Origin of the sequence: Thermococcus kodakarensis KOD1, assembly GCF_000009965.1 — an archaeon.
Lineage (GTDB): Archaea > Methanobacteriota_B > Thermococci > Thermococcales > Thermococcaceae > Thermococcus > Thermococcus kodakarensis.
On the sequence record NC_006624.1, the window covers coordinates 1211945 to 1325638 of the forward strand.

General features: G+C 51.8%; 109 protein-coding genes and 9 tRNA genes (2 of these 118 only partly in view). 38 read left to right on the top strand and 80 right to left on the bottom strand.

What is annotated here, in order from left to right:
• On the top strand, positions 1 to 749 hold the 3' portion of the coding sequence (locus tag TK_RS06900; RefSeq protein ID WP_011250341.1) for a hypothetical protein. It extends 58 nt beyond the left edge of the window; only the last 749 of its 807 coding nucleotides appear in the window; its start codon lies off the left edge, out of view; its stop codon occupies positions 747 to 749.
• Positions 750 to 753: 4 nt separating this feature from the next.
• Here TK_RS06900 and TK_RS06905 read toward each other — a convergent pair whose 3' ends face one another.
• The 4 genes from TK_RS06905 to TK_RS11935 all read right to left on the bottom strand — a co-directional run bounded on the left by TK_RS06905 (position 754) and on the right by TK_RS11935 (position 5155).
• A complete protein-coding gene (locus tag TK_RS06905) occupies positions 754 to 1098 on the bottom strand; it encodes a DUF1667 domain-containing protein (RefSeq protein WP_011250342.1) in 345 nt (114 codons plus the stop codon).
• On the bottom strand, positions 1095 to 2360 hold the full coding sequence (locus tag TK_RS06910) for an NAD(P)/FAD-dependent oxidoreductase (protein WP_232500642.1): 1266 nt from the start codon (positions 2358 to 2360) through the stop codon (positions 1095 to 1097). Before TK_RS06910 ends, TK_RS06905 begins: the two co-directional genes overlap by 4 nt.
• Positions 2360 to 3850: an NAD(P)/FAD-dependent oxidoreductase gene (locus tag TK_RS06915; RefSeq protein WP_011250344.1), complete on the bottom strand. Its 1491-nt coding sequence runs from the start codon at positions 3848 to 3850 to the stop codon at positions 2360 to 2362. The genes TK_RS06910 and TK_RS06915 overlap by 1 nt, the downstream gene beginning before the upstream one ends.
• 159 nt (positions 3851 to 4009) lie before the next feature.
• A complete protein-coding gene (locus TK_RS11935) occupies positions 4010 to 5155 on the bottom strand; it encodes a hypothetical protein (protein WP_143598699.1) in 1146 nt (381 codons plus the stop codon).
• 68 nt (positions 5156 to 5223) lie between these two features.
• Between TK_RS11935 and TK_RS06925 the strand changes: the two genes are divergently transcribed.
• The gene (locus TK_RS06925; protein ID WP_011250346.1) at positions 5224 to 7185 is read left to right on the top strand and encodes an AAA family ATPase; all 1962 of its coding nucleotides are present in this window, start codon (positions 5224 to 5226) and stop codon (positions 7183 to 7185) included.
• A 6-nt stretch (positions 7186 to 7191) separates the two neighbouring features.
• On the opposite strand, the gene glpK is transcribed toward TK_RS06925, so the two are convergent.
• Genes glpK through TK_RS06940 form a run of 3 tightly spaced genes read right to left on the bottom strand, consistent with a single transcriptional unit; the run spans position 7192 to position 10196 of the window.
• Complete coding sequence (gene glpK / locus TK_RS06930; RefSeq protein ID WP_011250347.1) at positions 7192 to 8685, bottom strand: glycerol kinase GlpK; 1494 nt, start codon at positions 8683 to 8685, stop codon at positions 7192 to 7194.
• A gap of 49 nt (positions 8686 to 8734) precedes the next feature.
• Positions 8735 to 9481 carry a glycerophosphodiester phosphodiesterase family protein gene (locus tag TK_RS06935; protein ID WP_011250348.1) on the bottom strand — a complete coding sequence of 249 codons (747 nt, stop codon included), beginning with the start codon at positions 9479 to 9481 and terminating at the stop codon, positions 8735 to 8737.
• 16 nt (positions 9482 to 9497) lie between these two features.
• Complete coding sequence (locus TK_RS06940) at positions 9498 to 10196, bottom strand: glycerophosphodiester phosphodiesterase family protein (RefSeq protein ID WP_048053726.1); 699 nt, start codon at positions 10194 to 10196, stop codon at positions 9498 to 9500.
• Positions 10197 to 10279: 83 nt separating this feature from the next.
• Between TK_RS06940 and TK_RS06945 the strand changes: the two genes are divergently transcribed.
• From TK_RS06945 to TK_RS06960, 4 genes are all read left to right on the top strand, one after another.
• Positions 10280 to 11650, top strand: coding sequence for an SLC45 family MFS transporter (locus TK_RS06945; RefSeq protein WP_048053727.1), 1371 nt, complete (start codon positions 10280 to 10282; stop codon positions 11648 to 11650).
• Between the two features lie 126 nt (positions 11651 to 11776).
• A complete protein-coding gene (locus TK_RS06950) occupies positions 11777 to 13108 on the top strand; it encodes an MFS transporter (protein WP_011250351.1) in 1332 nt (443 codons plus the stop codon).
• Complete coding sequence (locus TK_RS06955; protein WP_011250352.1) at positions 13108 to 13986, top strand: alpha/beta hydrolase; 879 nt, start codon at positions 13108 to 13110, stop codon at positions 13984 to 13986. Before TK_RS06950 ends, TK_RS06955 begins: the two co-directional genes overlap by 1 nt.
• A gap of 60 nt (positions 13987 to 14046) precedes the next feature.
• Positions 14047 to 14856, top strand: a complete 810-nt coding sequence (locus TK_RS06960; protein ID WP_011250353.1) for a DUF2334 domain-containing protein — start codon at positions 14047 to 14049, stop codon at positions 14854 to 14856.
• A 214-nt stretch (positions 14857 to 15070) separates the two neighbouring features.
• Here the strand turns inward: TK_RS06960 and tmk are convergent, their stop codons facing one another.
• Entirely contained in the window at positions 15071 to 15688 is a 618-nt protein-coding gene (gene tmk, locus TK_RS06965) for a dTMP kinase (RefSeq protein WP_011250354.1), read from the bottom strand.
• 62 nt (positions 15689 to 15750) lie between these two features.
• Positions 15751 to 16461, bottom strand: coding sequence for a phospho-sugar mutase (locus tag TK_RS06970; RefSeq protein WP_011250355.1), 711 nt, complete (start codon positions 16459 to 16461; stop codon positions 15751 to 15753).
• A 155-nt stretch (positions 16462 to 16616) separates the two neighbouring features.
• Here TK_RS06970 and TK_RS06975 point away from each other — a divergent pair, with 155 nt between their 5' ends.
• From TK_RS06975 to TK_RS06985, 3 genes are all read left to right on the top strand, one after another.
• Positions 16617 to 18488: a phosphoenolpyruvate carboxykinase (GTP) gene (locus tag TK_RS06975; RefSeq protein WP_011250356.1), complete on the top strand. Its 1872-nt coding sequence runs from the start codon at positions 16617 to 16619 to the stop codon at positions 18486 to 18488.
• A gap of 95 nt (positions 18489 to 18583) precedes the next feature.
• The gene (gene malP, locus TK_RS06980; RefSeq protein WP_011250357.1) at positions 18584 to 21076 is read left to right on the top strand and encodes a maltodextrin phosphorylase; all 2493 of its coding nucleotides are present in this window, start codon (positions 18584 to 18586) and stop codon (positions 21074 to 21076) included.
• 154 nt (positions 21077 to 21230) lie between these two features.
• Positions 21231 to 22541 carry a sodium-dependent transporter gene (locus tag TK_RS06985; protein WP_011250358.1) on the top strand — a complete coding sequence of 437 codons (1311 nt, stop codon included), beginning with the start codon at positions 21231 to 21233 and terminating at the stop codon, positions 22539 to 22541.
• A 16-nt stretch (positions 22542 to 22557) separates the two neighbouring features.
• Here TK_RS06985 and TK_RS06990 read toward each other — a convergent pair whose 3' ends face one another.
• The 7 genes from TK_RS06990 to dcd form a co-directional block, all read right to left on the bottom strand.
• A complete protein-coding gene (locus tag TK_RS06990) occupies positions 22558 to 24279 on the bottom strand; it encodes a glutamate--tRNA ligase (protein ID WP_011250359.1) in 1722 nt (573 codons plus the stop codon).
• Between the two features lie 48 nt (positions 24280 to 24327).
• Entirely contained in the window at positions 24328 to 24510 is a 183-nt protein-coding gene (locus TK_RS06995; RefSeq protein ID WP_048053728.1) for a hypothetical protein, read from the bottom strand.
• A 68-nt stretch (positions 24511 to 24578) separates the two neighbouring features.
• On the bottom strand, positions 24579 to 25973 hold the full coding sequence (gene dnaG, locus TK_RS07000) for a DNA primase DnaG (RefSeq protein ID WP_011250361.1): 1395 nt from the start codon (positions 25971 to 25973) through the stop codon (positions 24579 to 24581).
• Positions 25970 to 26371: a toprim domain-containing protein gene (locus tag TK_RS07005; protein WP_011250362.1), complete on the bottom strand. Its 402-nt coding sequence runs from the start codon at positions 26369 to 26371 to the stop codon at positions 25970 to 25972. Before TK_RS07005 ends, dnaG begins: the two co-directional genes overlap by 4 nt.
• A 56-nt stretch (positions 26372 to 26427) precedes the next feature.
• On the bottom strand, positions 26428 to 27702 hold the full coding sequence (locus TK_RS07010) for a TIGR04013 family B12-binding domain/radical SAM domain-containing protein (RefSeq protein ID WP_011250363.1): 1275 nt from the start codon (positions 27700 to 27702) through the stop codon (positions 26428 to 26430).
• Positions 27703 to 27785: 83 nt separating this feature from the next.
• Entirely contained in the window at positions 27786 to 27989 is a 204-nt protein-coding gene (gene hpkA / locus TK_RS07015) for an archaeal histone HpkA (RefSeq protein ID WP_011250364.1), read from the bottom strand.
• A gap of 338 nt (positions 27990 to 28327) precedes the next feature.
• Positions 28328 to 28795, bottom strand: a complete 468-nt coding sequence (gene dcd / locus TK_RS07020) for a dCTP deaminase (RefSeq protein ID WP_011250365.1) — start codon at positions 28793 to 28795, stop codon at positions 28328 to 28330.
• Positions 28796 to 28908: 113 nt separating this feature from the next.
• On the opposite strand from dcd, the gene TK_RS07025 reads away from it, so the two are divergent.
• Positions 28909 to 28986 (top strand) — tRNA-Arg (locus TK_RS07025).
• 600 nt (positions 28987 to 29586) lie between these two features.
• Here TK_RS07025 and rpl12p read toward each other — a convergent pair.
• The 10 genes from rpl12p to TK_RS07075 all read right to left on the bottom strand — a co-directional run bounded on the left by rpl12p (position 29587) and on the right by TK_RS07075 (position 36572).
• A complete protein-coding gene (rpl12p, locus tag TK_RS07030) occupies positions 29587 to 29907 on the bottom strand; it encodes a 50S ribosomal protein P1 (RefSeq protein ID WP_011250366.1) in 321 nt (106 codons plus the stop codon).
• Between the two features lie 70 nt (positions 29908 to 29977).
• Complete coding sequence (locus TK_RS07035) at positions 29978 to 31000, bottom strand: 50S ribosomal protein L10 (RefSeq protein ID WP_011250367.1); 1023 nt, start codon at positions 30998 to 31000, stop codon at positions 29978 to 29980.
• 5 nt (positions 31001 to 31005) lie between these two features.
• Positions 31006 to 31656: a 50S ribosomal protein L1 gene (locus TK_RS07040; RefSeq protein ID WP_011250368.1), complete on the bottom strand. Its 651-nt coding sequence runs from the start codon at positions 31654 to 31656 to the stop codon at positions 31006 to 31008.
• Between the two features lie 113 nt (positions 31657 to 31769).
• Positions 31770 to 32267 (bottom strand): 50S ribosomal protein L11, encoded by a 498-nt coding sequence (locus tag TK_RS07045; RefSeq protein WP_011250369.1) that lies wholly within the window; start codon positions 32265 to 32267, stop codon positions 31770 to 31772.
• 34 nt (positions 32268 to 32301) lie between these two features.
• On the bottom strand, positions 32302 to 32760 hold the full coding sequence (locus TK_RS07050) for a transcription elongation factor Spt5 (protein WP_011250370.1): 459 nt from the start codon (positions 32758 to 32760) through the stop codon (positions 32302 to 32304).
• A gap of 22 nt (positions 32761 to 32782) precedes the next feature.
• On the bottom strand, positions 32783 to 32968 hold the full coding sequence (locus TK_RS07055; protein WP_011250371.1) for a protein translocase SEC61 complex subunit gamma: 186 nt from the start codon (positions 32966 to 32968) through the stop codon (positions 32783 to 32785).
• Between the two features lie 30 nt (positions 32969 to 32998).
• A complete protein-coding gene (gene ftsZ, locus TK_RS07060; protein ID WP_011250372.1) occupies positions 32999 to 34120 on the bottom strand; it encodes a cell division protein FtsZ in 1122 nt (373 codons plus the stop codon).
• Positions 34121 to 34235: 115 nt separating this feature from the next.
• A complete protein-coding gene (locus tag TK_RS07065) occupies positions 34236 to 35054 on the bottom strand; it encodes a D-aminoacyl-tRNA deacylase (protein ID WP_011250373.1) in 819 nt (272 codons plus the stop codon).
• Between the two features lie 49 nt (positions 35055 to 35103).
• Positions 35104 to 35283, bottom strand: a complete 180-nt coding sequence (locus TK_RS07070; RefSeq protein WP_048053729.1) for a class III signal peptide-containing protein — start codon at positions 35281 to 35283, stop codon at positions 35104 to 35106.
• An 80-nt stretch (positions 35284 to 35363) separates the two neighbouring features.
• The gene (locus tag TK_RS07075; protein ID WP_011250375.1) at positions 35364 to 36572 is read right to left on the bottom strand and encodes an L-fucose/L-arabinose isomerase family protein; all 1209 of its coding nucleotides are present in this window, start codon (positions 36570 to 36572) and stop codon (positions 35364 to 35366) included.
• A gap of 52 nt (positions 36573 to 36624) precedes the next feature.
• On the opposite strand from TK_RS07075, the gene TK_RS07080 reads away from it, so the two are divergent.
• The 3 genes from TK_RS07080 to TK_RS07090 all read left to right on the top strand — a co-directional run bounded on the left by TK_RS07080 (position 36625) and on the right by TK_RS07090 (position 37539).
• Positions 36625 to 37221, top strand: coding sequence for an RNA ligase partner protein (locus TK_RS07080; RefSeq protein ID WP_011250376.1), 597 nt, complete (start codon positions 36625 to 36627; stop codon positions 37219 to 37221).
• 26 nt (positions 37222 to 37247) lie between these two features.
• Positions 37248 to 37324 (top strand) — tRNA-Thr (locus TK_RS07085).
• Positions 37325 to 37461: 137 nt separating this feature from the next.
• A tRNA-Pro gene (locus TK_RS07090) sits at positions 37462 to 37539 on the top strand.
• Positions 37540 to 38342: 803 nt separating this feature from the next.
• Here the strand turns inward: TK_RS07090 and TK_RS07095 are convergent.
• From TK_RS07095 to psmB, 5 genes are all read right to left on the bottom strand, one after another.
• Positions 38343 to 38430, bottom strand: a tRNA-Leu gene (locus TK_RS07095).
• A 63-nt stretch (positions 38431 to 38493) separates the two neighbouring features.
• Positions 38494 to 39183, bottom strand: coding sequence for a ribose-5-phosphate isomerase RpiA (rpiA, locus tag TK_RS07100; RefSeq protein WP_011250377.1), 690 nt, complete (start codon positions 39181 to 39183; stop codon positions 38494 to 38496).
• 4 nt (positions 39184 to 39187) lie between these two features.
• Positions 39188 to 39556: a hypothetical protein gene (locus TK_RS07105; RefSeq protein ID WP_011250378.1), complete on the bottom strand. Its 369-nt coding sequence runs from the start codon at positions 39554 to 39556 to the stop codon at positions 39188 to 39190.
• Between the two features lie 70 nt (positions 39557 to 39626).
• Positions 39627 to 41573 (bottom strand): beta-CASP ribonuclease aCPSF1, encoded by a 1947-nt coding sequence (locus TK_RS07110; protein WP_011250379.1) that lies wholly within the window; start codon positions 41571 to 41573, stop codon positions 39627 to 39629.
• Between the two features lie 9 nt (positions 41574 to 41582).
• Positions 41583 to 42194 (bottom strand): archaeal proteasome endopeptidase complex subunit beta, encoded by a 612-nt coding sequence (gene psmB / locus TK_RS07115; protein WP_011250380.1) that lies wholly within the window; start codon positions 42192 to 42194, stop codon positions 41583 to 41585.
• Between the two features lie 105 nt (positions 42195 to 42299).
• Here psmB and TK_RS07120 point away from each other — a divergent pair, with 105 nt between their 5' ends.
• Positions 42300 to 43466, top strand: coding sequence for a hypothetical protein (locus tag TK_RS07120; protein ID WP_011250381.1), 1167 nt, complete (start codon positions 42300 to 42302; stop codon positions 43464 to 43466).
• Between the two features lie 111 nt (positions 43467 to 43577).
• On the opposite strand, the gene gdhA is transcribed toward TK_RS07120, so the two are convergent.
• Entirely contained in the window at positions 43578 to 44843 is a 1266-nt protein-coding gene (gene gdhA / locus TK_RS07125) for a glutamate dehydrogenase (protein ID WP_011250382.1), read from the bottom strand.
• Between the two features lie 555 nt (positions 44844 to 45398).
• Here gdhA and TK_RS07130 point away from each other — a divergent pair.
• Both TK_RS07130 and TK_RS07135 read left to right on the top strand, forming a co-directional pair.
• Positions 45399 to 46958, top strand: coding sequence for a sodium-dependent transporter (locus TK_RS07130; RefSeq protein ID WP_011250383.1), 1560 nt, complete (start codon positions 45399 to 45401; stop codon positions 46956 to 46958).
• Positions 46959 to 47120: 162 nt separating this feature from the next.
• Complete coding sequence (locus TK_RS07135) at positions 47121 to 47855, top strand: hypothetical protein (RefSeq protein ID WP_011250385.1); 735 nt, start codon at positions 47121 to 47123, stop codon at positions 47853 to 47855.
• Here the strand turns inward: TK_RS07135 and TK_RS07140 are convergent.
• Both TK_RS07140 and TK_RS07145 read right to left on the bottom strand, forming a co-directional pair.
• Complete coding sequence (locus TK_RS07140) at positions 47852 to 48169, bottom strand: P-II family nitrogen regulator (RefSeq protein WP_011250386.1); 318 nt, start codon at positions 48167 to 48169, stop codon at positions 47852 to 47854. The genes TK_RS07135 and TK_RS07140 overlap by 4 nt on opposite strands.
• Positions 48170 to 48225: 56 nt before the next feature.
• Positions 48226 to 50253, bottom strand: a complete 2028-nt coding sequence (locus tag TK_RS07145; protein ID WP_011250387.1) for a 1,4-alpha-glucan branching protein — start codon at positions 50251 to 50253, stop codon at positions 48226 to 48228.
• A 140-nt stretch (positions 50254 to 50393) separates the two neighbouring features.
• Between TK_RS07145 and TK_RS07150 the strand changes: the two genes are divergently transcribed.
• Both TK_RS07150 and rqcH read left to right on the top strand, forming a co-directional pair.
• Positions 50394 to 50648 (top strand): hypothetical protein, encoded by a 255-nt coding sequence (locus TK_RS07150; protein WP_011250388.1) that lies wholly within the window; start codon positions 50394 to 50396, stop codon positions 50646 to 50648.
• 57 nt (positions 50649 to 50705) lie between these two features.
• Positions 50706 to 52658, top strand: a complete 1953-nt coding sequence (gene rqcH / locus TK_RS07155) for a ribosome rescue protein RqcH (RefSeq protein ID WP_011250389.1) — start codon at positions 50706 to 50708, stop codon at positions 52656 to 52658.
• Here rqcH and nikR read toward each other — a convergent pair.
• Positions 52655 to 53071: a nickel-responsive transcriptional regulator NikR gene (gene nikR / locus TK_RS07160; protein ID WP_011250390.1), complete on the bottom strand. Its 417-nt coding sequence runs from the start codon at positions 53069 to 53071 to the stop codon at positions 52655 to 52657. The two genes, rqcH and nikR, sit on opposite strands and share 4 nt — an antisense overlap.
• A gap of 70 nt (positions 53072 to 53141) precedes the next feature.
• On the opposite strand from nikR, the gene TK_RS07165 reads away from it, so the two are divergent.
• From TK_RS07165 to TK_RS07175, 3 genes are all read left to right on the top strand, one after another.
• Complete coding sequence (locus TK_RS07165) at positions 53142 to 53588, top strand: hypothetical protein (RefSeq protein ID WP_011250391.1); 447 nt, start codon at positions 53142 to 53144, stop codon at positions 53586 to 53588.
• A 4-nt stretch (positions 53589 to 53592) separates the two neighbouring features.
• Complete coding sequence (locus TK_RS07170; RefSeq protein ID WP_143598700.1) at positions 53593 to 54387, top strand: hypothetical protein; 795 nt, start codon at positions 53593 to 53595, stop codon at positions 54385 to 54387.
• 359 nt (positions 54388 to 54746) lie between these two features.
• On the top strand, positions 54747 to 56075 hold the full coding sequence (locus tag TK_RS07175) for a TrpB-like pyridoxal phosphate-dependent enzyme (protein ID WP_011250393.1): 1329 nt from the start codon (positions 54747 to 54749) through the stop codon (positions 56073 to 56075).
• A 50-nt stretch (positions 56076 to 56125) separates the two neighbouring features.
• Here the strand turns inward: TK_RS07175 and asd are convergent, their stop codons facing one another.
• The 12 genes from asd to TK_RS07235 form a co-directional block, all read right to left on the bottom strand.
• Positions 56126 to 57133: an aspartate-semialdehyde dehydrogenase gene (gene asd, locus TK_RS07180; protein ID WP_011250394.1), complete on the bottom strand. Its 1008-nt coding sequence runs from the start codon at positions 57131 to 57133 to the stop codon at positions 56126 to 56128.
• 17 nt (positions 57134 to 57150) lie between these two features.
• Complete coding sequence (locus TK_RS07185; protein ID WP_011250395.1) at positions 57151 to 58029, bottom strand: homoserine kinase; 879 nt, start codon at positions 58027 to 58029, stop codon at positions 57151 to 57153.
• Positions 58030 to 58057: 28 nt separating this feature from the next.
• A complete protein-coding gene (locus tag TK_RS07190) occupies positions 58058 to 59158 on the bottom strand; it encodes an aspartate kinase (protein WP_011250396.1) in 1101 nt (366 codons plus the stop codon).
• A complete protein-coding gene (locus TK_RS07195) occupies positions 59158 to 60168 on the bottom strand; it encodes a methionine synthase (protein WP_011250397.1) in 1011 nt (336 codons plus the stop codon). The genes TK_RS07190 and TK_RS07195 overlap by 1 nt, the downstream gene beginning before the upstream one ends.
• Before the next feature lies 1 nt (position 60169).
• Positions 60170 to 61099 carry a 5-methyltetrahydropteroyltriglutamate--homocysteine methyltransferase gene (locus TK_RS07200; RefSeq protein ID WP_011250398.1) on the bottom strand — a complete coding sequence of 310 codons (930 nt, stop codon included), beginning with the start codon at positions 61097 to 61099 and terminating at the stop codon, positions 60170 to 60172.
• On the bottom strand, positions 61096 to 62154 hold the full coding sequence (locus tag TK_RS07205) for a methylenetetrahydrofolate reductase C-terminal domain-containing protein (protein ID WP_011250399.1): 1059 nt from the start codon (positions 62152 to 62154) through the stop codon (positions 61096 to 61098). Before TK_RS07205 ends, TK_RS07200 begins: the two co-directional genes overlap by 4 nt.
• Complete coding sequence (locus TK_RS07210) at positions 62147 to 63256, bottom strand: cystathionine gamma-synthase family protein (RefSeq protein WP_232500568.1); 1110 nt, start codon at positions 63254 to 63256, stop codon at positions 62147 to 62149. The genes TK_RS07205 and TK_RS07210 overlap by 8 nt, the downstream gene beginning before the upstream one ends.
• A 200-nt stretch (positions 63257 to 63456) precedes the next feature.
• Positions 63457 to 64119 carry a Ribonuclease P protein component 3 gene (locus TK_RS07215; RefSeq protein WP_011250401.1) on the bottom strand — a complete coding sequence of 221 codons (663 nt, stop codon included), beginning with the start codon at positions 64117 to 64119 and terminating at the stop codon, positions 63457 to 63459.
• Positions 64116 to 64571, bottom strand: a complete 456-nt coding sequence (locus TK_RS07220) for an RNA-binding protein (protein WP_011250402.1) — start codon at positions 64569 to 64571, stop codon at positions 64116 to 64118. The genes TK_RS07215 and TK_RS07220 overlap by 4 nt, the downstream gene beginning before the upstream one ends.
• A gap of 151 nt (positions 64572 to 64722) precedes the next feature.
• On the bottom strand, positions 64723 to 66294 hold the full coding sequence (locus TK_RS07225) for an ABC transporter ATP-binding protein (protein WP_011250403.1): 1572 nt from the start codon (positions 66292 to 66294) through the stop codon (positions 64723 to 64725).
• 337 nt (positions 66295 to 66631) lie between these two features.
• The gene (locus TK_RS07230) at positions 66632 to 67678 is read right to left on the bottom strand and encodes a hypothetical protein (protein WP_011250404.1); all 1047 of its coding nucleotides are present in this window, start codon (positions 67676 to 67678) and stop codon (positions 66632 to 66634) included.
• Positions 67679 to 67953: 275 nt separating this feature from the next.
• Positions 67954 to 68538, bottom strand: a complete 585-nt coding sequence (locus TK_RS07235; protein ID WP_011250405.1) for a 50S ribosomal protein L15e — start codon at positions 68536 to 68538, stop codon at positions 67954 to 67956.
• A gap of 127 nt (positions 68539 to 68665) precedes the next feature.
• On the opposite strand from TK_RS07235, the gene TK_RS07240 reads away from it, so the two are divergent.
• Positions 68666 to 69736: a M24 family metallopeptidase gene (locus tag TK_RS07240; protein ID WP_011250406.1), complete on the top strand. Its 1071-nt coding sequence runs from the start codon at positions 68666 to 68668 to the stop codon at positions 69734 to 69736.
• Between the two features lie 63 nt (positions 69737 to 69799).
• Here the strand turns inward: TK_RS07240 and TK_RS07245 are convergent, their stop codons facing one another.
• Genes TK_RS07245 through TK_RS07255 form a run of 3 tightly spaced genes read right to left on the bottom strand, consistent with a single transcriptional unit; the run spans position 69800 to position 72238 of the window.
• Complete coding sequence (locus TK_RS07245; protein ID WP_011250407.1) at positions 69800 to 70393, bottom strand: potassium channel family protein; 594 nt, start codon at positions 70391 to 70393, stop codon at positions 69800 to 69802.
• Positions 70380 to 70997 carry a potassium channel family protein gene (locus TK_RS07250; RefSeq protein ID WP_011250408.1) on the bottom strand — a complete coding sequence of 206 codons (618 nt, stop codon included), beginning with the start codon at positions 70995 to 70997 and terminating at the stop codon, positions 70380 to 70382. The genes TK_RS07245 and TK_RS07250 overlap by 14 nt, the downstream gene beginning before the upstream one ends.
• Before the next feature lie 53 nt (positions 70998 to 71050).
• Positions 71051 to 72238 (bottom strand): magnesium transporter, encoded by a 1188-nt coding sequence (locus TK_RS07255; RefSeq protein WP_011250409.1) that lies wholly within the window; start codon positions 72236 to 72238, stop codon positions 71051 to 71053.
• Between the two features lie 433 nt (positions 72239 to 72671).
• Between TK_RS07255 and TK_RS07260 the strand changes: the two genes are divergently transcribed.
• The 3 genes from TK_RS07260 (at position 72672) to leuS (ending at position 80918) form a co-directional block, all read left to right on the top strand.
• Positions 72672 to 73865, top strand: a complete 1194-nt coding sequence (locus TK_RS07260; protein WP_011250410.1) for a hypothetical protein — start codon at positions 72672 to 72674, stop codon at positions 73863 to 73865.
• Positions 73866 to 74078: 213 nt separating this feature from the next.
• Positions 74079 to 77819, top strand: coding sequence for an Eco57I restriction-modification methylase domain-containing protein (locus tag TK_RS07265; protein ID WP_158298054.1), 3741 nt, complete (start codon positions 74079 to 74081; stop codon positions 77817 to 77819).
• Between the two features lie 195 nt (positions 77820 to 78014).
• Positions 78015 to 80918, top strand: a complete 2904-nt coding sequence (leuS, locus tag TK_RS07270; protein ID WP_011250412.1) for a leucine--tRNA ligase — start codon at positions 78015 to 78017, stop codon at positions 80916 to 80918.
• Positions 80919 to 80950: 32 nt separating this feature from the next.
• On the opposite strand, the gene TK_RS07275 is transcribed toward leuS, so the two are convergent.
• Together TK_RS07275 and TK_RS07280 are read right to left on the bottom strand one after the other, a co-directional pair.
• A complete protein-coding gene (locus TK_RS07275) occupies positions 80951 to 81325 on the bottom strand; it encodes a hypothetical protein (RefSeq protein WP_048053730.1) in 375 nt (124 codons plus the stop codon).
• A gap of 66 nt (positions 81326 to 81391) precedes the next feature.
• A complete protein-coding gene (locus TK_RS07280) occupies positions 81392 to 82573 on the bottom strand; it encodes a hypothetical protein (RefSeq protein ID WP_048053731.1) in 1182 nt (393 codons plus the stop codon).
• Between the two features lie 323 nt (positions 82574 to 82896).
• On the opposite strand from TK_RS07280, the gene TK_RS07285 reads away from it, so the two are divergent.
• Positions 82897 to 83718 (top strand): class I SAM-dependent methyltransferase, encoded by an 822-nt coding sequence (locus TK_RS07285; protein ID WP_011250415.1) that lies wholly within the window; start codon positions 82897 to 82899, stop codon positions 83716 to 83718.
• 25 nt (positions 83719 to 83743) lie between these two features.
• Positions 83744 to 85111 (top strand): ATP-binding protein, encoded by a 1368-nt coding sequence (locus TK_RS07290; protein ID WP_011250416.1) that lies wholly within the window; start codon positions 83744 to 83746, stop codon positions 85109 to 85111.
• On the opposite strand, the gene TK_RS07295 is transcribed toward TK_RS07290, so the two are convergent.
• The 13 genes from TK_RS07295 to TK_RS07355 all read right to left on the bottom strand — a co-directional run bounded on the left by TK_RS07295 (position 85112) and on the right by TK_RS07355 (position 97049).
• Positions 85112 to 86431, bottom strand: a complete 1320-nt coding sequence (locus tag TK_RS07295; protein ID WP_011250417.1) for a M20/M25/M40 family metallo-hydrolase — start codon at positions 86429 to 86431, stop codon at positions 85112 to 85114.
• A 35-nt stretch (positions 86432 to 86466) separates the two neighbouring features.
• Positions 86467 to 87117, bottom strand: a complete 651-nt coding sequence (locus tag TK_RS07300; protein ID WP_232500570.1) for a DUF3267 domain-containing protein — start codon at positions 87115 to 87117, stop codon at positions 86467 to 86469.
• A gap of 67 nt (positions 87118 to 87184) precedes the next feature.
• A complete protein-coding gene (locus TK_RS07305; RefSeq protein WP_011250419.1) occupies positions 87185 to 88216 on the bottom strand; it encodes a polyprenyl synthetase family protein in 1032 nt (343 codons plus the stop codon).
• Positions 88217 to 88285: 69 nt separating this feature from the next.
• Entirely contained in the window at positions 88286 to 89620 is a 1335-nt protein-coding gene (locus TK_RS07310; protein ID WP_011250420.1) for an RNase J family beta-CASP ribonuclease, read from the bottom strand.
• Between the two features lie 134 nt (positions 89621 to 89754).
• Positions 89755 to 90879: a type 2 isopentenyl-diphosphate Delta-isomerase gene (fni, locus tag TK_RS07315; RefSeq protein ID WP_011250421.1), complete on the bottom strand. Its 1125-nt coding sequence runs from the start codon at positions 90877 to 90879 to the stop codon at positions 89755 to 89757.
• A gap of 47 nt (positions 90880 to 90926) precedes the next feature.
• Positions 90927 to 91604 carry an aspartate/glutamate racemase family protein gene (locus TK_RS07320; protein WP_011250422.1) on the bottom strand — a complete coding sequence of 226 codons (678 nt, stop codon included), beginning with the start codon at positions 91602 to 91604 and terminating at the stop codon, positions 90927 to 90929.
• Positions 91605 to 91685: 81 nt separating this feature from the next.
• Positions 91686 to 92441, bottom strand: a complete 756-nt coding sequence (locus tag TK_RS07325) for a molybdopterin-binding protein (protein WP_011250423.1) — start codon at positions 92439 to 92441, stop codon at positions 91686 to 91688.
• A gap of 5 nt (positions 92442 to 92446) precedes the next feature.
• The gene (locus TK_RS07330) at positions 92447 to 93235 is read right to left on the bottom strand and encodes an isopentenyl phosphate kinase (protein ID WP_011250424.1); all 789 of its coding nucleotides are present in this window, start codon (positions 93233 to 93235) and stop codon (positions 92447 to 92449) included.
• Positions 93232 to 94245: a mevalonate kinase gene (locus tag TK_RS07335; RefSeq protein ID WP_011250425.1), complete on the bottom strand. Its 1014-nt coding sequence runs from the start codon at positions 94243 to 94245 to the stop codon at positions 93232 to 93234. The genes TK_RS07330 and TK_RS07335 overlap by 4 nt, the downstream gene beginning before the upstream one ends.
• Positions 94242 to 94664: a type VII toxin-antitoxin system HepT family RNase toxin gene (locus tag TK_RS07340; RefSeq protein WP_011250426.1), complete on the bottom strand. Its 423-nt coding sequence runs from the start codon at positions 94662 to 94664 to the stop codon at positions 94242 to 94244. The genes TK_RS07335 and TK_RS07340 overlap by 4 nt, the downstream gene beginning before the upstream one ends.
• The gene (locus TK_RS07345; RefSeq protein ID WP_011250427.1) at positions 94661 to 95035 is read right to left on the bottom strand and encodes a type VII toxin-antitoxin system MntA family adenylyltransferase antitoxin; all 375 of its coding nucleotides are present in this window, start codon (positions 95033 to 95035) and stop codon (positions 94661 to 94663) included. The genes TK_RS07340 and TK_RS07345 overlap by 4 nt, the downstream gene beginning before the upstream one ends.
• A 36-nt stretch (positions 95036 to 95071) precedes the next feature.
• Positions 95072 to 95950 (bottom strand): MEMO1 family protein, encoded by an 879-nt coding sequence (locus tag TK_RS07350; protein WP_394295121.1) that lies wholly within the window; start codon positions 95948 to 95950, stop codon positions 95072 to 95074.
• A gap of 34 nt (positions 95951 to 95984) precedes the next feature.
• Positions 95985 to 97049 carry a pyridoxal-phosphate dependent enzyme gene (locus TK_RS07355; RefSeq protein WP_011250429.1) on the bottom strand — a complete coding sequence of 355 codons (1065 nt, stop codon included), beginning with the start codon at positions 97047 to 97049 and terminating at the stop codon, positions 95985 to 95987.
• Between the two features lie 61 nt (positions 97050 to 97110).
• Here TK_RS07355 and udp point away from each other — a divergent pair, with 61 nt between their 5' ends.
• Positions 97111 to 97944 (top strand): uridine phosphorylase, encoded by an 834-nt coding sequence (udp, locus tag TK_RS07360; protein ID WP_011250430.1) that lies wholly within the window; start codon positions 97111 to 97113, stop codon positions 97942 to 97944.
• Position 97945: 1 nt separating this feature from the next.
• Positions 97946 to 99016: a hypothetical protein gene (locus TK_RS07365; RefSeq protein WP_011250431.1), complete on the top strand. Its 1071-nt coding sequence runs from the start codon at positions 97946 to 97948 to the stop codon at positions 99014 to 99016.
• A 114-nt stretch (positions 99017 to 99130) separates the two neighbouring features.
• Here TK_RS07365 and TK_RS07370 read toward each other — a convergent pair.
• Positions 99131 to 99207, bottom strand: a tRNA-Gly gene (locus TK_RS07370).
• A gap of 103 nt (positions 99208 to 99310) precedes the next feature.
• Between TK_RS07370 and TK_RS07375 the strand changes: the two genes are divergently transcribed.
• Positions 99311 to 99388, top strand: a tRNA-Arg gene (locus TK_RS07375).
• Between the two features lie 572 nt (positions 99389 to 99960).
• Here TK_RS07375 and TK_RS07380 read toward each other — a convergent pair.
• From TK_RS07380 to TK_RS07395, 4 genes are all read right to left on the bottom strand, one after another.
• Entirely contained in the window at positions 99961 to 101304 is a 1344-nt protein-coding gene (locus TK_RS07380; RefSeq protein ID WP_011250432.1) for an FAD-dependent oxidoreductase, read from the bottom strand.
• Positions 101305 to 101407: 103 nt separating this feature from the next.
• Positions 101408 to 102211, bottom strand: a complete 804-nt coding sequence (mtnP, locus tag TK_RS07385) for an S-methyl-5'-thioadenosine phosphorylase (protein ID WP_011250433.1) — start codon at positions 102209 to 102211, stop codon at positions 101408 to 101410.
• A gap of 41 nt (positions 102212 to 102252) precedes the next feature.
• Positions 102253 to 103557 (bottom strand): hypothetical protein, encoded by a 1305-nt coding sequence (locus TK_RS07390; protein ID WP_011250434.1) that lies wholly within the window; start codon positions 103555 to 103557, stop codon positions 102253 to 102255.
• A 99-nt stretch (positions 103558 to 103656) separates the two neighbouring features.
• A complete protein-coding gene (locus TK_RS07395) occupies positions 103657 to 103866 on the bottom strand; it encodes a hypothetical protein (protein ID WP_011250435.1) in 210 nt (69 codons plus the stop codon).
• 548 nt (positions 103867 to 104414) lie between these two features.
• Here TK_RS07395 and TK_RS07400 point away from each other — a divergent pair.
• From TK_RS07400 to TK_RS07420, 5 genes are read left to right on the top strand one after another with little or no spacing between them, the layout of a single operon-like run.
• The gene (locus tag TK_RS07400; protein ID WP_011250437.1) at positions 104415 to 105761 is read left to right on the top strand and encodes a signal recognition particle protein Srp54; all 1347 of its coding nucleotides are present in this window, start codon (positions 104415 to 104417) and stop codon (positions 105759 to 105761) included.
• On the top strand, positions 105758 to 105997 hold the full coding sequence (locus TK_RS07405) for an Lrp/AsnC family transcriptional regulator (RefSeq protein WP_011250438.1): 240 nt from the start codon (positions 105758 to 105760) through the stop codon (positions 105995 to 105997). The genes TK_RS07400 and TK_RS07405 overlap by 4 nt, the downstream gene beginning before the upstream one ends.
• Before the next feature lie 5 nt (positions 105998 to 106002).
• Positions 106003 to 106524 carry a YkgJ family cysteine cluster protein gene (locus TK_RS07410; protein ID WP_011250439.1) on the top strand — a complete coding sequence of 174 codons (522 nt, stop codon included), beginning with the start codon at positions 106003 to 106005 and terminating at the stop codon, positions 106522 to 106524.
• 56 nt (positions 106525 to 106580) lie between these two features.
• Positions 106581 to 107294: a phosphoribosyltransferase family protein gene (locus tag TK_RS07415; protein ID WP_011250440.1), complete on the top strand. Its 714-nt coding sequence runs from the start codon at positions 106581 to 106583 to the stop codon at positions 107292 to 107294.
• A 9-nt stretch (positions 107295 to 107303) separates the two neighbouring features.
• A complete protein-coding gene (locus TK_RS07420) occupies positions 107304 to 107633 on the top strand; it encodes a hypothetical protein (protein WP_011250441.1) in 330 nt (109 codons plus the stop codon).
• Here the strand turns inward: TK_RS07420 and TK_RS07425 are convergent.
• Complete coding sequence (locus TK_RS07425) at positions 107616 to 108065, bottom strand: Lrp/AsnC family transcriptional regulator (RefSeq protein WP_011250442.1); 450 nt, start codon at positions 108063 to 108065, stop codon at positions 107616 to 107618. The two genes, TK_RS07420 and TK_RS07425, sit on opposite strands and share 18 nt — an antisense overlap.
• A 67-nt stretch (positions 108066 to 108132) precedes the next feature.
• On the opposite strand from TK_RS07425, the gene TK_RS07430 reads away from it, so the two are divergent.
• A tRNA-Arg gene (locus TK_RS07430) sits at positions 108133 to 108210 on the top strand.
• A 1120-nt stretch (positions 108211 to 109330) separates the two neighbouring features.
• Positions 109331 to 110092 carry a metallophosphoesterase family protein gene (locus tag TK_RS07435; protein ID WP_011250443.1) on the top strand — a complete coding sequence of 254 codons (762 nt, stop codon included), beginning with the start codon at positions 109331 to 109333 and terminating at the stop codon, positions 110090 to 110092.
• A 5-nt stretch (positions 110093 to 110097) separates the two neighbouring features.
• On the opposite strand, the gene TK_RS07440 is transcribed toward TK_RS07435, so the two are convergent.
• Positions 110098 to 110397 carry an FUN14 domain-containing protein gene (locus TK_RS07440; RefSeq protein WP_011250444.1) on the bottom strand — a complete coding sequence of 100 codons (300 nt, stop codon included), beginning with the start codon at positions 110395 to 110397 and terminating at the stop codon, positions 110098 to 110100.
• Positions 110398 to 110505: 108 nt separating this feature from the next.
• Between TK_RS07440 and TK_RS07445 the strand changes: the two genes are divergently transcribed.
• On the top strand, positions 110506 to 110835 hold the full coding sequence (locus TK_RS07445) for a PadR family transcriptional regulator (protein WP_011250445.1): 330 nt from the start codon (positions 110506 to 110508) through the stop codon (positions 110833 to 110835).
• On the opposite strand, the gene TK_RS07450 is transcribed toward TK_RS07445, so the two are convergent.
• The 8 genes from TK_RS07450 to TK_RS07485 all read right to left on the bottom strand — a co-directional run.
• The gene (locus TK_RS07450; protein ID WP_011250446.1) at positions 110836 to 110991 is read right to left on the bottom strand and encodes a 50S ribosomal protein L40e; all 156 of its coding nucleotides are present in this window, start codon (positions 110989 to 110991) and stop codon (positions 110836 to 110838) included.
• Positions 110992 to 111050: 59 nt separating this feature from the next.
• A tRNA-Leu gene (locus TK_RS07455) sits at positions 111051 to 111138 on the bottom strand.
• Between the two features lie 40 nt (positions 111139 to 111178).
• Positions 111179 to 111784: a 30S ribosomal protein S2 gene (gene rpsB / locus TK_RS07460; RefSeq protein WP_011250447.1), complete on the bottom strand. Its 606-nt coding sequence runs from the start codon at positions 111782 to 111784 to the stop codon at positions 111179 to 111181.
• A 13-nt stretch (positions 111785 to 111797) separates the two neighbouring features.
• A complete protein-coding gene (locus TK_RS07465) occupies positions 111798 to 112823 on the bottom strand; it encodes a hypothetical protein (protein ID WP_011250448.1) in 1026 nt (341 codons plus the stop codon).
• A 6-nt stretch (positions 112824 to 112829) separates the two neighbouring features.
• Positions 112830 to 113003: a DNA-directed RNA polymerase subunit K gene (locus tag TK_RS07470; RefSeq protein ID WP_011250449.1), complete on the bottom strand. Its 174-nt coding sequence runs from the start codon at positions 113001 to 113003 to the stop codon at positions 112830 to 112832.
• Between the two features lie 36 nt (positions 113004 to 113039).
• A tRNA-Pro gene (locus TK_RS07475) sits at positions 113040 to 113117 on the bottom strand.
• A gap of 17 nt (positions 113118 to 113134) precedes the next feature.
• Complete coding sequence (locus tag TK_RS07480; RefSeq protein WP_011250450.1) at positions 113135 to 113332, bottom strand: DNA-directed RNA polymerase subunit N; 198 nt, start codon at positions 113330 to 113332, stop codon at positions 113135 to 113137.
• A 32-nt stretch (positions 113333 to 113364) separates the two neighbouring features.
• On the bottom strand, positions 113365 to 113694 hold the 3' portion of the coding sequence (locus TK_RS07485) for a 30S ribosomal protein S9 (RefSeq protein WP_011250451.1). It continues 78 nt past the right edge of the window; 330 of the gene's 408 nt are visible here — the last part of the coding sequence; the start codon falls outside the window, past its right edge; the stop codon is at positions 113365 to 113367.

Genomic DNA, 113694 nt, shown 5'->3' on the forward strand with positions numbered 1-113694 from the left:
TTGGAGAAAATGCTGGACTCACCAAGGAGAAGGTTCTAACGGCTATCCAGAACATAGAGACTGCCCGCTACAATGAAAGCTTCTCCATGAGCATGAACATATTTGATCCGAACACCAACAAGACGGTCAACGTGACGATGTCAGGCAGCATAGCCGGAGTCTTCAACAAGAGCGCGGGCATTGAAGCAGGCAATATGAACTTAACAACCCGCATGATGGGGATGGACATAAATATGAACTGGCCGTATTTCACCAACGGCTCCGACGTATACTTTAATATCGACGGCAAATGGTACTTCGTCCCATCCAACAATGACCTCCACAACAGAGCCAGAGCCTCTCTAAATGTGGACTATATAGAGAAGCTCCTCAGGGAGAAAAACGTGACTTTCAAAAAACTAGGCGATGTCTACGCCTTCCGCGTTAACGTAACTTTCTGGGAGTTCGTCAACGCTACTAACCAGACCACATACCTCAACGAGGCGTGGGGCCCGCTCTCCGACAACATAACGGTCAACACGAACGCTGGCTGGGTCGAGGTCCACTTCAGAGACGACGGGACTCCAACGTTTATTGAGACCTACATAGACTTAACAATAATAATCCCTGATGAATTCCTGCAAGAACCCGTAACCATCCACGAGACAATCCACGATTCAACGGTCTTTTCAGACATAAACAAGCCCACCAACATAACAATTCCAGAGGGAATAGAAAGCGCAGGAGACTTTGAGGAAGTATTTGGGTGAGGGGCTAAGCGCCCCTCGTGGCCACTATTTTTATCCCTTCCCACTCCGCAACCACTTGGCCAACGCTCACCGGTGCCTTGAGCTTAAGTTTTGCCAGGAACTTCATCAGCTCTGGTATCTTTTCCTTTGGAACGGGCTCCGCTGTTTTAACGCTCACCGTCGGGAGGGCACCGCCCTCAACTGGGACAACGCTCATGACGACCCTTTTTGGACTGGTAACTTCCTGAATTGCCCACTCCATTCCCCTAGGGCATTTACAACCCTTTACTTCCTTGACCTTACCGTTTTCGACGTCAACTTCAATGGAGCATCCGAGGGGGCAGACAATGCACGTGAAGCGGTATATCATGCTCTCACCACCTCAACTGTGAGCCTTTCGCTGGCTTTCTGAATCTCCTCTGCCCTCAGCTTCAGCCGTATCATCTCGGCGGGTTTAACAACCGGGAGTCTGAGCTTCTTTCCAATCTCGGGAATCCTTAGCTCAACGTTCTCCATCGGCCTGGCGACGCGGAGGTAGAGATAAACGTCGCGGTCGCCGCCGAGGTAGTGCGGAGCAATCAGGCGGACGTTCTGGCCCTTCTCAACTTTCACCCACTTCCTGCTCTCTATTCCGCCATTCTCTATGAACTCCTTGGCACTCTTAGCCGCTAACTCTCCCTGCTCGGCCACGTAGTCAACGAGGTCGTTTATGAGGAGAGAGTTTCCGGCAACGAAGATTCCAGGAACGCTGGTTTCAAGACGGTCATTCACGACCGGACCCCCAGTGGCAGGGTCTATCTCGACGCCTATCTTCTTGAGCTTCTTGACGCTCGGAATTAATCCAGCGGAGATAACCAGCGTATCGACCTCGATCCAGAACTCGCTTCCAGGAATCTCGTTGAAGTTCTCGTCAACCTTGACTACCCTAACCCTCTGAACCCTTCCCTTTCCGCGGACTTCAACGACCTTGTGGCTCAAATAGAGGGGAATGTTGAAATCGCGAAGTATCATGACGTTCCTCGCAAGACCGCCAGGATAGGGCATGAGCTCAACGACCGCCTTCACCTTTGCACCCTCAAGGGCGAACCTGCGCGCCATTATTAACCCCACATCTCCAGAGCCGACGATGACGACCTCTTTGCCCGGGAGGACGCCGTAAATGTCCATGAGGGTTTGGGCCTCTCCTGCCGTATAGATTCCAGCGACACGGTCTCCTACGATGCCGATCTCAAAGGCGTGCCTCTCTCTTGCTCCGGCCGCGTAGATGATGGCCTTCGCCCAGACCTGATAAACTCCGGCGGGCGAGGTGAATATCACCACCTTCTCAAGGTCGGAGTAGTTCTTTATCTCCAGCACCCTCGCGGCTGTCCTGTACTCAACGCCGAGCTCCACCAGGCGCTTAGCGAGCCTCGACGCGAACTCCGGGCCTGTAAGCTCCTCCTTAAAGTAGTGGAGACCAAAGCCTGGGTGTATGCACTGCGGGAGGATTCCGCCTAAATAATCGTTCTCATCGAGGAGGAGTACGTTGAGCCCAAGCTCCTTGGCCTTTGCCGCGGCCGCCATTCCAGCCGGGCCACCGCCGATGACAACGACGTCGTAGGAGAGCATCGGTATCTGCGGCATCGGCTCCATCATGCTTCCTCCCCCCTGAGAAGGGCCTTAACGTCGCCTATTCCAATCTCGCTTCCCCTTCCCTTGAGGGTTACCTCCCAGGGCTCGACGCCGTATTCCCTGGCCAAAAGCTGGACAATCTTGGGCCTGCAGAAGCTTCCCTGGCAGGTTCCCGTTGTTGCCTTCGTCCTGAACTTTACGGAATCAACGCTCGGGGTCTTAACTCCTATGAACTTCATCCTCTCAATGGCCTCAAGGATATCGCCCTCGCTCACGTGGTTGCACCTGCACACTATCTTTCCGTAAGAGGGGTTCTTCTTTATCAGCTCGTTCGCCTTCTCTGGCGGGAGCATGAAGAAGTGGGTTATATCCTTCCTGTACGGGTTCCACTTTTCCTTCTCCACGAGATTAATTCCTAGATCGCGCTGGATTATGTCCCTGACCTCGTAGGCTATGGCTGGAGCGCTAGTTAAACCCGGAGAGCGTATTCCCGCGACGTTTATGAAGCCCCATACCTCTTCCTCAGCCTTGATTATGAAGTCCCCGCCGGTGGGTTCAGGCCTCAGCCCGGCGAAAGTCCTTATCACCTTGCTCTTCGGCGGGAGGTTCGGCCAGAGCTTTTTAGCACCCTCCCAGACCTCCCTTAGCCCCTCCTCCGTAGTGGCGAGGTTGTCCTTCTCCTCGGGCGGAAGGTCCTGGGCGTTCGGCCCTATCATGAGGTGGCCGCTTATTTCCGTTGTAACAACGATACCCTTGCTTATCGGCGTCGGCGTCGGGAAGAGAACCCTCCTCGGGCCGGGAACATCGTCGTCAAAGAGGTAGTATTCACCCTTCCTCGGGTGTATCTCGAAGTAGTCTATTCCGGCCATTCTAGCAATCTCATCGGCGTAGAGGCCTGCGGCGTTTATAACGATGTCCGCCTCGATGAAGCCGTTGTTGGTCTCGACGCCCTTAACCTCGCCGTTCTCAACCTTTATGCCCCTAACTTCCGTCTCAAGGTGGGTTTTGACGCCGTTAGCCACGGCGTTCTCAACCAGGGCTATAACCGCTGGAATCGGGCCGATCTGGCCAACTATCGGAACCCATAGAGCACCTATCGCCTCCCTCGTGAGGCCCGGCTCAAGGTGGAAGAGCTCATCCCTATCAACGATCCTCATTTCGGGGACGCCGTTTCTCCGCCCGCGCTCCAGAAGCTTCTCCAGCTCGTCGAAGTCCTCTTCCTTCGTGGCGACTATCAGAGCGCCGTTCCACACATGAGGAATTTGAAGCTCCTTAACCCACTGGTGCCAGAGGCGGTTTCCCCTGATGCAGAGCTTTGCCCTCATCGGATACTTCTCAGGGTCATCATCGTAGCCGCCGTGGATGAGGGCAGTGTTGGCTTTACTGACGCCCCAGCCAACGTCGGGAGCTTTCTCTATTAGATGAACTTCCAGATTCTCATATTTGCTCAAGACGCGCGCTATACTCGCACCGCTTATCCCAGCACCGATGATGGCAACCTTGGTCTTCATGTCCACACCTCCAAACTAAAAGGAAGAACTGATTCTCCAGTTTTAAAGCTTTCTTTAACCTTTAGTTTGGCTTAACGGAGATTAAAGAACGATTTTGGGCACAAAAAGGGAGAACAGAGGAGAACATGCCTCAAATGTATGAACATGTCCATGCCCTATTTAGTATTCCTCTGCTTCATTCTCCATTTCTGTATCTTTAACCATTATTAGTAGGGTGTTTATCCCAACGGATCCCTCTGGATGCTCAGGATCCTTAGGGAATTCAGGCCCAGATGGATTATCAAATGGATTCAAACCAATGAAGTATTCATCAGTATTGTCAAATCTATTGAACTGAGAAACTAAGTAGCTTAAGTACATCCCTCTTTGTAGCTTGTTCTTCTTTTTTAGCCCTCCCAATGTTGAAACTCTATGGGCAGTATCACTTAGAAGATCATGGATGATATGATTCCATCCACACTGACGGGAGCTAGAAAGACTAAGATTTGTGGAAAACGCCCACCCGTCATAACCTATCATCATTCCATAAATAGAACATCCAAATGGATAATTATGGCAACAACACCATGGGAAATAACAGATCCATGGGGGGCAATAGTATGACTTGTCACTGTCTAAAAATTCAAGTCTTGTTGTTTCACATTCCGGATAAATTCTGAGGTATTTTAAACCCCGTGATCTAGGTCTTCTCCAAGGGAATCTACGAGAATAAGTTTGGGGGTTTTGGTTTCCTTGTGTTCTGTGTCCACAGTTTTGTGTAGTAATACTGCAGGAGTTATTTTTAATATTACATTCGTCCGGTCTAGAAAACCTAAATCTAACATTCTCTTCGTATAATACATATTGGGCATCCTCCACTGGGTTATTACCAATCTTGGCTTGAGACAGAAACGCCCTGTTTATTAGAGGAAGGTTGTTCTGATCAACAAACGTGAATATAACGAGGAGATCACCTATTTCGCATCTCTTTTTGGATAGCCCACGGACACGAGGGTGATTGGGATCCAATTCTACTATGGGACTTTGATGGACAAAGATTCCCCCAAACTTTAGTTGAAAACCCTCTTTATCAAGTTTGTTTCCAGGTTTAGAATTAGGGAGAACATTGTTTAGATATTCGAGACCATATCTTAGATATGCTCCTACATAAGTTGGTTCACTAGGGCGAGGATGATTTCTTACATGTGAAAATGCGTACCGCCAGCTGTTTTCTGAAAATATAAGAATTTCTCCCCAGTGCTTTTTTATTATTCTTCTAAATTTTTGATACCTGGATTGAATAGTGTATTTTCCCATTACCATCACCAGAAAAACTTTGTTGAGAAATAGTTTTAAATATTTTGTTATAAACATCATAACAAGAGATACTAAAAATGAGGATAGTCGAAATTGAGGTTAATAATTTCAGGTCACTAAGAGCTGTAAAAATGCCCCTCGATGAACTTACAGTGTTGATCGGGAGAAATGGAGCTGGAAAATCATCGCTATTGCAGGCATTAGATTTGTTTTTTAACCCAAATGCCAAGTATTCCGAGGAAGACTTCTATAACAGAGATACGAGCAAACCCATACGAATTGCCATTAAATTTAGACTTGAGAACGATAAAGAACGTGAGGAATTTCAAAAATATGTGATAAATGAAGACAATGATCATGACTATATAAAAGTCGTGAAGATTATGAAATTTCCAGCATCAAAATCCAACCAGTCTTACCATGGAGTTGTCAAGAGTATTCCCCAGTTTTCAAACTTACCTTCGAGGAAAGAGGACTTAATAGAAAGATACAAAGGGCTACAGAAAGAATTTCCCGATTTACCCCATTTAGGGAGTAAGCCTACTAAGAAAAAGATTCTTGAAGCACTTGAAGAGTACAAAAACTCGCATCCTGAGAAATGGGAAGAAACACTGCAAGAAGACCAGTTTTTTGGATATAAAGAAGTCGGTCATGGAAAGATTGACAAGTTTATAAAGTTCTTATTAGTGCCCGCAGTTAAAAGTGTCTCTGAAGAGACTGAATACAAAAAGGGGAGTATTATTACAGAACTTACCCAATTGATAATAGAAGAACATATAAGGTCAATTCCTGAGTTTAATCGTCTAGAAAAGAGGTATAAACACTTACTTAAAAGTCTAGAGGCACACAGAAAAACAGGAAAGGATAAGCTATTCTCTGAACTTAGCAACGAGCTAACACAAATCCTAGAAAAATTTGCACCAAATACACAAGCCAACATCAGTTGGGGTAATCTAGATGATTTCAAGATCCCACTACCAGTCCCAACTGTGTTAGTTACAGAAGACGGTTTCGAAACGAGTGCCGAACGAGTTGGTCATGGTACGCAAAGGGCTCTTTTGTTCTCTTTATTGCAGTATATGACTGCAAAAAGACATGAACTCAATAAAATGAAAAATGTGGGTAGAGATTCAGATGAAAAAGATCAGAAATTAACTCTACTTTTGGTTATTGAAGAACTAGAGTTATATCAACACCCTCAGCGTCAAAAGCATCTGCACAAATTATTCAAGGATCTTGCTGGGAATACTTTTGGTGGATTTAATATACAGGTAATGTACTCCACTCATTCTCCTTTTTTAATTAGTACTGACACATTTGATAGCCTGAGAGTATTCAAGAAAATTAAAACCCAAAAATCACGTAAACTAAGAGAGACCAAAATTTATTGGTATCCACAACAGGAACTTCAGAAAGACCTAAAACGCTACGGGATAGACTCCCCATCAAAACACGTTAAAAAATTCACGACTACAGTAAATCCTGTGATGAGTGAAGGATTCTTCGCGGATAAAGTAGTATTAGTTGAGGGAGAAAGTGACAGAGCCGCTCTAGAGGTCGTTGCTGAACATAACGGTGTTGACCTCAATGGCAACAATATTTCAATAATCCCCGTAGGCGGGAAGGGGAACATACTTACGGCATATTTAATGTTTAATGGATTTAATATTCCAACGTACCCTATATGGGATCTAGACCTGTATCCCGATGAAATGAACAAAAAATTGTTTAGTGCAGTACAGTACAAAACTAAAAGGACACCTACTTCCCCTATTGTGAGGAAGAATTTCGCAGTCTTTAACAAAAATTTAGAAGACGTAATAAAAAACGACTTAGGTGAGAAAAATTGGGGGGTGTTGTTTAGTAAACTAAAACGAGAAAATCTTGTCATTAGTGGAAAGGATTTAAAGAATTATACCCCCATGAGACGATTCATTGAACTATGGTATTATCCACCAAATGACATCAAAGACAGGTTATCCCGCGATGCCTCTCTTAAAATACTGGAAAGAATAGTTGAAAAGATATCACGATTGTAGGGTATATCAATTTGATTTTGCACTATCAACGACCTTTGCCCACCCCATAGCCCTCTTTACTGCTTCTTTCCAGCCTTTGTAGAGTCTCTCCCTAGTTTTCTCATCCATCTTCGGCTCGAAAATTCTTTCAGCCTTCCACAGCTCGGCTATTTCTCTCGTGTCCGCCCAATAATCAACGGCAAGCCCCGCGAGGTAAGCGGCGCCAAGAGCCGTTGTCTCCTTCACGACGGGCCTTATCACCTTTCTGTTCAAGATGTCCGCCTGGAACTGCATGAGAAAGTCGTTTGCGGTGGCGCCACCATCGACGCGGAGCTCCTTGATCTGGACGAGCTTTTCCATCTCGTCAACAACATCCCTGGTAAGGTATGCTATCGCCTCAAGCGTCGCCCTCGCGAGATGCTCCCTGCCCGTGCCGCGCGTTATGCCGATTATAATGCCCCTGGCAAACTGATCCCAGTAGGGAGCCCCTAGACCAACGAAGGCGGGAACGAAATAAACGCCTTCGTTGCTCTCAAGCTTTGTGGCGAGTTCCTCTGTCTCAGAGGCATGCTTTATGATTTTTATTCCGTCTCTGAGCCACTGGACTGCCGCTCCAGTTACGAAAATGCTCCCCTCGAGGGCGTAGCTGACCCTTCCATTTAGGCCCCATGCTATCGTCGTGAGCAGGTTGTCCGAATAGAGCACCATCTTGTCCGTGTTCACGAGGATAAAGCTCCCCGTACCATAGGTGGCCTTCACCATTCCCGCCTCGAACGCCGCCTGTCCGAAGAGGGCCGCCTGCTGGTCACCTGCATCGCCGCTTACGGGAATCTCAGCCCCGAGAAGCTCCTTCTTTGTGTAGCCGTAAACTTCACTAGACTCCCTGACCTCAGGTAAAACGCTCTCAGGAATGTCGAAGAGCTCAAGGAGCTCATCGTCCCAGTCGAGCTTCTTAATGTTGAAGAGCATCGTCCTTGAGGCATTGGAATAGTCCGTAACGTGCTCTCCTGTAAGGCGGTAGATGAGGAAGGTATCGACCGTTCCGAACATCACCTCGCCTTTCTCGGCCTTCTCCCTTAAACCTGGAACGTTGTCAAGGAGCCACTTGAGCTTCGAGGCAGAAAAGTAGGCATCGGGGACGAGGCCGGTCTTCTCCTTTATCATCGTCCCGTACTCACGCTTTATCTCCTCAACCATTTCAGCCGTTCTTCTGCACTGCCAGACTATTGCGTTGTAGAGCGGCTTACCATCTTTGTCCCATACAAGCGTCGTCTCGCGCTGGTTGGTAACTCCTATCGCCGCTATCTGATTCGGCTCTATTCTAGCGCTCTGGATGGCATCTTTTATCGCCCTGAGCTGGGCGTCCCATATCTCCTCGGGATTGTGCTCGACCCATCCCGGCCTTGGATAGTGCTGGGGGAACTCATACTGGCCTATTCCGTGGATGTTGCTCTCCCTGTCGAAGATTATTGCCCTGGCGGAAGTTGTACCCTCGTCAAGAGAAAGAACGAACTTTTCCATCTGCAATCACCTAAGAAAAATTAGAGGAAAGAGAACTTATTAGACTTGCTCATCTCAGCCCGAGCTTTTTAAGGTACTCTATCATCCTCACCACGTCGTTCGCTATAACCACTTCAAAGAGCCCCTTGAGCTTGGCGAGGTTATCGTCCTTGTAGAAGAGAACGTCGTTTTCAGTCCACAGAACAACCTTCAGGCCCAGGGAGCGGACCCAGTGAAGGGCCTGGAGGGTCTTTTCAAGCCCTATGAGCGGTATCGCCTCCATGGGGACGTTCACCGACCAGAGGTTGAGCTCATCCTTGAGCTTCGGGATTAAAGGCACCACTTCCTCACGGTCTATGAGGAGGCCCATCGTGGTCTCATCGTCGTACTTTCTGTACTCGCGGAGGGCATCTATATCAAAGGAGGATATCATTACCCGTTCAGGGTTGTTCTCTGCTACGATTTCAGCAACTTCGCGGGCGGCGTCTCTGTCCTTCAGCTCAACGTTCACAAGTGCATTCCTTGGAATGGCCTCAAAGACCTCTTCAAGCGTCGGGATCCTCTCACCCTGCCCAACGTCCGCCTTCTTGAGCTCTTCGAGGGTCATGTCCTTCTGCCTGCCCTTCATGTTGCTCGTCCTGTCTATGGTCTCGTCGTGCATCACCACTACGCGCCCGTCCTTTGTAAGCCAGACGTCCAGCTCTATGCCGTCTGCACCTGCCTCAACCGCCTTCCTGAAGGCAAGGAGAGTGTTTTCAGGGTAGTTGCTCATGTACCCCCTGTGTCCGAGGACGATAACCCTATCACGCTCCCACATAACAACCGCCTCGCGTTCAATACGCACCGTTCATAAAAGCTTTTCTCAGGCGGGCGGGGTCGTCGGAAATTACTGCATCAACAAATGGCAGAAGTCTTGGAACCCACCTCACCTCGTCCATCCTGTAGTTCCAGAGGAATATCTTGAGCCCCCTTTTCCGGGCAGCCCGGAGAATTGCAGTTAGGTTCCTGAAGCCAATGTATGAAACTGCATCTATTGGAACGTGAACGGAGTAGAGCCCCTTTAAAGTTGGAAGGAGGAGGGCGTTTGAATATCCGATTATTGAGAAGCCCACCCTGCAGTCCGGACACTCAGAAATCAGTTTCCTTACGATATCAGGATTATCTGCAGAAAACACCGAAGATGCAAAAAGAGAGTTCTTCTCAACCAGGTTCAAAAGCGGTTCCACGGCTTCAGGCTCTTTGACATCGAAATCGAAAAATCCTGAAACACTCCTGATCACTTCCTCAACACTGGGAACGAGCTTTCCAAGAGGGTGAAGGCGCTTTATTTCAGCAAAGGTTAATTCAGAGACGCAATAATACTCCCCATCGCTCCAGAAGCCCTCATCATGGTGGACTATAATCTTACCATCCCCAGTAACCCTGACGTCCATCTCAACACCGTCAGCCCATCTGAGGGCCCTTTTGAAGGCTGGAATGGTGTTCTCAATCTTCCCCCTGCAACCCCTGTGTCCCAACGTGAGCACTCTCATCCTGCCCGATTATGTTCAAAAAACCCTTAAAAATGCTTCTTCCATAGATTTGGAGACTATAAACGACAATAAAACAAGGGGTGATGGAAGTGGCGGAGTTCAAATACAGCAGGATTTTCCTGCTCGGCTTCGGTTTCTTCGGTATAAGCATAATATGGGCTCTTTACAACGCATACATACCGCTATTTCTCCAAGACACGTTCCACATGAACAGGACGATAACTGGATTCATAATGACGATAGACAACCTCTTTGCAGTCCTGCTTCTGCCCTTCCTGGGCGCGCTCAGCGACATGACGAGGACAAGGCTCGGAAGGAGAAAGCCGTACATCCTGCTCGGCGCACCTTCAGCCGCGCTGATGTTCGCGCTCATTCCCGTGGCGAGGGAACATGGCAACCTTGCTCTTTTCATGGGCACAATAATCTTCATGAACTTCTTCATGGCGCTCTTCCGCTCACCGGTCGTTGCGTTCATGCCCGATATAACCCCCAGCGAAAAGAGGAGCCAGGCTAATGGTATAATCAACTTCATGGGCGGCCTCGGAGCCCTTTTAGCATACTTCGGCGGCAAAGTGCTCTACGACATGAGCTACGCCTACCCGTTCTACGCGGGCGCCCTTATTATGCTCCTTGCAAATCTGCTGGTTGTGCTCTTTGTTCCTGAGCCCGAGGAATACCGCGTTCCGGGTAAAAAGATAAACTTGAGAGAACTCCTCTCAGAGACCTCACGCAAAAGCTTCGGCGAGCTCAAGGAGAACCTCAAGGACGTCTTCGCCAGCCACGAGAGGAGCCTTCTTGCAATACTCCTGGCGATATTCTTCTGGTTTATAGCTTTTAACTCCCTTGAGACGTTCTTCACAAGCTACGTCAAGTACCACCTCTATGGAATTCCCGTTGGAGCGGCTGAAACGGAGATAACGAGGAAAATAGAAAGCACGGGTGCCTTCATGCTTGGAATGTTCAGCCTCAGCTTCATGATCTTTGCAATACCCGCAGGATTCCTTGGAGCGAGAATAGGAAGGAGGAAAACGATAACCCTCGGTCTCCTAACGATAATCGCGATAATCCTTGCGGCGTTCTTCATCGGCGAAACATCAAAGCCACAGGAAGTTGCACTCACAGACCCCGTTATCATGAAGTTCATGGGCCTGTTCTTCGTCGGGGGAATAGGCTGGGCCATGATTAACGTCAACTCGCTACCAATGGTCGTTGACATGACCGTGGACGAGAAAGTCGGCGGCTACACAGGACTCTACTACTTCTTCAGCCAGGCGGCCAACCTGGTGGCACCGCCTTTCGCAGGTGCACTGCTTGATCTGATAGGCTACGAAACCCTCCTGCCGTTTGCAATGGCGTTCTTCCTGCTGGCACTGATAGCGATGCAGTTCGTCAGGAGGGGTGATGTCAAGGGTGGCGCCGAGGACGTTTACGAGTACGTCCCCGATATGGACTGAAGCTTCCTTTCCTTCTTTGCTGTTTTTGTCTTTGGAAATCCAAAAGTGTAAAAAGTCACGACAACCAGAATTTTGTTTAGTCTGGATACATCCAGCGAAACAATGGGAAAATTAGGGGGTGTTAACATGGAATCCGAATCGAACCAGGGTGTTGTGAGGAAGGGCTTCAGCTGGGGTCTTGTCCTTGGTCTCGCCCTGCTCGGTTTCAGCAGGAGCGTTGGATGGGCTCTAAACAAGGGGCTGTCCTTCCCGCTGTTGTCGAGCTATACCCAGTCGGCGTTTGTTAAAGGTACGATACTGGCCCTCGAGGGATTGATCGGAATACTTGTCCCACCGCTCCTCGGCTATTACAGCGATACCCTGAAGTCGAAGCACGGGAGGAGAAGACCTTTCATTATGATTGGAGGCCTTCTGGCGGGCATAGCAGCTATAATGATATACACCGCCTACGCCATGAGTGTTCCGCTGATCGGCTTCGCCCTGACGCTGGCGTTCTTCTATCTCTCAATGCATCTCTACACGGCCCAGTTCAGGGCCCTTATGCCCGATACAGTTGAGAGCGGAAAGCGTGGAACTGCGAGCGGCGTTATAACCTTGCTGGAGTGGGCCGGTAACCTCTTCCTCTTCGGACTGGCCGGCTACCTAATCGCTAAGGCCGTGGACATGACTGGGGAGAGTGAGGGAATAAAGGCACTCACCCAGACGCCTTACCTCAAGATACCCTTCCTCGTCACGGCGTTCTTCCTTATTGGTGCAGCAGTCTTTGTCTACCTCATTGTCAGAGAACCCGAGGCACCCGACATCGAGGAGAACGAGAGCCTTGGAGAGTACCTCTGGAGCATCGTCAGGAACAGGGACTTCCTCAAGTTCTACGCGGCTCAGACTCTCTGGTGGATGAGCTTTGAGTTCATCGCGGTTTTCCTCTACGGAATCCTCGCGTTCATACTCTACGGTTCAGCAACGGAGGAGAACATCAAGGCGGTAACATCCCTCGGCCTTTACCTGATGGCGCTCTTCAACGTCGCCGTTCTTCTCGGTGCCCTGCCAGGAGGAATCATCTACGACAAGCTCGGCAGAAGGCTGAGCATAGTCCTTGGAGGCCTGATCTTTGCAATTCCACAGATATGGGGATGGTTCATAACGACCAAGGCCCAGATAACGATAGCCTTAGGAATAGCGGGCATAGGCTGGGGAATCCTCATGGCGGCATCGTACCCAGTAATCGGCGACCTTCTGACCAAGTTCGAGAGGGAAGCGTTCACGGGCAGATACTACGGCTTCTTCGAAGCCACCCGCTCCCTCCCGGTGCTCCTCGCAGGAACGATCGGTGGGGCAATCGTTGACCTCGCGGGCGAGAACTACAGGGTGCTTTTCCCGATAGGTGCCCTCCTCGTACTCCTCGCGCTACCGATGGTGTGGATGATGAAGAACCTTGACGTCGAGGGAGGGAAGGAGTAATGGGATTGCTCCTTTCCATTTTTGTCCTTGCAGTCATTGTTTTTCTCGCGTTTGTGGCCTTCGTCGGCTACAAGATGGTCAAACCCCCGAGGCTGGTTGAGGACTGGACGCCAAAGGACTTGGGCTTTGACTACGAAGACGTCGAGTTCACAACGGAAGACGGCGTTAAACTCAGCGGCTGGTGGGTTGACAACGGGAGCAATAAGACTGTAATTCCGCTCCACGGCTACACTGCGAGCAGGTGGTACTCCCTTTACATGAAGCCGACCGTCGAGTTCCTCCTAAAGGAGGGCTACAACGTCCTCGTCTTTGACTTCCGCGCCCACGGAAAGAGCGGAGGGAATTACACAACGGTTGGCGACAAAGAGCTCTTGGACGTTAAGGCCGCCGTGGAGTGGCTGAAAAAGACCCACCCGGAGAGGGCAGGCAAGATTGGACTCATCGGCTTCTCAATGGGGGCTATGGTCACCATAAGGTCGCTCGCAGAGATTGAAGACGTCTGCTGCGGCGTCGCCGACAGTCCGCCAATGTATCTGGACAAAACCGGGGCAAGGGGTCTGAAGTACTTCGCTAACCTTCCAGAGTGGCTCTACGTCTTTGTCAAGCCATTTACGAAGCTCTTCAGCGGCGGAAAGGAGATACATCCCATCGAGTACGCGGACAGGGTCAAGAAACCACTTCTCATAATAGCCGGGGAAAAAGACCCGCTCGTTAAGGTGGAAGAAGTCAGGGAGTTCTACGAGAGGAACAGGAAGATCAACCCGGACATTGAGCTGTGGGTTACCGATGCACCCCACGTTAGAACCCTCAAGTTCCACCCAGAGGAGTGGAAGGCAAGAGTCAGGGAGTTTTTTAACAGAGCCTTCAACAACCCATGAATTACCCTTTTTTGATTTTTTGTAGCAACACTTTTAAAAGGAAACTACATCACTACCCCTATGAAAAAATTGCTGGTAATAACAACGGCACTTATCCTGGCAATCGGGGCGGGCATCTTTCTGTATGAGAATCGGGAATATTACTCTCCGGATTTGTCCATAACCCAGAACGATAGTGTGTCAGAGAGTCACGCCAACACATCCAGCACATTTCCTAGCTCCTGTCGGCTTGTTATCCTCGTCCACGATGTAAGCCCGGTTTACCTCAAAGAGCTTAAGGAAATAACCGAGATAATCGACGAATACGGCATGGCCAACAACACGTACTTCTTTGTGATCCCAAACCACGCGGGAAAGCATCCCATAGATAAGGATCCCGATTTTGTAAATTTCCTGAAAGAGTCCCAAGCTAAAGGTTACCATATAGAGCTCCATGGCTACATGCATGAATACAGAGAGTTCGACTGCGACGCGGGAACTGCGCGCAAGAAGCTGGAGCTTGGCCTGGAAGAGTTGAGGGCACTGAACTTTTCGCCCAGCTACTTCGTACCTCCCAACTACGCCATATCTGAAGATGCCCTGAAGGTAGTGCTATCCCACAATCTGAGCGTTATAACCAAGGACACATTGTACACTCCCCAAGGAACTTCATACAAAATCATGAACAGGGAGTACACCTGGTACCTTTCGAATTCAAGTGCTAAGTTCAGCCTCACATTGAAAAGAGCAAAACATGACTATACGAGATGCAGGGGCACCTTCTACTTATCAATTCACCCAAAGGCCGTAAACTATGGGGCAGGACTCAAGTTTCTGAGGGAGTTCCTCTCCTTCGCCGTTGAAAGGAACTCTCCCAACCACGAACGTTGAATTCAAGAAAAATCCAAGGATTCTTGAAAAGAATGAATCGTGGCCTCGGCTAACCCTCTTTTCCTCATCAGTCAGCGTGGCTAACGCTCGTCATCGGCCGAGGAGAGTTAGGGAGAACTCTTTTAAAAAGCAACCGGAAAATAAGACGGGGGATGAAGAGCGTTTACCGGTCTGATTAGCTACCGGATGAAGAGACTGGCACTGGCCGACCCCTTCACTCTTCTCCAAGGAGCGTCTCAATGAGCGCGATTATCTGGTTGTGAACTGTTTCAACGTCCTCCATCGCGTTGATTATCTTCATTTCAGGGAACATCTCGGCCAGCTTTAGGTAGTTCTCCCTGACCTTTCTCTGAAGCTCGAATATCTTGTCGAACTCGCTCTTCACCTTCCTGCTTCTTATTCTGTTCATGCTCTCCTTTACCGGAAGGTCGAGGAGAAAAACTATGTCGGGCTTTACGGCGAAGCGGTTGAGGTCTATGAGCCACTCAAGGTCAAGGCCCCTCGCCCACTGATACGCGAGGGACGAATAGAAGTAGCGGTCGGATATAACGACTTTTCCGGCCTCAAGGGAAGGCTTAATCAGCTTGTCAACGTGCTCAGCCCTGTCGGCTGCGAAGAGAAGTGCCTCAGCCTCATGGCTTATTTTAGCACCGTCTATTATTCCTTCTTTACCGCCCGTAAGAACGAGCCGCCTTATGAGTTTACCAAAAGGAGTGTCCGTTGGTTCTTTCGTTAGAACAACTTCGTATCCTCTGTTTTCAAACCATTCTGCCAGGAGTTTTGCCTGCGTGGACTTGCCGGCGCCGTCTATTCCCTCGAGTACGATGAACATCAGTGCCACCCCCAAAATAGGACAGATAATAGAGAGGAGCAGCTCTTATAAAACTGCCGCCCTCACTTGAAGACCCTCTTGAGGTAATCAAAGAGAGACCACATGCTCGTAAACGTCTTTTCCTCGCCGTCCTTGTAGAACTCGGCTATCCCGTCCGGCCTGAAGCGCAGTCCGAAGGTGTAGTCACCCTTGTTCAGCTTGTGGAGGAAGACCTCCTTCGGTTTCGGCGGGATGTAGCTGGTCATCATGTCGTTTATAAGCTCAGCCTCAAAGCCGAAGTGCTCGCTGAGCCTGGGGAAAAAGAGCACCGCAGGAGTGTTCATAGCGTCCACAAGGGCCTTTCCGCCGATCTTAAAGTTGTAGCGCTTGAAAAGGTCGTGAAGGAAGTCATCGAGGGCGTTTGGATAATAAACGGTGGCACCTATATCGTTCGGATGGGCCTCTATGAAGCTCCTGCTCTTCAGGATTGCCTCAACCTCATCAACGTCCAGGCCGTTCACCTCGACCCTAACGCCCCCGTGGTAGTAAACGTAAGCTAAGGGCATCCCTTTGCTGTGGGCAAAGTCCTTCAGCGCTATCAGCGGGATAAGCCTAACATCCATTATCGTTGAGCCTGTACTGACTATGCCCACAACCATGGCACGCTTTCCATACCTCGATATCGCCCTGCCGTCTCTGCCGACTATTACCGTCCCCTGGGCCACGGTACCAATGGCCCTTCCCAGAAGGGCAAGCTCTTCGGGGTTGAACTTTTCAGAGTAGTATAACTCCACTTCTTTTCACCTCCTTGTATCACCGTGAGTGTTTAAAACCATCCCATTTTTGAGGTTATCGGTAGCTTTCGATGTCCGTGTTTATTCGTTAGAGTACTTAAACTTACCGACAAACTATTTTAATACATCGGAGCATCACCTCTGGAGGCGGTATCATGAACGCTCTTGAACGGCTTGAAAAGCTCCTTGATAAGGAGCAGTTTGAGAAGGTAAAGGCCATAGACAACCCAGAACTCCACGAATTTCTGGCGGAATGGATTGAGTGGCTCGAACCGGACAAAGTTTTCGTCTGTACCGACAGCCCCGAGGACGAGGGGTACGTTCGTTGGAAGGCCCTCTATTACGGCGAGGAAAGGATGCTCGAGACCCCCAATCACACCGTTCACTACGACAACTATTACGACCAGGCAAGGGACAAGGCCAACACCGCTATCCTTCTCCCTGGAGGCAAGAAGCTCCCATACATCAATACCAAGGACAGAGACGAAGGCCTGAAGGAGATACGCGAGCTGATGAAGGGAATCATGAAGGGCAAGGAGTTATTCGTGTGCTTCTTCGTCCTTGGGCCTAAGAACTCGATATTCACAATTCCAGCAGTTCAGCTCACTGATTCGGCCTACGTTGCCCACTCGGAGTTCATCCTTTACAGGAAAGGCTACGAGGAGTTCAAGCGCTTGGGTAGGAGTGCGCGCTTCTTCAGGTTCGTTCACAGTGCTGGTGAGCTCGACGAGAGAAAAACCAGCAAGAACCTCGACAAGAGGAGAATATACATCGATCTCGAAGACGAGACGGTCTATTCCGTCAACACCCAGTACGGCGGGAACACGATAGGCCTCAAGAAGCTCGCCTTCAGGCTCACAATCAAGAGGGCCGTTGAAGAGGGCTGGCTGAGCGAGCACATGTTCCTGATGCGCGTGAACGGCCCGCACGGCAGGAAGACATACTTCACCGGGGCCTATCCGAGCATGTGCGGAAAAACCTCTACGGCCATGATACCCTGGGAGAACATCGTCGGCGACGACCTGACTTTCATCCTGCCAGTAAACGGAATCGCAAGGGGAGCGAACGTCGAAAAGGGTGTCTTCGGTATAATCCAGGGTGTAAACCCAGAGGACGACCCAATAATCTGGCAGGTTCTCCACTCTCCGGTCGAGATAATCTTCTCCAACGTCCTCGTCAAGGACGGAAAGCCCTACTGGAACGACATGGGCATAGAGATTCCAGACGAAGGCGAGAACCACAGCGGAAAGTGGTGGCGCGGAAAGAAAGACGCTGAGGGCAACGAGATACCGCCGAGCCACAAGAACGCGCGCTTTACCGTTTCGCTCGAACACTTTCCGAACGTCGATATGGAGGCCCTTGAGAACCCGTGCGGCGTGGAAGTCGGCGGCATGATATTCGGCGGCAGGGACGCAGATACCTGGCCGCCGGTCAGGGAAGCCTTCAACTGGGAGCACGGCGTCATAACGATGGGTGCCTCACTTGAGAGCGAGACCACCGCGGCGACCCTCGGTAAGGAGGGAGTCAGGGCCTTCAATCCAATGGCCATCCTCGACTTCATGAGCGTCCACCTAGGCGACTACCTCAGGAACTACCTTGAGTTCGGCAGGAAGCTCAAGAAGACTCCAAAGATATTCGCCGTGAACTACTTCCTCCGCGAGAACGGCGTCTGGCTCAACCACAAGCTCGACAAAGCCGTCTGGCTCAAGTGGATGGAGCTCCGCGTACACGGCGACGTTGAGGCCATAGAAACCCCCATCGGCTACATTCCGAAGTACAAGGACCTAGCCAAGCTGTTCAAGGACGTCCTTAACAAGGAGTACACAAAGGAGGACTACGAGAGGCAGTTCAAGATAAGGGTTCCAGAGTTACTGGCGAAGATAGACAGAATCGAGGAGATTTACAGAAAGCTAGACAACGTCCCTGAGGAGCTGTTCAAAGTTCTTGAAGAGGAGAGACAGAGGCTCCTTGAGGCCAGGGAGAAATACGGGGACTACATAAGCCCCTTCGCCCTTGAGGGCGAGTGAGCCTTTTCTCCTTTTTTCGTCATTCGACGAGCGGCAAGACTTTTTAAGTCCCACTCCTATTGGGTATCACCGAAGATGATACACGGGTGATGGCTATGGTGAACGTTTCCAATGCCGTTGAGGATGAAATAAGGAAGAAGCTCCCGTATCCGCTTGGAGACCTCGCCGATCTGGCCTACAACTACTGGTGGAGCTGGAACAGGAGGGCCACGAAGCTCTGGGAGTACATTGACCCTGAGCACTGGAGGGAGTACAAGAACCCAGTAAAGCTGCTCCTCGACACTCCAGAGGAGCGGTTTAAGGAGCTCGTCCGCGACGACGACTTCATGAACCTCTACGAGCTGGTGATGGATCAATTCCACGCCTATATGAACCCGCGCTCGACCTGGTTCTCCACCAACTACCCCAAGTGGGACAAGCCCATAGTCTATCTCTGTATGGAGTACGGCATAAGCAAGAGCCTGCCAATTTATTCTGGCGGTCTTGGAATCCTCGCCGGAGACCACGTGAAGACCGCGAGCGACCTTGGACTTCCCTTCATAGCCATAGGCCTCCTCTACAAGCACGGCTACTTCAGGCAGGAGATCGACAAAGACGGCAGGCAGGTTGAGATATTCCCCGAGTACAAGCCCGAGGAGATGCCGATAAAGCCCGTCCTCGACAGGGAAGGAAAGCCGCTCCGCATTGAGGTTCCGATTGGGGAGGGGATTGTCTATGCAAGGGCCTTTGAGGTAAACGTCGGCAGGGTGAAGCTCTACCTCCTCGACACCGACGTCCCAGAGAACAGCCCCGACGACAGGACGATCTGCGACTACCTCTACAACGCCGAGATGGACAAGAGGATAAAGCAGGAAATCCTCCTTGGAATCGGCGGGATGAGGCTTCTCAAGGCCCTTGAAATCGAGCCTGGGGTCATTCACCTCAACGAGGGGCACCCAGCCTTTGCGAACCTCCAGAGGATAGCCTGGTACATGGAAGAGGGTCTGACCTTCACCGAGGCCCTGAGCATCGTGAGGGGAACGACAGTCTTTACAACCCACACGCCGGTTCCAGCAGGCCACGACAGGTTCCCGATCGAAGAAGTCAAGAAGAGACTCGCAAAGTTCCTTGAAGGAAGAGAGGAACTCCTTGAACTCGGAAGAGAGGGAGATCAGCTCAACATGACCCTTCTTGCCATAAGAACATCCAGCTACGTTAACGGCGTCAGCCAGCTCCACGCTGAGGTAAGCAAGAGGATGTGGAAGGATCTCTGGCCGGGCGTTCCGCTCAACGAGATACCGATAGAAGGAATCACGAACGGCGTCCACACCATGACATGGGTGCACAACGAGATGAGAAAGCTCTTTGACAGGTACATCGGCAAGGTCTGGAGGGAACACACGAACCTTGAGGGCATCTGGTACGCCGTCGAGAGGATTCCTGACGAGGAACTGTGGGAAGCCCACCTCCAGGCAAAGAGGGAGTTTATAGACCTCCTGAGAAGGAAGGCCATAGAGAGAAACAAGAGGCTCGGGGTAGACGACCCCATACCAAACATAGACGAGAACGCCCTCATAATAGGATTCGCGAGGAGGTTCGCGACCTACAAGCGCGCTACACTTCTCCTCACGGACCTCGAGAGGCTGAAGAAGATTGTGAACAACCCGGAGAGGCCCGTTTACATAGTCTTCGGCGGCAAGGCCCACCCGAGGGACGATGGAGGAAAGGAGTTCCTCAGGAGAGTATACGAGGTCTCCAAGATGCCCGAGTTCAGGGGTAAGATATTCGTGATGGAGAACTACGACATGGGCAGCGCGAGGCTCATGGTGGCAGGCGTCGATGTCTGGCTCAACAACCCGCGCAGGCCTATGGAAGCCAGCGGGACGAGCGGAATGAAGGCCGGGCTGAACGGCGTTCTGAACGTCAGCATCTACGACGGCTGGTGGGTCGAGGGCTACAACGGAAAGAACGGCTGGGTCATTGGAGAAGAAACTACCGAACCTGAAACGGAAGCGGACGACCCGAAGGACGCTGAGAGCCTCTACACCCTGCTTGAGGAGGAAGTCATACCAACCTACTACGAGAACAGGGCAAAGTGGATATACATGATGAAGGAGAGCATAAAGAGCATAGCCCCGCGCTTCAGCACCCACAGGATGGTCAAGGAGTACATGGACAGGTTCTATTCCAAGGCCATGAGCAACTACATCTGGCTCACAAGGGAAAACTACAGCGGCGCAAAGGAGATAGCGGCGTGGAAGGACAGGGTTAGGGCCTCGTGGGACAAAGTGGAGATAAGGGACGCCAAGGCCGAGGGCAACAGGCTTGAGGTAAGGGTTTACCTCGATGGTCTCAAGCCGGAGGACGTTGAGGTTGAGCTCTACTACGGCGTCAGGGCGCAGGGCTACGAGATTGAAAAGCCCCACATCGTTGAGCTCAGACACCCAGAGCAGGTGGGAGAGGGTGAATGGCTATACACCTACGAAGGAAACGCCCTCAGACACCTGGGAGACCCGTGCTGGCACTACGCGGTCAGGGTTCACCCGCACCATGAAAAGCTTCCGCACAGGTTCCTGTTGGGTCTGGTCAAGTGGAAGGGACTTGACTGATTCCTTCCCTTTTCCAATATAACAATTCGTTCTTTTTCCCCACCAAATACAAATAAATTAGTACCGAAGTTATAGATTAGCCCAAAATTAACAAGGGCAATAGTTTTAAGGATTACTTCGGTAAACTTCCCGATATAATAATGGGGGTGATAAAATGGATCAGACACAGAAGTGGACGATGTATCTGATATTCCTCGTGGCTGGATTCGCAACGGGAATTGGGAGCCTCGGCCTGTTCCCACAGTTCTGGCTCCACTACGGGCTGACTGGCCTGGTAGTGCACCTCGGATTCCTGCTGGTGTTCACTTTGGTGGCCATATTTGAAACAGAAAGGGTAATGAAGTCTGGCTACTACTTCGTAGAGCTGTACAGAAAAGTCCTTCAGAGACCAGCGATGATACTCGCCATCGCAGTAACTATAATAGCATTCCTATCTTACTACACGGCAAACGTTATGCTAATTCTTCTTGGTCCGTACGTTGGTACTGAAACCATCGGCAGGCTCGTAGCGAAGATCATAATGCTGGCGCTGATATTCGTGATAATAACGAGGGCAAAGGAAAAAACTTTCACAATCATGTCCCTTGGATCGCTGTTCTTCATAGCGGTTGCTATCATTACTGCCATCCTTTTCAAAGTCAAAATACCCCCAACGGCGGCCTTCCTTGCAACTGCAAAGCACATGGCCTACAGCTGGCAGCCTTTAAGCCTCTCACTGATTAGAGCAGCCGCCGAGAGGGCACTTTACGGCGTTGGACTTGGCTTCGGCTTCTACATAATGCTTGGCAGTTTCATAAACGAGCGCTTCAACGCTAAGACGATCATAGGAGTCGGTATCCTAATGCAGGTGGTAGTGAGCCTTTTGGCTACCCTGACAATTATCTACGCAATAGCCCCCAGCAGTCCCGAGAGGCTTTTCTTCTACGCATATGGGGGAGAAGAAGACGCTCTCCAACTTATAAAGGACTTACCAGACATACTATCTGGATATTCCTACCTACTAATCCTAATAGGGCTCTCCATATTCTTCGCAGGGCTTACAAGCATACTGCCCACAGCTGAGGTTGGAGTTCAGATAATAGCGTCCGTGTTCAGAATTTCCAGAACAAAAGCGGCCACGTATCTCATAGCAGCATCACTGCTCCTCGGCATTCCAGATTCGGTTCCATCCGTAGCCGATATGATGCTAAGAGCAGTTACCATAGCCACGTTCTTCATGGCAATATATGAGCTGTACCCAGTAATATCCAGCAGGGCGCTTAAGATTCTGAACTCAAAGCTGTCGCCGCTTGAAATGGGAGTTGCTGCAGTGGCCATTACGTTCTTCATAGTCGAGGGCCTTTACTCAATGTACACAGCAGCAAAAAAGGGAGACTTGTACCTCCTCTCTCCAGTGATCGCCCTGATAATAATTCTGTTTGGTATATTAGGCGACAAAATATGGGTTACGGAAGCCCCCGAGTGAGGGGGCTTTTATCTTTTCACTTGTGGGCAAAAATCGCAACAACTTTCTCTGGCCTGACGTCGTCGATTCTAACGAAGCCGAAGCGCTCGAACTGGACGATGTCGTCCACCTTAACGTCCGCGTCGCTCTCAAGAAGCCCCTCCCTGATGATCAGCTCGTCTCCCTCGGGAACCCAAACCTCACAGGCCTTTCCTTCCGTGACCCAGTGAACCATCCTCCAGCGGTTCTCCCTCGCGACTTCGTATTCAAAGCTGTGGAACCTGGCCCTAATGCCGTTCTCGTTCACTTCCATGATTTCAACGTTGAAGAGATCCTTGAGGCGGACGAAGTTTCCAGGCTTGAACAGCTCCATGTCGTCCTTTGAGACGTAGACCGGCTTATCTGGCTCAAACTTGAGCCTCCTAACTCCCCTCTCCGGGTAATCTGGATGGAGGGGTATCTCAGCCGTGAACTCCTGAGCACCTTCAACGTACATCGGAATCGGATCGGCAACGAAGAAGTAGCGATTGGCTATCGGCTCGATTATCTTCCTGTTTATCGCCGCGAGGTTGTCCCAGCTTATAGTGGTGTCGCTCCTCTTGAGGCCGACCTCTATGATGAGCTCCCTTATGGCTTCAGGTTTTATGCCGCGCCGTCTAAGGGCCCTTATTGTTCCAAGGCGCGGGTCGTCCCAGCCGAGGTACTTGCCTTCTTCGATTCCCTTTCTCGTCTTGGATTTGCTGAGGATCACGCCCTCGATTGAAAGCCTTCCGTGGTGGACGGTAACGGGATACTCCCAGCCAAAATACTCATAGACATACCTCTGCCTCGTCTCGTTCTCTGCATGCTCCTGTCCGCGGAAGATGTGGGTGACCCCAAGCTCGTGGTCGTCAATGGCAGAGGCGAAGTTGTAGAGCGGCCAGACGCGGTACTTGTTTCCAGTCCTCGGATGGTTCGGGTTGTCTATTATTCTGAGGGCTGGCCAGTCCCTTACGGCAGGATTCGGGTGGTTGAGGTCGGTCTTTATCCTCACCACCGCCTCGCCCTCTCTGTATTCGCCGTTGAGCATCTTCCTCCAGCGTTCGAGCTGGACTTCAACTGGCTCCTCCCTGTGGGGGCAGGCTATCCCCTTATCCCTGAGCTCGCGGAACTTCTCGGGCGGGCAGGTGCAGACGTAGGCCTTGCCCATCTTTATGAGCTTCTCAGCGTAGTCGTAGTAGATTTCAAGCCTGTCGCTCGCTATGTGGATCTCATCTATCCTGAAGCCGAGCCATTCGAGGTCCTCCTTTATCCACTCGTAGAATATCGGCTCAGGCCTCTTGACCTTGGGGTCTGTGTCATCGAAGCGGAGAATGAACTTGCCGTCGTACATCCTGGCGTACTCATGGCTAAGGATCGCTGCCCTAGCGTTCCCGAGGTGGAAAGCACCGTCGGGGTTCGGGGCAAAGCGGGTAACGACCTTACCCCTCTCGGCCTTCGGGAGCGGGGGAAGACCCTTCTTTTCCTCTTTTTTCTCATTCTTCTCTTCAAAGAACTCTGGATAGATTTCTCTAAGCTTTGCCTCCTGCTCCTCAAGTGAGAGGGAGTTCACTTCATTAACGACCTCGTTCACAAGGGGAATTATCTCCTTTGCCCTCTTTCTAAGCTCTGGGTTCTCACCGAGGACTTTGCCGATGACCGCCTTCGGGTTTGCCTTTCCCCTGTGCGTGTAGGCGTTGATGAGCGCGTACTTCAGGACAAGCTCCCTAATTTCCTCCATCTTTGACCACCGGGAAAAGAAGAGGTGGGGACGTTATAAAGTTTAGTCCTAGTGTTCCCCGTATTTAGGTGTTTCTTCAATTTTCTCTTCTAGTTCTTTCCAGCCCTCATGGAGCAGGATCACAAACCCGACGATCCCAAAGAGAAGTCCGAGCAGTCCAAACTGAAAGAGCGTCAGCAGGATGGCCCAGAGCAGCACTCCAATCGCAAAGAGCAACACATCAACCCTCATTATGACATCCCCAGAAGAAAGTTTACCTTCAAAAGTTAAAAATATTGTGAAGAAAATTAGAAAAGGAATCACTCAGCGAAAGTGATGATCTTGAGGCTGACGGGCCTTCTAACGACGTTGTACTTGCGAGCGCCTACGATATACTTAACTCCGCTTTCACTGACAGTATCAATGAGCCTCTGGGTTATCACACCGTTGAAGACAACAGCGTAGACGTCCTTGCGCTCTTTCAGCTGGTTCGTCAGCTCCCTCACTGGGATCTCGGCTATTACGTTCTTGTTCTCGTCGAGGAGCAGCGCAATGCCGTCCTTCTTTACCCTCTCTATAAACTCCCTGAACTCTTCAAGCTCAGGTGCACTCTTCGACGTTTCAATGGGCTTTACTATCTTCTCGGCCGAAGGCCTAACGACGGTAGCTGGCTCCCTCTTTTCTTCGGGAGTTTCAGCCTTGGGCTGAGCCTTAACGACTTCAGGTTCGGGCTTGGTCACCTGCCTTGGCTGCCTCTCACCCTCGCTCTCCCTCTCCCTGATCAGCTCGTAGAAACTTCTGCCCTTGTTGAACATCTCGTTGATGACCTGCTCAGCCGGTACCTTGCTCCTAAGGGCCTTCACGATCTCCTTCTTGGTGAGCTCTTCAACTTCCTTGCCCTCAGGTGCCCTGGCAACGTAGTCAACATCCGCCACCTGGAGAAGCTCCTTGAGGATGAGCTCACCGCCGCGGTCTCCGTCTGTGAAGGCCGTAACTATTCTCTCCTTGCTGAGCTTGATTATCGTCTCGGGTATTGAAGTTCCCTCGACGGCTATGGCGTTCTTTATGCCGTGCTTGAGCAGGTTGAGAACGTCAGCCCTTCCCTCAACGACGATGATTGAGTCGGAGAACGGCACGTGCGGGCCAGCTGGCAGCTTCTCCGGGCCGTACTCGATCAGCTCCTTGGCACGGACGGCCTTCTTAACCTCTTCGGTTATCTCCTGAGTCTCTGGTATCTCCTGCTCCATCAGGGTTTCAAGTATCTCCTTCGCCCTCTCAATGATGTACTTTCTCTTTGTAGCCCTGACGTCCTCAATGCGGAGAACCTTTATCCTGGCCTCTGCTGGTCCAACCCTGTCAATGGTCTCCAAAGCAGCGGCTAGAACCGCGGTTTCGACCCTATCCAGGCTCGACGGAACCGTTATTGTTCCGTATGTCTTGCCAGCCTTGTTGTGAACCTCAACCCTTATTCTGCCGATCCTTCCGGTTTTCTGGAGTTCCCTCAGGTCGAGGTCGTCTCCAAGAAGACCTTCGGTCTGACCGAAGATTGCACCAACGACGTCGGGCCTTTCAACGACACCGTTTGCCTCAAACTCAGCGTAAATGACGTACTTGGTCGTTCCGAACTCGTCCTTTCCGGACATACTATCACCTTCCTTGACCTTTTTTCGTTTTTCGGACAAAATCTGCTGGAGCACGGTTTTCTTCCTCTTCATTGGATTCCCTCCAGCAGGGGGTCAGAAACGGAGACAACCCGAAGGTAGAGGCCGTACAGGTCTTCAACGCCCTTTATGTCCTTTCTGACGAGCTTCCTGAGCTCCTTCCACGTCTCTATGTCCACACTGCAGGGATAGCCGGCCAGATAGTTGAGGAGTTTTTTGGCCAGCTCTTCCCCCTTCTTATCAAAGTCTGTGAGTATCATGACCTCTTTGTGGGATGATGCAATGAGCGCCACCTCGGACAGGGGAAGGCGTGAGAGCCTTATTATCTCCGCTCTGACCCCCAGATTCCTTAGAGCCACCTCGTCTCGCAGGCCCTCCACTATGAGGGCACCCTCAAACTCTCGCAGTTTGTCTATAAGCTCCAGGAACCTTTTATAGTTTTCGGGGTACATGAGACCCTCGCAGGTAGATACTCACTGGAGTTATAAGGTTTTGGGTCTATGTGTATCTAACAGACCTCCCTAACTCTCCCGTGATACGCCATAGGCTCCTCGTAGAACTCCTCTATGAGCCTCTGAAGCCTCCTAGACAGCTCAATCTGCTTGCCCCAGGAGCCCTCAATCTTTCCCTTCGCGGCCATTCTGCCGAGGAACTTCTTCATCTCATCGCTTAGAGGTGATGGCCTGCACCTCGACCATGGAGTTCCCGGAAGGGGCATGAAGTAGTGCGCCCGTACCTTTCCACCCTTTGCCATAATCCACTTCATCAGCTCGATGCTCTTTCTCTGGCTTTCCCTGGTCTCGTTTGGCAGTCCAACAATGAAGTCAACAACAGGCTCAAAGCCGTATTCAAGCATATACTCAACAGCCCTCTGGACATGCTCGACCCTATGAAGTCTGTGCATCGCCTTTAGCATGGCGTCGTCACCGCTCTGTGCACCTATGGCCAGTCTCCTGTTGTCGGCGTAGTCTATGAGAAGTTCGAGGGTTTCAGGTAGAACAAACTCCGGCCTTACTTCGCTCGGAAACGTCCCGTAGAACAGTCTCCTGCCCTCCTTCCTCAGCGGCTGAAGGGCCTTTAAAAGGGCCTCAAGTTTGTCGAGTTTTAAGATTGCACCCGGGCTTCCGTAAGCAAAGGCGTTCGGCGTTATGTAACGCATGTCCTTCATTCTCTTCGAGTACTTAACGATCTGGTCTATCGGCCTGTGCCTCATGCGGAAACCCTTAATGTAGGGTGTCTGACAGTAGTAGCAGCCGAAGGGACATCCGCGGGTGATTTCTATCGGCGAAATCAGGCGAACGCTCTCGGGGTAAGGCGGGAAGCGCCAGAAGTTCTCGACCTTTGCAAAGCCAGTAAACACAAAATCCCCGTTTAAGTAGAACGCAAGACCCGTAATGTTGGCGAGCTCTTTTGTGATTCTGTAGCCCGTCTTCTTTAGAGTCGTGAGGAGCTGGTAGAGAACCTCTTCCCCCTCACCAATGACCGCTATGTCAAAACCGAGCACATTTAACGTATGTTTTGGCATGGCTATCGCATGATAGCCCCCCGCAACTAATAGAGCCCCCCGTTCCTTTAAAAGTCTGATTTCATCCCTCAACGAGCCCCAGATCTCCTCGGTGAAGAAAGAGTACAGGACAACTTTAGGTTTAGCTCTGAGTATTTCATTGAAATCCTTGGTGATCAGGAGCTCTCCTAGATCAAAGCCCTGACTCTCCAGGGCACCGAGAAGGTGAACGAACGCGTTGTGGTTCCTCTTAGTCATCCTTACGGCTATCTCCGGCATGGGTTCAGAACAGTAAAAGGGTCTTAAAATGATAACGGTAGGGAAACGAGAAGAGCAAAAGCGGAAAAGGGCCAAAAAGGCCTTCAGGCCTTGATGGCAAGCTTGATGTCCTCAGCCTTGACGGTCTTCCTGCCAGCGTGCCTGGCGAAATCGACGGCCTTCTTGCTGAGCTCGATGGCGTACTCCTCAAGGTACTCGGCGAGAACCTTGGCGGCATCCTCACTGACCCTCTCAGCGCCAGCCTTCCTTATAAGCCTGTCAACCGGGGCAATCGGAAGCTCGGCCATTCACAACACCTCCTTAAAGGGCTTTTCATTAAGCTTTAGGCAATTGGAGATATATAAAGATTTCGGTAAACGGAGCTATTTCTCAGGGTCTAACAACGAATGAACCCTTAGATACATCCAATTTTCAGAGATGAGTGCTACTAATAATTTAATCATGACCTCAATTCAGGAGAGGGAAACTAAACCCTATCAAAGGGCTTACCCAGGTGAAGTGGTTTAATTGGATTTAAAGGTGTTTAAAAAGTAAAAAACCAAAGACAACCATTCTAAGCGGAGTGGATTATAATCGGGCCAGAAAAAACAATGAAAACGAACAAACAGCTGATTACCAACGTCGGTTACCGTTTCCTTTTTGAGAGCGCTAGATGTTTGCTTCCCTGGTAATTTCCACGATAGGGGTTTTTAGCAGGCCCCTCCAGCCGGATAAACGCTATCTGAACAAAGCGCTCGCCGTATTTGAGTTCCACAGACTCGTTGGAAGCGTTGAACAGGGCTAGAGTGAGATTTCCATCCCATCCAGGGTCAACCCAGGCAAAAGAACCGATTAAGCCCTCTCTGGCTAGACTGCTCCTAAGCTTCATGTCGCCCATTACATCATCCGGAAGCTTGATCCTCTCGAGAGTCAAAACCAAGGCGTAAGTCTTTGGGGGTATTGTAACTCCCCCTGAATCCTTAACGTCGAGTATTTTACCATTTACGTAAGCTTCGCCTCCAACCCTTAGGTCATATCCTGCAGGCTGCAGGGATTCTTCACTGAAAGGCTCGATCAAAATTTCCTTTCTAATCTTCCAATCGGGAAGCATCATTTAGACCACCGAAAGAGCTATATAAGTGAGAACTATAAAAACCGCACGGCCGAGGATGAGCGGTTTGGCCCGGCACTGACCTGTGCTGAGGGCCACCACATCTGAGGCGGGATGGGCCGGTGGCCTAGTCTGGACGGGGCGTCGGCCTCCGGAGCCGAAGGTCGCGGGTTCGAATCCCGCCCGGCCCGCCATAGAAACTTTGCTGGGCAAAGTTTCATCAAAAATCGAATGTCCTTTTGAGTGCCCAGCTTTTCAGTGATTCTCACCATAAATTGGAAATCCTCAAGGGGTTACTCACAGTATAACGCCCAAAGGGCGTTAAAAATAAAAAACCCACACTTCTCTGCCTATTCATTGCGAGAATCCCCCAATCCACAGCCAATTTTCAAGGACATTCAAGCTTTTGGTGAAGCTTTTTTCAAAAGCTTCCTGCGCGAAGTTTGATGAAGGTTTGTGGTTCCTTTTGAAATTGCCCTTCTACAAGGAAATCCTCTCAAAATGACCCGTCAGACAAGAACCACAAACTTTGCCTTGCAAAGTTTCTTTGGTCAAGCTTTTCCCAAAAGCTTGCTGTGCGACGTTGAAGCTCCGCTTCAATGCACGGGACGATAGTCCCATTGAGTTTGATCAAGGTTCGTAGCTCTTTTCCAGAATGTCAATTCACTATGATTCTCTCAACAAACGGCTGTTCTTGAACGCGAGAACCCTTAATCAACTTCAAGACGAAGCTTTCCAGAAACCCAGTGAAGAATTCTCATCCAAGAATATAGAGAAAATAGGGGAAGAGGACTTCAGCCGAAGAGGGCGCCGAGACCGGCGAGGGCCTCCTCCTCGCTGGCCTCCTCCTCTTCTTCCTCTTCCTCCTCCTGGGCAGCCTCAGCGGCACCGCCCTCGGCGGCCGGAGCGGCGGCAACTGCAACCGGAGCGGCGACCGGCATAGCTGCCTTCTCGATGACCTCGTCGATGTTGACGCCCTCGAGAGCGGCAACGAGAGCCTTTATCCTGGCCTCATCCGGGGTAACACCAGCGGCCTCAAGGACTGCCTTGAGGTTCTCCTCAGTTATCTCCTTACCAGCGGCGTGGAGCAGCAGAGCGGCATACACGTACTCCATCTTTCGCACCTCCAATCATCTTCATCCTTTTTTCTTTTATCACGGGTTGAGGGATACATGGGAAAGGAAATCAGCCGAAGAGCGCGCCCAGTCCAGCGAGCGCGTCCTCCTCAGAGGCTTCCTCCTCTTCCTCTTCTTCCTCCGCCTCCTCAACCTTCTCCTCGGTCGGCTGAGGAGCGGCGGCAACTGCCATTTGTGCCTGAGCGTTTAAAAGTTCTTTGGTCTTCTCGTCGAGCAGATCCTCAGGCAGGTTCTGTGCTATGAGCAGGACGGCACGTATAGCCCTGCCAAAGATATCCTCCACAGTGTCCTTGGTGATGTAGCCAGCCTCGACTGCAACGTTCTTCGCTCCGAGATAGGCTTTCTGGAGGATGGCCTCGATTGTCTGCTTGGTCGGGTAGGCTATGTTGACTGACAGGTTGAACGCGTGCATGTAAGCCTTCTGGAGCATGTTGATGTACTCGCTCTCGTCGATTGCAAGGACGTCTGGGGTGTAGACAATCCCGTCCTCGTAAGCAGCGAGCAGGTTGAGACCGACTTCGAGCGGCTCGATGCCGAGGGCGTTGAGGATCCTCGCGAGCTGCTCGGTTATGACTTCACCTGCCTTAAGGACGGTGTAGTCCTTCTGGATGCTGACCTTACCCTTCTCAATCCTCGCCGGAATGCCAAGGGCCTGCATCTCACCAACGAGCGGGCCTGGGGCTAGTGACGTCGGCCCAGCGGGAATTACAACATCCTTTGGAACGACTGCACCGGCTTTAGCAGGAGCCGGGGTCTTGCTCTCCTCAAGGAGCTTGTAGAGCTTGAACGGGTTCATTTCGGTGGCGAGTATTGCAGCACCGCCCTGAATGTGGTCGATGAGCTTCTCAAGCTCCGGCTGTCCAAGCTCCTGGGCAGCCCTCTTTATGGCGAGCTCTATGAGAGTGTTTCTGCTGACCCTGAGAAGGGCCTTACCGCGGAGCTTGTCACGCATCTTGCTGAGCGGGTACGCTGGGACACCGGCCACGTCAACGAGCGCTATCACTGGGTAGCTCTTGATGATGTTGGCAAGCTCTTCAACTTCCTTCTTCTTCCACTCTGCCACGTGAGCCATCTCCCTCACCTCTCAACCTTAACGGCCGGGCCCATTGTGGTCTTGATGTACACTGACTTCACCTGGTTTTCACCGCGCTCAAGCTTGTTGATGATGGCGTTGAGCACCGCCTCGGCGTTCTCGGCAAGCTTCTCGTCGTCCATGTCCTCGGTTCCTATTGGGGCATGAACTACAGGGTTGTTCTTGAGCTGTATCCTGACGGTCTTTTTGAGCTTCTCAACGATAGGCTCGAGGTTGGTCATTGTCGGCGGGACAACCACTGGCATCTTGTTCCTCGGACCGAGGTACCTACCCAGGTACCTACCGATCTTCGGCATCAGCGGAGCCGCTGCTATGAAGAAGTCGTATTTTTTAGCGAGTTTTCTGGCCTGGCGTGGGCTCTTAGCCAGCTCCTCCAGCTCCTCACCACTAATCACATCAAGCCCGAGCTTTTTAGCCGCCTCGGCCACGGCACCATCAGCGATGACCGCGATCTTTGGCTCCTTCCCACGACCGTGGGGCAGCACAACCTCAAGCTTAAACCTGTTCTCCGGCTTGCGGAGATCCACATCCTTGAGGTTGACTGCCATCTCGACGGTCTGTGTGAAGTTGCGCGGCTTAGCCCGGGCCTTCGCCTCCTTCACCGCTTCCACGAGTTTCTGCCTGTCGAAGGCCACTTTACAGCCCTCCCTCTCATTTTCGTTGATTTAAACAGCCAAACGGAGAATCAAAGATGCCTTTAGGAATGTGTTTTTAAAGTTTTCCCCAAACGGGAAGGGAAAAAGAGGCCTCACTGGGCCTCCTCAGCCTTTGCAAAGAGCTCGTCATAGACACCCTCGTCGATCTCTCTCTGAACTTCCCTGGGATCCTTGCCCTCAACGGTAACGCCCATGCTGAGCGCAGTTCCGATGACCTCCTTGGCGGCAGCCTTAAGGTTCGGTGCGAGCATCTGGTCGATCTTCATCTTGGCTATCTTGATGACCTGCTCCATTGTAAGGTTGCCCGCGGGAGTGTGGCCGGCTTCGCTTGAGCCCTTCGGAATGCCGAGCTCCTTCTTGATAAGCTGGCTCGTCGGCGGGATACCGACCTCGATGCGGAAGGTCTTCTTCTTGGGGTCCTCAACGATAATCTTGACGGGAACCTGCATTCCCTCGAACTCTTTGGTAGCCTTGTTGATCTCGTCAACGACCTGCTTGACGTTGAGTCCGAGCGGACCGATAGCCGGACCAAGGGGCGGTCCGGGGGATGCCTTTCCACCTTCGACAAGAACTTCAACAACCTGTGCCATTTATCTCACCTCTCAAACTTAGTCCTGTTGCCCGTCACTCCTTCTGGCGTTTGCTTATAAGTCTAACGTATTCTCCCCTAACAGTCACGGGGATTGGCACCACAGAGCTGACGAGTTCGACGACTATTTCATCCTTACTCTCGTCAACGCGGACAACCTTGGCTTTCTCACCCTTGAAGGGACCTGCAATGAGCTCGACGATGTCTCCTGGCTCGAATCCGCTGACTGCCGGCTTCTCCTCGAGGAAGTGCTCTATCTCACTGAAGGGTATCTCCCCTGGCAGAACGCGCTTTGCATGCCTGATGCCCCTGATTGCTTCCTCAACGGCACTCTTGTTGGGAGCCTCGATGAAGATGTAGCCTTTAACCTTGCTTGGAGAGAGGATAGCATAAAGGGGCAGGTTGTAAGTCTTGGCCTTGCTATAGATGAGATTGGCCGTGGTTGTCTCCTGACCAACGGTTACGCTCACTGTGAATATCTTTCCCTCTGCCATGTGTATTCACCTTTTAGAGCCGTTAGGAGCCCGTCACGAGGTAGCCTATTATTCTTATTATCATGCCAATGGTTCCAATAAGGATCATACCGATGCCAGTTATCTTAGCAGCAAGCTTGAACTCCTTCATTCCTGGCTTCTTTGTAACGAGCAGTACCCTCTTGGACTCCGCCAGGAAGGACTTGACCTTTTCGGTGAACTCTGCCATCCTTACCCCTCCTTAAAAAGATTTCATGAATTAAAGCTCGTCGAGGTCGAGCTTTATCGGCCTTCTCTCCTCCTCACCAAAGTATGACTCCTCCTCTTCCTCGGCAACTGAATAAGGTGAACTGACACCTGTGACGACGAGGAGGATCCTTATCATCTTGCCGAGCTCTTCGTCAAGCTGGATACCCCAGATGACCTGAGCCTCTGGATCGAGCTTGCTGGTGACGAGCTCTATGATCTGCTGGGCCTCCTCAAGCTTGACGTCGCTTCCGCTGATGCTTATGAGAGCGCCCTTGGCACCGCTGATGTCAACGTCGAGGAGCGGACTGTTGAGGGCCTGCTGAGCGGCTTCAAGAGCACGCTTCTCGCTGTCACTCTCACCGATACCGATCATTGCAACGCCGCCGTCCTTCATAACGGCCCTAACGTCGTTGAAGTCGAGGTTGACGAGGCCAGGCTTGGTGATGAGCTCGGTTATGCCCTTGACCGCCTGGACGAGTATCTCGTCGGCGACCTTGAAGGCCATGTGGATCGGCAGGTTCGGAGCAACCTCCATGAGCTTGTCGTTCGGGATTACTATGACGGTGTCGGTGTTCTTCTTGAGCCTTTCAAGGCCGTACTCGGCGTTCTTGATTCTCCTTATGCCCTCGACGGTGAACGGAAGGGTAACGACTGCCACCGTCAAAGCTCCCATCTTCTTTGCGATCTCCGCAACGACCGGGGCGGCTCCAGTACCGGTTCCGCCGCCGAGACCGCAGGTAATAAAGACCATGTCAGCGCCCTCGAGAGCCTCTCTAATTTCTCTCTCACTCTCTTTGGCTGCCTCCTCACCGATCTTTGGGTTGTTTCCAGCACCAAGCCCTCTGGTAAGCTCTTTACCGAGGAGGATCTTTTTGTGAGCCCTAACCTTTAACAAATCCTGGGCATCGGTGTTCATAGCGATTATCTTGGCACCCTGGATTCCAACCTGCATCATCCTGTTTATCGTGTTGCAGCCCGCACCGCCAACACCGACGACATATATCTTCGCCTGAATCTGCTCAAGGAGCTTCTTAAGCTCCTCGTCAATATCGGATTGAGTTCTAACCTCAGGAGCGCTGGCCTGCGGAGCGGCGGAGGTCCTTTCAATCGCATCTTCAATCAGCTTTAACATGGGTTCACCCTCCAAACAGTTTAATTCCCTCAATTTTTGAGGGAGAGTGGTATATAAACATAGCTAACCCAAACTGAAGGGTAAATGGCCAGTATATCCTTTAAATGTTTCGGCCTTAATCCCTGATGAACTCAAGTCCCAGCTCCTCCGCAACTGCCCTCGCCATCTGTCGGGTCTCCCCTTTGCTACCCTTCCAGTCAACGTAGATTGCATCAACGCGCTCGGCTGTTCTCTCGATGGCCTTTAGGAGGAGCTCCTTGCTGAGGGGATGTGCATATTTTGGGGCTATGTGCCCAAACGCCAGATCTGTCTGAAGTGCCCTCTTTGTCTGCTTCGGTGCATAGTGCCCCCCGCCAATACCAACGGCGACCTTGAACTTCGAATTCTGATAGTTCTCAAGGACGTATATTATGGTTTCGGCTACAATCTCGCCGGCCCTATCGTTGACCCATTCTTCCTCGCTCGAACCGATCTCTATGAAAAAGCTTGGCACATCAAGCTCGCTTGGCCCGTGGTGGGTTGCCTCGTAGCAGACAGTCCATCCAAGGTCATTCAGTTCATTCATCTTAAGCAGAGCAAGCTTCATAGCACTTGGCTGTGCTATTGCAAGGCTTTCATCCTTCCCGCCGTAAAGGGCTCCTCCCCAGTTTCCTGTCACGTGGGTCGTAAGGGCTGGGAGTTTCTGTTTGCTGGAGTGCCTGGAGGCAAATGCTATAATCTCGGGCTTTATTCCAGTCTGACGCTCGATAGCCCTATCGAGGCCATCATAGTAAATCATCTCCTGATTGGTTGTCAGTATCACTACATCATCCTTCTGGTACACTGGATTGCCATCAAAGAGGAGTTCATCCTCTTTAAAACCAAAGTTCTCGATGAGCTTCTCCCTGATGTTCATTGACGCGAGATCTACTTTTGTAGTCATCACAACTTTCATTTTCAAAACACCTCAAAAAGAAGAGGGAACCTGTTTAATAGCGTTTCCTTCAACGTCCAGATGACGTCATATTCTTGAGGATCTCCGATATTTCCTTAGTAGTCTGGTTGATTTGTACTGCCACGTTCTGTGCAACTTCATGAACGTACCTGATAGTAATCGTGACCATAATAAGGGCCAATGCGACCATGAATAGGTATTCCAAGGCTCCCTGTGCGCGTCTCATCATTTTACTCACCCCACATAAATAAAATGGGGTAGGAATATATAACCCTTTGGTATAAAAACCCAAGTAAATAACTCAATCAACTAGTACAGCATTACCTCGAAGCCAAGTTCACTCAGCAGGTCTGAAAGCTCCTCCGGGTCAACATAGGCTAAGAGATGGTGATTCCCGAGCGTGCCATCAACGAATTCTGGAGCGTCCTCAAGTTTCAGCCTTACTTGCGTCCTGCACCGCGACTCAAGGAACTCGTTGCCCTCAACTTCAACTCCAGCAACAACCGCATGTCTCCCGCGTATCTTGAAAAGGGTAGCCTTGCCAGGAGGGAACTCAACAGCAACACCGACTCCCCTGCCGCTCTCAAAGTGAGTTCTAAGGACGTACTTTGACACCAGGGGTGCCGTACAGTGGGCGATGACCACGTGGTTTTCGTCGAAATCTGCGAGATTACCCATAAATGCAGGTTCATCAAAGAACTTCCGGATTATCATCATGCCAATCAGGGCGTTGAGTTCACCCTCGCATGCAGCGGGGATGCCCTGGGCATTGAACATGGCAAGGGCAAGGCAGGGTGTAGTTCCAATCTTCCCGATAAGGTCAAAGCACCCAACTGTAAAGCCCTTAAGATGATAGTCTTCAAGAATGCGCTTTATGGCAACGTACACCCGTCCAGCCTTTGCAAGAGACTCCCTATCTGGCTCCTTAATTTCCTCAGCGTTTTCAACGATTTCCTTAACGGCCTCCCAGCCTTCCTCAGCGGTTGTCTTCTCATAGTACTCATAGAACTTTTTGAGGCTTATGTGGGTGTAAGGTATGTCCAGCTTCTCGTTTATCAGCCAGGGGGAAACCCTCCCTATAAGGCCTATTCTGGCTCTAAGAAACCTGTCGAGAACATCTTTCATATCATCATACGCAAGGAGAGCAGCTTTAAGCTCCTCCGAACTCTTCACAACGGTGGAGGGAATTAGCCTGTCCCTGAAGTACTCCCTGAGTTCGATTGCGGCTGCAAGGGAGTTGTTGAAAGGGTTCCCGTAAAATACAGTTGGACGCCTAAACACGGAAAACTCCTTGAGAAATCCCTCCGTCCCACCCGTCAGAGGGAACAGAACCAGAGCGTCAACATCGTTGAAGTTTATCTTCTCTTTCAGCTTTCTGAAGTCGCTCCTTGACTGGATTATTTCCCCACCAACAACATCAAAATCTTGCTCAAGTACTCTAACAAAGTTCGCCGCCTCTTCTCTAAAAGCCTCAGGGCTTGCGAGTTCACTGACTCCAAAAACGAGACCGACCTTCATCGAATCACCCAGATTTTTAAGGGAGAGCACCTTAAATAAAGTTGTGGTGGGCATGAAGTTCGTCCTCGATACCAGCATATTCGTGAATCCCGAGGTCAGAAAGAACTTCGGGGATAATCCCACAGAGGCCATGAAGACCTTCCTGAGCTATGCCGAGAAGCTCTTCGGTAAGGTCGAGTTCTACATGCCACCAGGGATATACAGGGAGGTCATGCATTTCGTCGACAGCGAAGAGCTAAGGCCCGCAATAGAGCTGTACATCATCAAAAAGCCCCCAAACGTCCACGAGTTGAAGATACCGGCCTTCGTTGTTTACGAGCTTATAGAGGATATCCGGCGGAGGATAGACAAGGGGCTCAGAGTGGCAGAAAAGGCCGTGAGGGAGAGCGTACTGGACACCGACAACGTGGACAACATAATTCAAAAGCTGAGGAGGAACTACCGGAGGGCGTTGAGGGAAGGAATCGTTGACAGCAAGGAGGACTTTGAGCTTATACTCCTGGCGATGGAGCTCGACGCCACCATAGTGTCAGCGGACGTTGGGATACTCACCTGGGCACAGAAGATGGGGATAAAATGGGTGGACTCATCCGTGTTCAGGGAGGTTCTCGAGGGACTCGTTGAGAAGCTCGAAGGGAAAAATTTATAAAGGCTCTTCGTCATCGTATCAACGACGCCCCGGTGGCTCAGCCTGGTGGAGCGGCCGCTTGGTAAGCGGCAGGTCGCGGGTTCAAACCCCGCCCGGGGCTCCACAACAGCTTTTCTGGGGACATACTCTAACACGACATTTTTGAGGATCTAAGATGAAACTCCTGCTGTTCTTAAGGTTCTTCACGGGACAAGCGAAAAGCTTAAGAAGTACAGGCCATAATCAGCACCGCCGTCCTGGGGGGCCGTGGGGTAGCTTGGTCTATCCTGCGGGCTTTGGGAGCCCGTGACCCGGGTTCAAATCCCGGCGGCCCCACCATAGAAACTTTGCTGGGCAAAGTTTCATCAAAGAGGGAATGTCCTTTTGAGCGCCCTGTTTTCCAGTGATTCCCAGTATCAATTAGCAGTTTTCAAGGGGTTTGCTCACAGTATAACGCCCTTCGGGCGTTAAAAAAAGAAGAAAACCCACACTTCTCTGCCTATCTACCAAGAGAATAAAACCGAATCAAGCCAATTCTCAAAGACATTCGATCTTTTGGTGAAGCTTTTCCCAAAAGATTCCTGCGCGAAGTTTGATCAAGGTTCGTGGTTCCTTCCAAATTTGCCTTTCTACGAGGATTTTCACGATATGCAAGCCAAAGCGTTAGTGAATTTTTCAAACATGGTAAATAGAAAGGAGTTTTTCTCGCCTTGACGCCCTACAGGCGTCGATTAAAAAGCAAACTCACGGATAACAAACCCAATAAAAGCAGAATTCACAACTAGAAGACAGTTCTCTAAAGAAAATCCTCTCAAATGGGCATCATAAACAAGAACCACTAACTTTAATGAAACTTTGCCCTTCAAGCTTTTGGAAAAAGCTTGACCAAAAATTTGCCCTTCTTCTCGAACTTTGCTTATTGAGGAGCGTATGCTCTTCCAGAAAGCAAGTTCACGCGGATTTAACCTCAAAGTTCCCTGTCGATTGTGATTTTTTTAACTTCGTTTTTAGTGCCCCTTGGGCACTATACGGTGATAAAATCCTTTTGAATCAGCCAATTGAAAGTAAACCCCTCATAAAACGAGCCTGTTTAAAAGAGCATACCAACTTTCCGCCAGCGCTTTCGTGAGAAAGGGCTGCTGTGGTGCGGGGGCGGGGATTTGAACCCCGGAACCCCTGCGGGACGGGACCCTAAATCCCGCGCCTTTGGCCAGGCTCGGCTACCCCCGCACTGCCCGATAGAACGAAAATTGTGGAACTTATAAATTTAACCCAGCTGGCAAAAAAGAAAGTTCACCTCTCCATTCTCTTAACGCCTTCTGGAGTCCCAACGAGGATTATGTCGGCGATGTCGGCGAATATTCCGTTCTCAACCACACCGGGTATTGTGTTAAGCTCGATTTCGAGGTCGAGCGGATCCTCGATGCGGGCGAACTTGGCGTCCAGTATGAAGTTGCCGTTGTCAGTAACGACCGGGCCGTCCTTTTTCACCGCCATTCTGAGCTCCGCTGTCGCGTTGAAGACCTCAAGTTCCTCAGCGATTGCCCTCCACGCGGCAGGTATGACCTCAATCGGCACGGGCATCTTCTGGCCCAGGTACTCAACGAGCTTGCTCTCATCGACCAGGACGATGAACATCCCGGCCCTATACTCGATGATTTTTTCCATAGTGAGGGCAGCGCCGCGCCCCTTTATCAGGTTCATGTGCGGGTCAACTTCATCGGCCCCGTCCACGGCTATGTCTATTGCATCCACTTCGTCAAGGCTCACAACGGGAATTCCCGCCTCAAGGGCAAGAAGTCTGGCCTGGTGAGAAGTTGGAACGCCGTAAACGTCCTCAAGCTCCCCTTCCATGAGGAGCTTTCCGAGGTAATTGATAAAGTAGGCGGTCGTTGAGCCGGTCCCAAGCCCAACTACCATCTCATCCTCAATGAACTTGAGGGCCTCCTTGGCTACGGCCTTTTTCATTTCTTCAACGTTCATAAAATCACCCCGTAATGTTGAAGACGCACTTTATTGAAGCGTTTCCACTTTCAACCATTTTGTAGAGCAGGCTCTGGTTTGAATAGCAGACTGGCTGGAAGTCCGTCACGAGGGTGTAGGTCATCATCGTGAAGAAGAGCCAGAACAGGAACCAGCCCCAGAAGGCCTTTCTGAGTATCATCCTCGGCTCGGGGATGTCCTCCGGAAGCTCCTTCACGACTGCCATCACGAACTTATCAACCAGAACGTACAGGAGAAAGCCCAGCAGCCAGCCGGCATCATTGTAATAAGCGAGCAGACCGCTGACTACCCCAGTGATTGCTCCCCACAGGTAAACAGTTAGCGAAAACTTGTGCTCGACCGTCAGCTTCACTCTCTCTCACCTAAAGCCAATTGTCTTGGGTGGGCTTTAAAACCTTTCCCGAAGAGAAAAAGAAGAGGAATCACTTGAGCCTTATGGCATCTAGGTTGTTGGGAGCGCGTGTTGAGATACCGAACTTCTTGTGGATGCTGGAACTGAGGTCGAGGCACTTGTGGGCCTCTCCGTGGACGGTTATTATCCTCTCCGGCCTTGGCCTCACCCTTGCCACGTAGCTCATGAGCTCCCTCCTGTCGGCGTGGCCCGAGAAGCCGTCTATCGTGTGGACTTCCATGTTGACGTTGATAACCTCGGTTCTGCCGTCCTCGCCGACTATGGGTATCTCGCGAAGTCCCCTCTGAACCTGCCTTCCGAGGGTTCCCTCGGCCTGGTAGCTGACGAAGATTATGCTGTTCTTCGGGTCCGGTGCGAGCTGCTTGAAGTACTCAACGCTCGGCCCGCCGACGAGCATACCAGAGGTCGCTATGATTATGGCCGGCTCTCCTGAGTCTATTATGTCCTGCCTCTCCCTGCTGTTGGCGACACTCTTGAATATCGGGTTCAGGAACGGGTTGTAGCCTTCGTGGAATATCTGCTCGCGGATGTGCTTGCTGAGGTACTCCGGATAGGCAGTGTGGATTGCCGTTGCCTCCCAGATCATTCCGTCGAGGTAAATAGGAACTTCTATTCCACCGACGCGGGCGTACTCCTCGAGGACCATCATTATCTCCTGCGCCCTACCAACCGCCATCGCCGGGATGAGCACCTTACCTCCGCGCTTCAGCGTCTGGTGAATTACCTCTATAAGCCTCTTCTCAGCTTCCTCACGCGGCATCTGGTAGTCGTTGCTTCCACCGTAGGTTGACTCCATGACAAGGGTCTCCAGGCGCGGGAACCTGCTCACCGCCGGTTCAAAGAGCCTCGTCGGTATGAACTTGAAGTCGCCGGTTATGGCTATGTTGTGGAGGCCGTTGCCTATGTGGAGGTGAACTATCGATGAACCCAGAATGTGACCCGCGTTGTGGAGGGTGAGTCTTATGTCGGGCGCTATGTCCCTGACCTCGCCGTAGTCAAGGGTTATCGTGTGCTTTATGACCTCCTTGATGTCCTTCGGCCTGTAGAGAGGCTCAACGCCGTTCATGTGCTGTATCTCGATGAAATCCTGCTGGAGGAGGGTCATCAGGTCCCTGGTTGGAGGCGTTGTGTATATCGGCCCGTCGAAGAGCTTGTAGCGGAAGAGATACGGCAGCATTCCGCTGTGGTCGAGGTGGGCGTGGGTGATAATTATTGCATCAAGAAGGCCCTCGTCAAGAACGTACCTGAACTCTGGAGCGTCAAAGTGTGGATAAGCCTTTGTCGGATCCTTGAGGGCGGCAATATTAACACCGAAATCCACCAGAACGTAGCTCTCGTCGGTCTGGACGAGGAGAGCACTTCTACCTACCTCTCGGAAGCCTCCGAGACCCGTTATTCTTATCCATCTGCTCTTGTACTCGGACTTCCTGTAGATGTTCCTTCCGACCTGCCTCAGGAACTTCCTTCTGTCCTTGCTCTCAGTCTGGAGGATACTCCTTATCGAGTATATGGTCTGGCTCTGTATTGGAGGTGTCCTCACAACCCTCGGTGCCCAGTGAACTTTCTGGGTGATGAGCCTGAGGGTCTCTCCGTTCTTTCCAATTACGAGACCGGGTTTCCTGGCCTCAATGAGGACTTCACCAACAGACGGATCAAAGCTTATGTTGGTTATCTCTGCCTCCGGTGGAACAAGCTGCTTTATCAGTTCCTCGGCCTTCTCTGGAGGCAGTAGAATGTCGGGATCCGGGCGGACGCTTATGCGCTTTTTGAGGACTTTGGCGAGGTTTTTAATCAGCTCACCGTCCTTCATCATGGCCTCAGGGTTCTTGACGTATATGACAAGCTCCGGCCCTTCGAACTCAACGTCGGTAATCCCTGCTTCCCTTGGGACCATTTGGACTATTATCTCCCTGATTTCCTTGAGAATATCGTCAACAAAAGTTTCACGGCGTATCATAGAACCACCTCACTCAAGAAGAGACTTCAGCTCCTCCTCACTCCACTCACGGTAGCCCTCCTCAGTTATCGTTACGAGAGTAACGCCACCACCCGTGAAAACATCCCTTTTTGTGGCGGCCTTGATGGCCCTGAGAGCGAGCTTAACACCTTCCTCAAGGGGAATACCATCACGATAGTTCTCCTCCAGAACGGAGAACGCAAACTCCATACCAGAACCAGCAGCTGTAAAGCGGTCTTCAGTTACACCACCCGCAGCATCTATGGAGTACAGCCTCGGGGCGGAGTCATAGCCACCGACGAGGAACCACGCCATATAGGCGAAACCCCTGCCGCTGTGGAGTATGTTCGATGTAAGGGTCGCAAGTGCCTTAACGCTCATCTCCCTGCTGACCTTTGCACGGTAGAGTTTTGCCTCAGCCCTGAGCAGTCTGACGAGGCTGAGGATATCCCCGACCGTTCCAGCTCCGGCTATCGCCAGGTGGTCGTCTATCTGGAACACCTTCGTTACCCTTTCAGAGAGCACCATGTTGCCGAGCGATGCCCTCCTGTCGGCCGCTAGCACTACGCCGTCCTTACATACAATACCGACGGTGGTGGTACCCTTTAGCTTCTCAGTCAAACTACAACACCCCTGGATTTGGTTTTTAGAATAGAAGAACCTCTGAAGGGCCTTTAGGGAAAGAGTATTTAAAGGTTTCGCCAAATTCTGGAGGGGTGTGCTGAAATGAGAAGGGAAGTAATACTCCTCACCGGACCACCGCTCAACGGCAGGGATGAGTACATAGGTGAAGCCCTCGAAAGGGCAAACGGAGAGAGCTACGCCTACTACCACGTCTTTGACTACATTCGCGAGGTGGGAAAGGAACGCGGGGTTAGGATTACCCGGAAGAACGTTCTTGACTTTGCGATAAGCCACCCAGACATGATGAACGAGATAAGGGACGAGGCCTTTGAGAGGATAAGAAAGGAAATTGACGAGAGCGATAAGAGAGTTCACCTCGTATCAACTCCAAGTCTCTTCCGCTGGGGAAGTGGAAGTGTCATCGGATTCACGCTGAGCAATCTGAAGCTTCTAGGACCCGATAGGGTCATCATAATCCTCGATGACGTCCTTTCTGTCAGGAGAAGAATAATAAACGACCCAGAGTGGTTCGAACGCTTCGGTGAAAACCCCGAGAACATCAAGCTGACCACGTTGGTTATGTGGCGTGAGGACGCGATAAACCACGTCAAGACCCTCGTCCACGAGCTGAAAAAGGAGGGAATAAACGTCCGCTACGTCCTTCAGTTCGGTATAAGACACCCCCACGAAGTCTTTCTCGACCTAATATTCCGGGAGAACGAAAAGCCTCTTGTTTACCTAAGCTATCCGATGACGGGTCACGAAGAGGAGTACTACCACCGCGTCAGGGGATTCTACGAGAAGCTCAGCGAGCACTTCACGGTTCTTGATCCTGGAGCGCTGGACGACTGGTGGGTAGTTGCCGAATACGACAACCAGGTCAACCAGAACCCGAACATCAAGAGGATTAAAATCAAACACCTCCTCGATGGTGACGTTGTTGAGGAGCTTGAGAGGGAGGATATAGAGCAGGCGACTGACATACTCAGGAGACAGCTCGTCGAGAGGGACTTCAACCTCGTTGATGTGAGTAAGGCGATAGCGGTTTATCACTACGCCGAGGGCGTTTCGGCTGGTGTTATCAGCGAGATGGCAGAGGCTTATAGGACTTTAGCAGCGATATACCTTTACTACCCGTTCAAGAGGAGACCCAGCCCGTTCATGGAGTTCTACGGCATGCAGAACCCCTCGAGGAGAACGATGTTCAAGGACGAGGACGAGATGATAAGGGCGATGGTGGAAGAAAAGGAGTACTGGACGAAGGCTTAAACTTCTGTTTCGTTTTTATTTAGTTTTTTGAATAGCGGCAAGTTGGTTTTTTAATCTTAGAGAACCATCAGAACGTCAGAAAAGTAAGGACAAGAGAAAAGGGAGAAGAAATCACTTCTTCACCCATCCGCGGTGCTTCATTGCCTCGTAGACCCTGCTGACGGCAACGACGTAGGCAGCGTCCCTCATGTGGATGTTCTTCTCCTTGTGGGTGTTGAAGACGTCCCAGAATGCCTTGGTCATCTTGTCGTCGAGCCTCTTCCTGGTCTCCTCGACCGTCCAGTAGAAGCCGTTTATGTTCTGGACCCACTCGAAGTAGCTGACGGTGACACCACCGGCGTTACAGAGGAAGTCCGGGATCTGGAGGATGCCCTTCTCGTGGAGTATCTCGTCGGCCTCCGGGGTGACCGGACCGTTGGCTACCTCGGCGACGATCTTGGCCTTGACGTTGTCGGCGTTCTCTTTGGTTATGACGCCCTCGATGGCGCTCGGGGCAAGGATGTCGACTTCAAGCTCGAGGAGCTCCTCGTTGGTGATGTTCTGGGTTCCGGGCATGTCCTTGACTGAGCCGTGCTCCTTCTTCCACTTGAGTACCTCGTCAGCCGGCGGGAGCCCGTCCGGGTTGTAGATGCCGCCCTTGCTGTCGCTGACGGCAACGACCTTCATACCGAACTCCTCACTCATTATCTTGTGGAGGTAGTAGCCGGCGTTACCGTAGCCCTGGATGGCTATGGTCTTGCCCTTGAGGTCGTCCCAGCCGAGGGCCTTAGCGGCTTCCCTGATAGTGAAGGCAGCACCGCGAGCGGTGGCGTCCATTCTGGCGACGATACCGCCAACTCCCGGCGGCTTTCCGGTGATGACACCGAAGGCCGGGCCCTTTCTCCTCATTATGGTCTCGTACTCGTCCATCATCCAGGCCATGATCTTCGGGTTGGTGTAAACGTCAGGGGCCGGGATGTCTGTCCACGGGCCGATGACGTCGTAGACGGCCCTTATGTAGCTCCTAGCGAGCCTCTCCTGCTCCCTCTCGGAGAGCTTCTTCGGGTCAACGATGATGCCACCCTTACCTCCACCGTAGGGGAGGTCAACGACGGCAACCTTCCAGGTCATCCAGGTGGCAAGGGCCTTAACGGTGCTGAGGGTCTCGGCCGGGTGCCACCTTATACCACCCTTGGTCGGACCGCGGGCCCAGTTGTGCTGGACACGGAAACCGGTGAAAACCTTGACAGAACCGTCGTCCATCTCGACGGGAACGCTAACCTCAACAATCCTCATGGGCCTCTTGAGCCACTCAAGGGCCTCTTCGCTTATGTCCATGAACTGGGCAGCCCTCTCAAGCTGCTGGACGGCCATCTCAAACGGGTCAATCTCGACCATTCATACCACCTCATTTCGGTAATCTGCGAGGTTAACTTAGGCGTTTGCATATATAAACCTTTCGATAAACAGGCTGGAAAACAGTCTGTTTTGAACAAAAAGTTAAATAGTGAAATTTCCAAAAGAACAAAGGCCAATTCTCGGAGATTTCGCCAAAAGGAGCGATGTACATCGAGGAATTTTTATACACCAAAGGACTTTTACGTTCATCAAAGTTCATAAAAATGATGAAATGCCCTCAGCGAGAAGTCGGTCATCATCTCTCAGCTCACTCTCTTTCCAATCATCGGGCAACGGGCCATAGGGAGGCCGTGTTTAAAATTATTTTCCACTCATCTCAAAATTGCCGGGATGTCTAAAATCACCTAACGAGCCAAGATAGATTTGAAAAAGTGACAAAAATTGGATATTGATTATTTTATGCCCAAGTAAATCGTCTTTTGTCGAAAACTACCGTTCAAAAGCTTTTTATACCACGACCGAATATATACAGAGTGCCCGTACTGTGGGCACTTCAGCCCGATTAAATACCAACGGAATCGGAGGTGGGATATAATGGAAGCCCAAAGGGATCAATGGGCGACCAAGCTCGGTTTGATTTTAGCAATGGCTGGAAACGCAGTCGGTCTCGGTAACTTCGTAAGGTTCCCGACTCAGGTTGCCCAGAACGGTGGCGGCGCCTTCATGGTGCCGTACTTCATAGCGCTGTTCTTCCTCGGTATTCCAGTGATGTGGGTTGAGTGGGTTGCCGGTCGCTACGGTGGCAAGTATGGCCACGGTACCCTCGGCCCGACGTACTACCTCATGGCGAGGGAGAGCCTCAAGCCCAGGAGCGCGTTCTGGTTCGGTGTGATATCCGGAATGCTGGCGTTCTCGCTGACAGTGCTCCTCAACAGCTACTACCTGCACCTGATCGGATGGTCGGCCGCTTACACATACTTCAGCGCGGCGGGTTCCTACTTCGGACAGCCCACAGGAGAGTTCTTCAGCAACTACCTAAGCAACCACGGCCAGGTCATGCTCTTCTGGGGCATAACAGTAATCCTGCTCGCAATCGCAGTTGGCCAGGGTGTCAGCAAGGGTATCGAGCGCTGGGTCAAGGTTATGATGCCACTCCTGTACGTCTTCGCAATCCTAATGATAATATACATATTCACCCTCGGCTCCCCAGTTGACCCGAACTGGAGCACCATAGATGGCTTCCGCTTCATCTGGACTCCGAACTGGAGCTACCTCGGCGACCACCTCTGGCAGGTAATGCTGGCCGCGACTGGACAGATATTCTTCACGCTGTCCCTCGGTATGAGTATCATCCAGAACTACGCAAGCTACCTCGGCCCGAAGGACGACGTCGCCCTCTCTGGTATAGCAACAGTTTCACTCAACGAGTTCGCCGAGGTTGTTCTCGGTGGTTCAATAGCCATACCGCTCGCAACTGCCTACGCTCCGAAGATAGTTCCGCCCGATGTCCTCCAGCAGGGCAAGACCGCAGCACTCGAATGGATAGGACAGAAGTTCGGCCTTGGCTTCTCCTACACCAGCCTCCCGAACGTCTTCGTCAGCATGGGCGACATCGGAAGGCTCTTCGGCGCCCTCTGGTTCCTCCTGCTGTGGTTCGCGGGCTTCACATCAGCCATAGCTATGTACAACTACCTCGTCGCAATGCTTGAAGAGGACATGCACATCAAGAGGTCAGTGGGCACCTGGGTGATATTCCTCGTGTACCTCATAGCGGGTCTCCCCGTCATCTACATCGACGGCTACATGGACCAGGTCGACGCGTGGGTAAGCTTCCAGTTAACCCTGCTGGCGTTCTTTGACATAATCATTGCAGTGTACCTCTTCAAGCCAGACAACTTCTGGAGGGAGCTTCACGAGGGAGCCTGGATCAAGGTTCCAGAGTTCTACAAGTGGGTCACCCTCTACATCGCACCGCTACTGCTCCTGATACCTATGATCGGCTACTTCAAGCCGCTGGTTCAGACGACCCTTGAGTGGCCGGCTAGACTGGCAATAATCCTCATGTGGATCCTCGGTGCCATCGAGAGCTACTACGCAATCAAGAAGAAGTACAAAGAGGAACTCGACAAGAACGAGGTAATCATCAAGGTCTGAGGTGATGACAATGGAGAGCTGGGTAATCTACATGTTGATAGCATGGGCAGTAATTCTCGGCATGGTGTACTGGAGCGTTAGCAAGCTCCTGAGCGCCGAGAAGGAAGCAAAGGGGTAAGGTATTAAATCCCTTCTTTCCCTTTTTGATTTGGGGGTGTTCTCGTGAAAAGCAGGGATATTCTTCTGGAGACAGCCGAGGTTCTTGAGTCCACACTCGATAAAATCGACAGGCTCAAGGTGCTCTCGGAGAAAGAGAAGGAGGCCGTTAAAACCAAACTAAAAAACGCTGCGGCGAATTTCAAAAAGCTGGCCGAGGAAGCTGAGAAGGACAACGAGGAACTGGCTGAGTTCTTCCTGAAGAAGGCGAAGGAGCTGAAGCTGGCGAGCGTTGATAAGAAAATCGAGGAGATGGGGAAGAAAGAATATCTAAAACTGGTTAACAGGATTGAACTCTACTCCCGTTCAGCTGAGTACGACTTCAAGCCAGAAAAGCTCGCCGAGCTGAAAAGAGTCTATCGTAAGTACATCTTCGGAATGACGTCGTTCTTCATACTGACGGGAATCTACTTGAATCAATTCCTGGCGGTGACGGCGCTAATCCTTGCGATACCGATAATACTCTCGATGCTGTCCCTCCAGAGGAGGGGCTACCTCGGGCTTCTGCTGGCATATTCAGCCATACCAATACCGCTGATAGTCGGCGCAATGGCGGCAAGCTACGGAATCAGGGCCCTCAACGATCCAGCAAAGATCGCGGAGATAGCGGGACACCTTAACAAGAGCACTACCTTCGCGCAGGGATACCTCGTCGTCCTAACGCTCCTCGCCGCGGTAGAGCTCTACCTCCTGATCAGCGCAGCGGTGGAGCTTTACAGGCACAGGCACGCTTTCCTTTAGTGGAGGGCCTCTTCTCCCCTTTCTCCGGTTCTTATTCTCACGACATCGTATACCGGAAGCACGAATATCTTGCCGTCCCCAGGGATTCCTCTCCTGGCATGCCGCACTATTATCCCAATGACATCGTCAACATCCTTGTCTGGGACAACGATCTCGATCTTCATCTTCGGCAGGAGGTCGTAGGGCGGAATACCACCCTGAACGCCGCGCCCCTGGACGGGATAGGCCGTCAGAGAAACGTAGCCTGCACTCTTCAGCGCCTTCTTGACGGTCTCAAAGTCTTCGGGCCTGAGAACTGCCTCAACCTTCTTCATGATACCACCAGAATAATTTGGAAAAAGTTGCCAAAAAGGTTTCGAAAAGGAAAAGCTCACTCCACTTGAGCTATGAACTTTTTCAATCTCTTGGTAGATATGCCGGTCTTTCTGGCGAGGTCTTCTATGTTGGCGTTCTTCAGGTCTTCGATAGTTTCAACGCCAGCCCTCTTGAGCTTTTGGAAGGTCTTCGGACCGATGCCCTTTATGGACAGCAAGTCTGAAGGCCCTTTTGAAGGAGCTTTCTTACTTACTTTTCGGGGTAGCCTTTTTGACTTTGAGGACTTTCTCTTCCCCCTCTTTGAGGCTTCGACGGCCTTTTTCTTAACTTCCCTGGTCTCTTCCTTTACCGGCTTGACCTTCTTCACGGCCAGTGCAAGGGAAGTTGCCTTCTCCGTGAGAACCTTGGGCTTTTCCTCAGTTTCCTCCTTCTCTGGCGGAACTTCTGGAGGTTCAACGTACTCCTCAAGCTCCGGCGGGTTTTCGCTGACGTAGGGCCCGACAACGACGGGCCTGAACGGGTTGTCACGCTCCTCAAGCTCTTCGAGGAGCTTAACGTCGAACTCGCCGATCTTGACGTACCTCACCAGTTCGTTGGCAAGCCTGTGGAAGTCTCTGCTGTGAATGAGAACCCTCCTCTTGGCGTACTCCTTTGCCTGTCCAGTCGTTATTAGGAACTGCCAGTCGCTTGCCTCCAGTATCAAAAGCTCCCTCGCCAGCTGCTCTATCACCCTGTTCGTGAGCTCATCCCTTCCGCGGAAGCGGCTCACTATAGCCACCATCCTGTCCTCCGCGCGGTAGATGTGCGGCCATGTCCACTCAGTCTCCTCGTTCCACCAAGTTGAGTGGTCGGAGTTGGCTCCCCATGAACCTTCTGGAAGCTCTATCTCGTGCTTTTCTCCTGAGTACTCCTCAAGGAACCTTGAGAGCGTCGGTGTCTCAACTCCCCTCTGATAGAGGAGCTCTAAAACCCTACCAAGCCATTTAACACCCTCGAACCACCAGTGGCCGAAGAGCTCGGTGTCGTAGGGAGCTACTATGATGCCCTTCTCGCCGAACTTCTCCTCGTGCTCTCTCAGGAGTCTCTCAACTAGCGAGACGAAGTGCCTGGCGTGCTCTTCCACGCGCTCCATCGCCTTGTCCGGGTCGTAGAACTCCTTCTCCCCAAGGCCGACTTCCTTGCTCGTTATCCTCCAGTACTGCCCGCCGCTCTTCGGGGCCTTTTTGTGGAACTCCCTGTACCAGAAGTCGCCAGGATAGCCGTAGTGGGCACTCCAGACCTGGTGGCCAGTCTCTCTGTTGCGGGCGAATACAGCGACGTTTGAGCCCTTTATCCAGTAGGGCCTCAAGGTGGTCTTCTCTGTATCGGCGATGAGAACCTCCCCATAGACATTGCTCGCCGGACCCTCATCGATGAGCCTGCTCTCCACGAAGAAGTACCTCAGCCCGAACTCCTCAAGGAACTTTTCTATACCCTGTCTCTTTACTTTCCTCCCGCCGGGAAGCTCCCACTCACCGGCAGGTCTGTAGGCACATTCAGGAAGCCATATCCCCTTCGGCTTCATTCCAAAGTGCTTCTCATAGGTTGCAACACCGTTGGCTATCTGGGCCCTTATCGCCTCGTCCCTTCCGAGGAGCGGGAGGTAGCCGTGGGTCGCGGCTGAGGTAATAACCTCGACGTAGCCCTGATCCTGGAGCTCCCTGAGCTTGCCTATTATATCTCCGTTTATGGCCTTCCAGTAGTCGTAAACCTTCCGGAAGTAGTTGAGCATGTATGAAACCGCTTTTTCGTCGTACTTCCCGGACTTCAGGTCTTCCTCCATTGCCTTCAGCTTTCTTTCCATGTACTCCTCAAACGCCTTCTTCATGTACTCGTCGGTTAGCTGTTCTGCCAGCACTGGCGTAACGTTTATCACTATGCCGAACTTTACTCCCGAGTCCCTGAGCCTCTCAAACTCCATGAGCAGGGGGATGTATGTTTCGCTTATTGCCTCAAAGACCCACTCCTCCCCGAAAGGCCACTTTCCGTGCTTCCTAACGTAGGGGATGTGAGTGTGAAGGACAAAAGTCAGGTAACCCTTCATAGTATCACCTGGAGTGGTTACACAGCTGAATATTTAACGTTAGCGTGTCCTCAGTTGGGCCTCGGCAAAAAGATGTACATCAACAACGTTGGGGAAAAGTTAATTTAACATCACTCGCTAAACATTAAAAGGTGAGCCCGATGGAGTCCTTAAAAAAGGAAGCCGGTTCGGGCATTCTGATGGGCATCGTTGGAGTGCTCCTGCTGGGGGCAATAATAAAGACCCTCGCAATGCCCGTCAGCGCTGCCCTAAAGCTTGGGGGAGTTATCTTCGACATAGGCGTTGCTGGGCTGGCATGGGTATTTCTTGACGAAGCCATTGAAAGTTCTGAATCCGACATATACCGGGCCATTCTGGCAATAGCCGCCGCTATCCTTGTGGCATTTGCGTGGTAATTCTCCGAGAGATAAGTCCTTATAAACTTCTTTCCTCAACTTTTCCCGGGTGAGAGAATGAAGGAAGAGATGAGCAGCGTTGACATACGCTATATCGTGCGCGAACTTCAGTGGCTGGTCGGTTCTCGCGTTGACAAGGTTTACCACGACGGCGACGAGGTGAGGTTCAAGCTGAGGACGAAGGAGGGGAGAGCAGACCTCATCCTGGAGGCGGGAAAGAGATTTCACCTCACGAGCTACATAAAAGAGGCCCCGAAACAGCCATCGAGCTTCACGATGCTCCTGAGGAAGCACCTTGGAGGAGGCTTCATAGACGCCATAGAGCAGCACCAGTTCGACAGGATAGTTAAGATCAGAATAGGAAACTACACACTCATCGGTGAGCTCTTCAGGAGGGGCAACATAATCCTCGTGGATTCCGAAAACAAAATAGTCGCCGCGCTCCGCTACGAGGAGTACAAGGACAGGGCGATAAAGCCGAAGGCGGAGTACAAGTTCCCTCCTGCCAGAGAGAACCCCCTTGAGGTCTCCTTTGAGAGGTTCCTCGATCTGATGAGGGAAGAGCCTGAGCTTGAGCTCGTCAGGGCTTTGGCGAGGAAGCTCAACATGGGCGGGATGTATGCGGAGGAGATTTCCCTGAGGGCGGGCTTCGAGAAGACGACGCCGGTCAAGGAGCTGAGCGACGAAGACCTGAAGAGGGTCTATGACGAGATGATAAGAACCTTCAACGACGAGCCCAAGCCGAACATCGTCTTCAAGGACGGGGTTATGCACGACGTCGTCCCGATAGAGCTGAAAATCTACGAGGGGTTTGAGAAGCGCTACTTCCCCACCTTCAGCGAGGCTCTGGATGAGTACTTCGGGAAGATAACGCTCGAGAAGGCCAAAATAGAGCAGACCAAAAAGCTCGAAGAGAAGAAGAGGGGGCTGATGGCCACCCTCAGGAAGCAGGAGGAAATGCTCAAGGGCTTTGAAAAGGCCATGAGAGAGAACCAGGAGATAGGCGATTTAATCTACGCCAACTACACCCTAATCGAGCGCCTTCTGGAAGAGTTCAGGAAGGCCACCGAAACCCTCGGCTGGGACGAATTCAGGCGGCGGATAGATGAGGGCAAGAAAACGGGAAACAAGGTCGCGCTCATGGTTAAAGGCATAGACCCAAAGGAGAAGGCCGTAACGATAGAGCTCGACGGCAAGAAGGTAAAGCTCTACCTTGAGAAGAGCCTGGGCGAGAACGCTGAAATCTACTACGAGAAGGCCAAGAAGTTCAGGCACAAGTATGAAGGAGCCTTAAAGGCCTACGAGGACACGAAGAGGAAGCTGGAGGAGATTGAGAAGCTCATCGAGGAAGAGCAGAAGAAGGAACTGAACGTGAAGAAGCTAGAGAGGAGAAAGAGGAAGTGGTTCGAGAAGTTCCGCTGGTTCGTCTCGAGCGAGGGCTTTCTGGTTCTGGCTGGAAAGGACGCGAGCACCAACGAGGTTCTCGTCAAGAAACATATGGAGGATAACGACCTCTACTGCCACGCGGACGTTTACGGCGCTCCGCACGTCGTCATAAAGGACGGACAGAAAGCCGGGGAGAAGACCATATTCGAGGCCTGCCAGTTTGCCGTTTCCATGAGCAGGGCCTGGAGCCAGGGCCTCTATTCAGCGGATGCCTACTGGGCCTACCCCAACCAGGTAACGAAGCAGGCCCCGAGCGGCGAGTACCTCGGCAAGGGCGCCTTCATGGTCTACGGAAAGAGGAACTGGATGCACGGCCTTCCGCTCAAGCTAGCTGTGGGTGTGATAAACTATGATGGCGAAGAATACGTAGTCTGCGCGCCGGTTGAAGCGATTAAGGCCCACACCGACAAATACATTGTCATAAGGCCCGGCTCAATGAAGAAGGGAGAGCTAGTGAAGAAGCTCCGCGGAATCCTCAAGAAGTGGGGCTATGAGGTAAGGGAAGAAGACCTGAACGCCATCCTCCCGCCGGGAGGGGGAGAGATAGTGGAAGTGGTGGGTTAGACGAGCTCCTTCCCGGTTCCCGTCATGACGAGTTTGCCGTGCTTCACTCCCTTGAGGCTCAGGAGCCTGTCCGCGATTTCTTTTATCCTCTTGGCCTTCCCCTTGACTATAACAACCTCAAGGCAGTTGTGTTCGTCCATATGGACGTGAATGCTTGAGATTATCTCGTTGAGATAGTCATGCTGGAGATCGAGGAGCTCCTTAACAACGTCAGCTTCATCATGGTTGTAGAGCATCGTTATCGTTCCGGCCACCTCTTTATCGCCCGCTTCCCATTCGTGCCGCACTATGAAGTCCCTCATGAGGTCCCTTATCGCCTCGCTCCTGTTAACGTAGCCCTTCTCCGCTATTATCTGATCGAACTTCTCAAGGAGTTCTTCAGGCACGGACACACCAAATCTTATGATCTTCATGCCACCACCTTTACGGTGTTCTCGCAGAAGTTAAAAAGGTGTTCGAAGAATAGTTCCGCCGGGGGTAGGAATGGGAGTCGAAGAGCTCTATCAGATAGCCAAGGGAGAATTCGCGGAGGACTTAATCTTCGAGTTGGATGGGAACCCAATCACTGTCTCCATAAAGGGCCTGCTCCTGGCGAGAGTTAAATCAAGCACGTACAACTTTTCGTTCTTCGAGGTAACCGAGACCGAGAGCGTTCTCGCCGTTCAAATGAAGGACTTCGTTGTTTACATCGCCTTTGAAACGGACGAAGAACTCAGTGACGAAGAGTTCGCGGAAATAGGAAAGGCCCTCCTGGAGTATCTAACCCCAAAGATAGCACTGCTGACAACGAAGGCGGAGAAGTTCTACGGTGGGAAGGCCGATATCCTGCTCGATGATGGCATGAGTTCTGACTTGAGGGAGTTTATGTACTCCCTCCTCCTAAAGCACAGGAAGGGTGAGAGTCCATACGAACAGACCGAGGTCGCTTAGGGTGGTGGAAATGAGCAGGCTTTCAAAAATCGCTGGGATTATACTAGCCGTTTTGGTGGTTCTAAGTGCCGTTTGGTACTTAAAATATTACAGAATAGAACCCGTGCCAAAACCCCCACTTTGGGGCCTCTCCGACCCCCCAGTTCTTGAGAACTTAACGTGGGTTGCAGAGGGAAACGTTGAGATAGCAAACACGACCATGTCATTGGCCTCTAGAGTTTACGGAGATTCATTGAAGCAGTTGAAACTCCTGGGGTACTCAATAAACTCCGGAAACTGGAGCAGTACCACCTGCCAGTGGAGCCTTTGGACAAGAGGGGAAAGAGCTTACTACCTGGCATACAACGGCACCAGATTTCTCTCCATCAGGGGTGGGCCAAACGATGTCATCAACGCCACTGAAAGGCAGTGGCTCTGTGGCAGACCATTGGATTCGAGCCCGATAAATGCCCCAACTCCAGAGACGATACTTCTAAGGCAAGCGATGTACGTGGCAAACAGGCTTATGGAGAATAACATCTCAGTAGGGGCGGGAACCTGGGCTGGACCGATGCCCGATTGGTACCTATCGAAGATAAACTTCAGGGTTAACGTAGGCGACGGCGTCGACGTGTTGATGCTCCTGTACTCAAGCGAAGACCAAGTAAAATACGCTGAATACATTATGAAAAAGGAGGACAGGGGCCTGCACTTTCTCAGTGGTGATGCCGAGGATTACAGGGTGTTAATAGCTTTGAAAGGCAGGAAAGCCGACGTAAAAGCCGTGGAGACGGCACTCCAAGGTCCGCCAGTTAGATGAAACGCCAAAATTTTAGTCTCGCTTTTGTCTTTTTCTGTCATTTTTACCAATACGCGAGCAAAAGACATATAAAGCTCGAACTCTTCAGAGCTTCGATGCCCAATGACAGCCAGGAGTGATTGTTTTTGGTGTTAGGAGTTTGCCCCTTCTCAAGATGGTTAGCCTGAAAACTGACGGGCGGGATCGTTTTTGGAGTGATTAGGGGGGCCTGCTTTTGGCCTCTGCTGTGAAGGTACCAAAACTTCTAGCTTAGCATTAACGTTCTTCGTCTTCACAGCTTTCACGCTCATTATTCCCTCGTTTTTGGGATTTGTTCTTTCCAAAGCGGAGTTTAGCTCAAAAACTCTGGAGGCGTTAGAATGAAAGCCGTTCTGCCCGATTCGAAGATACCAAAGAGGTGGTACAACATCCTGCCCGACCTCCCTGAACCGCTGGCGCCACCGCTCGACCCCGAGACAGACGAGCCTATGGAGCCGGAGAAGCTCCTAAGGATTTTCGCGGAGGAGCTGGTGAAACAGGAAATGAGCACGGATAGGTACATTGAAATCCCGAAAGAAGTCAGAGAGATCTACTCCAAAATAGGCCGCCCAACCCCTCTCTTCCGCGCCACAAACCTTGAGAGAGCCCTCGGCACTCCAGCGAGGATATACTTCAAGTATGAGGGGGCAACGGTAACGGGAAGCCACAAGATAAACACCGCCCTAGCTCAGGCTTACTACGCCAAGAGGCAGGGAATAGAAAGGCTCGTAACCGAGACTGGAGCAGGCCAGTGGGGAACTGCCCTAAGCCTCGCCGGGGCACTTCTTGGTCTCAATGTAAGGGTGTACATGGCGAGGGCGAGCTACCAGCAGAAGCCCTACAGGAAGACCATAATGCGCTTGTATGGTGCTGAAATCTATCCGAGTCCAAGCGATAGAACAGAGATAGGCAGAAAGTTCCTGGCCGAGGATCCAAACCACCCCGGAGGTCTCGGTATAGCGATAAGCGAGGCCATCGAAGACGTTTTAAGGGACGAAAAGGCCCGCTACGCCCTGGGAAGCGTCCTCAACCACGTCCTCATGCACCAGACCGTCATAGGTCTTGAGGCCCAGGAGCAGATGAAGGAGTTCGAAGAGCCCGACGTTATAATCGGCTGTGTAGGCGGAGGAAGCAACTTCGCAGGCTTGGCTTATCCGTTCGTCAGAGACGTTCTGAAAGGAGAGGCTGAATATGAGTTCATAGCGGTTGAGCCTAAGGCCGCTCCCTCGATGACGAGGGGAGTTTACAAGTACGACTACGGTGATTCCGGAGGATACACGCCGAAAATGAAGATGCACACCCTCGGCCACACATACTACGTCCCGCCGATTCACGCTGGCGGCCTGCGCTATCACGGACTTGCTCCGACTCTCAGCGTCCTGATAAACCACGGGATAGTTAAGCCCGTTGCCTACCACCAGAACGAGGTCTTCCAGGCGGCTCACCTCTTCGCGAAGACTGAGGGGATAGTTCCAGCTCCAGAGAGCGCCCACGCCATCAAAGGGGCCATAGACCGCGCCCTGGAGGCAAAGCGGGAAGGACGTGAAGAGGTCATACTCTTCAACCTCAGCGGGCACGGCTTCCTCGACCTTAAGGGCTACGAGGACTATCTGGATGGAAAGCTTGAGGACTACGAGCCGGAGCACTTCCCGGCCCTGGATAACTACTGATTTAGCTCCTTCCTTTTTTCCTTTACAGAGCCATTAGAAAAAAGAAGGGGCTACTTCAGATAGCCGAGCTTATAAGCCAGCTCGGCGTTGAGAACCGAACCTCCAGCGGCACCCCTGACGAGGTTGTGGCCCGTTACCACGTACTTGAAGCTCCCGCTGCTCCCCTCAAGCCTCCCGACCGTAACGGTTAGGCCCCTTCCCCTGTCCCTGTGGAGCCGCGGCTGGGGAACATCGGAGTAGACGAGGGGCCTCTCGTAGCTTGGAAGGCCGAGCTCTCCAAGCGGGTCGAAGGATTCGAAGGCCTCCCTGACCTCCTCTAGGCTTCCCTCTTCAAGCTTGACAAAGACAGCCTCAGTGTGCCCGTGTAGCACTGGAACGCGGGTAGCCATTGCGCTTATTCTGAATTCGGCGGGCTTTACCTCCACTCCGTCGAGCTCGCCGAGGATCTTCCTGCTCTCGTTTTCGATCTTCCACTCCTCCCCTGGGATGGAGGGAATCACGTTGTCCTGGATTGCCAGGGCAGAGAGGCCAGAATAACCTGCCCCGCTTATTGCCTGCATCGTCGCCACTTTGACCTCCCTGATTCCGAAACCGCGGAGCGCCGCGAGCGAGACCGTGAGTATGGCCGTCGAGCAGTTCGGGTTCGTCACTATGAAGCCTTCCCAGCCCCTCCTCTCCCTCTGAACCTCTATCAGCTCAAGGTGCTCCAGATTTACCTCGGGAACTAATATGGGCACGTCAGGATCGTAGCGGTGGCTCCTCGCGTTGGTGAACACAGGAAGGCTTTGAGCTAGCTCCCCCTCCACCTCCCTTGAGATCGATGCTGGGAGGGCGTTGAAGACAATGTCAACGTCCGGGTCTCTGAGAAATTCAGGGAGGGAAGTCACCTCCACATCTCTGAACTCCTCTGGCGAATCATCGACCAGCTCTCCGTACTTCCTTCCGGCACTCCTCTCAGAGGCAACCAGTTTCTCAACTCTGAACCAGGGATGGCCAGCAAGAAGCCTCACGAAAGTTCTCCCGACCATTCCCGTGGCACCGAGAACGGCAACCCTCATTTCGACACCTCCAAAGCTTAAAGCCAAAACGCACCAACCCCTGCGCGGGTAATGTAAACCTCGGCATCGACGCCGATCTCCAGAAAGGCCTCGGCAATCGCTTTCCCAATGGCGTGAAGATCTTCACCCAGCGCGAAGATAGCGGGCCCCGAGCCAGACACAAAGGCCCCGTAGGCACCTGCATCAAGGGCGGCTTTCCAGACCCTTGCGAACCACGGCATTAGCCTCAGCCTGTAGGGAAGGGCTATCCTGTCTTCAAGAAGCCTCCCCACGGTTTGGACGTCTCCGCTCGTTAAGGCCTTAACCAGGGCCCCTGCGAGTGCCACATTTCTTACCGCGTCGCCCATCGGAACCCTCTCGGGCAGAATCCTTCTGGCTTCTCTAGTTGGAACCTCAATCTGAGGCAGAACAACCACCAGCGGAAAATCAACTGGTATTCTATGAACCCTCAAGGGGTTAAGGGACTCGATTATCGTGAAGTCTCCATAGTAAGCCGGAACCACGTTGTCCCCGTGAGCACTTCCCGAGGCAGCTTCCTCTCCCGCGAGTGCCGCCTTTATTATCAGCCCATCATCCTCGATGCCCAGAACCCTTGCCGCCGCCAACGCTCCTGCTAGGGATGATGCCCCCGAACTACCGAGCCCGCTCCTTGGCCTTATCTCCTTTCTGAGCTTCATCCGTAGGTAAAGTTCCTCACCGACAAGCGTAGCGAGGGCCCTTGCCGCAACGACCGCCACGTTCCTCCCGTCGGTAGGGACGTCGTAACCCTCCACCTCAATCTCCCATTCGTCAGATTCCACGAACTTGAGCTCATCGTAGGGTTCCCCTATCCCTACGCCGAAGACGTCGAAACCCGGCCCGAAGTTCGCTATTGTCGCTGGAACCCTGATTCGCATATCCCCCACCCCACGGAACGGAAGACCTCTAAACGTTGCCAGCACTGACTCCCCCGCGGATAATGGACAGAGCCCTCGGCGGGCTTATTCTGTCCGCTATCAGCCGAAGATGTATGAGATTGAGGGTACTCCCTAGGCGGGCACTCGGGACGGTCAGCCTGACCAGGGGAATACCCAGTTCAGAACCGTTTTCTCCATCAAAGCCTGGAACTTCCGCAACTCCGACAGCGGTTATAACCGCCTCCTCGCCGGCTACCCTGTGGACCAGGATCGGCAGGCTGGACGACTCGTAGCCCGCTATTGTTCCGATACTCCAGTCCCTCGTTCTGCCGAAGATTATGGGGATACCCCTCACGACATCAATTGCTCCGTGGTGTATCGCCTTCATCCCGGCCTTTGATGCCACGTAGAGCTCGTCGTAGGACACGAAGGGAATAAGCCTTGCTGAGACGACTCTTCTTGGATCCGCCGTGTAAATGCCGTCGACGCCGCTCATTATCAGGACGGCCCTCGCTTTCAATCCTTTACCGAGAACCGCGGCGGTGTAGTCGCTCCCCTCCCTTCCGAGGGTCGTTCTGAGGCCGTTGTAAGAGCCGACGAAGCCTGGAACGACGGCAACCCTACCCCTCTCCAACGCCTCCTCCACGACCTTGAGGTTTCTGGAGGTCTTCGCTATGTCAACCCTGGCGTTACCGAAGTTCCCGTCGGTCTCTAGTATTTCCCATGGCTCAAAGAGTTCCACCTGTATGCCCTCCCGCCTCAAAGCCTCAGCAAACGCCAGCCCCGAAAGCCACTCCCCGTAGGAGAGCACGTGGTCCCTGTAGGCCTCAAAGGAGGGGAAATCCTCTCTTGAGAGTTTTTTAAGCTCCCTCAATGGAGCGGCGAGGGTCTCAAAGGGAATCCCGTACTTCTTCGCGAAGTCCCTGTGGACCTTCTCTATCCATTCAAAGCCCTCCCCAGTTCTTGAAAATTTTAATAGGGCGTCGGTAACGCCCTTAATCGCCGAAACCACCAGGGCCACTTCGTTCTCGTCCCAGAGGCGGGAGACGAAGGTAACCGCCTCCCTAAAGTCGTCCCTGACCGAGGTCCCTCCGAACTTGACCACGAGTCTCCCGCCCGAGTAGAGCACTATACCTCCCTCCTGAAGGGTATGGAGGTTTTGCCCTCCCTCGCCAGCTCTCTCCTGACGATCTCGACGCCCTTAACCATGTTCACGAGCTTCTGGTAGGCGATTCTCCTGTCGAGCAGCTTGAGACCACAGTCGGGGTTGATGTAGAGCCTCTCTGGCTCAATGTATTCCATAACCTTGCGGATGGCCTTCGCTACTTCCTCCGGGCTCTCGACGCGCGGGTTGTGGACGTCAACTACTCCAAACCCAAGCTCCTGGTGGGTGAGCTTCTTGAGGTAGTCCAGATCGCGGAAGTTTCTGTTGGCGGCCTCAAGGGCGAACTGGGAAACCTTTATGTCGTCAAAGTAGTCCGCGAGCAAGTAGTAGTTCGAGTAGCAGACGTGAAGCCCGAACTTCACCTTAACGCCCTTTACGGCCCTGTTTATTGCTTCAACTGCTATGGAAACCTCATCCGGGTGGTTGAGCATGGCCGGCTCGTCGATCTGGATGAAGGTTGCCCCCTCCTTCTCCAGAAGCTTGAACTCCTTGTTCAGAATCTTCGCCAGGTCAAAGGCGAGCTCCTCCTTGCTCGAATAGTACTCGTTGAAGCTCCACTCGGCTATCGTGTATGGCCCCGTTATCGGGACTTTGATTATCTCCCTGGTGGTGTTCTCCTTGACCCAGCGGAACTCGTCGAGTACGAGGGGTTCCCGGTACTCGAGTTTCGAGACGGCCGCCGCCTTGTTGAAGTAGGCGTTTCCCCAGACCCTAATTGGTCCGTAGAATTTGAAGCCCGCTATCTTGGCGGTGAAGTATTCCGTCATCTCGCTCCTGCCCATCTCGCCATCCCAGGGGATATCAATCCCCGCCCTCTCGTGCTCCCTGAGGACGGCTACACTCGCATCTCTAACGGCCTCCCTGAAGTCCTCCTCCGGCAGTCTACCGAGCTCTCTAAGGTTGTACATCCTCAGGAGCCATCTCGGTTTGGGATAGCTTCCTATGATACTGGTGGGAAGTATTGGAAGCTCCATTTCACTCACCTCCGAGCTTTCCGAGAAGCTTGAGCTTTCTCCAGGCGACGCTCTCCGGGAGGAAGTCCAGGAGCGTGTTCGGGGTGACGTAAATCCTGCTGTGCTTTCTGAGGTAGGGCCTCAGCTTGTCCTCCAGGCGGTCCCTGCGCTCCATCCTGGTCTCTCTAGCGTCAACTATGCCCAGACCGAGCTCTCCAGAGTACTTTTCCGGAACCGAGCCGCTGACGAGGTCGACGTTCAGGATGACGTTATTCGGGAGAACCTGGGGGGTTCCGAAGTAAGTAACAACCCAAAGCTTCTTGACCTTTGAGAGGCGCTCTATCAGGGTCTTAGCGGTCTCCTTCGATACCTCGTCGCTCTTTTCCCTCGTGGCCCTTGAGAGCTCAGCCGCCAGGGCGGGTTCCTGAATTTCCACGAGCTCAACCGGAAGCTCCTTGATGGCCTCCTCAATCACTCCCGCGTAGGCCTCTGAGAGCTCGTCGAGGTTTTTGTAGTACTCGTTAAGTGAGTGGTAGGCCAGGGTTACCGGGCCGGGCAGGACGGCCTTAAGCGTTGCCCCGGGGTAAACTTCCTCCTTTATGGCCAGCGCCTGGTTGAGCCACTCGGGAAGAGGGTTCTCGCGCAGGGAAAGCTCCCCCCTCACGATTGGCGAGCGGTAGAAGAAGTTGTTCTCATAGAACTTGAAAAGTCCGTTGACCTCAATCCCCTCTATGAAGCGTATGAAGGGGTTGAAGATGTCGTCCCAGCGGTAGAGGCCATCGGTGATCACCTGTATTCCGGCCTCCCTGAGCTTGATGAAGGCCCTCCTCGTGTGCTCAAGGTAGGCCTTTTCGAGGTCTTCCTCCCCAAGTCTTCCTATCGAGTACTGCTCGATTTTCTTAGCCAGGGAAACGGGTCTTGGAAGGCTTCCAATAAGGGCTGGCACTATCATTCAAACACCCCCTTGATTATTTCTCTGGCCTCCCTCCAGAGGCCCAGCCATTCCTCCAGACTCCTGGAGCTGACTATGAGGTTGAGGCCCCTCACGGCCTCCACGGCCTTTAACTCCTCCAAAAGGGCCTCGAATGGCTCATCCCCCACGGGTATGCCCAGAGCCCTAAGGAAGGGCTTCATCTCCTCCTTCATGGGGTAGAGCACCGATGCGATTATCGGGACATCAACGTCCGCGTATTTCTTGAGCTCTTCAACGATCTTTGAAATCCCAGTTGCGCTCTCCCCCGCCGCTACCACCTGGGTGAAAAAGGCCTCACTTCCCGCTATCAGCTTCCTTGCCAGTCTCCTTGCCTCCAGTTTGGGTCTGTAATGAGGGTTCATTGTGCTCGCAACCCGCGGCCTGCTCTCGACTTCAAGGACTTCCTTGGTCGGCATCACCCCTGCAAAGACGAGCCTGGCCAGGCGTATCAGGTTCGAGGCGTCAACGTCAAATACGGGCCTGCTGGGTACCGCAAAGCCCGGCCAGTCGCCGGTTGTAAGCAGAACGGCCTCACAGCCGAAGACCTGGGCGGTCCTGAGCTCTGACGTCAGGGCGTTCAGGTTCCTGTCCTTTGCGGTGATGTGTGGCATTACTCCAGAGCGCAGTCCCAGGGATTTAAGGTAGCAGGCCACCGCAATGGGGTCGTAGTGAGGATATCCAAGGGGATTATCTGGCACCGTTACCAGGTTAGCTCTGATCTCTCTAAGAACCTGGAGGGATTCCTCGGGCTTTGAGACCGCCGCCACGGGGAACTCAACGCTGAAGGCCCTTCCCCTCTCTAGGTTCTGCCAGAAAGCCGAATCCCTGGGCCTGGAGTCTCTCTCCACGAGGTCTTCGAGCTCAAGGAGTAATGGATGCTCTTCAAAGAGAGTCGCGGGGTCAACGTTGAACCTCTCCAGTATCCTGACCCAGGGGCATTCTTTTCCATCCACCTCGCACCTCTCGTTCAGCGCCCCCCCGCAAGGACCGTTGAGGAGATCCTTTGGACACGTTGTCACCTGGATATCAACCACCCCCCAGGGCCCTGTCTATGTCCTCGATGAGAAGATCGGCGTCCTCAACGCCAACCGAGAGCCTGATGAGGCCTGGGGTAATTCCGAGGAGCCTGCGCCTCTCCTCTGGCATAGTCTTGGCGGCACTCATCACGGGGTAGGATGCCAGGCTCTCAACGCCCCCAAGAGAGGGCGAGGGGAATACCCTCTTCAGCCTCATGAGAAACGCCTTAGCCCCGCTCTCTCCCTCCCTGTGGAGGAAGCTGAGGACTCCGCCGAAGAGGGGCTTTGAGAATATCCTCCTGGCGGTGGGATGGTATGGATCGTCCTTGAGGCCAGGGTAGTGAACTTTTTCAATCTTTGGATGCTCGCTCAGGAATTCGGCTATGGTCTGGGCAGTTCTGCTCTGTCTCTCAAAGCGCAGCTCCAAAGTCTTGAGGCCCCTGATTACCAGCCAGGCCTCGAAGGGCTGGATTATCGATCCAAGCCTCCTCCTCCAGTGCCAGAGGTTTTCAGGATCAAGGTCGCCCCATATCAGAGCCCCGCCCATAACGTCATTGTGGCCAGCTATGTATTTGGTGAGGCTGTGGATTACCCCATCTGCCCTAACTTTTAGCGGCTTGAAAATCAATGGAGAGAATGTGTTGTCAACTACGACCGTTGCCCCCACCTCTTTCGCCCGCCTTATGACTTCAGGAACGTCTATTACCTTCAGGGTCGGGTTGGTGACTACTTCTGTAAGAACCAGCCTGGTGTTCTCCGTTATCGCCTCATTGAGGGCTTCTGAACTCGGATATGCAAGCTTGACCCTCACACCGAACTTCCTCAGCTCCTCTGCGAGCTGGATCGTCGTTCCATAGCCCTCCATGGGAAGAACTACTTCTTCGCCCGCTTTGAGAGTGGAAATGTATAGAGCGCTTATGGCTGCCATCCCGCTGTTGAATGCCAGAGAATCCGTGCCCCCCTCTATAGAAGCAACTTTCTTTTCCAGGAGCCTTACCGTTGGGTTTTCTTCCCTGGAGTACTTGAGGTCAAAACCCCTGTCCGAGAGCCCCGTCTCGCCTGCCTGCTCAAAGGCAACCGTGAGGTACACTGGATCATGGAGAGGCTTCACTGCAACCACCCACGTCCACTTCCCCCACATCTTTATATATTTTTCGACATATTTTTTGGCATTAAATATTCCTTGTAGTTATTCAACGCTGGATAGTTAGAACGGCAGAAGGTCATCCCCCCATTTTGGCAAAAAATAGACATGAAAACTTCAATAAACTCAAAAATTATAGCCATTATAAACAAATAAATGCAAATATTGAAGAAACGCTAAAGCTTCCAGACAATAGTTCTAGGGTAGAAGTTCAGGCTCGCCCTTGCCTCGGGTATTTCCATTCCTATATTTATCCCAAGGCTCATCAAATCCCTCGGGCCCCTCACTTCCCACCTGCTCTCTGCGGAAGACGTGATAAACCTGGGGACGCGGTACTTCTTCACCAGCTGCCAGGTCTTCATCATGAAGCGGAGAATCTGCGCCCTCCCATAGGGATTAGCATTCAGGAGGGGTGAGAGGGAGAACCCTATCGCAACTCCCCGTCTCGCGGCCATTCCGGCCAAAGTATGGTCAAAGCCCGGATCCTTTCTGCCGAACCATGGACTAATCAGGGCATCTACACCGCTCTCTATTGCCATCCTGTTTATTCTCATGTCGCCGCCCTGAACGTAGAGTAGGGCCTTGAGGTTTCTGCTCTTTACTTCCCTGATGAGGCTCGGCTTTCTGGTCACGAGGAGGAGTGCGACCTTTCCGTACTTCCCGCGGAGCTCCTTGAGTTCTTCTTTTAGAGAGCCCCAATCTGGAGGGTCTTCGAGGACGAGCTTTTTTGTGAAGACTACTTCGTCAAACCAATCGCTGGCAAGTTCGTGGGCCTCTTCATCCCTAACGTCCATCTCGACGAAGTAGTCACGTGAAAAAGAAACTTCCTCCTCGCTCATTCCTCCAGCCACTCCCTAATCGCTTTGACGACCGCTTCCTTCCTCATCGGGAAGGCCTTGACCTTTATCCTAACCTGAATGACGTCGGGCCCCTCGTCAACCTCTGCCTCACCGAGATAGGCCTTCTGCTTGTTGAAGCGGACGTAGAAAGTTCCCTCCTCGTCGACCTTCTCATCGAGGTGGTCGAGAAGGTACTTTTTATCTTCCTCACTGAGCAGTTCCTTGAAGTACTCCAGGAACTTTCTTACCGCTTTGCTCCTCTTTATCTCGACGTTCACAACCTTTATTGGGTTCCCGAAGTAGCCCTCCGTCTCTAGGATGTCAAAGAGGACGTCGTCCTCGTCTATCTCCTCTGGAATGAACGTCGCTATCGCGTCGAGCACCTTGTCCTCGTCTTCCGTCGCCTGGATGAAGGTTGTGAGCCTAACGTGGTGTGCCTTGAGCTGCGCCATCTTTCTCACCGGAGAAGGGTTTTGGCGAGGGGGCTTAAAAACCATTTCACTGTGCGGTTCTGAGAGAATGGCTTGACTGGTAAGGTTAGCATGGGAATGTTCATGGAAAATCATGAATCCTTCAAGAGGTTTTCCAGGGCCTGTGATGCGCTTATCCCCCCACTTCCCTTACCCTTCCCTTCTCCACCAGCACGAGCCTGTCCACGAGCTTGGTTGTGGACGGCCTGTGGGATATCGCGACCAGGGTTATCCCCCTGGCTTTTATCTCCCCGATTATCTCCGCCTCCACGTCCGGATCAACTCCCGAAAGGGCCTCGTCCAGGATGAGAACCTCTGGTTTGCGGATCAGGGCCCTGGCCAGGGCTATCCTCTGCCGCTCTCCCAAGGAGACTTCCCTGTAACTGGGCCCGATCTTCTCGTCCAGGGGCAGGTTCACCTTCGCAATACTTACGGCTTCCCTAAGCTCCTCTTCGTCGAACTCTTCCCAGAGGGTTACGTTCTCCCTAACAGTGCCGGGGAATATGAACTCGTTGGTTTCCACCAGGATTATCTTTCTCCTCAGGTTCCCGAACTCCTTGGCAGGGATGTCGTTAACCAAAACTTTTCCTTCCTCCGGGCGGTAGTGGCAGGCGATTACGTTCGCGAGGGTCGTCTTGCCGCTTCCGCTCTCCCCGACGATGCCCACACTCTCCCCGCGAGATATCTTGAGGTTCACGTTCTTCAGGATCGTGCCGTACGAGACGTTTCTCAGCTCTATGCCCTCAACCCGTGTGAGGGTTCTCTCTCCAAAGTTCTCCTCCTCCATGTTGAGAGCCTCATCGATTCTCTTAAGGGCTGGGTAGGATTCTGGAACGTGGCCGAGGTCGTTTAAAATTACGACCAGGGGCTCTATGATCTCTCCCGCCATCATGTAGAACGCCACCAGAGTGCCTGTGTCCATCCTCCAGAGGAGCCCGACCAGAACGCTGATAAGGGGTACGAGCCTGTAGAGGGTGTGGTAAAGATACCTGTACTTCAAAGACGCGAGCACGAGCCCCTTGACCGAGTTGTACCATCCCGTACACTCGTCGTTCAGCTTCCTCATGGCCCCTCTCAAAGAGTCCGTGTTTTTAATGCTTTTTCTCCCTTCGAGGTTCGTCCTTATCCTCTCAATCAGCATTGAGAACCTGTCCCTCTCTTTCGAGGACACCTTGGCGAGTTCCCCGACCTGCTTTTTGAAGAGGAGAACGGTCGCTATCAAAAACGGGAGCAGGACGAGGGAGAGCCTTGGGCTAAGGAGGAAGAGGGCTATTAAATAGGCCCCAAAGCTCACAGCGTTCACGACCAGAGCGGGTATAAGGGCTGCCGAGAGTGAGCTGACGTAGACGACGTTTGAAACCAGGTCCGTGAGGTATTCCCCGGGAGTTTTCACCCTGAAGGTTTCCTCCTTTGCGTGGAGGATTTTCTCGTAAATCCTGCCTATTATCTCCACCTGCATTGCCCTCTTGGATACGTCAAGGAGGTAGGTAACCACGAAGCTCAGGGCGTTTATCAAGACGAGAAAACCTCCAAGGATGAGTATTCTGCTCGTGTTCGGGCTGTTTATCGTGTCCCTCAGCATCAGGGCAAAGCGGACGTTCAGGTACGAGACAATCAAATTCAGGAGAACGATGAGCGCCTGCCTCTTCCTCAGCGTCCTGGAAAGCTCCCAGTACTTGGAAAACGAGTACCTGAGCACGCCCATCACAGTACCTCCTTTGCAAGCGGGGTCTTTTATCCCAATATCTCAATGCAGATAAATAAATCTTACTAAATAACAACCTAAGGTTAACAACTCTATATTATGAGCATAAGCATTCAGAAATGTTTAGTCCCCCAGCAACTATTGTGGATGAAATAAAACAGTCCTGCTTATTCGGGATCCTCAAGCATTAGCCCCTTAATCCCAACCTTCTCATAAACTGTGTCCGAGCTTATTTTGCCGCGTGGAATGCATCGAAGGCGTTAGGCTGTACTCCCCAATGCCACTGGATAACCCTCACCATCGGTGAGTGCCGAGATTAAAGTTAAAAATAGAAACATCAACGCTCTCTCACCCCATCAGGATTAACTTCAACTTCGAATTTCAGCGCATCCGTTGGGACAATCATCCTGTTGGCAATGTTGAACTTCGCTTGGGCTTCAAAGGACAACCGGGCATTGTTCTGCGTGGAGACGAGGATAACGCTCGGATTTGCATCGAGGATCATCCCATAAGCGGGTCGCGATAGCCTCCCATTTCTAATCTTCTTCACAAAGTCATAGTGGATAAACTCAACATCCCTGCCAATCTCACGACTCTTAACCTTCCATCTAAACGTGATACCATCGTTGGTATCCTCACTAGTTGATGCAGAGGCCGAATAACCGAGCGTGTTCCCGTCCACGCTTATCTGTGAGGTGTACGAGTAGTATCTTTTGGGCCCCCCGTCCATTTGGGGGAGCCACTTGCTTATCCATATCTTCGAAAGGGGTATTTCGGCGGGAACACTGACATCAACTACCATTTCATCAACGGCTATATCATGTCTCTTGGGTTTGGCAACCTGATAAATCTCCACCAGATAGTACATCATCCCAGATGTTGTGGAAACGTAGCTGAACTCCGCAGTTACCCCCATCTCCATTGTCGTCCCGATAGAAGCCTTTTTCCATGTGATCGCACCGATGTCGGTCCAATTCCTAGTTCGTCCCAGCATCGATGCTTCTCTAAATGTTGGTCTCTGCGAGAAGTGCCTAGCATTTTTGATAAAGTCCCTCAGAGCAGCCTCCTTTTTTGCGGGCCCCTCAACAATGTAGTAATACACCCTACCGTCTGGATTCTCGTACACTCCAAGGAACGTTATTCGAGATAACTCGTAGTTGAGAACTATTCTTAGGGTCATGTTATTGTGTTCAAGCTCTGTCAAGGCTTTCACAGCATCTCCGCCATAGAAGTACATCGTTTTGCCCAGTGATGCTGGGGGAAGTTTGATGTCCAACGTATTGTTGGATTCTGTGGGCTTGATCATTGGGCGGCTTGTTTCAGCCATCGCTATTCCTACCATCAGCAGTCCCAACAGGACTGCGAACAGGGGCTTCCACTTCACGAAGTTCACCTATTTTCAGTTTTTTACATTATTCATTAATCAACTCATCAACTCATCTTTATAAATTTTTCCTCTTACTTAACATAAGAACTCTTTCTTTTTTCAAATATTAATTAGTTCCAAGTTGAATTTTTAGTTTAGAACGAATCAAAAGAAGGTCAGGTCAAAGAATTGCCCGGAAATGCAAAAGTTGAACCATGGAAGCAGAGATGTATTTCAATGGAGCCTTAAGCCACTATCATAAGAACTCAGAATTAAAGGAAGGGGGAGAAAAATCACTTACCCTTACCCTGGTGGGCTCTTATGCTGGGCCTGACCTTCTCGGCGCCCTTACCCTTGTTGAGCAGGCCGCGGCTCCTCTTACCAGCGCTGGTCAGACCGCGGAAGACCCTGCCCTTGTGGGCCTTGCCGGCTATCCAGGCGATCTTCGGGTCGCTCTTGATGACCGGGTGGTGCGGGTCAACCATTATGACCTCAAACCACTTGTACATACCATCCTCGCCGACCCAGTAGGAGTTGAGAACCTCAAGGTTCGGGAACTTCCTAGCGGCCTTCTCCTCGGCTATCCACTGGAGGCTCTTCTTCGGTGAGTACTTGACCATACCCATCTTGCTCGGCTTCCTTCCGCCCTTCCACCTGGGCCTCTTCCTTCCGCCCCTCCTAACGCGGACGCGGACAACAACGTAGCCCTGCTTGGCCTGGTAGCCGAGGCTCCTGGCCCTGTCAAGCCTCGTCGGCCTCTCGATCCTCTTAACTACCGGGTCCCTCCTCCACTGGATCATCCTCTTCTTGAGGAGCTCTCCCACGTAGCTCTTCTTCGGGCTCTTCCAGGCTTCCCTAATGTACTTGTACATTCCCATCTCGTTCACCTCTTCCCTGTTTGTGGTTCTCCCTTCCGGGAACATCCCGCGGGTCTGCCCCGCCTAGTCGGTCGTGGTTCGAGGGTGAGTTTTTAAGGGTTGCGGAATACCAGAACCGGTGGTGTCCATGCGCATAGAAAAACTGGCTGCCCTGATGGAAGAAAAGGGCTTCAGCGGGGCTCTTGTAAGCCCCGGAGCGAACTTCTACTACCTCACAGGCCTTCACATCCATGAAGCGGGCGAGAGGCTGACGGTTCTTGCGGTCAACCCTGATGGGGAGTATCACATCCTCGCCCCGAGCCTCTATCAGAACGTCATAAAGGACTTTCCCGTTACGTTCTGGAGGGACGGCGAGAACCCGTACTCAAAGCTCGGGACGATAATGAAAGAGCTTGGAATCGGCGGGAAAGTTTTGGTCGAGAACACCATGCGCGCTGACTGGCTCATCGGGATTTTCCACAGCGACAACCGCTTCGATCCCTATCCCCTCAACGTGCTGATGAGGGAACTGAGAATGCGGAAGGACAAGGAGGAGCTTAAGCTTATGCAGAAGGCCGCCGAAGTGGCAGACAGGGTGTTCGAGGAAATACTGAGCTGGGACATCGTTGGAATGACCGAGAAGGAATTAGCTCTCAAGATAGAACTCAGGATAAGGGAGCTCAGCGACGGAATCTCCTTCCAGCCGATAGTGGCGAGCGGTGAGAACGGGGCGAACCCCCACCACGAGCCGGGCAACAGGAAGATACGCAAAGGGGACATGGTGATCCTCGACTACGGAGCGAGATGGAAGGGCTACTGCTCGGACATAACTAGGACAGTAGCCATCGGAAAGCCCGATGAAAAACTCCTCGAGATATACAGGATAGTGAAAGAAGCGCAGGAAGACGCCTTCCAGAGCGTCAGAGAAGGGATAAAGGCAAAAGAAGTTGACAGAGCCGCGAGGGAGACGATATCAAAAGCCGGCTATGGGGAGTACTTCACCCACAGAACCGGGCACGGCCTCGGTCTTGACGTTCATGAGGAACCATACATAGGACCGGATGGGGAAGTCGTCCTTAAAAACGGCATGACCTTCACAATAGAACCCGGGATATACCTTCCAGGCCTCGGAGGAGTCAGAATTGAGGACGACGTCGCTGTCATCAACGGCAGAGGAAAGAGACTGACCAGAGCGGACAGGGAGCTGGTGATCCTCTGAAGTTACCCCTACAGTTATTTTCAAAAAGGCCAAAAATAGAGCAGAATCAAAGGCGCTGAGAGACTATTCCTCCTCTATCTGCTCTCCTTCTTCACCTCTTTCATTGGACAGCTCTCTGAGTCTGTCAATACCAGAGCCAACGGCTATGAGCACGTCCCCCTCCTCGATGGTCTCATCCTTTGAAGGGTTGTATATGTACCTTCCGCCCCTCTTGATGGCGATGAGCCTGACTCCGACCTTGGTCGGGAGCTTAAGCTGCTTGAGGGGCTTTCCTATGAGTATTGAACCTTTGTTAACCTTTATCCGGCCTATTTCCTCATCGACGTCGTGCATTATCTTCCTGATGATGGGGTGAGGCTCCACGTCCCTAAGAACGAGGTCGGCGATCTCGTAGGCCGAATCACTTATCTGCTCGTTTATGGTCGCCATCTCTATGACGCTGAGTAGTTTTTCAGGATTTTCTTCGTGCTTCGCAGCTCTAAGGGCGAGCTTTTTGACCCTCAGTGTCAGCTCGTCCATCTTTTCCTCAAGGATGTAGACCTCGTCAGCTATGTCCTCGCTGTCGTACATGACGGCCGAAAACGCGAGGTCGACCATGAGTGATGAAAGGTTCTTCATCTCGATGAGGCAGTTCCGTATTTCCTCAAGCTCTTTCATCGCCTACCACCCTTATGACTCCCCTGGCTATCTCCTTCAGGTGCTCAACGGAGGTGTGAGTGCCCCTGCCGATCAAAACGTCTCCGGGCTTTATCTTGAAGTCGCCGTCAGGGGCTATTATCCATCTCTTGCCCCTTCTCACCGCTATTATCCAGACCCCAGTATTGCTTGCCAGGGCCAGCTCTCCCAGAGTCCTGCCCACGAGGACGGAGTCAGGCTTTACCTGGATCTTCGCTATTATCTCCTCACTCTCGAGTATTGCCTCCGTGATAACGGGGTGAAGCTCAAGGCCCTCAAGCACCATCTTGGCGAGATCCCCTGCGGCGTTGGAGATGTCCTCTATGGAGTTTGCCATCTGGAGAACTGAAGTTATCTGTTCTGCCTCTTTGGGATTCCTAGCGGCAAGAACGGCGTGGGTCATGAGGTGGTAGTTAAGGAGATCCATCCTCTCCTCCAGGTCCAGCACCTCTTCGGCAATCTCCTTGTCGTTGAAGAGCACGGCACTGTAGGCGAGGTCAACCATGAGCTCGACGATGTTCTTCATCTCGATGAATATCTCCTTCACGCTCTTGGGCCGATACTCAAACTCCTCAAAGTCCTCCATTCTTTTTCTCCTCCTGCCCTTCTTAGGCCCCACCTCTTTAATCTTTTTCGGGGCTAGACGATCATGTGGGCAACGGCAACGATAAAGAGGGTGGAGATTATGTCGGCTATGGTCGTTATCGTGGGCACGGTGGCGTTGTCCGGGTCGAGGCCGGTCCTGTCAAAGATTATTGCCATGAAGTAGGCCATCCACATCACGCCGAAGATGAGGATCGGATAGAGAACCAGGAAAGGCTTTACCAGACCCACTCTGGCTCCAAGGGTCACCTTCACAACGAGGATGGCTATGATGTTGGCCAGCAAACCCAGCAGCGCACCCACAGCGCTGTAAACGAGGATCTCAACCAGAATCTTTCTGTTGAGGAAGCCTTCCAGCTCTCCGAGGTGGATCCTTGTGGATGTTTTTGTACCGATTATCGCGCCCAGGTTGCCGGTTGTGGCCAGGACGGCAGGATACATGACGCTGAATATCACCGAGGCGTAGATCAGCCCGCTGTAAGTCTCAAGGAGGCCTCCTGAGACGCTAGACAGGAGTGCTAGGGCACCCACAACCCCAAGTACTTCTGCGAGCACTCTCCTATCGCTTTTCTCTATCTTTGAGAACTTGGCGAGCAGTCCGAGGAGAACCAGCCCCGCCGCGAAGAGGGCGTAGAACTCAACTGAAAATTTTTCATAGAGGAGCATAAAGCTGACGAGGAGGGGAACGGTTATCAGGTCGGCGGCGGAAGTGACTATGGGGGCCGCTACGGCATCAGGGTCAATCTCATGTTTGAAGGGGATTATCGTTGCGAGGGCCGTTATGTAGCCGAGCACTATGCCGGCAAAAACAGTCGAGGCTATGATTATGAGCAGAACGGCAATCGCTATCTCGAGGCTCCTTATTTTAATCGCACCTATGCTCCAGAGTATCAGAACTGGGACGAGAGAGAGGATGATTGAGATAAAAACGTTTTTCGTGACGTTTCTGTCTTTGATTGTAGGTGTCATTTCACCAAGATGGAGCATTGTAGTGAAGCGGGAGGCAAGCGAGCCGTAGATGTTTCCCCTGAGCCCCATGAGGCCGGGAAGAATAACGAGGATTATGGGGTATTCGTTCATAATCTTGTCGAAGAACTTACCTAGAAAAGCTCCCGCGAAGAAGTCCAGCAGGAGGCACAGCAGGAGCGCTGGAAACGAAGCGAGCATTACTTCCCTTATGAACTCCCTGAACTCCTCTGATATCCAAGCGCGGACTACTGCCATTTCCATCACCCTCCATTGCCGCTTCCCTCCTTTGGAACACTGTTTGCTATCACCTCAACTTTTTTCAGGGCGTATAAAAACGTTTTGTCGCTTTCATATTGAATTTTAGGCCAGTAGATAGCCCACACAGCCCCCTAAGTTTGACTGTTCAGCGTATTTGACTGATTATTGCCACCTTCTGAACCATAGGCGAATGTCCCAATAAGATTGGTTTGGCCAACCAAAAGGGCAGTAGAGAACAATCAAACCCATCCAAATTTCTGTTCCAGCTCGGTCCTCAGCGTTCCATTTAATTAAACTACTTGTTTTTTAATGTCTTTAGCCCAACAAAGCTCAAAACCATTCTTAAACATTTGAAACGTGCGTTTCAGGGGCTTTTTCACCGTGTCCCTAAAATAGGAGTTCAGTACTACACACTATCGAGGTGACGGCCATGAGGTGGCTGAAGGTATGGTTGATAATAGGCCTCCTGCTGGGAAGCATAGTCCCGGCAGGGATGGCACTTGCAGACGAGGCCGGGACGGCCCCACTGCCGCCGGAGATTCAGGACAACAGTACCACCGAGACGCAGGTTGTAGCAGAACACATAGTCTCCGCCCTTGAGAGGCTCCACAATGTAACATCAACGATAATTGAGAAGGCAAACGTCAGCGAGAACTCAACGGTCTTCGAGCACTACCAGAAGGCAGAGGAGTACCGTGAGGCTGCCATCCAGGACTACCAGAATGGAAACTACGAGGGTGCAATAGCAAACGGCATCCTTGCCATGAGGCACTACAAGGTTATCCTCGAGAAGGTCAAGAACGTGAGAAACGATGTCGGGGAGAGGCTCCAGGAGGAGCTCAGGAGGATGCAGGGCTATTTCATGGCTGCTGAGAAGACCATCAGAAAGGCCCAGGAAGAAGGGATAGACGTTGGAGACGCACCCCAGCTCCTTAATCAGACAAAGGAAGCCTACAGGCAGGTCATGGAAGACATAAAGAACAAAGACATTGAGAAAGCCAAGGAAGACCTAGCGGTAGCAAGGGAGCTCAAGAAGGGGCTCGATGAGAAACTGGTGGAGATAAGGAAGGAGCTCGCCTACGCAAACGCTGACAAAATAGTAAACGCTTTCCTCAGAAGGGGGGAGAACGCAATGAAGTTCGCCCAGAGAGTCATAGAGAAGGCAAATGCTAGCGGTAGAAACGTTACTGAGCTCCAGGAGATGCTGGAAGAGTTCCAGGCAGTCTACGAGCAAGTCAAGGAGTTGGCCGACCAGGGCAACTACACGGAAGCGCTCGACGTTATAACCGCCAACAAGGAGACAATAGGAAAGTTCCACAAGGCCATTGAACTGACCAAGAGGAAGATCCACGAAGTTGAAGTCAAGGAAAAGATAAAGAACATGGCCAAGCTCATCGGAGAGCTCAACGAGCGCATTGGAAAGGACGCAAGGGCACTCGCTGAGCCCCACAGAAAGGGAGTTGACACCAGGACCGCCCAGCTCAAGCTCAAGACAGCAGCCCAGGAGGTTCGCCTCAGCGCGGAGCTCCTCAAGCGCGGAAAGAAAGCCGAGGCCAAGGCCCACCTGCTCATAGCCCTCGACCTGCTCGAAGACGTTGAGAGCTTCATAGTTAAGCACGCCTGATATTCTTTATTCTCTTTATTCAATTCAGGGGAAGTTAAAGCCCCCAGTATGTCTGTCCAGCAAAACTTATATCCCCTTGCTTTTCAGTATTTCTGGTGAAGAACTGTGGATGAGATTAAATTGCTCACATCAGATTTAGAAAAGCTCGTGGAAATGAGTTCTATCCCTCTTGACTCGCTTAACGAAGTAAAAAGAGAACTTAAAACTCGGGACATGGTTGAGTACCTGGATGCGATAGTTGAGAGGGCCAAGCCCGAAGAAAGCCTGAGGCAGAACTTCTTCTACAAGGGAGCCCCGATAATGAAGCTTCTCGGAGTTAGAGGCTCCCCAGAAGTAAGGATAGGTTCAGGCTACGTGGATCTGGTGTTGAGGGATTCCCTCGGTAGGAAAATCATCGTCGAATTCAAACGTCTCTTCGAACTTAGAAGGAACAAGCTTCTGAGAACTGACTTAAACTGGAAAGAGCATGAGGAGCAAATAAAGAAATATGTTTTTTCTGAAGAGTCCAGATTTGTCGTGTTGACGAATCTCTACGAGTGGTACTTCTTCAGCTCCAAAACGATAATAAGAAAATCCGAACCGTTTTACTACGCTACTTTTATTGACCTCGTCCATGACATAGAGCAGTATGGGAGCCTCTACGATCTTCTTGAGAGGAAGGAACACGGAATACAAAAAGGGGAGCTTGACAACAGATTTTTCAAGAGCCTACGTGAGTGGATAAAGACCCTCGAGGATGTTGAGTTCAAAACAGACGAGAGAATCAAGATGCACCTGATTTTGCATCTCATTAACAAATTCATATTCATTCAGACTCTCGACGATTATGGGGTCGTTGAGTTCAACTGGCTCTATAAGAAGTGGATGGGCTTCTCCGACAGAATTCGGCTGGCGGAGAGACATAAAGAGAAGCCCGAAGTAGCGGGGAGGCATTACAAGTCCTTCATAGAGAAGTTCCTCGGGGAGATAAACGACTTCTTTTACCCATTGTATGACACAGAGCTTTTCTCAGACAGACTGATTGAGTTTATAAAAGATGAACCCGAGAACTGGGCACGCTTTTACAAGGCCTTAGAGACCGTCCTTGGATTCGCCCCGTGGCAGGAGACCGGTCTTAAGATGGGCATAACCCAGTACGACTACAGCCAGATAGACGAGGACATCCTTGGAAGAGCTTATGAGACATACCTGGCTGAAAAGAGGAAGGAGAAGGGAATCTACTACACCCCCAAGTACGTTACCCAGTTCATAGTCGAGGAAACCCTTGGGAAAAGACTAAACGAGCTTAAGGAAGGAATAACAACCGCAATACGGGAGAACGACTTTGAGACTGCGGAAAGGCTCAGCAAAGAGCTTTTTGAGATTAAAGTAGCAGATCTCGCCTCGGGTTCAGGCTCGTTCCTCATCAAAGTTCTCAGGGGGCTCTGGGATACATATTCGGCGGTTATTGACGAGCTGAAGAAAAAGGAAGAAGAACTGATCGGCAAGAAGACCTCAGATCTCTCCGCCCTCGTCCAGAGAAAGGACATCATAGAGGGCATAGCAAAAATGAGAGAGCTCTTCCCGAGTGATGAGAGGATTCTAATGTCCCAGATGGTTCTGAGGCACGTCTTTGCGGTTGATCTCGACGAGAACGCCGTTGAAGTGGCCAAGATGAACCTCTGGAGAGAGCTCATAAAGCTCAACCCCAAGGCCTTCCGCTGGGATAACCTAGGAGAAAATGAGCACGTCCTTCCAAACCTGAGCCTGAATCTCGTGAGCGGGGACTCGCTACTCGGCTTTGCTGACCCCAAGATTTTGGAGGGCAGGGAAGAAGTAAGAAAGCTTATGGAGCTGTGGGAGAAGTTCATCGAGAACCCCGAAGACCTGGAGGTTCTTAACGAGATCAAAGAGATAAAGGAAACCCTCAGAGGAGAACTCGATGAAAGGTATCGGGAGCTGTTGAGGGAGAAGCTTGGAGAGAAGGCCGAAGCCCTGAACAACAGATTTATTCACCACCCGTTGGAGTTCTTCATGGCCTTCTTCAATCCGGATGGCTCGCTTAGAGGAGGTTTTGACTTCATAGTCGGCAACCCGCCCTACGTCAGGATACAGAACCTCAAGAAGGAGAGCCCTGAGTACGTGGAGTTCTTGAACAGGTTCTACGAGAGCGCACACAAGAACTACGATTTGGCAATTCCATTCATTGAGAGGGGCTACAACCTGCTTAGGGAAGGCGGAGAGCTTGGCTTCATAGTCACCAAGAAGTGGATGAAAATAGATTACGGTGAAAAACTCAGGGGACTTTTGTCAAGGGAGAGAGCCGTCAGGTTAATCATTGACTTCGGCGATGAACAGGTCTTCAAGGGAGCAACGACGTACACCATGATACTTGTTCTGAGGAAGGAGAGGAACGATAAGCTAACCTATGCCAAGGTGGAGGAGCTGAAGGAAACCGTTGACCAGCTCAGGGCCGTGAATGAGCCGGACAAGTGGAACTCGGAAAGGTTGAGCGTCATCAAAGTTCCCACCAAGGAGCTTTCCGAAAAGCCCTGGGTGTTTTTGACCGAGGAGGAGAAGAAGATCGTGGAAAAGATCTACAATGGAAGCAAGAGGCTGGGAGAGGTTACCGATATCTTTGTGGGGCTTCAAACAAGTGCTGACCCAGTTTACATTCTCGAATACGTTGGGGAGAGTGGTAACTACTACATAGTCCACTCAAAGATTACGAACCAAGAACACAGGCTTGAAAAAGATCTACTCCATCCTCTCCTGAAAGGAGAGGAAATAAGACGCTGGATGATCCCAGAATATCGTTATCTCATCCTGTTCCCGTACAAAGTACATCTGGTAAACGGTGAAAGAAAAGCAGAGCTAATACCTATCGAGGAGCTTGCGAGCAAATATCCAAGGATCTGGGAGTATTTAAACATTTCAGAGGTTAGAAAAAAGCTTGAAGGGAGAGAGCGAGGTAGCCTTAAAGGTTCTCCAAAATGGTACAGCTATGTTTATGAGAAGAATCACGAAAAGTTTGAACTTCCAAAATTAATAACGGGCGTTCTTTCAAGTGAACCTCGCTTTGCACTTGACAAAAACGGAGACTATTACTTTGTCGGTGGCGGAACCGCAGGAGGCTATGGTGTCCTGATAAAGGACGATTACAAAGATAGGATTTCCCTGCAGTTCATTGGAGCGCTTCTTAACAGTTCACTCCTTGACTGGCGTGTAAAGCAAATAGGAAGCGAGTTCGAGGGTGGATTCTACTCTTATGGAAGGGCATCAATAAAAGACCTTCCAATCAAACTCCCCTCAACCGATGAGGAAAAAACCCTCAAGGAGGAAATAGAGGACACCGTCGAGGAGATAATCGCCCTCCTTAAAAAGCACTACGTAGTAAAATCCCTGTGGAGGGAGTGGAGCAAAAAGCTGGCTAACAAGGGAACCACACTAGGAAAGCTCATCGAAGGCTGGAAGAAGGGCGTCGGAAAGCTCCCGCCTGAAAAGCTCTTCTTCACGGATGTGAGACTCATCTCGAATGAAGAAATGGAATACGAAGGCTTTGAGCTTGAGCTGAAGGACGGAACTCTAAGGCTCTTCGGAAGGGAGTGGGACATGCTCACGCCCATTCTCGAGCTTGAGGGGGACGAGGAGATACTCGAACACGTTTATCTTTCGATGCTCGAACTCCTCGAATCGAGGCAGAGGGTCAAAAACCTCAAGGACATCCTGAACAAAACAAGAGTCCTCACCATAGGAAATGATCCCGAGGAAACAAGGAGGATCGTTAAAACCGTTAAGCAAAGGGCCGGTGTGAAGCACCTAACTTCATTTCTGGAGCTCGTTAGAGAGAACGAGGCATACCTCGACGCTCTCGTCTTCAAACTTTATGGACTGAGTACTGAAGAGGCTAGGATCGTTCTCAGAAACCTTAACAAAACTCAGGACTACATTGACTCCGTCGTCAGGCACCTCTGACTTTATCTTTTTACTCTCGATGTCACTTTTCCAAAAAACTTAAATACCCAAAACTGCTACTCGCTCCGATGCCGATGAGGGGGGAGTACCTTCTCCACCGTTCAGCGGGCGTTTCGCTCTGATTACCTAAATGGCCCCCCTATTCTGGACTCTGAATCGCGCGCTCTTTTGAAAAACTTTTGAGGAGGTATAGCCATGGCTGAGCTTAACTTTAAGGCCATCGAGGAGAAGTGGCAGAAGCGCTGGATGGAAGCGAGGGTTTTTGAGCCGGACAGGAAGGCAAAGCCCAAGGAGAAGAAGTTCTACATAACGGTTGCGTTCCCATACCTCTCGGGCCACCTTCACGTCGGCCACGCGAGGACGTACACAATACCCGATGTTATAGCCCGCTTCAAGAGGATGCAGGGCTACAACGTGCTGTTCCCGATGGGCTGGCACATCACAGGCGCGCCGATAGTCGGTATCGCCGAGAGGATAAAGAACCGCGACCCCAAGACAATCCACATCTACCGCGACGTTTACAAGGTTCCCGAAGAGATACTGTGGAAGTTCGAAGACCCGAAGGAGATAGTCAAGTACTTCATGAAGGCCGCGAAGGAGACATTCATAAGGGCCGGCTTCTCCGTTGACTGGACGAGGGAGTTCCACACAACCAGCCTCTTCCCGCCCTTCAGCAAGTTCATAGAGTGGCAGTTCTGGACGCTCAAGGACATGGGGCTGGTCGTCAAGGGCGCCCACAGGGTCAGGTGGGATCCTGTCGTGGGCACTCCCCTCGGTGACCACGACATAATGGAGGGTGAGGACGTCCAGATACTCGAATACGTCATAATCAAGTTCATCCTTGAGGAGAACGGCGAGACCATCTACCTGCCAGCCGCGACCCTGAGGCCCGAGACAGTCTATGGAGTCACTAATATGTGGCTGAACCCAGAGGCAACCTACGTGAAGGCAAAGGTGAGGAAGGGCGACAGGGAGGAACTCTGGATCGTCAGCAAGGAAGCAGCTTACAAGCTCTCCTTCCAGGACAGGGAGATAGAGGTCATCGAGGAGTTCAAGGGCGAGAAGCTCATCGGAAAGTACGTCAAGAATCCGGTGACGGGTGACGAGGTTATAATCTTGCCAGCCGAGTTCGTTGACCCTGACAACGCCACGGGCGTCGTCATGAGTGTCCCAGCCCACGCACCCTTCGACCACATAGCCCTCGAAGACCTGAAGAAGGAGACCGAGATACTGCTCAAGTACGACATCGACCCGCGCGTCGTGGAGGAGATAAGCTACATCTCGCTGATAAGCCTAGAGGGCTACGGCGAGTTCCCGGCTGTTGAAGAGGCCGAGAGGCTCGGAGTCAAGAGCCAGAAGGACAAGGAGAAGCTGGAGCAGGCGACCAAGAACATCTACAAGGCCGAGTACCACAAGGGAATCTTCAAGATAGAGCCCTACGCCGGAAAACCCGTGCAAGAGGTCAAGGAGCTTGTTGCCAAGGAAATGATGGAGAAGGGCATCGCCGAGATAATGTACGAGTTCGCCGACAAACCTGTCATAAGCCGCTTCGGAAACCAGGCCGTCATCAAGATAATCCACGACCAGTGGTTCATAGACTACGGAAACCCAGAGTGGAAGGCCAAGGCGAGGGAAGCACTTGCTAATATGACCATCTACCCCGAGAGCAGGAGGGCGCAGTTTGAAGCAGTTATAGACTGGCTGGACAAGAAGGCCTGTGCCAGGAAGGTTGGCCTTGGAACACCGCTCCCGTGGGACCCGGACTGGGTTATCGAGAGCCTTAGCGACTCGACGATCTACATGGCCTACTACACCATAAGCAGACACATCAACCAGCTGAGGAAGGAAGGTAAACTCGACGCCGAGAAGCTCGACAGGGAGTTCTTCGACTACATCTTCCGCGAGCCCTTCAGCGAGGAGAAGGAGAGGAAACTGAGCGAGAAGACGGGGATTCCGGCGGAGACCATCCACGAGATGAAGGAAGAGTTCGAGTACTGGTACCCGCTCGACTGGCGCTGTTCGGCCAAAGACCTAATCCCGAACCACCTGACGTTCTTCATCTTCAACCACGTGGCCATCTTTGATAAAAAGCACTGGCCCAAGGGAATAGCGGTAAACGGCTTCGGAACGCTGGAAGGCCAGAAGATGAGCAAGAGCAAGGGCAACGTGCTGAACTTCATTGACGCAATCGAGGAGAACGGCGCCGACGTTGTGAGGCTCTACATAATGGGCCTGGCCGAGCACGACAGCGACTTCGACTGGAGGAGGAAGGAAGTGGGCAAGCTGAGGAAGCAGGTCGAGAGGTTCTACGAGCTGGTGAGCGAGTTCGCCACGTACGAGGCCAAGGAAGGCGTCGAGCTGAAGGACATAGACAGGTGGATGCTCCACCGCCTGAACAAGGCCATTGAAGGAGCAACCAAAGCCCTTGAGGAGTTTAGAACGAGAACCGCTGTGCAGTGGGCGTTCTACACCGTCCTCAACGACCTCCGCTGGTACCTGAGGAGAACGGAGGGAAGGGACGACGATGCAAAGCGCTATGTCCTGAGAACGCTCGCCGACGTCTGGGTCAGGCTGATGGCCCCGTTCACGCCTCACATCAGCGAGGAGCTCTGGGAGAAGCTCGGCGGAGAGGGCTTCGTCAGCCTCGCTCCCTGGCCCGAGCCGGTTCCGGAGTGGTGGAACGAGACGGTTGAGGCCGAGGAAGACTTTGTCAAGTCCCTCATAGAGGACATCAAGGAGATCATAACAGTCGCAAAGATAGAGAACCCGAAGAGGGCATACATATACACCGCTCCAGAGTGGAAGTGGAGGGTCGTTGAGGTAGTTGCTGAAAAGAGGGACTTCAAGGCGGCGATGGCAGAGCTGATGAAGGACCCTGAGATGAGGAAGCACGGCAAGGAAGTTAGCAAGCTCATACAGAGGCTCATAAAGGAAAGGGCCTTCGAGGTGAAGCGCATAGACGAAGAAAAGGCCCTTAGGGAAGCGAAGGACTTCATCGAGAAGGAGCTCGGCATCGAGATAATCATCAACCCGGAGGAGGACAGGGGCGGAAAGAAGAAGCAGGCCATGCCGCTGAAGCCCGCGGTGTTTGTGGAGTGAGGGGGTTTCTCTTCTTTTTTTTCTAAGTTTGGTCAACTCCCTGAAACAGTTCCCTGTACTCCCGATTCTTTGTTTTGGTACTCTGTGTAGCCTCCTAAGAATCCCACTAGAAGGCTTGCAACTGGCCAATAGCCGAGAATAAACATAATTGGGATTATAACAACGAGAATCAGGGCAGTGAATCTTGGTAATTTGCCGTTAAGGACCGACAGAGTTCCACGCTGAAATATTGAGACTCCCCACAATGCAATAGCAATGGAGAATGCGAGCTCTAGGGAGTTCCCTTTAATCCACGCTAGAGGACTTATCAAAGAATAGATTACTGGACCTGCTATCACTCCTAAAAAATAAATGAGAAGCATATCTTCAAAAAAGGTAAATAGGACTTCAGATAAGTACCTTTCCACCGTCTCCCACCTTTTTATTCTTTGAGTGTACACAGTAGCCTGTTGAAATGAATAACTAAAGCAATATCACCTCCTGTTTATGAACCATGGGTACATTTCCACTGTGAATTCAATTGGAGGTGCTTGGACGGTGTGCCTTGGGTGGGAAACCCAACAATTGTAGCCCAAGCAGATGATAACATCCTCTTCATAAACGAACTCTGCTTCACCCCTTAGCTTAAGCTCTATCATGTGGAATGGTGTTCCCTTTTTAACGAATGGGACAACAACAGGGTGTGCCACGAATATTTTGCCCCACGCGGGAGAGCTGCTCAGTAACCCTTTTTTCTTCAGGTCATAAAACTGAAATTCAATATCGCGGTTGGCATCGATGTCGTCCGTGTACCATTTGAAAATGAGCCCCTTAGTGTAAGTCTCACTGAAGCCTGCTGCTGCACTTGGAAGGCCCTTAGCGTCGATCCCTATATTTAAGCCCCAAGTGACGGTTGGCTCTGATGAAGAACCACTGCCTTCTGGCCTGAAACTCCCCACGCCAAAGTAGGCTTGTTCAGGTGAGGGATTAAGGATCGTTGCCCTTTCTCTGACCTCCTTAACTGCCACTCGGAAATTCTTAGGGAAATCTCTCTCACTGGGCACTTTTGCCTCATGGCTCATGTAGACGTAGTAATAATATCCCATTCTTGCTTCGGCTACCCAAAAATCAGCACCAAGCTTGTTGTACACATGAACTTTGTGCCCCTCTCTGGTTGTTATTTCCTCTGATGTAGTCACCGTGCTAATCCGGCCTATTGACGTCCACTCTCTTGGGGGTTCATCTGCGAGCGCACCTCTAACTTTGAGAGGGAGCTTTCCGAACTTTCTGGCCTCAATGTAGAAGCTTTTCGTCATGACTTCAACATCCGAGGCCTTAACATCGTACCCGAGGTAATACAATGGGGCATACGCTCCTGAGGGAAGTCTTCTCAGGGCAATACCAACGAAAGTAGCATTACTGAACTCTTCAAGGTTTATCCTAAGTGTTAGTCTATCCCAATATTTCTGCAAAAACTGTTCAGCCATTTGTGTACTGGATTTTCCGGAAAAAGTTTTCAATGCAACATTATCCCCTGGGACTGGCAATGGCAATGAGGGCTCCTTTTGAGGCGATGGAGAAACTCCAACCTCTTCATACCCTCGAACCTCGGCAAGTACTACGCTGCCAACCACAAGTAGCCCCAGCAGGACTGCGAACAAGGGTTTCCACTTCATGCTTGCACCTCTTACAGTTGTTTGCACTATATTTTGCGACAGACACATTTATAAACTTTACTATTCAAAGTTTTTAAAATGACTATGCCAATAGTAATTTTATTAATACTTCTAAAATTCCGACTTCTCTGGGAAAATAAGCCGTGAGTAAAAAGTGTTGCATGGGGATGTAAGTGAGCCGTAGAGACTTATTAAATCAAGCCTTTTGGGAGAAACCCTGAAACTCCAAAATTTCTCCCTGCCATTAATTCAACACCGCCTTATAAAACATTTTCCCAAAAACGCTTTAAACAGAGGTTCTTTAGCTCTCTTTGGTGTTCTCCATGCCTGCCAACGAAGAAAAGTTTAGAGAAGAGATCCTTTCCAAAATCCCACCCCGGAACGAGCCACCTTTGCCTCCCAACTGGTTGCATATTGAAATGCTCGAACGATTCCGTGTCCTCAGGTTCGCGCCCCTAAGAGAAGGCATGAACGTCCTCGAAATCGGCTGTGGTGCTCACGCGATAACAACAGTTCCGCTCGCTTACCTCGTTGATGAGACCGGTAGGGTAGTTGCCGTGGATAAAGCCCGCTGGCACTTCTTCGAGGAAATAACATCCGTTGCTGGACTGAAACACAGGATAATCCCCATGAAACTCGACGCGAGAGAGCTGCCCTTTCCATTCAAAGCGTTTGACCTGGCAGTTCTCGTCCACGGCATCAGAAGTCTGAAAAACGAAGAAACCATCGTAAAGGTCATATCTGAGATGCTCCGCGTTTCTGATAGAGTTTTCATAGCCGAGAGCCTCCCAATAGCAAACAACGAGCGCCAGAGGGCACACCTTGAGCTGTACAACCTGAGGCAGGAGATATTCGAGGCTTTGTTCGGTGAGAAGGACGACCTGCACTACTTCCCGCTGGAAAAGCTGGAGGAGTTTGTGGAGCGCGCCGGAGGACGGATCGTTGAGAGCGGAACCTTCGAGCCCAACCTGCCGCACTACCTCGCATACATACCGCGGGAGTACGTATCGCAGATAAAAGACGAGAAAAAGCGCACTGAACTCCTGGAGCGCTGGGATAGGGCCTATGAAAAGTGGAAGAACGGAGCCGAACATCCACCCGTGGGATGGCTGATTGCCGAAAGCGAGGTCAACCGAAACCCTTAAAATTAATAACGCGATATTAAATACCATGATATTAAAATTCATCGATCGGGAAGAGGAGCTCCGGGCACTTGAGGAGCTTTACGCCCAGGACAAGGCTCACCTCGTCCTCATCTACGGCAGGAGAAGGGTGGGAAAGACCGAGCTTGTGAAGCAGTTCATAAATGGAAAGAAGGCCTTCTACTTCCTAGCTAAAAAAGAGCCGATGGAGCTTGAGCTGGATAGGCTCGTAAGGGCCTTCAACAGGAAGTTCAACGTCTTCATCGAGGCTGAGAACCTTGAGGAGTTCTTTGAGAGAGTAAAAGAGTTCGGAAAGATAGCCTTCGTAATAGACGAGTTCCCTTACTGGGTTGAGGAAGATAAGGGGATTCCCTCAACATTCCAGTACATCTGGGATGAGGTGCTGAAGGACTCAAAGGTTTTTCTCGTTCTGCTCGGTTCTTCGATCTCGACGATGGAGAGCCTTATGAGTTACAAGAACCCGCTCTACGGCAGGAGGACTGGTCAGATAAAGCTCCGTCCCCTTGAATTCTTCCACCTGAAGGAGGCTTTCCCGCGCTACAGCTGGGAGGAGCTCGTTAAGGTCTATGGAACTATAGACGGAATTCCAGCTTACTTCCAGTACTTCGATGACTCTCTTTCAGTGGAGAAAAACATCGAGAACAACTTCTACAACCGGGTGAGTGTCCTCTATGAAGACGCCGAGAGGTTGCTGAAAGACGAGCTGAGGGAGCCGACTACGTACCTCAACATCCTGAAGGCCATAAACGACGGAAAGGCGAAGCTCACGGAGATAGCTAATGAGACGAGGGTCGCTGTGACGAACCTCCCGAAGTACCTCAAAGTTCTTGAGACCCTCGACCTCGTAAAGAAGGAGTACCCGATAAACCAGAGAAAGCGCGGGCGCGGTGTTTACAGGGTGAAAGACTTTTACCACCGCTTCTGGCTCCGCTTTGTCTACCCCTACCGCGATGACATAGAGATCGGAGCAATAAGCTTCGAGGACTTCCAGAGCGACTTCAACCGCTACCTCGGCGAGGTCTTCGAGAGCGTTGCCGGACAGTTCCTGATCAGGATGAACCGTCTCGGAAAGCTGCCCTTCAGGTTTACGAAGCTCGGAAGGTGGTGGCACAAGGGGGAGGAGATCGACTTGGTTGCCCTCAACAGCATCACAGGGGAAGCGGGCTTTTTCGAGGCCAAGTGGAAGAACTTGAGCGAAAGGGAAGCGAGGGGAATCCTGAAAGACCTTGAAAGAAAAGCGGAGCTCACGGGAATACCAGGGAATTACTTCGGACTGATCGGGAAGAGGATAGAAGGAAAAGAGAGCCTCAGAGAGAAAGGCTACCTCGTCTTTGACCTCGAGGATTTCAATGAAGTTGGGGAGGAAGGGCGCTGACTACTCCCTCACCAGCCTCCTCGCCAGCTCAGCGTAGAGCGCCGGCATCTTGCGGAGCGAGTCTATCTCAACGTACTCGTTCGGGCCGTGGATGTTGCCTCCCCTCGGGCCAAAGTCTATCGCCTTCACCCCGTAGGGCGTGAAGAACCTTGAGTCTGCCGCTCCAGGCCCCTCCACCGGTTCCGCCTTCTCGCCGAGCTCCTCAAGGACTTCCAGAGTCACTCTGACGATCTTTTCCTCCGGGTGGGTGAAGAGGTAGCCCGCCTTTTCATTGGTGGCAACCTCTATCTCCGCCTTCGGAAGGTTGAACTCCGCCACTTCCCTCATCGCCTGCTCAATCTCGTCCTTCAAGCGGCTCATCGCCCTCACGTCAAATTTGAGGATGTGCTTCCCGTCTTTGATGGAATACAGATTGGGCGTGATCGAGACGCCGTAGTCGCTGTACTTCTCCGCTTTTATCGGAGCCCTCACGAAGGGCACCACCGCCTTGAGGAGCCTCGTGAGGCCGACGTCAACCTCGACTTCCTCACCCTCGCCGGGAACAACGTACGTAAGGGTCACTTCACCCGGCACGACGTTGCCCTTGAGGAACTTTCCTTCGAGCGAAACGGCGAAAGCCTCTCTGCTCCGGAGGAAGTGCGAGGCCGCTATGAGAGGGTGTGTATCAACGCCGGGGAGGAAGTAGGCGGCGTGCCTCGTCTCCAGCACGGGCGTCCTTATCCTGAAGATCTCACGCTTAATAGTGCCCTTAACCATTGTTTTCTCCGAGGGGACGCGCACGGTAACTCCAAAGCCCTTCCTCCTTCTGATTATCGGCTTCATTCCAATCCCGTCGGCGTTCACCATGTACTCGGGAAGTTTTCCCTCTTGAGCAAGCCTTTCAGCTATGTGCATCGCCATCCTGCCACCGATTTCCTCATCGCCCGTGAAAGCAAAGAGAACCTTTCCATCGAGCTTCTCCTTCGAGAGCTCCTTCAGTGCGAGCATTATTGAGGCAACGTTGCCCTTGTCGTCGGCACTGCCCCTTCCGTAGGCGCGGTCTCCTTTTACTGTGAGCTTGAAGGGATCGGTCTCCCACTCCTCCCTGTTTACGGGCACGACGTCGAAGTGGGCCATAAAAAGGAGCTTCGGCTTTCCTTCCCCAATCTCACCGTAGACCGCGTAGTAGCCGTCGCGCTCGATCAGCTCGCTCTCTATCCCCCACGATGCGAGCGTATCCCTTATGAAGGCCGGGCAATCCCTGGAAGGCCTTATCCCCCTGGCCGGGTCGTTCACAGTCTCAAAGGACACAAGGCTTGAGAGGAGTTCGAGAACGTCCATCGAAACCACCGTTAAGATAGACGTCGAAATGATATTTAAGGGTTGGTCTGGTTTGAGACATAGACTACCTCAACCTCCACCCTGAAGTTTGCCGCAATAACCAGGATAACCAAAACAAGGAGCAGAACTAATCCTTTGGAGACCCAGATCGGATAAGGTTCAGGAAATTCAATTTCCGACTTCATAACTGTGCCTTCGTCCCACACAGGGGCTTCAGACGGCATCTTTGAGAGCACGAGGAGTATCAAAAAGTCCCCCGCCATTCCAGCGGTGTTGAAGATGTATAGGAGTGCCCAGAAGGGAGAGCGAGTAAGCCACGAGACTAAGAAGGCAGCAATGGAAATTAAAATAGGAGCCACTATCACGTATCTCGCTTTCTTAACTGTCAAGGGAGTCCTAAAGCTGATGTAAGGCGTAACCATTCCATACTTGGCTGAGATCCCAAAGCCGACGTCAGCGCCGCAGAGCTTTGCCACAAGGGCGTGAAACCCCTCGTGAAGAAGGACGGTAAGGACGAGCGGAAGAGCAAGGTAGTAAAGGGTATCCCAGTATGAACGAAACGACACTTCAAGCCAGGGTGCTGTTAGGGCAGAGCCTATGAGCAGAAGCAGGGATAGGATTATGACGTCGTTGTAGTACTTGAAGATGTCAAATTCTCCTCCCGAAACGTCCTCCCCCATCGCCATTCCAGCACAAACTAACGATGGAAAGTTAAAAAGATTTTGACCAACAAGTGAGTGAGAGAAAGAGGCCTCAGAACTCCCTCTCGACGAGGAACTCCGCGAGAAGCTCAAGGTCTCTCCTGGCTTCGCTCTCAGGGAGAACCTTGAGGGCCTCGTTCGCTTCCCTGATGAGGTTCTTGGCATAGTTTGCCGCGTAGTCTATGCTGCCGTACTTCTTGAGGAGTTCGATGGCCTTCGCGACCTCCTCCTTGACGTTCTCGTCGTGTATCAGCGCATCGCCCTTAGCATCGCCAGCATACTTGCCGAAGACTTTCAGGAACTCGGCCTTGTCCTCCTCGCTCGCGTGCTCAAAGAAGTGGCTCACTATGAGCGTCTTCTTACCCTTCCTTATGTCGCTTCCAACGGGCTTTCCGAGCTTCTCCTCGTCGGCAATCAGATCGAGGACGTCGTCCCATATCTGGAAGGCTATTCCGACGTTCATGCCCCACTTTGAGAGGGCCCCGATGTACTCCTCGTCCTCCGTGCCCACTATTGCACCTATCTCTGCCGAGCCCTGGAAGAGCGCGCCGGTCTTGCCGCTTATCATCTTGAGGTACTCCTCTACGGTGACCTCTTCCTTCGTCTCGAACTCTATGTCGAGGGCCTGGCCTTCACAGAGAAGGTTGGAAGTCCTGACGAGAACATCCAGGATTCTCGCCTTCTTCTCGGCTGGGACTTCCGCTTTGGCTATCGCCTCGAAAGCCTTGCTGAAGAGCAGATCGCCGGCGAGGATTGCCATGTTCACTCCCCAGAGCTTGTGGACGGTCGGCCTGCCGCGCCTGAGCTCGTCCATGTCCATTATATCGTCGTGAACGAGGGAGTAGTTGTGGATGAACTCAACGGAAGCCGCCGGATAGAGGGCCTTCTCCGGGTCGCCGCCAACTGCCTCGGCCGCGCGGAGGACGACGAAGGGCCTAACGCGCTTTCCACCTGCAAGAGGGTAGTGTCTAGCAGCTTTATAAAGCTCAAGAGGCTCCTTTTCGGGAACAAGTTCGAGAATGACCCTATCAACGTCCTTCGCCTTCTCCTTAATCCTTGCAAACAGCTCATCGTACTTTCCCATGATACCACCCCGTGAGCAATGAAAGTGAAGCTGAAAAAAGAGAGAAGGTATCCTTTATCAGTTTTACCCTCACTCAATCTCAACCGTGTATCCGTTCCTCGACACGAAGACATCTCTGCCGATCAGGTAGCCCTCTTCCTCGGCAAGCTCGGCGTAATGGGTGAGCATCCTGAACTCGCCGTGGGCCGGAACGATGTTCTCAGGGTTGAGCATCCTGAGGAGGTAGCGGTGGTCTTCCCTGCTCGCGTGGCCGGAGACGTGGAGATCTTTTATCATCCTGACGCCCTTCATCTTGAGTTTTGTCTCCAGGATGTAGCGCTGGGCCCTGTTGAGGGGGTTCGGTATCGTTCCAGCGGAGAAAACGACCGTATCCTGCTTTCCTATGTCGTAGAGCTCACCGTTGGCCATCCTGGTCAATACTGCCCCCGGTTCACCCTGATGGCCCGTAACAACGAGGAGGTAGTTCTCCCTCGCTCCAGAGACTTCAGCGAGGACTTTCTTTATGGCATTCGGGCTTCTGACTGCCCTCGCTCCCTTCATCTTTATCAGGCCGAGCTGTTTGGCTATTCCGGTGTACTTCGCCAGAGACCTGCCAACGAAGACGGCCTGCCTGCCCATCTTGTTGGCTATCCAGATAAGCTCCTGGAGACGGGCTATATGGCTGGCAAAGGTGGTCGCTATGAGACCCTTCTCGTCCATACCCTCGTAGAGGAAGAAGTCTTCCAAGAGCATCTGGGCAACGGCCTCGCTCGGTGTCTTAGTCGGCTCTGCGACGCGGGTTGATTCGGCTATGAGAACCTTGACGCCCTCCTTGCCGAGCTCCTTTAGGCGTTTGTAGTCAGGCCTCTCACCGAGCGGGTTGTTGTTGTCGAACTTGAAGTCGCCGGTGTGGACGACCGCACCCTCGGGAGTGTGGACAACCACCATCGCCGCCTGAGGTATCGAGTGAGTTATCCGTACGAACTCTATCGCCAGGTTCTCGCTCACCTGGACTATCTCGCCGAATTCCGTTTCGTACATCGGGTTCTTGACCTCGAAGTACTGCTCGCTCTTGACCTCGCTCTTGGCCAGCTTTATCGTGTAAGGAGTCCCGTATATCGGAACGTCCGGGTAGTGAGGTGCTATTTTCCCGACCGCTCCAATGTGGTCGAGGTGGCCGTGGGTGAACGTTATCGCCACGACCTTCTTGTTTCTCAGAATTGAATCATCGGGTATTGCGCCGAGCCTCTGGAGTTCCTTGGTCGGGAACTGCTGAATGTTGACATCCTCGTGGATGAGAACGCGGTCGAGCCTTATGCCCATGTCAATTATAACGACTTCCTCTTTCCTGCCGTCAGAATAGCCGACGGCGGTCATGTTCTTACCGACTTCCTCGTAGCCGCTGATTGTGTAAACTCTAATCATGCCTAATCCTCCTCCTGCCCCAGGCCCCTCTCGAGGCGTGGGGCTGCGTTGCTCATAGTTGTTGTCATGGGTTTAAAAAGGTGTGCATTTGAAAGAAGTACGAGAAGAAAGAGGGAAAGCGCAAAGGACGGAAATCAGATGCCCCTGTTCCTCAAGTAAGAGGGCAGGTCAATCCTCTGCTCCAGCCACTCCCTTGTGAAGCCCGTTATTACGAGCGGAACCTTTCTCAGCTCCTCGACATTTCTGGCCCCGACGAGGAACATGGCGTTTCTTATCTCCTCTATGTAACGCCTGAGGATTTTTATCACGCCCTCAACATCGCCCTTGACGGCCGGCTTGAGGAGTGGCAGAGCAACACCCGCGAAGGTGGCTCCCATCGCTAAAGCCTTCGCCATCGCTATGCCGTCCCTCATCCCGCCTGTGGCTATTATCGGGAGTTCTGTGGCGTACCTAACTTCCGCAACGCTGATGGCGGTCTTTATGCCCCAGTCCCAGAAGCGAAGGGCTAAGTCCTTTCCGATCTCATCTTTCGCACGATAGTACTCCACACCGCTCCAGCTCGTCCCGCCGAGGCCACCCACGTCGATGGCGTCGATACCTATGCTCTCAAGCCTCACCGCGACCTCCATGGAGACCCCTGCCCCGGTCTCCTTCGCGATTATCGGATACGGAAACTCGGCCTTCAGCTCTGCTAAAGCCTTCAAAACGCCCCTGTACTGTGTGTCCCCCTCGGGCTGGACGCTCTCCTGGAGCGGGTTCATGTGGATGGCCAAGGCATCGGCTTGGATCGTCTCAACGGCCTTAAGCGCCTCCTCAAGGCCGTAGCGCTCCCTGATTGTCTCGGAGAACTGAGGAGCACCGAGGTTTCCAACGAGAAACACATCGGGAGCAACGTCCCTAACGTAGTAGCTCTCCCAGGTCTCGGGCTTCCTTATCATGGCCCTCTGACTGCCAACGCCCATCGGAATGTTGAGCTCCTGGGCGGCTTTGGCAAGGGTTTTGTTAATCCTCCCCGCGAGCTGTGAACCCTTCGTTCCGCCGGTCATTCCAGCGATGAAAATCGGATAGTCGAACTTCCTCCCAAGAAACTCGACGCTCAGGTCGATTTCATCCTTGTCAATCTCGGGCAGGCTCATGTGGACGAAGTGGACATCCTCAAAACCGTTGGTGACATGCGCCTGGACGTTCCTCTTGAGGCAGTGCTCTATGTGCTCGAACTTCCTGATGATCGTGAGTTCCTCCCTATCAAACTCCCCCATTACAACCACCGAAGGAATAGAGGAAAAGAAGTTAAAGAAGTTTCCGCTCACTCCATCGCCTTCTCGATGAGCGCCCTCATGTGAATCTCTGCGCTGTCGAGGACTTCTATGCCGACGTCGCCGGGCTTTATTGCCAGCGGGAGCTCAGTACAGCCCAAGATTACACCCTCAACGCCTTCCCGGGCGTACTTTTCAATCAGCTCAACGAGGTACGGCTTGCTCTCAAGCTTGCCCAGGGCCAGCTCGTTGAATATTATCGAGTTTACCCTCTCGCGCTCTTCCTCGTCTGGAACTACAACCTGGAAGCCCTTCTTTTCGAGAGCCTCCCTGTAAAACGGCATTTCCATCGTGGTCTTTGTTCCGAGCAAGAGGAGCTTTTTAAGGCCGCGTCTCCTTGCCTCCTCCGCAACTGCATCTATTATGCTGACCATTTCAGCGTTCACGGCCTCCTGAACGTCCGGGAAGACTATGTGCGGCGTGTTCGCGGCGATGCCGATTACCTCCGCTCCGGCCCTCTCAAGGGCCTTAGCCGCTTCGATGAGCATCTCCTTCCTCCCTTCCCAGCCGCGCGGGTTGTCCTTGAAGGTCTTGAAGTTCATCGAGAAAACAACCAGCTCCGGGAAGAAGTAGGGCTCGAAGAGCTCCCTCGATATTTCGATGTATTTGCGGTAGTAGTACTCGGTTGATTCAGGGGTTGTTCCGCCGATGAGACCTATCCATTTCATCGGGATCACCAACGCAAGTGGACAGAAATGGTTAATAGTCTTTCCAATGAAAGGGATTTCAAGAAAAGAAGGAAGTGAAGGTCAGGCCTCTTCCAGCCTTATTCCCCTGCTTTCGAGGTACTCAACGGTTTTCTCCAGTTCTCCTTCGTCCTCGGCAAAAATTATCAGCCCTATGTACTTCCCAAAGCCTTTGGGAGAGGAGTGAATTCTGACATTGAACCTCTCAAGCGCCTCCCTGAGAATGGGAGCCAGCTTGCTCTCGTCGGTTATCTCTGCCAGAAACTTTCTCTGAAGGAACTTCCTTCTTCCAAGTCTTGGAAGGACTTCCTTCTCAAGCATGGCCTTCATTTCCCTTGGCATACCTGGAAGGACGAATATCTTCACACCCTTATGCTCGATGAAAGCTCCGGGCGCGGCTCCCCCAGTGTTCTCAAGCGGCTCCGCCCCCTCTGGCAAATAGGCCATCTTCTTCCGCCCCTCGTTCAGACTCGGGTCGTCTATGTAGCCTTCGCTGTAGAGCTTCTCGTAGAAGGCCTTTATCCTCTCAAGGCACTTCTCGCAGAGGACGAGCTTCCTGCCCAAAGCTTCAGCGACGGCCAACATTGTAACGTCGTCGTGAGTCGGACCAAGGCCGCCGCTGATGACGAGAACCTCAGGCTTCCTTGCAAGTATCTCCCCAACGACGGCCTTTATCTCCTCAACGTCGTCTCCGACCGTCGTTATCCTCCTCACCCAGTAGCCCTGCTCGGTCAGCTTCGAGGCTATGAAGGCAGAGTTGCTGTCGACGGTGTGGCCGGTCAAAAGCTCATCGCCGATGGTGAGGACTTCGGCGAACATACCCCTCACCTCAGCCTCGTTCCGAAGCCGTCCCCCCTAATAGCCCCGCTCAGCCTGCCAGGAACTTTACCGTTCACGAACCAGACTTCAGAGTAGTGGGCCATCTCGTAGGCTTTCCTCAGCTTGTTGCATATCCCCCCGGTAACGTCTGTCCCGGCGGCGGTGCAATGAAGCCTTTCAAGGAGGGCAGGAACTTCCTCGCGGGCAAGTTCCGGAATGAGAGTCCCCTCGCCAGGTTTTCCGTCGTAGATGCCGTCAACGTCCATGAGGAATATCGCCTTCTTCGGCTTGAGCATTTTCGTGAGGTACGCCATTATCTGGTCGCCTGAGAGGATGTCTATTCCCTGGGCGACATCAACGGAAACATCACCGAAGAGGATTGGAATGAAATCCAGCTCAAGGAGCTTCTCAATGACCTCTATGTCGGCGTAGAGTATCTCCCCTCTTTCCGTTATGAACAGGGAGGAAGTGGATATTGAAAACCCTGGAAGGTTGTGGTCAGTAAATATCTCAACGAACTTGGAATTGGCCCTAAGCATTGACTGATGAGTTAGTGAAAAGCCGAGTCTCCTCCAGCTGTCAATCCCCCAGCTCCCGGAAAGCCCCTCTCTTATGGAGTACTCTTTAGCATAGTGGTGTCCAAAGCTGCCTCCCCCATGGACTATAACGAATTTTTCATCGGGATAGAACTCAGCCAGCTCTCTTGCAATTTCCTCAACGACGTCCGTCCTGAAGTTTTCTGGCTCCCCCCTCTTATCACTGAAGACGCTACCGCCGATCTTGATGAGTATCACTCTTCCACCTCCTCAATCCTCATGCCCTCCCTGCTTATCTTCGTTATCATCGGCGTTCCGCCGGCTATGGTTATGGCCGTTGCCACCTCGCTCTGCTTCCCAGGGGCGAGGGCGTACATACAGCCACCGCCACCAGCACCGGTAATTTTTGCTCCAAGAGCGCCGGCGGTTCTGGCAGCGTAAACCAGCTCGCTGAGCTTCTTGGTCGAGACGCCAAGAGCATCGAGGAGGCCGTGGTTTATGTTCATTAGCTTCCCGAGTGTCTGGAACTTCAGTTCCCTGTCGAGGTCGGAGGTGATGACTTCCCTGGCCTTCTCAACGAGCCTGCCCATTGAGTTCAATATCGGCTCGAATATCTCTGGCATCTCCTCGTAGTTTTTCCTGACCATTGCAACGAGCTCTTTCGTGGACCCGCTCGAACCTGTGTATCCAACGACTAGTGGAAGCTCCATGAAGGGAAGGTGCTCGAACTTCCCCTTCTGGTAGTGTATGAAGCCGCCTATGGCGGAAACTGTTGGATCGATGCCGCTCGATGCGCCTTGGACGAGGAGCTCAACCTTGTGGCCGAGCTTTCCAACCTCCTCGTTGCTCAGCTCGAGGCCGAGGAGCCTTGAGACCGCCCCGATGGTCGCAACGGCAACGGCAGCAGAGCTTCCAAGACCAGCGCCGACGGGAATCTGGGAGGTTATCGAGACGGTTATGCCCTTCCCGTTTACGTCCGCTTCTTCCCTTACGAGCTCTATCGCCTGCCTGACGTAGCCGAGAACTTCAGCGGCCTTTCCGTAGTCGCTCTCGAAGTAGATGCTGTCCTCGGTGAAGGAAACTATCAGGCCTGGAGTCCTTATGTCATGGGCCTCTATCTTTATCGCTCCCGTATCGTTGAACTCGGCGCTGACGTACGTCCTCAGGTCTATGGCAGCCGCTATGGCGGGTTTTCCGTAAACAACGCTGTGCTCTCCAAAGAGGATAATTTTAGCCGGTGCCGAGGCAAGAACCCTTTTAACGCTCATTTTTGACCCTCCAAAAACTTCTCTATAGTCTCAATGAACTCATAAATGTCATCTAGATGCTCGCGAAGTGCCTCAAAGGCAAGTTCATCGTTTATCCTGCCGTATCTATGAACCAAGACGTTTCTAAAGCCCTTCATGAGCCTCAGCTTTTGGGCCAGCCCCTTGGAGATGATCCCTCCTCTAACAAGTCCTTCAAATACGTCCTCTTCCTTCTCAGGGATTCCCAGCTTTAGGTCAGAGTTTATGATTGCGCAGATATCGATGACGTTCTGTATAGCAAACTCAACGCGCTTGTAAATCCCGTCCTTTATGAGACCCAGCGACTGGAAGGTCTCGAAGTCCTCTGGCAGGTGCTCTTCAACCAGCTTCAGGCTTTCTAGTATTTCCTCGATCTTCGAGCGTATCAGCTCAACCCTCATTCTATCGCCTCCAGGCCGAGGTAGTCGTAATAATAGCGCTTGAAGTCCTCCCACTCCTTCAAAACCTCATAGGCGAGGTCGTAGAGAAAAGTCTCGTCGCGACAGAAGAGAATCTTCCCCTTGAGGCACTCCCTTTTCAGGGGCAGAGGAAGGAGCTGGAAGATCTGAACGTCATATTTGTCCGGAAGGTTTCCCAGAACGAGCACCCTGAACCTGAAGGCCTCCTTTTCGTTCCCTTCGTAATAAACGCAGAGGTCGTAGTCGCTGTCTTTGCGAGCGTCTCCCCTCGCCCTCGAGCCAAAGAGGATTATAAACTTGACCTTATCTCCACCAAGCTGGAGGATTCTGGCAACGGCCTCGTCGAGGTTCATAGTAGAAAATATGGAAAAGGGCTTATCACACTTTCGCTAGCGCCTGAAGACTATGCTCGCGTACCCGACAACTGCTTCTGTTGAGCGGCTCACCTCAAAGCTCGTTGTGTAGTGGAGAAGCTCAGCCTCGACCGCACCAGCGAGGCGGGAGTAGACTATTGCAGTCCCTACACCGCCAGGCCCGCACATGGTGTGGTTCATCTCCCTTATCTCCTCAAACATCCCCCTTACGTCGAAGTCGAGGATTCTCCTTATTATCCTGAAGTCCCACTCCTTTATCCTGTGGGGGAGCTCGTCCGCCCTCGCTCTGAAGGGCACGTAGCCGTAGATCTGGCCGTAGTGCATGAAGTCAGTGCTCGCTATGACCACCACGTCCTTTCCTAGCTCCCTGCTCGCCTCGAAGATGGCCCTCCCAAGGTCTTCGGCAACGTCTTCGTCCTGAATACCGAGTGTTATCGGGACGATCTTGACTTCCTTTCCTGCCTTCTCCGCGAGGTACTGTATGAACGGAACCTGAACCTCGATGGAGTGCTCGTATTTGTGAGCGAGGTCGTCAAGGTCAGCTATGCCTGAGATTTTTGCTATCTCCCTGGCAAGCTCGCCGTCGACCTCAATCTCGCCGAGCGGCGTTATCCAAGTGCCCGGAGGGTGAACCGCTATCGGAGAGCCGAGGCCGGTGTGGTTCGGCCCGAGGATCACGAACGTCTCCGGAAGACCGTCCTCAAAGATGGCCTTATAGGTTCTGCTCGCCGTGTAGCCGGAGAATATGTAGCCCGCGTGAGGCGCAACACCTGCGGTTATCCTTCTATCATTCCCCTCCTCGCCGAGGTCGCTGAAGAACCTCTCCAGCATGAGGACTAGCTCCTCGTCAGCGGGATAAAAGCTTCCAGCTACAGCGGGATACCTTACCACCATCTCCATCACCCCCAATGGATTTTAGCTCGAGAGTTTAAATACCTTCGGTTATTTTAAGGCCCGAACCAGATAGGGGAAGGAGAACTTTGGAACCTTCGGGTATTTCACCCGAATCCACGAGCTTCCACATCCCAGCAAGAACAACGGCAGATGTCGGTTCTACAAGGAAGCCCGCGTTGATGAGCCACTCAAGCGCTTCTCTCGTCTCGGCCTCACCAACGCTCACGCAGAGGCCGTTACTCTCCTCCAGAGCCCTGAGCATGTCCTCCTTTCGCGGAGGCTCGGGAATTGCTATCCCGTCGGCGAGGCGGTTTTTCATTACGGAGCGCTCGCAGAGGCTCTCGTAACCTTCTGCCTGGACGGCTACAAGCCGGGGGGCCTCGTTTATCTCCCCCATCTCTCTAAGCTCTCTAAAGCCCTTCCAGAGACCGAGGAAGAGCGTTCCAGAACCTGTTGGGGCGAAAGCATAGTCCGGAACTCCCACCTGCTCGTAGGTCTCGTAGGCGATGAGCTTCGTCCCCTCGATGAAGTAAGGGTTGAGCCAGTGGGTCACGTAGGTTATACCCTCCCTCTTCGCGAACTCTATAGCCTCTTTGTGAACTTCCATTCTGTCCCCATCAACGAAGTGAATCACCGCCCCAAGCCGCTGGAGTAGGGAAATCTTTGCGGGCATTGCGTCATAGGAGACGAAAGTGTGAACCCGGATTCTAGCGGGAAGTGAGTAGAGGGCGAAGCTCAAAGCCGCGTTTCCCGAGCTGTCGATTACTACTTCACTTACCCCCTCCTCCATCAGCTTTGCCACAGTCACCCACGTGCCCCTGTCCTTAAACGAGCCGCTTGGCTGGAGGTAGTCGAGCTTGAAGAGAGCAGTAACAGGGCCGACCTGAAGTTCAACCGTTGGCGTTATGGCGGGTACTGGCGGTGGAAGAAGGTTACCGCTAACGGGCAAAAAGTTGATGTATCTCCTTGCATCAAGGTAGGGCATGAGGCTCCCGAAGAAGTCGAAGTACTCCCTCTCCACAAAGAGCGTTCCGCCGCAGTCGCACTTCAGCATGAAGGTCTCAGGATAGGTTTTTCCGCACCTTGAACACCTGAGCATGCCATCACCTTTTTTAGGTCTTGGGAAAAGTAAATGATATCAAGTTAAAAAGGTGGTTGCCATGGTCGAGAAGTTCGTTTCCGCAGAGAGACCGCAGACCGAGGAAGGAATGCAGTACCATATAGCCTGCAAGCCGGGCGATGTTGCTCGCTACGTCCTTCTTCCGGGCGATCCAGAGAGAGTACCCAAGATAAGCTCGCTCTGGGATGAGGCGAGGGAGATAGCATTCCACAGGGAGTACAGGACGCACACCGGAAAGTACAAAGGAGTGCCGATAAGCGTTACCTCAACGGGCATAGGCGGGCCATCAACCGCTATAGCCATCGAAGAGCTTGCGGCGATAGGGGCGGACACCTTCATCCGCGTTGGCTCCACGGGTGCAATACAGCCCGGGATTGAGATAGGAGACCTCATCATAGCGAAAGCTGCTGTTAGGCTTGAGGGAACTTCAAAACAGTACGTAAGGGTCGAATATCCTGCCGTTGCAGACCTTGAGGTCACCCTCGCCCTCATAGAGGCCGCCGAAAGCCTTGGAGTGAGATACCACATAGGAATAACGGCTTCAACCGACAGCTTCTACCTCGGACAGGGTAGGCCAGGGCTGAACGGCTACTTCCCAAGCTTTGCCAGGAACCTCGTTGACGACCTCAGACAGGCCCGCGTGACGAACTTCGAAATGGAGGCCGCGACTCTCTACACGCTCGCCAACATCTACGGGCTCAGGGCGGGCTGTGTGTGCGCAGTATTCGCCAACAGGGTAACAAACGAGTTCGGTAAGGCGGGCGAGAAGGAGGCTGCTTTGGTCGCGAGTGAGGCCGTCAAGATACTCGCGGAGTGGGACGAGGAAAAGGAGAGGGCCGGAAAGAGGGTATGGCACCCTGGCATGAGGGGTTGAAATGGACGAGAGGCTATTCATTATCAAAACCCTGCTGAGGGATGGAAGAAGGGAAGAGGCGCTCAAAGAAGCCCGGAAGATTAAGGACTCCTACTGGCGCTCCTACGCGCTCCGGTGGGTTGCCGAGAGCTATGCACACGAACCCGAGAAAGCCCTTGAGGTAGCGAGTGAAATAGAAGAGCACTCAATCAAGGACGAGACCCTCGCCTCCCTTTCCTACCTTTTTTCAAGAGAGGGGGAGTTTAAGAAAGCCCTAGAAGCGGCGAGGCTTATCAAAGACCAGTTCGTTAGAAAGAAGGCCTTCAGATCGGTGAGCAATCTTCTGGCAATAGCGGTTGCACGCGGCGGGACGGAGATAAGGCTCAGCGACCTGAAGCTGGATGAGAGGGACATTGAGGAGTTGAAGCCACTCCCCCATGGAATCGTCTACAAGGACGGAAAGCTCATGCCCGGAGCCACCCTGCACAGGATAAAGGGAGAGGTCCAGACGGGAGTAGTGGAGCGTTTTGAGAAGAGACCCAAATGGAGGCCCCCAGAACCAGAGTTCGAGGAGAAAGGGCAGACCAATGAATACGTATTAAGCTACATAAACAGGCTTTTGAATGAAGGGAAACTTGAAGAGGCCGAAAAACTTGCCAAAGGGCTTCCTGAGCCCGTGAGGAGCGCATATCTCGAGAGAGTGGGCATTGAGTATCTAAACAGGGGCAATGCAGAAAAGGCCGAAGAGATATTCTCCCAGCTTGAAGTCGCAAATACTCTTGGGCACGCCCTAATACACCATTATGGATACGAGGTTGATAGGGCACTTGAATACATCAAGAAGGTTTTCGATCCCCTTCCCAGGATGCTGATAGCCTACGAGCTCGCAAAAAAACATGGCGCGAAAGAGAAAGCTATTCTTGAAGTTCTTTCGTGGAGGGGAACCCCCTCAAAGATAGCCAGGGTTCTCAAGTTCTTGGCCTTTGAAATGCTAGAAGAGTCTAAGAAGTCAAAGGATGATGAGATGAGAAAAACTTCTAAGGAGCTCTTTGAGCTGGGCAGGAAAATTGAAACTGGAGAACACGCTCTTTAGACCCTTTTTAGCGCCTAAACCGGCCGGAAACTGAATTAATTAGGTGTCCAAAAGGGCTACGAAATAAATTGCCACGAGAAGAAGCTTTGAATGCTTGGAAAGCCCAGAAGATTGTGGTGCGGTGGCCGGGATTTGAACCCGGGCCAGCGGCGTGGCAGGCCGCTGTCCTAGCCAGGCTAGACTACCACCGCAGTTCCAGCCCGTAGGATACTCATTGGGGACTCGTTTATAAATCTTTCGGTCTGTTCCGAAGGTTAAATTTATAAAGAGTCTTCAGAAAGGGTTAGCGGGCGTGCCCCGGTGGCCTAGTCTGGATAGGGCGCGAGGCTGCGGACCTCGAGGTCCGGGGTTCAAATCCCCGCCGGGGCGCCATAGAAACTTTTCTGGCGAAAAGTTTCATCAAAGAGGGAATGTCTTTTTAAACTGCTGAGTTTCAGCTATTCTCATTACCAAATTAGCAGTTTTCAAGGGGTTTGCTCGCAGTATAACGCCCAACGAGCGTTAAAAAGAAGAAAAACCCAAATTCTCTTGCCTGTACATTAGGAGAATCTCCATTCTCAGCCAATATCACGAAGACATTCAAGCTTTTGGTGAAGCTTTCTCCAAAAGCTTCCTCGTGAAGTTTGATCAAGTTCGTGGTTCTCTTGAAATTGCCCTTCTAAAAGGATTTTCACGATAAATTAGCTAAAAGTGAGTGAATTCTTCGAGCATACTTAATTGGAAAGGAGTTTTCTCGCCTTGACGCCCTATGGGCGTCGATTAAAAAGCAAACTCACAAAGAGCGAGCGAACAAAAATGGAATTCACACTCCAAGACAGCATTCAAAAGGAAATCCACTCAAAACAACCCTCTAATCAAGAACCACAAACTTTGATGAAACTTTGCCGGGCAAAGTTTCTTTGGTGAAGCTTTCCCAAAAGCTTGCTAGAAAATGAAAGGGGAATTCAGGCCCCCGCTCTCAGCTTCGCCAGTGCATCCTCCGCTGCCTGGAGTATCTGGTATCCGACTGGAGAAGCCGTGAGGAGCGGGTGAGTCGCTATCTGGAGGGTGTAGAGCTCGCTAGCCGTAAGCCTCTTCTGTATGGCCAGTGCAAGAACGTTGATCATCTCGCCAACGCTCTTTCCACCGGCTAGCTGGGCACCCAGAATGGCCCCCCTGTCCCTGGAGAATATAAGCTTGACCGTTACCATCGAAGTATCCTCGAACTTTGCTGGATGTCTGTCGGGGCCAGTAGCCCGTCCAACAATGACCTCAAAGCCCTCTCTCTTGGCGGCTTCCTCAGTTAGTCCTGCGGCGGCTAAGGTCAAGCCAGCAACGTGGGTGGAGTAAGCGCCTATTGTCCTCCTGTTCTCCCTGACTATCTGGAGCTTAAAGAGGTTCGCCCCTGCTATCCTCGCCTCGAAGGTTGCCGTTGAGGCTAGCATCAGAGGGAAGGGCTTTCCTGTAAAGAAGTCCCTGTGCTCGACGCAGTCGCCGACGGCGAATATGTCCGGGCAGGAGGTTCTCATGTACTCGTCAGTCCAGATGCCGTATCTTGTAACTTTTAGACCTGTTTTTACTGCCAGCTCAACGTTTGGGCGGTAGCCCGTTGAGAGAATTACCAGATCGGCGGGGATTTCCCCACCTTCGACGAGCTTGACACCTTCAACGCGCTCTCTGCCGACTAGCCTCTCCACGTGCCCGTAAACAACGTTTATTCCAACTTCCTTGAGCCTGTTCTCGATCATCTCACTGAATTCGGGGTCGAAAGAGTTTCTCAACAGCCTGCTTCTGACAACTATCGTAACGTCCTTCCCGAGCTTTCTGATCTCGTCCCCAACTTCAAGGGCTATGAAACCGCCGCCGATAATGACAACCTTCTCGGCATCCTCTACTCTCTTCTTGAGCTCTTTGAGGTAGTGGTAGTCCTTGGAGACGGTGTACACACCCTCAAGCTCAACGCCGGGGATGTCAGGGATCTGGGGTCTCGAACCAGTCGCCAGAACGAGCTTTTCCCAGCCTATCTCTCTCCCTGACTTCGTCAGGAGTGTCTTGGACTTGGGATTTATTTCCGTGACCTCATCAACCAGAACGTCGATGCCGAGGGGTTTGAGAAACCTCTCCGTTGGGAGAACATCATCCTCAACGCTCCTCAGGGTACCGAAGATGTACGGAATCCCGCAAGGAATCATGGAAACGTCCTCTTTCTTGATCACGAGGACGCTTTTGTCGGGATAGAACCTCTTGGCAGAGATCGCAGCCGTTAGACCGCCAGCACTTCCACCTATAACAACCACATCGTACTTCATTAACCTCACCAAAGAGAGTTCTCAAAAGACTATTAAACACTTTCCTTAACCCGAGGTTTAAAACGTAAGCACAGTTAAGAAGTGGAGAGAACGAAGAGGAACACTACTCACCGGTCGCGCCCTTCAGTGCATCCTTGCAGGGGCACCTTCTTTCCTTTGGAATGTACTCGATGGCCTTCATGAGCAGGAGCTTTATCTCGTTGGACTTCTGGGCCATAAGCTCGACCACTTCCGTGTGAGTGAGCTTGTTGGGGCTTATGCCAGCGGCGTAGTTGGTGACTATGGCAACGCTCGCGTAGCACATCTCAAGCTCCCTCGCGAGTGCTGCCTCCGGACACTGGGTCATTCCAACGACGTCGGCCCCGAGGATCTTTAGCGCCCTTATCTCAGCCCTCGTCTCAAAGCGGGGCCCTTCCATGCAGGCATAAGTTCCCATGGGGTGATATGTAAAGCCCAGCTCCCTGGCGGCGTTCATCAGGGCTTTCCTCAGCTCGGGACAGTAGGGTTCAGTAAAGTCCACATGGGCCACGAACTTTCTATCGTGCGGGCTTTCTTCACCGTCGTAGAAGGTGTAGTGTCTGGTCTTGGTAAAGTCCATGAGCTGGTCGAGGATTACGAAGTCACCGGGCTTCATGTCTAGGTTGAGAGAACCAACAGCCGAAGTCGAAAGAATCCTCTCGACGCCGAGCTCGTAGAGGGCCCAGATGTTCGCACGGTAGTTTATCTTGTGCGGTGGAACGCTGTGTCCCTCACCGTGCCTGGCGAGAAATACTATTTCCTCGCCGTTGTACTCGCCGATCTTGACTTTGACCGTTCCGTAGGGTGTTTCAACGGTCTCTTCCCTGATGTTGGTTAGAAGTGCGGGGTCGTAAACTCCAGAACCGCCTATTATCGCTATCCTTGGCATTCGCATCACCTAGACAGATAAAAGAAACGTGCCTTAAAACGTTATTCATCTGCCCACAGGCGCTTTTGCTCCTCTGCCCGCTCCTCTATATCCTCAACCACGCGACCACTGGCCTGAAGCTCTGCTATCTTCGCCAAAATCTCGCTGAGCAACCATGAACCCCACCTCGGATCCTTAACCTCGAGGGCCGCGTCTATGGCTCCATCTATGTCGCCCTCTTTGAGCTTCTCGATTGCTATACTCCCAAAGGCGAGGGAGCGCAGGTGGGGGTCACTTATAGAGGAAGCAAGATTCCAAGCCCCCTCATAGTCATGGAGTTTCGAGAGATAACGGACGGCCTTGACCTTCAAGCGTTCCGAAGAGACAAAAGAGCCTATTTTTCTGACGAGTTCTAGGTACTCCGAACTTGGAGGCCTTTCAAGAAGAATATCCAGCACATATCCCGCTGCGAGTAGTTTAGCATCCTCAGGCAGCGAATCAATGAACTCCTCAACAAGCTCCACTCTATCGATTATAGAGGATACAACGGCAGATATCACCTCATCCCATTGCTCACGGGGGATTCTCTCAAGGGACTCTGAAACGAACTTGATTTCACCCTGGACCGCCAGACTGACAAGGAACGATTTAAGAACGTCAACGCTAACATCCGACGAAAGGCCGACTATAAACTGGAAAACTTTCTCGTAAACCGCAGAGTCCAGACTGCCCGATTTTTTGAGGTAAACAGCCACAGCCTTCACGGCCTCACCAAGCCAGTAATCACTCTTGAACTGAGAAAGCATGCCCAGAGCTGTGCCAAGCTCATCTCTTTTGAGATGCTCCTTCAGGATATTGAAGAGCGCAAGCGACTTCCAAGGCTCGTTTTGGATTTTTTCAACAATTTTGTGCGCATTTCTCAGATTGCCATCCTGGATATGCTTATTCAGGATCAGGAGTAGTGCATCATTTCTTTTAACTTCGTTTTCAATCTCCAAAGAATACTCAAACGCCCTGTCCATGAAGTCTATTTGAACGAGTTTTTTCACTAAGCGATAGAGGAAATCATCCCTTGGTGCTTGCGGCATTTTGAGTATTGCCTCATAGGCGCTTTCGAGAACACGGTTAGCACTCTGAGGGTTTATACTGCTCAAAAGTGTCCCGACCTCAATTAGAGCGTGAACCATAAGGGGAGGATTTTCAATCGAGGCTATTGCCTGGAGAGCAGAAGAGAACGCATCTTTATATTTGGGACGTTTGGCTAGATGCATATAGTAGCCGATTCTAGCATACGTAAGTGCCCTTAGATAGGGGTCTTGAATACTACGGGCTATTGACAGCAACTCAAAATAAACGTCTTTGGACAAACTATACCACCCCAAAAAATATCCAATGATGTTGTATTTATATGTTATGCCCCCATGTTCAAGATCAAAACACATAAAAGTTACAGAAATCCAAAAGAATCAGCTGAGGTCGTCGTACACAACTCCAACGACTTCCCCATCGTCCAGGGAAACGAAGCTGACCTTTGTCTTCTTTCCGGTTTTCGGATCCACAACGACAAAATCCGGGCTGGCCAAGTACTGGCTCGAGGGCATCTTCCAGACATCGCCGTAATGGATGCGAAGCTCCTTCAAAAACCTCTTGGGATCACGCTTGATAACCGTTGGCATAGGTATCACCAATGATATATACAACTTCAACATATAAAAAGCTTTCCTAAAGACATTCGTTAAAAAATGATTCGACAATCGACGAATAATTTGAAAAAGCACCCAATCCGTCCGACGAAAACCATAAAAATGCTAAGAACAGCCAAAAAAGAAAAACAGCCCTATCAGACTCACCTACGGAGCATCTCAACGTACTCAAGCTCCTCAGGAATCGGCCTTCTCTTTCTCCTCTCGTTCTCCTTGGTGAACATGTACTCGTAAACGAGCATCCACGGAAGCATTCTCTCACCCCCTATTTTTCTCTCCGTTAACCAATAGCATTTTTAGGTTTAAAAACTTTTGTAGATTGTTTTTTCACAGAAATGAACCGAAAAGAACTCCAAACTCAATAAAAGAGACCATAGAATTGGATTTAGCTTCAATGTACAAAAAATTACATCTTAAGCGGCTCTAAAACGGCTGATTAAACGAAATGAATACATTTTACAAGAACTCAAAGACCCAACCGTTTATAAGGTTATGGTTCATCTCTAAACAAGGTGAGAAAAATGGCACTTGAGAAGCTCGGCCAAGCACTGAACAGCGCTCTCAAAAAACTCGCCCGTTCGAGCACCGTTGATGAGGCCACGATCAAAGAGATTGTGAGGGATATCCAGAGGGCACTACTCCAGGCAGACGTTAACGTCAAGCTCGTCCTTCAGTTAACAAAGCAGATACAAAAGCGGGCGCTCGAAGAAGAACCTCCCGCAGGTGTCAGTAAGAAGGAGCACATAATAAAGATCGTGTACGAAGAACTAACCAAGTTTCTCGGAACCGAGGCAAAGCCCCTCGAGATAAAGCACAAGCCGACCGTTATCCTCACGGTTGGAATCCAGGGTTCCGGAAAGACGACAAGCGTCGCAAAGCTCGCCCGCTACCTTCAGAAGAGGGGATACAAAGTCGGCGTTGTCTGTTCCGACACCTGGAGACCGGGAGCCTACTACCAGCTCAGACAGCTTCTCGACCCGTTTGGCATAGAGGTTTTTGGTGATCCCGAGGAGAAGGACGCAGTTAAGCTCGCGAGGGAAGGCGTTGAGCACTTCCGTGAGAAGGGTGTTGACGTCATAATAGTCGACTCCGCGGGAAGGCACAAGGAAGAGAAGGGTCTCATCGAGGAGATGAGGCAGATAAGCGAGGCCATTAAGCCCCATGAAGTCATACTTGTAATAGATGGTACCATAGGTCAGCAGGCGTACAACCAGGCAATGGCCTTCAAGGAAGCAACCCCCATAGGATCAATAATCGTGACGAAGCTCGATGGAAGCGCCAAGGGTGGTGGAGCGCTCTCAGCAGTAGCGGCGACGGGTGCTCCGATAAAGTTCATCGGAACCGGAGAGAGGATAGACGACCTTGAGCCCTTTGATCCAAAGCGCTTCGTTTCGAGGCTGCTCGGTCTCGGCGACATACAGGGCCTTCTGGAGAAGATAGAAGAGCTCCAGAAGGAGCAGGAGTTCAGGGAAGAGGACATGGAGAAGTTCCTGCGCGGAAAGTTCAACCTCAAGGACATGTACGCCCAGCTTGAAGCGATGCAGAAGATGGGCCCTCTGAAGCAGATACTCCAAATGATACCGGGACTTGGCTATTCCCTCCCGGAGGACGCAGTTAGGGTAGGAGAAGAAAAGCTAAAGAGGTACAAAGTCATAATGGACTCAATGACGGAAGAAGAGCTTGAAAACCCAGAGATCATCAACTATTCGAGGATAAAGCGCATAGCCAGAGGATCTGGGGCAACAACGGCGGAAGTAAGGGAGCTTCTCAACCAGTACAATCAGATGAAGAAGATGTTCAAGAGCTTGAATAAGAGAAAGCTCGCGAAGATGGCCAAGAAGTTCAATTTCGGGGGGCTGGGAATATGATAGAGGCAATCGTTCTGATAGTTGTGAAACCCGGAAACGAAGAGAAGGTCTATCAGGAGATAATAAAAGACCCCCGCGTCAAAGAGGCCTACAGAGTATACGGAGAGTACGACATTATAATCCGCATCGAAGTCCCCAGCATTGAGGAGCTAGACAGGTTCCACGACGAAGTTCTCAGGAAGATCAAGGACATTGAACTAACGGAGACCCTTATAGCAAGCAGCTACCGGAGGTGAACGAATTGAAAAGGTGGGTCGCGACAGTCGACCTAGTCACTTTGGAGGTCGAGTCCGACCCAACCTTCAAATTTAAGTGCATTGAGAACTGCGGACTTTGCTGTGAGAGGCTTGAAATCCCGCTCAGGGATGAGGACATAGAGAGAATCGAAGGATTGGGCTACAATACCTGGGAGTTCGTGGACTATGAAAAGCTCTTCTACAGAGGGGATAAGTTTCTAGGGTATGCGATAAAGAAGAACCCCGTTACTGATGCATGCGTCTTTCTCGATCCAGAAACAAAGAAGTGCAAAATCTACAACCACAGGCCGCTCGCATGCAGGCTGTATCCATTTGTCTTTGTTAAACACGGGGAGAGAATGGAGATCTATATTAAGGAAGATTCATTCTGCCCTGGCATTAACCATCCCGACGGTAAACCCGTCACCAAAGATTTCCTTATGAAAGAATACTGGGACATCATCGAGGAATACAGACAAAAAGTAATCCACAAAGGCCAGAAAACCCAGGTGAATGCGAGCGTTTAGACCGAAACATATTTATACATTTTTTTGTTAATCCCTGGCCACCTGGAGGTGAGAGGGTGAGCCAGTTAAAGGCAGTCCAGGAAAAGCTGAGACTGATAAGAATCCTGAGGCTGTTAAAGAAGTCTTACACATACGAGGAGCTGTCCCGCATAACGGGATTGCCAATAACGGTCCTTAACCGATACGTTAGGGGAAAGGTACTACCAAGCTCCGAGAGGACTAAAGAGCTTATGGAGCTGCTTGCACCCTATATCAACATTGAAGAAGAGGTTCGCAAGAGGATAAAGTTCGATGAAAGGGGATTCTTCGACAACATGCCCGCCCTGAGCGACACCGCGCTGATGAGTCTGATAGCGGAGGAAGTTGCCAGCAAGTACATGGACAAGGACATTGACAAAGTCCTCACAGCCGAAACCGACGGCATTGTCCTGGGAGCTCATATAGCGAGAGAGCTGGGGGCCGACCTGATATACGCAAAGAAGAAGAAGGAAGTCGGCGTCGAGAAGTTCTACGAGGTGAACTACGTACCAAGTGCATCGGGAAGCGTTATGACTCTCTATCTGCCACAATGGGCACTGAAGAAGGGAGAGACCGTGCTCATCGTTGACGATGTCATAAGGAGCGGTGAGACCCAGAGGGCGCTCGTGGAGCTGGCACACCAGGCCGGTGCAAAGCCCGTCGGCATGTTCTTCCTGATAAGCGTTGGAGACGAAGTGGAAAAACTCAAAGGGGAGTACCCATTCCCCGTTGAGAGCCTCATAAAGCTCTGAGGGATTTCCATGAAGGGGTTCATTTACAACGCCGCCGGGCTGAGCATCCCAGTCGAGTTCACGCCCGGCGTTCCTTTTAGATTTGAGTGCCCCGAAGAAGACTGCGGAAAGGTTGTGGTCATAGAAGGCGTGATAGAAGAAGTCGATGAAGTTGAATTCACAAAGGTTCTTGAGAAAACAATAAAGGAAAATCCGTCCTTCAGCAAAATCAGGGAGATAACTTCCAGAAGGTTTGTTTTCAAAGGGAAAGTTAATGAAAGGGAAGTAACTCTTCCCGTGGAAAGTTTTCAGGACTTTACCGAAAGATTCCTCAGGGAAGTCCTAATCCTCAAGGGATAGTCTCGGTTCCTCTTTAACAACCTGCATGACCACGCTCGTGTTCGTTTTTTCAACGCCGTCGAGCGACAGCAGCCATTTTACAAACCTGTTCATATCAGCCCTGTCCTTGAACTTTGCGATTACGAATATATCAAACTCACCGGTGATGTCGTAAACCATCATGGCCCTACCGCTCTCCGCGATTTTTCGCTCAATCTCAATTATTTTCTTCCCCTGGGCCTTAACTCCAATTAGGGCAGTCAAACCAAAACCCAGCTTTTCATAGTCAACAATCGGGGCGTATCCCTTAATAACCCCGCTCTCCTCAAGACGCTTAATGCGGTTGTATACAGTGCCGACAGCCACCCCCAGCTCCTTCGCTATCTCCCTGTAGGAAAGCCTAGCGTTTTTCTGGAGTAATGACAGTATCCTCATGTCAAGCTCATCGACCACAATCACCACCGGAGAGAATACACCGTAAACTTTAAATACCCTTCTCTAAGAGGGATTAGCGGGCAGTGGACCGGTAGCCTAGCCAGGATAGGGCGGCGGCCTCCTAAGCCGCAGGTCCGGGGTTCGAAGCCCCGCCGGTCCGCCATAGAAACTTTTCTAATGAAAAGTTTCACCAAAGAGCGAATGTCCTTTTGAGCGCCCTGCTTTTCAGTGATTCTCACAATCAATTTGCAATTCTCAAGGGGTTTGCTCGGAGTATAACGCCCAAAGGGCGTTAAAAAAGAAGAAAAACCCGCACTTCCCTGCCCATCCATCAAGAGAATCTAACCTTATCAAGCCAATTCTCGGAGACATTCGAGCTTTTGGTGAAGCTTTTCCAAAAAGCTTCAGCGCTGGCGGAAGATTGGTATGCTTTCTTTTTAGATATGCCTGCTTTTGAAGGGTTTACTTCCAATTGGCTGATTCAAAAGGATTTTCTCACCGTATAGTGCCCGAAGGGCACTAAAAAGAAAGTCAAAAATCACAATTAGCGCGGGGATTTTGGAGTTAAACCCGCGCGAGCCTGCCTTCTTGAGAGCATACACTCCCTAACAGGCGAGATCGAGGAGAAGGGCACACACTTTTGGTGAAGCTTTTTCTAAAAGCTTCCTGCGCGAAGTTTGATCAAGGTTCGTAGCTCTTTTTCGGAATGCCAATTCACCGTGATTTTCCAACTCAAATGGCTTTTTGAGAGTGAGAACCCTTAATCCACCCTGTCAACTCGTGTTTAACTCTAAATCGGCGCCCTTTGGGCGTCAAAGAAAAGAAAACACCCTCTTCAAGAAGCTTCCTAAAAGGTTCTCACTCAAAAATGAGCACTTGCAGTCTAAAATCCTAAAATAAAACCCTCTTGAAGAAGAGCTACAAACTTTGATGAAACTTTGCCTGGCAAAGTTTCAGCGCCGGCGGAAAAGAGGTATGCGTTTTTAATGAACTAATTTTTGAGTGGGTTTACTTTCGAGTTGCCAGACTTACAGGATTTTCCCCACAGTATAGTGCTCTTTGAGCGCTAAAAAGAAAGTTCGAAATCACAATTAACGAGAGATTTTTAAGAACAAACCCACACGCGAACCTGCTTTCTGGGGAGCATACACTCCCGATAAGCAAAGTTCGAGAAGAAGGGCACACTTTTGGTCAAGCTTTTTCCAAAAGCTTGCTGGAAACGAAAGGCTTAAATACTTCAACACTTTTATTTTCTTCAGGTAAGAAAAAAGGAGGTGGTGGCCATGGTGTACGTGGCCGTTCTTGCAAACATCAACGGCAACCTTCCAGCACTGGCAAAGGCCCTTGAAAAGATAGAGGCCCTAAAGGAGGAAGGGTACGAAATAGAGAAGTACTATGTTCTGGGCAACATCGTTGGTCTGTTCCCGTACCCGAAGGAAGTCCTTGACGCTCTTGATGACCTCATCAGAAACAACACAGTCAAGGTCATCAGGGGTGAGTTCGACCAGGTAATAGCCGAGAGCGATCCCCACGCGGAAGGACCGGACTACATTGACAAGGTTGAATATCCCGACTACATAAAGAAGGCCCTCAAGTACACCTGGGAAGCCCTTGGTCACGAAGGGCGCGAGTTCATAAGGGACCTTCCAATATACCTTGTCGACAAGATTGGAAAGAACGACATATTCGGAGTCTATGGAAGTCCTCTGAACCCGTTTGGAGGAGTTGTACTGCCAGACCAGCCGACCAGCTACTACGAAGCCATCATGAGGCCGGTCAAAGACTATGAGATACTCTTTGTTGCATCACCCAAGTATCCGGTCAACGCTATGACCCGCTACGGTAGGGTCATCTGTCCCGGAAGCATTGGATACCCACCGGGCAAGAACCACAAAGCAACCTTTGCCCTCGTTGATGTGGACACTCTACACACCAAGTTCATAGAAGTGGACTATGATGACGAGAAAAAGCTCATAGAGGAGAAAATCAAGAAAGAGGGCCTTCCGGAAGAGCTTATCAAGATACTCTATCATGGAAAGGTCTGATCCCTTTAACCTTTTTTGAATCCTAAGTAGAAGCCTGCAACAAACGCACCAGTACCTGGGAGTATCCCAAGAGCCTTCTGTCCAAGACCTAGTACCTGCTGGGTCACGTTCTCACTCAGGTTGAAGAGCTTGTCAGTGTTTATTGTTATCACTCCCTTCTGCTGAAGCCAGAAGAGGCTCAAAAGGTAGGCTCCTATTAATGTCATCACGATTTTCACGAACTTCTTCAGTGCATACCCTGTTACAAAGCCCACTATAGCACCAACGCCCAGATCCCCGAACATACCGCTCATATCGAACTCCATGAGACCACCACTAACAAATCGGGCGAGAAGAAAGATAAACCTTTTGTTGGCAAAACCCTTAAATTATATGGATCTAAAATATTTCACAAAGAACAAAAGGGTGAGATCATGACAACCCCCCTAGAGAGATTACAGAACAAGATTACAAAGGAAGTTCTGTGGCTCTACATACTCCGGCTTTTGAAAGAGCGCCCCATGTACGCATACGAGCTAAAGGAGAAGATAAAAGAGGCTTTCAACTTTGAACCTGCCACAGTCAGCTCTTACGTGGTGCTTTACAAGCTTGAGAAAGAGGGATATGTAACCTCAGAATGGCAGGAAACGACAGGAGGTAAACCGGCCAGGAAGTACTACAAGCTCACACCGAAGGGCGAAGAACTCCTAAAAGAGGGAATAAACTTCCTCGAAGAAACATTGAAAAAACTGAAGGGGGAGTGATCAGCGTCCTCCACCACGCGGTTCTCTGGCCTTCGGGCGAAGGCCCTTGTAGCCGCACTTTCTGCACTTCTTTGCGCCCCATGGGTTAGTGGCACCGCAGCGCATGCACACGAGTTTCCTAAAGATCCTAGCCTCAGCCTCAGGGAATCTCGCCATTCTTATCACCTCGATAACCTTAAAGCCTGCAACCCTTTGATCTGGAACTTTTAAACCTTTGGTGCGGGGGACGGGATTCGAACCCGCGCAGCCCTACGGCAGCGGATCTTAAGTCCGCCCCCTTTGGCCAGGCTCGGGCACCCCCGCGCGAGGGAAAGTAAAGCGAGGGGCGTTAAAAATTTTCCCCTCAGGTCCTTATGATCCTCATCTCGAAGTCCTCAACCGGTATCTTGAAGTCTTCCCTGCTCTCGATCTCCTTCCTGTTGTAGAGGACTTCCCTGGCAAGTATCCAGTAGATGAGGGCGAGAGCCTTCCTGCCCTTGTTGTTGGTTGGGATTGCGATATCAACGTAGCTCAGGAAGTTCTCGGTGTCAACGAGGGCCACTATGGGTATTCCAATCTCAACGGCCTCCTTAAGGGCCTGGTGGTCGGCCCTCGGGTCGGTAACTATGAGAACGTCGGGCTCAATGAAGTTCTTGACCTGAGGGTTGGTCATAGTTCCTGGAAGGAAACGACCGGGTATAGCTTTGGCGCCAGTGACCTCACCGAACTTCTTAACGGGCCTCTGGCCGTAGAGCCTGACGCTCACGGCAAGTATGCTCTCGGGGTCGAACTTGGCAAGGAACTTTCCAGCGACACGAAGCCTCTCATCGGTCTTCCTAACGTCGAGGACGTAGAGTCCGTCCTGCCTTACCCTGTATATGAACTTCTTCATGTCCTTGGTCTTCTGCTGGGTTCCGATGTGGACACCGGCAGCAAGGTACTGGTCGAGCGGAACGAGATACTCCTCCACCTTTCACACCTCCTCATCCTTCAAACGTTATCACCCTACCCCTTTCACCAAGGTCTTCGGCTATCCTTATCAGCTCGTTGAGCTTGGCGATGGAGTCCTTGCGGAGCACCACCGCCGGACACCTAAAGCCCACGGCCATGTGGGCGAGCGCCTCGTCGGAGGACTCAAAACGAGCCTCCGCGAGGATTGGAACAATCCTCTCCGACTTTGCGTCGTTAATAAGGTTGTATAAGTCGGTGAGCGTGCCCAGATTTATCGGCTTTATGGACAGGGCGTTGTAATAGCGCCTGTCTAGTATGTCCTTCTGGCGGAACAGGTACTCCCCATCTATAAAAACCCCGTGAGTTCCGGCAATAAGCTCAAGGAAGAGCTCCTCATCACCCATTGGCTTTAGATAAGCCACGTTGTTGTCTTCAACGAGGGTCAGCAGTTTTTCCATGTCCATGGGAGCCTTCTGGGCGAGTCCCAGGGCGACATCGAGACCGAGTTCACTGCTGGCTTTTTCTGTCGCCTCCGAGTATCCTTCAACAGTCGCCTCTTTGAGGTTGGAGAGCACGCCGTTTACGGCATCAACAACATCGGTTATCTCCATCAGGTCGCGCACCATTACGTAGTAGTCAAACTCACTGTCGCTCGCGAACTCAAGTATCGGGACTGGGAGTTCGGTGGTGAACGTCCCGCCAAGGTAAGTGTAGAGCGGAAGGTTCTTCTCGCTGGCTGCTGCCTTTGCCGTGGCAACCGATACGGCTAAGGCCGTGTTTGCACCGATGTGGCTGAAGTCCTCGGTGCCGTCTATCTCCCACAGATAGCTGTCTATAAGCTCCTGCTCCGTTGCGTCAAACCCGATAAGCTCTGGCCCTATTATCTCGTCAACCTCACTGACGGCCCTGTGGGCTTCCGCTATGTAGAGGTCAGGATTCTCGTCTACCGGGGCGGCGAACCTGCCAAAACCCGAGCTAGTTATAACGTCAACCTCAACCGAATACCTGCCGCCCCTGAGTACTGTTACCCTGCCGACTATGTTCTCTATCACCGTCATCTCTCATCAGCTCGGCCTTATTACGGTGATCGGTATCACACCCTTCTCGAACTCGAGGAGAGCCGCCTGAAGGGGAGTAATTCCCTCGGGTACATCGATTAGCACCGGGGCTCCCATCGCTATCTGGAGAGCCCTGGCTCCAATGATGCGGGCCTTTTCAAAGCGGGTGTACCTAAACACGACTACCACCCCACTTCCTGTGCACAGATCAAATTTTGGTGGGGCCGCCGGGATTTGAACCCGGGTCTCCGGCACCCCAAGCCGGGAGGATAGACCAAGCTACCCCACGGCCCCGCCCAGAAATGCGGTTTTTAGTAGACTTTATAAACCATTACCTGGTCGATCAGCTCTACGTGGCTCAGCAAGGTTCTCCTGCAGCAGTACCTCTCAACGCCGAGGTCGTCGAGGACCTTACCCGGGTCTTCCCCGGCCTCAACCCTCTTCTTGAACTCGTAGTACTTGTCTGCGAGCACCTTTCCGCAGGTGAAGCACCTGACGGGGACTATCATTTTTCACACCTCAAAGGGTTAAAGGAAAGGCATCAGCGGTATGACTTCTGCCTCTTGGCCCTCGGACCCTTGGTTGAGCGGTTGGGCTTGTGAGGCTCGGTTCTCCTGCTGTCGCCGACGAGCATTGTCCTGTCGTACTTCATAAACTTTTCCTTCAGGTTCATGTCGTTGGTCCACTCAACGAGGGCCCTGGCTATGGCAACTCTAGCTGCCTCAGCCTGGCCCATGAAGCCTCCGCCCTCAACCTTGACGTCTATGTCAACCCTGCTGACGATCTCTTCACCTGCAAGGATGAGCGGCTCCATGATGGTGAAGCGCGCTATCTCCGGCTCGATGATCTCGACGGGCTTGTGGTTGATCCT

What these genes read in the sequence shown, in the direction of transcription:
- TK_RS07255 (WP_011250409.1), bottom strand. Translation starts at nt 72,238, where the DNA reads ATGGCAGTAGTCCGCGCTTGGATATCAGAGGAGTTCAGGGAGTTCATA.
- TK_RS07405 (WP_011250438.1), top strand. Translation starts at nt 105,758, where the DNA reads ATGATAGAGGCAATCGTTCTGATAGTTGTGAAACCCGGAAACGAAGAG.
- TK_RS07295 (WP_011250417.1), bottom strand. Translation starts at nt 86,431, where the DNA reads ATGGACGTTCTCGAACTCCTCTCAAGCCTTGTGTCCTTTGAGACTGTG.
- TK_RS07260 (WP_011250410.1), top strand. Translation starts at nt 72,672, where the DNA reads ATGAGGTGGCTGAAGGTATGGTTGATAATAGGCCTCCTGCTGGGAAGC.
- TK_RS07250 (WP_011250408.1), bottom strand. Translation starts at nt 70,997, where the DNA reads ATGGAGGACTTTGAGGAGTTTGAGTATCGGCCCAAGAGCGTGAAGGAG.
- TK_RS07265 (WP_158298054.1), top strand. Translation starts at nt 74,079, where the DNA reads ATGGTTGAGTACCTGGATGCGATAGTTGAGAGGGCCAAGCCCGAAGAA.
- TK_RS07245 (WP_011250407.1), bottom strand. Translation starts at nt 70,393, where the DNA reads ATGAAAGAGCTTGAGGAAATACGGAACTGCCTCATCGAGATGAAGAAC.
- TK_RS07185 (WP_011250395.1), bottom strand. Translation starts at nt 58,029, where the DNA reads ATGCGAATCAGGGTTCCAGCGACAATAGCGAACTTCGGGCCGGGTTTC.
- mtnP (WP_011250433.1), bottom strand. Translation starts at nt 102,211, where the DNA reads ATGCCAAGGATAGCGATAATAGGCGGTTCTGGAGTTTACGACCCCGCA.
- TK_RS06910 (WP_232500642.1), bottom strand. Translation starts at nt 2,360, where the DNA reads ATGGAGCCGATGCCGCAGATACCGATGCTCTCCTACGACGTCGTTGTC.
- nikR (WP_011250390.1), bottom strand. Translation starts at nt 53,071, where the DNA reads ATGAAGATCATAAGATTTGGTGTGTCCGTGCCTGAAGAACTCCTTGAG.
- TK_RS06975 (WP_011250356.1), top strand. Translation starts at nt 16,617, where the DNA reads ATGAACGCTCTTGAACGGCTTGAAAAGCTCCTTGATAAGGAGCAGTTT.
- TK_RS06905 (WP_011250342.1), bottom strand. Translation starts at nt 1,098, where the DNA reads ATGATATACCGCTTCACGTGCATTGTCTGCCCCCTCGGATGCTCCATT.
- TK_RS07165 (WP_011250391.1), top strand. Translation starts at nt 53,142, where the DNA reads ATGGGAGTCGAAGAGCTCTATCAGATAGCCAAGGGAGAATTCGCGGAG.
- TK_RS07465 (WP_011250448.1), bottom strand. Translation starts at nt 112,823, where the DNA reads ATGACGGTGATAGAGAACATAGTCGGCAGGGTAACAGTACTCAGGGGC.
- TK_RS07320 (WP_011250422.1), bottom strand. Translation starts at nt 91,604, where the DNA reads ATGAAATGGATAGGTCTCATCGGCGGAACAACCCCTGAATCAACCGAG.
- TK_RS07440 (WP_011250444.1), bottom strand. Translation starts at nt 110,397, where the DNA reads ATGGAGTTCGATATGAGCGGTATGTTCGGGGATCTGGGCGTTGGTGCT.
- rqcH (WP_011250389.1), top strand. Translation starts at nt 50,706, where the DNA reads ATGAAGGAAGAGATGAGCAGCGTTGACATACGCTATATCGTGCGCGAA.
- TK_RS07035 (WP_011250367.1), bottom strand. Translation starts at nt 31,000, where the DNA reads ATGGCTCACGTGGCAGAGTGGAAGAAGAAGGAAGTTGAAGAGCTTGCC.
- rpl12p (WP_011250366.1), bottom strand. Translation starts at nt 29,907, where the DNA reads ATGGAGTACGTGTATGCCGCTCTGCTGCTCCACGCCGCTGGTAAGGAG.
- TK_RS07175 (WP_011250393.1), top strand. Translation starts at nt 54,747, where the DNA reads ATGAAAGCCGTTCTGCCCGATTCGAAGATACCAAAGAGGTGGTACAAC.
- ftsZ (WP_011250372.1), bottom strand. Translation starts at nt 34,120, where the DNA reads ATGTTAAAGCTGATTGAAGATGCGATTGAAAGGACCTCCGCCGCTCCG.
- leuS (WP_011250412.1), top strand. Translation starts at nt 78,015, where the DNA reads ATGGCTGAGCTTAACTTTAAGGCCATCGAGGAGAAGTGGCAGAAGCGC.
- TK_RS07450 (WP_011250446.1), bottom strand. Translation starts at nt 110,991, where the DNA reads ATGGCGAGATTCCCTGAGGCTGAGGCTAGGATCTTTAGGAAACTCGTG.
- TK_RS07150 (WP_011250388.1), top strand. Translation starts at nt 50,394, where the DNA reads ATGGAGTCCTTAAAAAAGGAAGCCGGTTCGGGCATTCTGATGGGCATC.
- TK_RS07045 (WP_011250369.1), bottom strand. Translation starts at nt 32,267, where the DNA reads ATGGCACAGGTTGTTGAAGTTCTTGTCGAAGGTGGAAAGGCATCCCCC.
- rpiA (WP_011250377.1), bottom strand. Translation starts at nt 39,183, where the DNA reads ATGAACGTTGAAGAAATGAAAAAGGCCGTAGCCAAGGAGGCCCTCAAG.
- TK_RS07110 (WP_011250379.1), bottom strand. Translation starts at nt 41,573, where the DNA reads ATGATACGCCGTGAAACTTTTGTTGACGATATTCTCAAGGAAATCAGG.
- udp (WP_011250430.1), top strand. Translation starts at nt 97,111, where the DNA reads ATGGTCGAGAAGTTCGTTTCCGCAGAGAGACCGCAGACCGAGGAAGGA.
- dnaG (WP_011250361.1), bottom strand. Translation starts at nt 25,973, where the DNA reads ATGAAGAGGAAGAAAACCGTGCTCCAGCAGATTTTGTCCGAAAAACGA.
- TK_RS06995 (WP_048053728.1), bottom strand. Translation starts at nt 24,510, where the DNA reads ATGAGGGTTGATGTGTTGCTCTTTGCGATTGGAGTGCTGCTCTGGGCC.
- TK_RS07075 (WP_011250375.1), bottom strand. Translation starts at nt 36,572, where the DNA reads ATGAAGGTCGGTCTCGTTTTTGGAGTCAGTGAACTCGCAAGCCCTGAG.
- TK_RS07130 (WP_011250383.1), top strand. Translation starts at nt 45,399, where the DNA reads ATGGAAGCCCAAAGGGATCAATGGGCGACCAAGCTCGGTTTGATTTTA.
- TK_RS07325 (WP_011250423.1), bottom strand. Translation starts at nt 92,441, where the DNA reads ATGTTCGCCGAAGTCCTCACCATCGGCGATGAGCTTTTGACCGGCCAC.
- TK_RS06985 (WP_011250358.1), top strand. Translation starts at nt 21,231, where the DNA reads ATGGATCAGACACAGAAGTGGACGATGTATCTGATATTCCTCGTGGCT.
- TK_RS07290 (WP_011250416.1), top strand. Translation starts at nt 83,744, where the DNA reads ATGATATTAAAATTCATCGATCGGGAAGAGGAGCTCCGGGCACTTGAG.
- TK_RS07285 (WP_011250415.1), top strand. Translation starts at nt 82,897, where the DNA reads ATGCCTGCCAACGAAGAAAAGTTTAGAGAAGAGATCCTTTCCAAAATC.
- TK_RS07395 (WP_011250435.1), bottom strand. Translation starts at nt 103,866, where the DNA reads ATGCCAACGGTTATCAAGCGTGATCCCAAGAGGTTTTTGAAGGAGCTT.
- TK_RS07305 (WP_011250419.1), bottom strand. Translation starts at nt 88,216, where the DNA reads ATGGGAAAGTACGATGAGCTGTTTGCAAGGATTAAGGAGAAGGCGAAG.
- hpkA (WP_011250364.1), bottom strand. Translation starts at nt 27,989, where the DNA reads ATGGCCGAGCTTCCGATTGCCCCGGTTGACAGGCTTATAAGGAAGGCT.
- TK_RS06915 (WP_011250344.1), bottom strand. Translation starts at nt 3,850, where the DNA reads ATGAAGACCAAGGTTGCCATCATCGGTGCTGGGATAAGCGGTGCGAGT.
- TK_RS07240 (WP_011250406.1), top strand. Translation starts at nt 68,666, where the DNA reads ATGCGCATAGAAAAACTGGCTGCCCTGATGGAAGAAAAGGGCTTCAGC.
- TK_RS06940 (WP_048053726.1), bottom strand. Translation starts at nt 10,196, where the DNA reads ATGAGAGTGCTCACGTTGGGACACAGGGGTTGCAGGGGGAAGATTGAG.
- TK_RS07220 (WP_011250402.1), bottom strand. Translation starts at nt 64,571, where the DNA reads ATGGCGCAGCTCAAGGCACACCACGTTAGGCTCACAACCTTCATCCAG.
- TK_RS07065 (WP_011250373.1), bottom strand. Translation starts at nt 35,054, where the DNA reads ATGAAAGTTGTGATGACTACAAAAGTAGATCTCGCGTCAATGAACATC.
- TK_RS07145 (WP_011250387.1), bottom strand. Translation starts at nt 50,253, where the DNA reads ATGAAGGGTTACCTGACTTTTGTCCTTCACACTCACATCCCCTACGTT.
- TK_RS07345 (WP_011250427.1), bottom strand. Translation starts at nt 95,035, where the DNA reads ATGAACCTCGACGAGGCCGTTGCCAGAATCCTCCAGCTTGGTGGAGAT.
- TK_RS07195 (WP_011250397.1), bottom strand. Translation starts at nt 60,168, where the DNA reads ATGGAGCTTCCAATACTTCCCACCAGTATCATAGGAAGCTATCCCAAA.
- gdhA (WP_011250382.1), bottom strand. Translation starts at nt 44,843, where the DNA reads ATGGTCGAGATTGACCCGTTTGAGATGGCCGTCCAGCAGCTTGAGAGG.
- TK_RS06955 (WP_011250352.1), top strand. Translation starts at nt 13,108, where the DNA reads ATGGGATTGCTCCTTTCCATTTTTGTCCTTGCAGTCATTGTTTTTCTC.
- TK_RS07300 (WP_232500570.1), bottom strand. Translation starts at nt 87,117, where the DNA reads ATGGCGATGGGGGAGGACGTTTCGGGAGGAGAATTTGACATCTTCAAG.
- TK_RS07280 (WP_048053731.1), bottom strand. Translation starts at nt 82,573, where the DNA reads ATGAAGTGGAAACCCTTGTTCGCAGTCCTGCTGGGGCTACTTGTGGTT.
- TK_RS07140 (WP_011250386.1), bottom strand. Translation starts at nt 48,169, where the DNA reads ATGAAGAAGGTTGAGGCAGTTCTCAGGCCCGAAGACTTTGAGACCGTC.
- TK_RS07080 (WP_011250376.1), top strand. Translation starts at nt 36,625, where the DNA reads ATGAAGTTCGTCCTCGATACCAGCATATTCGTGAATCCCGAGGTCAGA.
- TK_RS06945 (WP_048053727.1), top strand. Translation starts at nt 10,280, where the DNA reads ATGGAAGTGGCGGAGTTCAAATACAGCAGGATTTTCCTGCTCGGCTTC.
- TK_RS07310 (WP_011250420.1), bottom strand. Translation starts at nt 89,620, where the DNA reads ATGATTAGAGTTTACACAATCAGCGGCTACGAGGAAGTCGGTAAGAAC.
- TK_RS07010 (WP_011250363.1), bottom strand. Translation starts at nt 27,702, where the DNA reads ATGCCGGAGATAGCCGTAAGGATGACTAAGAGGAACCACAACGCGTTC.
- TK_RS07235 (WP_011250405.1), bottom strand. Translation starts at nt 68,538, where the DNA reads ATGGGAATGTACAAGTACATTAGGGAAGCCTGGAAGAGCCCGAAGAAG.
- glpK (WP_011250347.1), bottom strand. Translation starts at nt 8,685, where the DNA reads ATGGAAAAGTTCGTTCTTTCTCTTGACGAGGGTACAACTTCCGCCAGG.
- TK_RS07400 (WP_011250437.1), top strand. Translation starts at nt 104,415, where the DNA reads ATGGCACTTGAGAAGCTCGGCCAAGCACTGAACAGCGCTCTCAAAAAA.
- fni (WP_011250421.1), bottom strand. Translation starts at nt 90,879, where the DNA reads ATGGGGGAGTTTGATAGGGAGGAACTCACGATCATCAGGAAGTTCGAG.
- TK_RS07200 (WP_011250398.1), bottom strand. Translation starts at nt 61,099, where the DNA reads ATGATAGTGCCAGCCCTTATTGGAAGCCTTCCAAGACCCGTTTCCCTG.
- TK_RS07335 (WP_011250425.1), bottom strand. Translation starts at nt 94,245, where the DNA reads ATGAGCGTTAAAAGGGTTCTTGCCTCGGCACCGGCTAAAATTATCCTC.
- TK_RS06950 (WP_011250351.1), top strand. Translation starts at nt 11,777, where the DNA reads ATGGAATCCGAATCGAACCAGGGTGTTGTGAGGAAGGGCTTCAGCTGG.
- TK_RS07365 (WP_011250431.1), top strand. Translation starts at nt 97,946, where the DNA reads ATGGACGAGAGGCTATTCATTATCAAAACCCTGCTGAGGGATGGAAGA.
- TK_RS07050 (WP_011250370.1), bottom strand. Translation starts at nt 32,760, where the DNA reads ATGGCAGAGGGAAAGATATTCACAGTGAGCGTAACCGTTGGTCAGGAG.
- TK_RS07380 (WP_011250432.1), bottom strand. Translation starts at nt 101,304, where the DNA reads ATGAAGTACGATGTGGTTGTTATAGGTGGAAGTGCTGGCGGTCTAACG.
- TK_RS07340 (WP_011250426.1), bottom strand. Translation starts at nt 94,664, where the DNA reads ATGAGGGTTGAGCTGATACGCTCGAAGATCGAGGAAATACTAGAAAGC.
- TK_RS07055 (WP_011250371.1), bottom strand. Translation starts at nt 32,968, where the DNA reads ATGGCAGAGTTCACCGAAAAGGTCAAGTCCTTCCTGGCGGAGTCCAAG.
- TK_RS07350 (WP_394295121.1), bottom strand. Translation starts at nt 95,950, where the DNA reads ATGGTGGTAAGGTATCCCGCTGTAGCTGGAAGCTTTTATCCCGCTGAC.
- TK_RS07480 (WP_011250450.1), bottom strand. Translation starts at nt 113,332, where the DNA reads ATGATAGTCCCCGTCAGGTGCTTCACCTGCGGAAAGGTGCTCGCAGAC.
- malP (WP_011250357.1), top strand. Translation starts at nt 18,584, where the DNA reads ATGGTGAACGTTTCCAATGCCGTTGAGGATGAAATAAGGAAGAAGCTC.
- TK_RS07435 (WP_011250443.1), top strand. Translation starts at nt 109,331, where the DNA reads ATGGTGTACGTGGCCGTTCTTGCAAACATCAACGGCAACCTTCCAGCA.
- TK_RS06925 (WP_011250346.1), top strand. Translation starts at nt 5,224, where the DNA reads ATGAGGATAGTCGAAATTGAGGTTAATAATTTCAGGTCACTAAGAGCT.
- TK_RS07420 (WP_011250441.1), top strand. Translation starts at nt 107,304, where the DNA reads ATGAAGGGGTTCATTTACAACGCCGCCGGGCTGAGCATCCCAGTCGAG.
- asd (WP_011250394.1), bottom strand. Translation starts at nt 57,133, where the DNA reads ATGAGGGTTGCCGTTCTCGGTGCCACGGGAATGGTCGGGAGAACTTTC.
- TK_RS07215 (WP_011250401.1), bottom strand. Translation starts at nt 64,119, where the DNA reads ATGAGCGAGGAGGAAGTTTCTTTTTCACGTGACTACTTCGTCGAGATG.
- TK_RS07120 (WP_011250381.1), top strand. Translation starts at nt 42,300, where the DNA reads ATGAGAAGGGAAGTAATACTCCTCACCGGACCACCGCTCAACGGCAGG.
- TK_RS07005 (WP_011250362.1), bottom strand. Translation starts at nt 26,371, where the DNA reads ATGTACCCCGAAAACTATAAAAGGTTCCTGGAGCTTATAGACAAACTG.
- dcd (WP_011250365.1), bottom strand. Translation starts at nt 28,795, where the DNA reads ATGATGCTTCCCGATTGGAAGATTAGAAAGGAAATTTTGATCGAGCCT.
- TK_RS07355 (WP_011250429.1), bottom strand. Translation starts at nt 97,049, where the DNA reads ATGCTCAGGTGTTCAAGGTGCGGAAAAACCTATCCTGAGACCTTCATG.
- TK_RS06960 (WP_011250353.1), top strand. Translation starts at nt 14,047, where the DNA reads ATGAAAAAATTGCTGGTAATAACAACGGCACTTATCCTGGCAATCGGG.
- TK_RS07070 (WP_048053729.1), bottom strand. Translation starts at nt 35,283, where the DNA reads ATGATGAGACGCGCACAGGGAGCCTTGGAATACCTATTCATGGTCGCA.
- TK_RS06935 (WP_011250348.1), bottom strand. Translation starts at nt 9,481, where the DNA reads ATGTGGGAGCGTGATAGGGTTATCGTCCTCGGACACAGGGGGTACATG.
- tmk (WP_011250354.1), bottom strand. Translation starts at nt 15,688, where the DNA reads ATGTTCATCGTACTCGAGGGAATAGACGGCGCCGGCAAGTCCACGCAG.
- TK_RS07445 (WP_011250445.1), top strand. Translation starts at nt 110,506, where the DNA reads ATGACAACCCCCCTAGAGAGATTACAGAACAAGATTACAAAGGAAGTT.
- TK_RS06990 (WP_011250359.1), bottom strand. Translation starts at nt 24,279, where the DNA reads ATGGAGGAAATTAGGGAGCTTGTCCTGAAGTACGCGCTCATCAACGCC.
- TK_RS07225 (WP_011250403.1), bottom strand. Translation starts at nt 66,294, where the DNA reads ATGGGCGTGCTCAGGTACTCGTTTTCCAAGTACTGGGAGCTTTCCAGG.